Below are 115,343 nucleotides of genomic sequence, written 5' to 3'. Positions count from 1 at the left end.
CTCGGCGTGGAGGGAGTGTCCAGATCGAGGCTCTTGGTGTTCTCGTGCTCCTCCACCGCGTCCATGGCCTCGTCGAGAAGGCTGCTGGTCCAAGTGAAAGAATCACCCCATTCGTCCTCCTGGATACCGGCATCGGCGAGCTGTGCGATCACCCAGTCGTCGCCGTTACGGCGGCGCTGTTCGGCGAAGTCCTCGAAGATCCCGTCGGTCCGGTAGACCTGCGGCAGCGGGCAGTCCGGATGCAGCTTGCGTACGTGCTCCACGTACTTGCCGAGCACCCGCTGCTCCAAGGACTTGGAGCCGAGCATGTGGTACGGCACCAGCAGGAACTTGCGGTCGTCCGCGTCCAGCCAGGAGTGCCGGGCTCGCACCGGATCGAGCTCGCTACGGTTCCGAGCCGCCTGGTTACGCGAGAGCAACGCGTAAAGCACCGCCATGAAGTGCGACTTACCGGAACCAAACGAACCGTGCAGATATGCCGCCTTCGACGAGTGACTGTCGAGCGCCGACTTGATCAGGTCCAGGGCCTCGTCGAAGTTACTCAGCAGCCGGTCGGTGACGACGTAGTCCTTCAGGGCTGCCTCAACCCCCTCGGGGGTGACCGCTTCGTTCAGCTTCAGCACGAAGTCGGAGGTGGACACCGACTCCGGGATGTCGATCAGCTCCCGCAGAAGCGGCCGGTCCTCGGGGCGAGAGTTGTTCTTACTCATGAACGCCATGGTGTTTAAGCTCCTCGCCCTAATCAGTCGGACTCTGCGCCGGTGACGGCATCGGTGACGTTGTCCGTGGCGGACATCTGGACGGCGGCTCTCGCGCCCGTTCGCTTCTTGGGCGCGGCTGCCTTCTTCGCGCCCCCTCGGGTGGCCGCGGCCAGGCGCCAGGCCCGCAGAACGTCGTCGGTCAGCCCGAGCTCGCCCTGCTTCTGCTGCCGGAATGCCAGGACCTCGGCGGCCGGCGACGCCCCGAACTCCGGGTCGTACTCGCCATGCCACTGCTCCAGCCACGGCTGCAGCTCAAGCAGCCCGGCCAGATACGGCACGATCTCGTCGTCGCCGAGCCCTGCCTGCTGGATGTGGGAGGCGAGCGCGAGGGCCTGCTCCAAGTGGTTCCAGCCGGCCCACCCGTACAGCTCTGGCGACTGCGCGTTGGCCATGCCATACGACACGAACCGCTCCTTGGGCACATCGAGCTTGCCGCGCGCACGCCAGTAGCTCGGCTTCAGGAAGTCCGCCGTGGTGTACTTCGGCGGCACGGGCGTCTCCTTGCGGATCTGCCGCTTGGTGGGCTCGTCTGGTGCGGCGTCTACCTCGCGCTGTTTCTCCCACACGTACTCCCAATCGGCGCGCTTCCTGAGCCCGGTCGGCTTGTAACGCAGCGCCGAGATGAACGGCACGTGCTCCTCGGAAAGCAGCTCCCGTACGGTCTTCGAGAGGTCCTGCCGAGGCGCGTAGAGCTCAGCAACGGACACGAAATTGTCGTCGGCAGAAAGGTCTTCTGCGAGGCGGGCGAGGGTGGTCACGGTGGGGTTGCCGCTCGCGTCGAACCAGTGCTCACGGTCCTCAACCCGGTCGAGCAGCCAGGACTTAAGAGCCTTCTGGCGCATCGCATCCCAGCCCTCAGTTGCCCAGCGCCGCTTGTACTCCGGGCGCTCCACCATGCCGATGGCGCGGTTCGACTCGATGACGTCGATGCGTTTCTGCACAAGTGCCCGGTACTCGGCGGGCCAGTGGGAAGGAATCTCAGTGATGGGGGTGGAGCCATGCCGCTTGAACCACACCTCATTGACCTCGCCAGCTGCCACCCGGCGCGCGAGCACGATCTCGAAGGCCCGCTCGCCGAGACTGATTTCGGGTGCGTCGGTTACGTCGGGCAGACGCAAGCTCTCGGGGTGCAGGTCGTAGAGGGAGTACACCTGCCAATCCAGCTCCTCCTGCAGCGCGATCATGCGGCCGCGGGTGGCGCTGTAGCGGTCCTTGGCTTTGCGGAGCGCAGCGGCTGTGGGGGCGGGCTCGACCAAGAGGGCGGCGGGCGTTGAGGCCGAGAGCTGCTGCGCGAGGGTGTCGAGCTCGGTGGCGAGGGCGGTGGGGTATTCGGCGGGGATAGGGAATTCCTGAAGCTTGGTTCCGGTGAACTCGTAAAAACGTTCCCACTCGTCATGCATGAACCCACCGGTGCCTGACTGGCTACCCTTATCGTGGCTCACCATCTTGAGCCAGAACCCGGCCGTGGAGCTGTTGAGCAACCCAAGCAGCGCCAGATGCTCTTCCGCCGTGGCGTCCTCACGGAGTTTGATTACCTGCGCCGAGTCCTTCACGGGGAGCCGGCCGTTCTGGAGGTAGAAGTGATTATGCGTCGTAACCTTTGCGTAAACGATCAGCTTCTGCGCCTTGACGCGGACGCCGTAAACCTCACGCCATGAAATCCAAGGAAGGCCCCTGTCTAGCATCGTGATGCTGAAGCGCTTGCGAAGTTCCAGTACGTGACGAAGTGGCCACATGAAGCGCAGCAAGTCCTCAATCTCTGCGCCTTCGAGGAGCTCCATGTCCTGGCCGTACGGGCTGGAGAGCCAGGTCGCGCCAGCGAGTCCCCAGTCCCGTACCTCGTCGCCATTGGCGGCAGCGGTGGGTCTGGCCCCTCGCTGGCGGGCGGCAGCAGTGTTCACCGAGCCAAATGCGTTGTCCTCACCAGTAACGATAGACAGGCCGAGTTCTTGTGACGCGGTTCGCAGCCGCTTTCCCGTGCTATCGACGATCTTCAGGATGTCCGGAGCGGCACCTCCTGTCAGACTCCACGAATGTTTTGACAGGTCGTCACGTTGCGTGTCTCGAACGCTGATCCAGTCACTCTCGGAGCCCGGGGAGTCGGTCTGGCGAGTGATAGCCCGCCAGACGAGTCCATCCTCCGCCCTCTCCGGAGCTGCTGGCTCCCCCTGAACACTCCGGACCGTGCGGATAGTTGCCCGGCGAGCGCCCGTGTAATCCAGCGGGCGGCCGACGAGGATGACCGTCGGCGTCCCATGCCCCGGGATGTAGGCCCCCGACGTGTCGATGACCTCCGTCAGTTCGACCTGATCTCGGAAGAAGCTCTCGATCAGCCTTGTCCCGAACTCCCTCTTCATGAAGGAGTTCGCCGTGATCTGGCCGACCATGCCGTAGCCGAGCCCGGACTTCTCCTCCCCCCGAACCGCGAGCTCGAAGAAGCGCTGCGCGAATGGGACCGACAGCGCGTACGTACCCGCGCACGCGCTGTACAGCTTGCGATACAGCTCGTTGAGCGTTTTATCCTTGACCGTGATGTAGGGAGGATTCCCCACGACTACGTGGTAACGGCCCCGGTTCAGGATCTGCGGGTACTCGAACACGTCCTCCGTGCTCAGCGCGTAGTACGGGTCTTCGGCCTCGCCCGATTCCATACTGTCGCCAAGGCTCAACTGCTCGTCGCCGAAGAGCCCCTCCTGCCGGTGCTCCGTCGGCAGCAGCGAGTCACCCACCGCCAGCTGGACCGGCCACTCGTACTGCCGCGCCTCTGCGAACGTCCGCATACCGCTCGAAGCCATCGCCGCAACCAGCAGCCGGAAGCGGGCCACCGCAACCGCGAACGGGTTGAGGTCCACCCCATGCACGGACTTCAACGCCGCCCGCACCCGTTCGTACGGGCCGACTTCGGGGCGCTGCGACGCCCACATCCGCACCAGCCGCCGGAACGCCCCAAGCACGAAGTGCCCCGACCCACATGTCGGATCGATCATCTTCAGTTCTTCGAAGCCAAATTCCCGCACTGCCGGGGTCATAGTCCGGTCGAGGATGAACTCCTCCACGAATTCCGGGGTTTGCAGCAGCGCGTACGTCTTGCGGGCCGCCTCGCTCAGATCCTGGTACAGGTCGCCGAGGAACCGCGTGTCCCATCCCTCGGTGCCGTCGTCGCTCTGCGGGTCACTGAAGTCGTGTACGAGAACAGGGCCGCCGACACCGCTGTCGCCGTCCCCGCCGAGCTTTCCCTCGCCGACGCGCTGCTCCCGCCAAAACGCGAGCAGCGCACCCGCCCCGTCGTGCGAAAGGGGGATCTGGTAGAGCGGGTTGTGGTCGCGGTCGAAGAGCAGCTGGCCGGCCTGCCCGGCGCCCAGCTCTGCGAACCCCGTCTCCAGCCAGCCTCGGTACGTCGGGTCGGCGTCCTTCTCCAGGTACTCCTCGTACCGCGCCTGCGCGGTCTCGCGCCCAGCCACATCCGGGGCGGTGATGTACGGCTCAGCGATCAGCCGGTTGTCCTCGCTGAAGCGGACGAAGACGGTGCCGAGGACCCAGGCCACCGCAACCTGGGTGATCCGCTCCCCGAGCCAGGCGTTCCACGTCGCAGCCGTGCGGCCCAGCTTCCGGGCCTGTTCATACTCACCGCGCAGCCGCGTCCCTACCTCGGGGACAGCTTTGACCTGCTTCTCAAGGTCGGTCTCTGCCGCCTTGACCTGCTTCTGCAGGTCGGCGAGGAGGCTCTTGCGGTCGATCACGGAACGGCTCCTGGAGAGAAATCGGAGAGGGCGGAAGAAGGCCGGGTCAGGAGGGGAAAAGGTCAGGCGACCGGCGCGAGGTGTTTGCGCGCGACCCAGGCATCGGGCACGACGATCCACTCATCGAACCCTGCCTGATACGGCACGCTTTGCCCTGCCAGCCGCGGTGCTTTCGCCGGGTCGGACTGGGCAACGAGCAGCCACAGCGGGCTGCCACCTTGCCGCGCTTCCTCCGCGAGCCTTACAAGCAGGTCCAACGCGTCGTACCGGGCGAGCACCGCAGTGTGGGTAAGGAGCAGCGGTCCCTGCCCCTGGCTCAGTCGCTCTCTCAGCTGCGGCTCGATGCGCCCCCACGCCTTGTCTGTACGGATGCGCAGCTGCTGGTGAGCCCGGCTTCCGGGTTCGGCAGCGTCGGCCTTGAGGACGGTCTCCCAGGTCGGTCTGGCCGCCTCGCCGATCACACTGCGCAGTTCGTTCACGAAGAGCCCGGTCAATGACACCGGCCGCACACCGTACGGCTCGTCCGTCAGGTGCCGCACCGTCTCCTCAGCACCCCGGTGGGGCACCGTCAGGACGCGGAAGCCGTCCTGTCGCGCCGAGTGGCTGAGCCGCTGTTCTGCCTTGACTGCGGCGGCGACGGCCGCGTCCGCGTCGTACTGGGTGGGGGCGGATCGACGGGCCGCCGAGGCTCCCCAGCTCGCCGAGGTCAGGCCGGCGGTGGCGTCCCCAGCCGGACGGTCCGGGATGAGGCGGAGCACCTTGTCGTAACGCGTCGCCAGCTTCAGCTCGAAGCCAGCCTGCTTCAGGTGGCGGACCAGTGCGCTGCCCTTGGGCAACTCGCATGGCACCAGCGGGTCCGTGCCCAGGTCAGGGAAGCGGGTCGTGACTCGCTTGTGCAGGGCGTCAACCGTGAGGCCGGGCAGTCGCTCCTCCTCGACGCCCGACTGCACGGCGACCACACCGGCCTGGGTGATCCTCAGCGCGCGAACCAGGTCCAGGTCGCGCGGGTAGATCTCCAGTCGGGGGGTGAGAGCGGCTCGGTTGGAGGCTGCCACCGCGATCTCGGCGGTGCGCCGCTCGTCCCAGCCGAGGTTCCCCGGCGGCCGTCGCACCGCGTCCAGCTCGGTAAGGACGGTGCTGGCAGTCGGCAGGGATTCCAGGTCCGCGAGTCGGTCGGCTCGCGCGCCCAGGTTGAGCGCGTATTCCTGCAGAGCGGGCAGCGTCGGGGTATCCGGGCCGTCCACGCCCTCCCGGACATCGATGGCGAGCAGGCCGAGCACCGGATCGGCGCCCTTGGGCATCCGGGCATGGAAGTAGCGGAAGAGCGGCGGGGACTCGTTGTTGTAGCTCTCTCGCTCGACCACCGCGCGCAGGAGCGACAGGGCGAGCGCGCGGCGGTCGCGCCGTTCCACGTGCTGGGTGCCGCGCCGGGCGATCAGCGCGTCGGCGAGCTCGATCACCGGGGCCACCCGTCCGCGCTCGGCAAGAAGCTCCACCACCTCCTCGCGCAGGAGTCCAAGGGCGGCGTCCTCGTACCAGCGCTCGCGCGCCTTCCTCACGATCTGCGGGATACGGCCCGCGGTCAGGCCCACCGCGTCTGCGACGTCCCGCTGCCGAACCCATGCCAGGCCCTCAGGCAGCTTGCCGGCCTCGTTGGGCAGCCGTAGTAGCAGCCGGACCGCTTCGCGCTCCTTGGCGTTGGAGCGGGCGCTGCCGCTGGATGGCTTCGGGACCAGGCGAGCGGCCAGCGCGTCCAGGCTCAGCGCGCCCAGCAGCTGCGGGTCAGTGACATTTCCGCCGCCGGCGGCGACCGATTCGGCGACCGCCTGTTCCAGTTCGGTGATTTCCTGGCCGGCTGCCTTGCGGGCTTCCGCGCTGAGTGGTGCGGGGGCCGCTTTGCCGAGTCGGAGGTTCCACTCCTTCTGCCGACGCTGAATCTCCTCCCGGGTGCGCGAGCCCATGCCCGGTGCAGTGAGGAACTTCCGCGCCGAGTAGTCCAGTACGTCCCCAACGGTGTTCAGACCCATGGCGAACAGCTGGGACTGCGCGGAGAGCGTCAGACCTGCCACGGACAGAGGCGTCGTACGGTCAGCTCTGGCCGCCTGCTGGTCACGAACCTGCTCGACGGAAGCATCGTCGTCCTCGCGGCCGATCTGCGGCCCGGCTTCCTGCGTGGTCCCTACGCTTTCCGCCGTACCGTGCCCGGAGCTCGGAGCAGTTGTCCGCTGCGCATCCAGGAAGAGTGCCTGCCAGGCACGCTCCATCGGCTTCAGGTCTGAGTACCGGTCCTTCACGTCCCGCGCCAAAGCCTTGCGGAAGAAGGCGACCAGGCCGTCGCGAACTGCCGGCTCGAATGCGTCGGCTGCGAGCTGCGGGTACGGCCACTCCGTCGGATCGGTTTGCCGGGCTGTGACGGCACCGTCACCCCATCGGGGGAGCTCGTTCGACGCCATCTCATGCAATGTCGCCGCGAGCGCGTACCGCTCGGCATGACCGTCGTACGAGCCGCGCGTGATGATGCCCAAGAACGGGTCGAGATAGCCCTCGGTGCCTGCGTCGATCTCCTTCGCCGGGTATCCGGCGAGGGAGAAGTCGATGAGCACGAGCTGTCGAGTGCCGTTTGGACGGATTCGAATGGCGATGTTGTCCGGCTTCAGGTCCCGATGCCAGATTCCCTCCGCCTCCAAGTGCTCCACCGCGCCAAACAGGTACTTTCCGTACGCCTCCATCTGATCCATGCCCAGGCGGCCGTTGTCTCGCAGCTGACGGGCGACGGTGTCCTCACGCCGCCTCAGCCCTTTCCCGTCACCACGGTCCTGGTCCTTCAGCTCTCGGCTGTCGCCGACGTATTCGAGAGCGAGCACCCCCCGCCCCGCGAGAGTGATCGGCTCCCGCTCGTACAGCGCGATGATGCTGGAATCCCGGTGGATGCGGCCCAAGACCTGGGCCTCACGCTCCAGGACCGCGTGCTTGGCCTCGCTCAGCGAGACCTTCAGCACAGCCATCGGCAGGGCGCCGCTACGCCGCGGCTCGCCCGCGAGATCTCTCACCAGGAACGCCCGAGACGTCGAGCCCGTGCCGAGCCGGCGAACAACCTCCCAGCGCCCGGCCAATACATCCCCGGCCACGGCCTCAAGCGGGTCCTTCTCCGGCTCCGGCTCGCCCCGATCCTCGTGCGTTTCCGATCCCGACCCGCTGTCGCCCGTGCCGACGGAGTCCTTTTCGGTGAATGCCTGCTCTACGTACTCCAACATCTCCAGGAAGTCGTCGACCGTGGACAGGCGACGGCCCGGTTCGTACGCCGTGGATGCCTCCACCAGGTCGTCAATGTCCGGGTTAAGTCCGTCAACCAGGGCGCTCGGGCGCATGCTCTCACCGGCTTCCAGGCGGGCCATGACCTCGCTCTGGCTCGCACCTGGTGCCTGCCCGGTGATCAGCAGATACGTGAGGACACCGAGCCCGTACACATCAAGGCGCACCGGATCGGCCTTCGAAATCCTCAACTCCGGCGCCAGGTACGGATCAGCCTGCTCCGAGACATGGAACCCGGACACGTTCGTCGGAGCCAGGGTCAGAGGCCGGCCGCGGCTGGCGCTCTGGCCGGTGGCGATCTGCCAGTCCGCGATCTGCGGCCAAGGACTCAGCCAGCGCTGTTCTTCGCTGAGCTCCCGGCCGCGCGGGCCGCGGTCACGCGGAATGATGTGCACCGCGTGAGCCGAGAGCGTGCGGTGATGGACGCGGCGGGAGTGCGCGGAGCGCACCGTCTCGGCAAGCTGCCGCACGAGCGCGAGACGGCTGCGTAGGTCCAGCTGCTTCCCGTGCTGGACCAGAAAGTCGTCCAGCCGCAAAGTCTCCGGGTGGTAGTCGAACAGGATCGTCGGTCCGGCCGGATGGCCCGAGGGTAGGTAGCTCTTCAGCTGCACCGCACCCGGGTGCCGAAATCGGCTGAGCACCAGCGCCTCGCGAGCAGCGGCCTGCTCCACCGAACGCCGCTCGGCGTCGGAGGCACCACGCTCGCTGAGAAAAACCCGTACCCGCGCCAGGTCGTGCAACTGGGAATGACGGCCCAGATAGTCGGCCCAGGTAGGCCCAGTGTCGAACGCCTTCGCGTCTAGGAGATAGGAGCCCACTTCGTGCTGACGGCGGATCGGTGCGATGCCGAGCTTCTTCAGGGCGGCGTCGACGCGGCGGGACGTCTCGGCCGTTATCCGGCGCCGGGCATCCCCCGGCGGCTCGGCCAACATCTCCACGAGCTGCTTGACCGTGAAGACGCCGTTCAGATCGGCGGCCGGAAGGTTCACGTGGAGCTTGTCATCGGTGAAGCAGACCGCCTCGCCCACCCAGATCTTCGGCCGGTCCCCGGGCCGGCCGGTGACGTCATTGATCAGGCCGGACAGCTCCTTGGCCTTCCGGTTCGCTAGATGCAGGGGGTTGCCGTGTCGCCGCTGGGTTCCACCGGGCGTGATCTGCACCCAGTCGTTGCCGCCGCCGCGTACCGAGCCGTGCCAGTCCTTCAGCTCGAGGAGGAACACTCCGGCCGGTGAGGTCACCAGAAGATCGATCTCGCGGACGTGTCCGCTGTTCGCGGTGAACGTGAAGTTCGACCAGGCGCGCCACGGCTCCTCGTCTGGCAGGCGCCTGCGGATCGCTTCTAGGCCGCGGCGCTCGTGCTCGTGCTCGGACTCGGTGACCGCCGTCCACCGGCCTTCCCGCATGCGACTCCCCGCCTATGTCTGTTCGCGCCCATTCGTGACTGCTGCGACCCTGCCCCCGCGCTCTGAAGCGTCGCGCCACCCGCAGAATGAATCTTAGAGGGCGGGGCTGACAGCAATAGGCAGTGATGGATTTTCGGCTCGGCACTCCCTCGTTCCACCCGAAAGAGTGGCTGGGTAGCAGAGCCGCAGGCTTCGCGTGAAACTACGGACCGTGTCGTCGCCCCCCCTGCAGGGCCATTGACTCTGGACTTCGACGCCGGATGTTTCCCTCCGGCGCCACCAGCCTGCTGCCGGACCTCCCGGCAGTTACCCCGGGCCGGACTTCCACCGTCAGGTGACGACGAGCTCCCGAACAGCAAGAACGCTGCTACGTCTCGGTGTCACCTCCTGTTCCTCTGGGCGCACGAAAGAGCTCGCTCAATGCCTTACCAGACATCCTCGCCGAGAAGACGCGAACCGGATGACAGCGCCTGACCCCGAGCCCGGGACCATGCGCAGTACAGGCAGCCCCGACACCAATCATCGACTACTCTCTGCTGTGTTTCAGTGGCAGTTGGTGATCATTGGAGAGTTCTCTTGGCCGCCCACACAACACTGCCGGAGGATCCGGCGCGGCTGTCACGTCTGAAGCAGGTGTCGCCCGACCTGGCCGACGACTACATGACGCTCGAACTTCTAGCCGCGGGTCTGGCAGGCATCCAGGCCAACCAGCACAAGGCGCTATGGAGCTCCGCTCAGCCTTCCGGCGACCCCACGGGCTTCCCACCAGCGTGGAAGGCCGGTGTAACGCGCCTGCTTTGGCGTGCGCTGGAGGACGGCTGCCATGAGGTGACCTCACATGCGGATGTCTTTCGCTGGTGCCATGCACCTCTCGGGCAATGGCCCCTTGCGCTGTGGGTCGCTCCGAGCGATTCCGATCTACTTCTGATCGAGAACGGACAGCCGTCGGCGTTTGCCGAACAAGCCGCGCGGCTTCTGCTGTCCAAGGATCCCGAAGCGGAGCTGGTCGAGAATCGGTGCTACGAGCTGATGATCGCTGTGGCAGACCGAAACGGAGCAACCGAACAGGAGGTCCAGGACAACTACGTGCAGCTCCGGGGCTTTCTGACGAAGCACGCGGTCGCCTCCGACATCGACCTTCTGGGTCTACTGCGGGCCTTCCCTGCCAAGGACGCAAACGGGCAGCCGTGGGTGAAGCACTGGTTCAGTCAGTGCTACCGGGCTCAGCCGGCCAGCAGCGCCGTCGTACTCAGCTTCTGCGAGGGCTGCGACAACCCGGTCTCGGGTCAGCGTGGTTGCGGCACGCCCGGCTGCACGGGCGGACGGGTGGCCCGAACTCTGGAGACCATGTCCGAATACTTCGTGCAGAACAGAGCTGTTCGGCGCTTCCTCCATGATCCCGGGCTGGCAGAGCAACGGATGTTTGCTGCCCTGGAGCCACAATTCGGACAGCGTCTGCGCCCTTGGTGGGGCATGGATGCGGTGGACGTAGCCATCGACTTCGAAGGTACCGGGAAGATGGGAGTCGGTGAGTGGTGGGCCGCCGATGTGAAGGATCACGCGAGCGCCACACTTCTCGGGCGCTCCTTTCGCTGGAACCCACGCGCTGCCTCGAAGCGGCGGATCCTCGTCATCGCACAGCACCGCTTTGAACAGCCCGACTACGTCGATGACCTCACCACTTCACTGCAAGGGCGCGTACAGGGAATTGAGGTCATGAGTGAGACTGCGTTCGTCGCCGCCGCACTGACGCACGACGGGCGGCGACGTCGATGAGCAGGGATATTGAAGGCTGGTTCGAAGCGCTGGAAAAGAAGGCGTCGTCATCTGGCGTGGCCGAGACCATCAAGCCCCTCTTGTCGGTCCGTGAGTTCTTCCGGGTCGAGCTCGGGCTGTTCTTCCTGTCCGAGTACGCGCCCGGCCAGCCGGCCACGCTGATGCGCAAGGTGCTCGACGGGTACGCCCTGCCGGGGGCTGGCAACGAGACGGTCGTGCGGAACGTGCGTCGCCGCATGGGGCCTACGGCGCGGGGCGGGCAGTGGAGGTTGCGTCTCAACGACTACTGCAAGGTGCCCGCTCACCTGCGGTTGTTCGAGCTTGACGAAGGTGCCGGGCCGCGCGTGGTCCACGACAGCGTTTTTCGTCGCCGGGGGAGTTCGACGCTGCCGGAACGGGAGCAGGCGTATAGGGACGCGATGTCGCTGCCCGTGTCCTACAAGGTAGAGGCGGGTCATGATCCCGCGGCGCCGGGGATGCGGGTGCGGCTCAAGCGAGCGGACGGCAGCATCGTCCGGTTCCGGATTCCTGACTGGCTGGAGGAGGCCGCACCCGAGCGTCGTCTGGAACCGAAGACGCACAGAACCAGGCGTCCCTTCCCGCAGCTTACGGAGGACGACTTCCGCCAAGCCGCCAAGGAGATGGATCAGCGGCTCAGTACAAGTGAGCGATACCGAACGGAGAATTTCACAGGCCGTGTAGGGAGGATGGTCTTTTCTCGCACGGATAGCGAGGCTGGATGCCTGACGGACGGCCTCGGCATCTTCACGATCGACGGACTGGCTCACGTCGTGGGCCTGATGAACTCGGGGAAGACCACCTTCAACGACGTTCTGGTCAAAATCTGTACCGACCGCGGGCTCAGGGTCGGGTACCTGGTCTCCTCCGTCGGGAACGCACTGGAGAAGGTCCGCTTCTTCCGGAGCCTGGGCATCGACGCCGTTCCCTTGATCGGCCACAGGAGCCGTCCCGCGCACATGGAACGCTACTGGGATGACCTTCTCTACGTACCGGACAATGGCCAGGCGCCGCCCCTTCCGGACGGCAACGACGAGGTCGCTGCCTTCACTACCGATATCTGTCTGCTGGACAGTCTTCTGGAGCCTTCCGGCCCTGTTGCCACGCCGCTCTCCATGGATGAGCGTCCCTGCCGGGACAAGCTCCGCGTCGACACCTCGGGCAAGCGAACACCGATTGTCGATTGTCCGCTCCTCGCGGTGTGCCCGGCACAGGCAGCTGTACGCCGGATCACGACGGCACAGGTCTGGGTGGCGACGCCAGCCGCTCTCCTCGCCAGTAGGGCGGAGCCGGCCTCGTACAAGACGCAGTGGGTGATTCCTGCCCAGCACGAACTCGACCTCCTCGTAGCCGACGAGGCCGACCAGGTGATGACGCAGTTCGACAAGGCGTTCATGCACCACGAACCACTGACTAGTCCCGACGGCTGGAGCAGTCGCATTGCGCTGGCCTGGCATGAAGGGCTGGCGCGCACCTGGTACCGGCCGATGGCGGACCGGCAGGGGCTGCGTTACCAGCAGTACGCGACCTATCACGCCCAGGCTCTGGCCGGGTTGCTGCCGCTACTCATGAAGCCATCGGCCGAGGGGCACGAAGGGGCCCAGGCAGGCGGCGAACTGCTGGAGGAGATCACGGCTGACGGGCCGTTCAGCGGGCACACCCTGCTCATGCGGCTGGCGCGGGCCTTGCACGGCATCACCAGCCGCGTCGAAGAACAGCATCAGTCTCACCTATGGGAGCGAGCCGAGGAATACTTCCATACGCACTTCGCTCGTCTTGTCGAAGCCCCCTTCGGTTCACCCCCCGCTAGCCTGAAATCGCTGGTCGACACGATGACCTCTGGCTACGACACCGAGAAGAGCGCCGAGGAAGTAGCCCAAGACTGGCTCATGCACCACCTCCCGGAGGACATGTCTGAACCTGGCGATCGTTTGGCCGAGTTTGGACGAGTCCTCGTCGCGGCCTGCTGGAGTGCCCGTGTCACGACCACCGTGTTCGAGCTTTCCCACATGCAGGAAACACTCCGCGCGCTCATGGCCGTGGAAGACACGAACAATCTGCTCGCCCACCAGCCGAGGCCAGAGCTGCTCGCAGTTGTGCCCGAACAGCCGATGGGCAACATGATGGCCCTTCAGTGGACCCCCAGTCCAAAGGAGGGCAGGGGGTCGCTGGACCTGCTGTGGCTTCGCGGGGTCGGACGGTGGCTGCTCTATCACCTCCACGACCTTCTCGCCTGTGAAGGGGTCGAGGGCCCGCACGTGTTGCTTTCCTCGGCGACCAGTTACAACCCGCTCTCCGCCCGCTACCACATCGACGTTCTCCCCACACTGATTCTGCACGAGCCTCCCGACTGTGCCGCCGCCATCCGGGAAAGCCGGTTCTACACCCGCCCGCGGCGGCGCCCTGGGCACGAACGCGGCATCTACGTCTCAGGAGCCGGTGGCCGCGGCGCCCGCCAAGCCGCCGTGCGGGCGATGACGGACGCGGTCTGCACTCCTGACCCCGGGGCGGCCCTCTCTCTTCTGGAGCAGGTTCTCCAGGGATGCGAACCTGAGCGCCGAAGGGCTCTGTTCGTGGTGCTCAGCACTGAGGACGCAGCAACCAGTGCCCACTACATGAACACCCGGACGGCCGTGCGTGCTGTGCACGTCGTACCCGACCGCCAGGCCCCCGGGCTCTACGGGCTCAACCATCGCCGCATCTCTGCCTTCCCAAGGACCGATGCCCAGGTCATGGCGGCAGCCGAAGGCTCTGCCGGCCGCGGCCACAACATGCTCAACAACAACGGGGTGGCCGCGATCCAGGCCATCTTCTACCTGGCACGCCTCCACCCCCCCGCCCACCGATCTCTCCTTCCCTCTCGCGATTCTCAACGCCCAGGCTATGCAGCGCCTTCTGAAGCCGGTTCTGTGCGACACCCACGGCCCTGATGCGGCGGGCGAGATGAGGAAACTGGCGTACGGCGCCCGTGCCACCTGGGGCACGATGATGGGCCGCCCCCTCAACTTCCGGGCGATGAAGGACGACTACCTACGTCACGCCTTCATCTCAGACCAGTCGGCTTCCCTCTACCAGACAACAGGTCGAGGGCTGCGCGGCAATGTGCCCGTGCAGGTCTACCTCCTCGACGCGGCATTCGCCCCGCGAGCGGCAGACCCCCGTGACACCGCGCCCGACACCGAGCGCACCAGTGTGCTCGTCGCCTGCCGAGAACTCACACGCCGGATGCTCGCCGATCCAGGGCCGACGGCCGACGCCCACGTGCGTCTCAACCACCAGATTTACACGGCCACGTGGAGCCTGCTGGGGCACCTCCTCGACACCATCGACTGGGGATAACAGACATGACCGAAGCCGACAGCACTGCAGCGGATTCCGACAAGAGGAAGCCGCCGCCTCGCTACGACCACATCATCACGCCCGGCTTCGTAGCACGCCGCGGAGCCACACTGCCCGTCACCGTACACACGGCTAAATTCCCACCGTCGCTCCTGGCACGGCTTGAACGCGCTTGGAACAGCAACCCGAAAGCGCGCTCGCCGTATCTGCCGACCTATGCCCTGCGCGAGTTGATCGAACAGGTGGAGCCCGCTGTCCTCTCGGTCGAAGGCCGACTGGGGGACGGCCCTTGGCTCCACGCCATGCGCACGCCTCAGAACGAGCTTCCCCTGCAACTGGCCCTCGAATTCTGGATCACTACGCACGTCGCGCCCCATCAGGACGACGTCGACTGGCCCACCATCGTGAAACGCGCCCTGCCACTGGAATGGGCACAGGCAGAGGTCGACCTTCTGGCCCACGGAAACGCCGCAAACGGAACAGCAACCCCGCCCAGCAGCACGTTCTCCCTGCTTGCCACCTACATTGCCGGGCGCTGGGTGGAAGAAAAGCTATCCCTGCCGGGCCATACCGTGGAAGGTTTCTCGGTCCTTGGCCAACTGACCGATCGCGGTGAGCGCAGCGTCTACAGCTGGCCACCACGAGAACTCGACGATGACGGAGCTTACGGCCTTTGGACCCACCGGACAGCACTGCGTGTGGTCTCAATGCCCCACGACAGCCGCCTCATCCTCCGAGCCGTTCCCCACATCGCCCGCTTCGGCGGTACCCAGCCTGCCTATATTCCACGCCGCGGCGACACCCCTGCCACGGCCACCGTCCTGCTCTACCTGGCCAAGGGTGCACTGCGTGACGTCGAGCGCCCCATGCTGCTCCGCGCACCGGTCACAGTCAGCGGCAAGAAGCAGGACATGCGGTGGCAGTGGCAGCCCGGCATCGCGCGCATCCTGCCCTCCCTCCCCGCCAGCAACCGCTACCCCAACCCCGAGGACATCCGAACCGACCCCCGCCGCGCCGCTGGCGTCAACCGCAGCGCCGAAGAGGACAAGGAACCCACCGCGCTGCTGCTGCACGCCACCGGCTACACCTACCTCACCCGGACTGATCTCACCGACGCCCAACCGGAATTCAGCACACACGGCCACCCTGCGGAAAGCGGCCTGCAGCCCATCGACCACCTCACCCTCTTCGAGAACCTGAAGGAACCGCTCGCCAAGCTCAACTTCGACCCGCTCCCCGCCCTGGACAAGACACCCCAACGCCGAGCCCCTCGACTCACCCCAGCACGCGAGGACGCCCACTACCACTTCGAACTCTGGCACTGCGCACCGAAGACCTACCAAGCAGTCCATCTGGCCCTCACCAAGCTGCTCAACTATCAACACCTCGGTGAACGCAGCACGGAACCCGATGTTCACGACTACGCCGGACCCACCAAGATCACACTGGTCCTACGCAACCCCGGGACCCTCGTCTCCGGACTGCCGAAGCCACCGCCACACACGGAGCCTGAGGCCCGCAAGGCTCACCGAAGGCAGGAACGGGCGCAGCGAGCCGAAGCACTGGGCAATGAATTCCCCGAAGCCGACCACATGATCGGCTGCCTGGTGGAGATCGACAAACCAGTCAACTTCGCCATGGCCGGGGAGGACGACCCCAAGCGGTTCCTGAAGGACACCCTGCCGAAGCTGAACCGGCACGTGCAATGCCTGCACCCGGTCACAGCGGCTCCCAAGCCCGACGCCAAGAAGGCCGGGCTGAAGCCCTTCGAGGGCAGCGACATCCGCTGCGAGGACGTGCAGCGTGCCGCTTCCTCGGTGAAGGACCTCCTGCGCTCGCTCGGGCACCTGCCCCGCCTGCCCGCACCCCGCAGCGTCAAGGGCCGCTTCGAACTGGCCACAGTGCATGTCGCCCAGGCCGGGTCATGGATCGTCCCATTCGTCCTGCGCATGGACACCGACGGCAACACGACAGCCCAACTCGTGGCTGCTCCTGGCCATCCGCACGAAACGCCGATTCCCATCGAACACCTGCCCCGGGCCCTGGCCTCCGGGCGAGGGCGAATGCGGCGACGCGACAGGGCCCAGCTGAACGACTTCATCACCCAGGCACTCGCCGTCGACTCCCACACCGAGCGGCTCTTCCTCGCCCGGGCGCAGACCCTGCGCAACAAGGATGTGTGGTCCTGGCTGCAGAATCCCCACATCACGCCGGACTCACTAAGGCTCCCTGGCGAGGACTGCGCCCACCCCAACCGCGCCGACGGCCGCCGCCCCGAGGACCTGCCCGGACTGCGCATTATTCGCGTCAACGAGGAGTCCTACGAGATCCCACTGGCATTCGGCGCCAACCTCAACGACGAGGCCGAGGTTCCCGCCACCGCCACCGCCGACGGCTCCCCCGACGTAGCGATCAGCGAAGAGGCGTACTCCGAGCCGGCATCCGGTGCAGCCGAGTTGCCATATGAGGAGTGGGGCAGATACTCCGGCGTCGTCCCGTGGAACGACCACGCCTTCCTGGCGATCAACCCAAGGCCGGACACGCATCAGCTGCCAAAGACCGTCTCCAAATACTCGGCAGACGAGCAGAACGCCACCCGCCACGGAGCCAACCCCACGTCCCTCGAAATCCACGTCTCCTTCAAGCAACCCCATGACTACGCCCCCGACTTGGCCGCGTACGTGAACAACCTGCGTAGGTGCCACCTGCACACGGACACCGCAACCCGCATGCCGCTGCTCCTGCACCTCGCCAAGCTAATGGAGGAGTACATCAACTGAAACGAGGAGAATGCACACCCAGCAACCCCCGGCCCTACCGCCCGACCTCCCTCTCGGGCCCAGGCTCTGGAGATCCATACAGCAGTGGTGAGTACGGCGGGCCCCAGCGCACCTGCCCACGCACAGAAGCATCCGCGCCACGAAGGAGGCACCGGCACGCACCAGCGACTACGTGTTGGTGGACAGGTGCCCAGTCATGGGACCCGGGTGTGGGGACCGGGAAGCCCATCACCTGGTCGGCACCTGAATGCCTTCGAAGGAGCGGCAACGTAACGGATGATCGCCGGTTAACCAAACCGGCGATCCTTTGCATCCGTGTTCACCCACCACGACGAGGCCCCTGACAGCGCCTCCGCACAGGTTGCCGCGGCACTGACCGGCTCCCACCCCCGGATCAGCATCACCATCGCGCACCGAGCGGCAGTGACCAGCAGCAAGGGCGGAGCGGTGCTGTGGGGCCTCAACCAGTTGCACGCCGCCGGCCACACGCCCCCTCGCCTGCACCGACCTCGGCCTTACCTACCCCCTCGACCAGCTGGGCCTGCACCTCGAAGCGCTGACCCACTCCGGAGCTGGGGCGGTAAACGGGTCGCGACGTAGGCCCGACTCGCACGGCTCTTACCCGCCTGCCGGTTCCACGCCGGCAACCCTGCTCTAAATGCAGGCGGCCAACGAACTCCTCGGCCTGCACGTCACCGACCCCCAGGCCGGGTTCAAACCGTTCACCCGCGCCGCCCTCGCCGCCGCCCTGCCCCCAGGTCACCGATCACCGGCTGTCCTTCGACACCGACCTGCTCGGCGCCCTCCAGCACACCGGCAACCACGTCATCGAGGTCGGTATCGCCGCCCTGCACCGCTACGTGGACGGCCAGGTCGGCACGCCCCGCGACTACGACACCATGCTCGCCGCAGTCCACCAGCAGGCGGTACGCCACGGTCTCGGCCCCAGCGACCGGGACATTCCGACCTGGGACCGGATCGCGAGGCCGGCTCGCTGACCGCCGCCGCGGCCCCCAAATCCCTCTCCGTTTCGATCACACCCCCACCCGCTGATCCAGAAGACGCATTCCGCCAAGCCGCCTCGCTCAACAGCGCTGGTGGCCTGGCCAGTTGAGCGCCACCGCTGCGGACTGCGGGTTCAAAGAAATAGTGCACGGTATGCGTAGACTGTCGCGCCTATCCCGCCCCGCCGGGCCCTGCCGGAGGACCTCAGGCAGAGCCCGCACCCACCCGAAGGGCCCGCGTGAGTCGCGCCGTCATCGCCGTAGCCGGCATGGGAACCCGCTTCTTCCCCATCGCCAAATCGGTCAACAAGTGCATGCTGCCGGTACTCGACCAACCCGTCCTCGCCTACGCGGTCGCCGACTGCCTGGCAGCGGGCGTGCGCGAGATCGCGATCGTCACCTCGCAGGGCGAGGGTGGGCGGCAGGTCCGCCACTACTTCACCGAAGACGACGGCATGCGGGACTACTTCGCCGCCCGCGGCTGGCAGACGAAGTACGAACCGATCGCACACCTTCACGACCAGGCGGACTTCCACTTCATCGAGCAGCCCCGCGACGGCGACCGGTATGGAACGGCCCTGCCCGCGATCCTGGCTGCCGGCTACATCGGCGACCAGGACTTCTTCCTCATCGCCGGCGACCACCTGCTCCTGCGGACCGACGGCGGATCCGACCTCGCCGACCTGGCCGCCGCCCGCGGCGCCGCCGGCGCTGCGGGTGCTGTCGCCGCCGCCACCGTCCGCGGCGGCGACGCCCACCGGTACGGAATCCTGAAGCCCCGCGCCACGAAGGACGGCCAGCAGGTAATGGATGACCTGCTGGAAAAGCCGACCGCCTACGGCGCACCGACGGCCTACATCAACATCAGCCGCACCCTGCTTCCCGCCGAGGCCACCGCCTACTTCGAGAAGCTCACCCCGGCCGCGAACGGCGAGTACCAGGCCACCGACGCCATCAGCGCCTTCGCCCGCGACCACAACGTGCTCATCCACCCCGTCACCGGCCAGTACTTCGACTGCGGCAACCCGACGGGCTGGCTGGCCGCCAACAACGCTGTCGCCCTCCAGTCGCGGACGGACTCATGACCACGACGGGCGCCGTTCCGGCCATCGCGATCCGCACCTGCGCAGCCATCATCGAAAGCGACGAGATCTGCCTGATCCGCCGGGCCCGCCCCGATGGAGACCAGTACTCACTGCCGGGCGGTCTGCTCCACCCGGACGAGCAAGTACCTGTCGCCCTCGCCCGCGAACTCAAGGAAGAGCTCGATCTCGATGTCAGCGCCCTCCCCGACCGTCCCCGGTTGCGCTGGGCACAGGACCAGATCACGACACGCCCCGGCAGAAGCGGCACGTTCCGCCGGCTCCACCTCATCCATCTTCTGGCCGTCCCCCGCCACGTACGGGCCGCCCTTCCGGCAACCGAGCAAGACGCCGAAGACGTCACCAGCGTGGTCTGGGTTCCCCTCGCGCAGGCCGCCCGCCGCCACCTCTACCCCGCCGTCGGCAACGCGCTCAGTGAGCTGACCGAGCTCGCCGGCCCGCCCAGCGACGTGCTGCTCCCCCCGATCACCGACCAGACGTACACCTGGCGCTGATCAGACGGGTGGGAGCCGCCATACCGCGCAACAGACGCGGAGGCCGCGCCCCTCCAGCCGGTCAAGGCCGCCACACCACTGCCCCTACGCCCCGGCCCGCTGGGGCGTCGCCATCCGACTTCTTGATCGCTCGGTGCGACGCCGCAAAGGCGGATGCTCTACCTCGTGACCATCAACTCCCACGCCGTCTTCCCAGACTGCGTAACGAAGTCGGCAAACGCGCCAGATCACCGCCGCCCTGGAAGCCCGAACCGACCTGCCCCCGAGCCGCACCCTGCTTCCCGCCGAGGCCACCGCCTGCCTCTCGGCAGCAGCTCACCGTGACTGCTGGAGGACTGCCGTGTCCGCCGTCGGAATCCTGGCATTGAGCGTGCAAACTCCGACGGCGACTAACTGAGTAGCGGCGGCAATATACCGGCCGTTCCCCGGTTACCGAAACCGGGGAACCGCCGAATACTTGTAGATCCACCGCCACTTCCTGATCAGCCGACGAGAGGCAGCACACGACGAGCGACTACTCCAACCGCGAAATTCGCCCGGCAGTACGGAACATCGCCCCTTCACGCAGCGGCGTAACTGAGTCGGAACAGTTCCTGGGCTCGCTCCACGTCGCCCTCGGTGCGAAGCTGAACCTCCAGATCGCCCGTGCCATGGTGACCAAGCCCCGTCACGTCCCGAGTGAATCCGGGCACTAGGTCCACCGCTGTTGGAGCCGCCTTCAGGTAAACCACCACTTTGGCCTGCTGCGGCGGGATGAGGCACGCGAAGTTCCGGAGCCGCTGATAGGCGCGGTACTGCTTACGCTGTACACGAGTGACGTTTCCGCCCAGTCCGATGAGGACCTCGTCGACCGCCTGTGCCAGCTCGGCCATTGCTCCGCCCTGCTTTCGAAGGGGCAGCTCCCCGACTGCGCGGCGACGTACCCGTTTGCCCTGAGCCGACCGCCCCGTGACGGAAGCCACGGTCTCAAGGCTGAAGTGATTGCTGCCGAAGTACTGGTAGCGGACAAGATCGATCGACCGTCGGTGCTCGCGCACGGCGTGCGCGTCGTAGCGGGTGAAGTCGCCGGCCACACAGATCAGCCGAGGTGCGCTCCACAGGATCTTGGACGCGATCGTAACCCCGAGCCGGTCGCGAACCAGGTTCCGGAAGACGTCCTTATGGTTCACCAGCCAGGCCATGTAGTAGAGGCCCTGGTTGATGACCTGTTGACTGAACTACTGGCGGAGTTTCCGCAGGTCAGTGACCTTGTGGTGGAGACGTCGTTGAGTCGGCCATGGAGGCATCGAGAGATCTGGCAGCGCTGTCCGTCCCTCTGATCGGGGAGCTGGTGGCCAGGGATGATCCGTGGGATCCCTACCGGCTCATCGACCCAGCCGGACAACCGGTCGAGGGAGCTGGCGCCTTCCTGCGGGATCTGCAGGGGGCTGGTCGTTCGGCGGCGACGGCACGCTCCTACGGGATGGATCTGCTGCGCTGGTTCCGCTTCTTGTGGGCCGTCGAGGCGTCATGGGACCGGGCAAGTCGAGTCGAGGCAAGAGACTTCTCCCGCTGGCTTCAGATCGCCGGCCAGCCGAGGCGTCCTCACTGGCGACGCCCGAGTGAGGCGGGCCGATGGGCTGCGGGCGGGAAGCCGTACGCGCCGTCGGTGCGAGCGCACAGCGAGACAGTGCTGCGGACCTTCTACGACTTCCACCGCGACATCGGCACCGGGCCGATCCTCAACCCGTTCCCGCTGGACCGCTCACGTCGTGGACGGCGAGCGCATGCCCATCGCAACCCGATGGACCCACCCCGCAATGAACGCACCGGGCTCTACCGGCCGAGAGTGCCCAAGCGAGTGCCCCGCAGCGTCCCCGATGAGGAGTTCAATGAGATCTTCGCCCGGCTTCCATCGCACCGGGACCGAGCCCTGGTCGCCTTCTACATCTCCACCGGCGCTCGGGCCAGTGAACTGCTCAGCACATGGCAGGCGGGCGTGGATCCGGGGCGTCAGCTGATCTCGGTGGTCCGCAAGGGCACCCGGGAAGTCCAGGAACTCCCAGCCTCAACCGACGCGTTCGTCTGGCTGCGGCTCTACCAGGTGGAGATGGACGATGCGATCCCGCAAGGGCGGCACCTCCCGCTGTGGTGGACCTTGCGCACACCGTCGAGACCGCTGACCTACCACGCGGTTCACCGGATGTTCGAGCGGGCGAACACCAAGGCCGGGACCTCTGCGACGCTGCATGCACTGCGGCACACCGCCGCCTACCGCATGGCCGAGGATCCCAATCTGCCCCTCACTGATGTCCAATTCGTCCTCGGTCACGCCCAGTTGACCACGACACAGCTCTACCTCACGCCCCGCAAGGAGGTGGTGATCCGGCGGCTGCTGGCCCACCATGCCGAACAGACGCGGCAGGCAGCCGCCCGCATCGCACCCCCTCCCGCAGCCGACTACCGGCCGGAGAGCCTCGACGTGCTGTTCGGAGCCGGTGCTCGATGACCACCATCTTGTCGGCACGCGCCGACCACGCACCGGTCCCCGGAGTTTCACCTGGGCGCAACCGCGCCATGGCCGCCCAGCAGCGCTTCCCCGCCCGGACCGTTCCTGACAGCTGGCCGGGCACCGAGCGCTCGCGCGCCGAGGCAGCCCGATTGCTGTCCCGTCCGCCCTACACGCTGGCGAACGCCGGCAGCGAACTGCACCACAAGCACGGCATCGTCATGGTGCTGGACTGGCTGGAAGACCAGCCCGGACAGACCTGGCAGGAACGGTGGCAGGCCAGCGGCATCGAGCAGGCAGGCGCTGCCTGGCGGTCGGTGATCAAGCAGTGGCTTCACGAACACGGCCTGAAGGCTGCCTGGCGCATGCCGGTGGTGGGCCGGGCTCTGACCACGGTGATCAGCGCTGAGCTGCTACGGCCGTCGGTGGACTGGTTGGCGGCCGGAGCCAGCCGCCAAGGAGTGCTGGTCCGCTCCATGGCACACAGCCGTGATCCACACGGATTTGAGCGCCTGCGAAAGCTGGGATCTCAAGCCCAGGGCGTGCGGCCGGGGGCCATCAGCACGACGCTCTGCCGCAGCGCCCTCATCCTCGCGGCGAAGGGCGGCATGCTGGCCGACATCACCATCGGCGACATCCTGGAACTCCTCGAGACCCAAGCTGTGGTGCTCAAGCGCGCGATGGCGGGGACCGAGGTGTTCTACCGACTGCTGCACCAGTTCGGAGCCCTCGGAGACGACGCCCCGCAGAATTTGCGCGAGGTCCGCAACCTGGGACAGCGCACTCCGGAGGAGCTGATCGACCGCTACGGACTGATCTGCCGCCCCGTCCGTGACCTGCTGGTGGACTATCTGCGGGAACGTCAGCCAGCGCTGGATTACAGCAGCCTGAAGTCTCTCTCCTACCACCTCGGCAAATGCTTCTGGCAGAACATCGAGCACCATCATCCCGGCGCCGACAGCCTCCGACTCGCCCCGGACCTCATCGGGCAGTGGAAGCAGAGGATTCGCACCAAGGACAAGACCGTCACCGACCCGGACGGCCGGCGCACGAGCACCAAGGTCGAGAGGCTCAATCACCGTGACACGCTCACCCAGGTGCGGGCCTTCTACCTCGATATCGCTCAGTGGGCACTGGAAGATCCCGGCCGCTGGGGCCCATGGGTGGCACCGAGCCCGGTGAGGGCTGACGAGGTGGAGAACCGCAAGCACCAACGACGACGCAAGGCGAGGATGGACGCCCGCACCCGCGAGCGCCTGCCGGTCCTGCCTGTCCTCGTCCGCTCGGTCGATCGGCGTCGCAGGGACGCGGCCGTGGTATTGGAAGCCGCCCGGCACACCCGCCCCGGCGAGGTATTCACCGCGGCCGGTCAGCAACTCGTACGCGCCGTCGTTCCGCATGGAACGGCCGGTCGAGTCTGGGCCGAGCACCCGGACACCGCCAAACGCCGCGATCTGGGGCTTGAGGACGAGCGGGCCTTTTGGACCTGGGCCGCGGTCGAGGTCCTGAGAGCCACCGGAATCCGCATCGAAGAACTACTCGAACTCAGCCACCACAGCCTGGTCCAATACCGGCTGCCCACCACTGGTGAACTCGTCCCCCTCCTGCAGATCGTGCCGTCCAAGACGGATACCGAGCGACTGCTGTTGGTCAGCCCCGAGCTCGCCGACGTCCTGAGCGCGATCATCTGCCGAGCCCGGGACACCACCGGCGCCGTTCCCCTGGTCCGTTCCTGGGACCACCGCGAATGCGAGTGGCAGGCACCAGCCCCGTTGCTGTTCCAACGACGCATCTCCGGCGAGGACCGCGCGTTCACCGACGAAACCGTCCGCACGATGCTGGACCATGCCCTCATCGCCACGGGCCTGACCGATACCACCGGCGCCCCACTGCGCTACACACCGCACGACTTCCGCCGCCTGTTCATCACCGACGCCATCCTCAACGGACTGCCACCACACATCGCGCAGGTCATCGCAGGCCACCAGGACATCAACGTCACCCTCGGATATAAGGCCGTCTATCCCGAAGAGGCCATCCAGGCGCACATGGCGTTCCTCGCCCGCCGTCGATCTCTCCGTCCCAGCGAGGAATACCGAGTTCCCACCGATGATGAATGGCAGGAATTCCTCGGCCACTTCGAGCGGCGCAAAGTCTCCGTCGGCGCCTGCGGTCGCGCATTCGGCACCCCCTGCATACACGAACACGCCTGCGTCCGCTGCCCGATGCTCTGGCCCGACCCCGCCCAGCGCGATCGGCTCGTCGAGATCCACGACAACCTCCTCGCCCGCATTGCTGAGGCCGAACGCGAAGGATGGCTCGGCGAGATGGAAGGGCTCCAGGTGAGCCTCGCCGGAGCAGAGGAAAAGCTCGCCCAACTCGACCGCCGCCGCAGCGGCCACACCACGGTTGACCTCGGCATTCCCACGATCTGTGCAACCGAACGACCTGGGGCCACGCACTCGCGGAGCTTCGATCCGACCGTCGATGTCAGTAGGCGGCCATAGTGTGTCGGCCATGACAGCGGCGATCAGCGTTCAGGTTCTGACGGTCGACGAGCTTCTGACCGCAATGGCGGAGCACTTCGGCTCTGAGCACGCCTTCCTGACGGATTATCTCCCGAATCTGCCCGGCGTTTACGTCTGGTCGACTGACGACAGAGTGGTCTACATCGGATCGGCCGCATCGTTGGCCAAGAGAGTGAGCGACGAGAAGGGGTGGATAGCCGGCCACGAACCCGACGCGCAGTGGGCGGTGACCGTCGTTCACATGCTGAAGATCTACAACGCGACGGTGCAATGGGTCGCGACCGCTGACCACGCAGAAGCCTTGTTGCTGGAACGGCGCCTGATCGAGTGGCATCGCACCTGCACGGGGATGGGGCCGCTGGTCGTCGGCTGGGAGGCGAAGAAGGAAAGTCCACGGAAAGCTGGAGAAACGTGGGCTCAGGAGCTCTGGAAGCGGAAGTTCGGCCAGTGACAAAACCCGGATGTTGAGTTCAGATAATACGCCGGCGTCTGTGCCGCGCTTGTACTCGACGATCACGGGTGCGCCATTCTCATCGAGGCCCAGCGAGTCGATACGTCCGCCATCGGCGCATCCGATTACGTACTCGCTCGTCAGGAACCGCACCCCCAGCATTGTCTCCATGTGCGCCTCTATGAGGCTCTGTACATCCGCCTCAACGTCGGCAAGACGCGGCGTGACCTCAGTCACGCCGCCTTTCGTTGTGTGGAACAGCTTCACGCCCGACTTCCCCCTCGACTAGGAGATCGACAACGTCGGGCGGGTGCAGATTTGTTTCCGTACGAGACCACGAGGACGTGAAGAAAACGTGTGGATGAAGCCTCTTCCTGCTCACCCGTTGCACCGGGCAGCGGACTGTCCGAAACTCAGTACAGGCGTTCCCGGGCCTTGACCCCGGATGTTGGACACACGAGACACTGGATCCTGAGGATCTGAGAACGGACATCTCGTGGTCATGAAGAACTACCCGCCGGAGTTCAAGGCGGACGCGGTCGCGCTGTACGAGTCGCGGCCGGAAGCGACGATCAGGTCGGTCGCCGCCGATCTGGGGATCAACCCGGAGACCCTGCGGAACTGGGTGCGGGCAGCCGGCGTGAGCCGTCCCCGGGGACGTCGGACGCAGGAACCCTCTCAGCCGCCGGCCCCATTGGAGGCCGAGAACGCCGCCCTGCGCAAGAAGGTCCGCGAGCTGGAGGAGGAACGCGAGATCCTGCGCAAAGCGGCGAAGTATTTCGCCGGGGAGACGCGCTGGTGAACCGCTTCCAGTGCGTCGCCGACCTCCAGCGCCGCTACGGCGTGAAGCGGCTCTGCACCATCCTCGGCATCAGCCGCTCGAGCTTCTACTACTGGCGCCGGACAGCTGCCGACCGGGGCGCCCGGCAGGTGGCCGACGCCCGCCTGGCCGCCCGGATACGGGCGGTGCACCAGGAGTCGGACGGCACCTACGGAGCCCCGAGGATCACCGCCGAGCTCCGCGAGAGGTGCGGTGAGGCGGTCAACCACAAGCGGGTCGCCCGGATCATGCAAGCGTCGGGGATCGAAGGGGTCCGGTTGCGGCGTCGGCATCGCACCACCGTCCCCGATCCGGCTGCGGCCAAGGCCCCGGACCTGATCGGCCGCGACTTCACCGCGGACAAGCCGAACACGAAGTACGTCGGCGACATCACCTACCTGCCCATCGACGGCGGGAAGTTCTGCTACCTGGCGACCGTCATCGACCTCGCCTCCCGCCGTCTGGCCGGCTGGGCGATCGCCGACCACATGCGCGCGGACCTCGTCACCGACGCCCTGGCCGCGGCGATCCGAACCCGCGGCAGCCTCGCCGGATCGATCATGCACACCGACCACGGAGCCCAGTACACCAGCAGAGCATTCGCCGAAGCCTGCAGGTCAGCAGGGGTCCGGCGAAGCATGAGCGCGATCGGCTCCAGCGCGGACAACGCGCTGGCCGAGTCCTTCAACGCGACCTTCAAACGCGAGACCCTGCAAGGACGAAAGAACTGGCCAGACGAGCGGGAGGCCCGACTCGACGCCTTCCGATGGCTGAACCGCTACAACACCCGACGCCGACACTCCCACCTCGGACAACGATCACCGATCGCCTTCGAAAACGCCTTCCACCACACACCAACTACGCTGGCGCAAGCCGCATAACCCGTGTTCAGGATTCGGGGTCAAGGCCCGCACTCGACATGGTGGGTCATCGAGAAACATTAATCGGCACAGTACGTGACGCTCACCGCGTCGCAAATGAGGGCAACATAGCCGCACATCGCCGGTTAGCCAAACCGGCGCTTCTGCAGACGATTGTTGTCCACCGTTTGCCCAGAGCACCACTGCGGATCAGTTCCAACAGAAGGGGCTCACCGCTTCTGTTCATGCAGAACCCCACGGTTCTCCACCTGCGGGCCGCCCCGCTTGTCGCCGACCGCCTTCTGTATCCCTTTGGTGCTCCGTACCCCCGGAGATCCACCACCCTTGCCCACCGAACCGATAGCAGACTACACAGACCGTCAGACGCATACGAAGAATGAGGACGGTGCCCGTTTCGTCCAAGATGACAGCCGGTCGTCTCTCCTGGTCAATGCCTGGTATTCGACGCGCGACCTCGCCGCATGCCTACGTGTAGACACCTCGACTCTGCGCCGTTGGCGCACAGCTCAGCCTCCCCAGGGCCCGCCGTTCGTCTCCGTTTCGGAACGCGTCATCATGTATAGCGCGGTCGACGTTGAGGAATGGCTGCGTCGCCACCGGACCGTCCCGCGCCGAGACGCATGATGGCCGACAAGGCCATTGTGCCGGTCGGTGTCCGACTCACCACCGACATCGAGTACCGGCCTGATCGTCCCAACCCGTACCGCGCGCGAGTCCGCTGGTTCGATCCGGCTTCAAAGCGGCGTCTGTCCCTGTCGGAGGGGAAGGCGGACGAGGATGAAGCACAGGAGTGGCTCCAGTCCATCATCGAAGCGGCTGAGGCAGGGCTGTCCCCGTCGCTCGCCACCATGAAGCTCGCCGAATACGGCAACGCGAACATGGACCTCGCTCTGCGCGGCTTGGAGTTGAAAACACTCGACCCCTACCTGTCAGGCTGGCGGATGCGTGTCGTGCCCGCCCTGGGCCACGTCCCGGTCCGGATGATCACCAATGGCGTTGTCGACCGCACCGTGCAGAACTGGATTGCTGACGAGCTCAGCCGCTCAACGGTCAAGAACACCATCGCGGTCCTGGTCCGCGTCATGGAGCAGGCAGTCCGCGACGGCATCGTCAAGGTCAACCCCGCCCGAGTCACTGGGTGGCAGAAGCTCTACAAGCAGGCCGAGGACGAACTCCTTGACCCGCGCGCGCTCGCCCTGCCCGACTGGGAAACACTCCTCGCACTGGCCGACGCGCTCGTGGCCGCCTCTCACGACGAGTACCGCGGCTGGGGAGAGGTGGTCATTTTCGCCGCGTGCACCGCCGCACGGATCGGGGAGATCTCAGGCTGCCGCGTCGGAGACATCGACACCACCCAGTGGATCTGGACCGTGCGGCGTCAGACCACACCGGCGCCCGGCGGGCTGACCGACAAGGGCACCAAGGGCAAGCGGGCCCGCAAGGTTCCTATCGTCGAGGAGATCCGCCCCCTCGTCGCCCAGCGCATCCTGTCCGCAGGCCCCAATCCGGACGCGCGCCTGTTCACGGGCCCGCGCGGCGGACGTATCTCCACCGCCGTCCTGCGCGACGCCACGCACTGGGACGACGTCGTCACCAAGCTCGGCTACGAGCATCTGCGCCGCCACGACCTCCGACACACGGGACTGACCTGGTTCGCCGACGCCGGGGTCCAAGTGCACGTCCTCCGCAGAATCGCCGGCCACGGTTCACTGACCACCACCCAGCGCTATCTGCACCCGGACGTCCACAAGATCACGGCCGCCGGGGCGGCGCTCTCGGCGCACTTCAACGTGCTGCGCGCACCACGCTCGCTGCCGAGCCCCATCGTCATGACCCGCTGACCCGGTCAAGGAGGCCGGACCTCCAGCTGGTCCCCAACTGGTCCCCAGAAACGACTCAGGGCCGGTTTCGGATTGCTCCGAAACCGGCCCTGACCTGCGACTGTCTCCAGTCGGGACGACAGGATTTGAACCTGCGACCCCTTGACCCCCAGTCAAGTGCGCTACCAAGCTGCGCCACGTCCCGATGCGTTTCCTCCGGGTGCTCCCGGGGGGCTGCGCAGGACAAACATTACCTCACTCCGAGGGCCGGATCGACGCCCGTACCTGCTGGGCGCGGGTCGCCAGTCCTTCCGCGCCGCAGGCGACGGCCAGCTTCTGGGCGCGGGCGACCTCCCGCTGGGAGCGGATCGCGGTGCCGTACTCGAAGCGGGCCAGGGCGTGCTCGTAGGCGGACGAGGATGCTCCCAAGTGGCGTACGGCCTCGGCCAGCAGGTGGGTGGCTTCCTCCTCGGGCGCGAAGAGGGCAACGCAGCGCAGGGCCTCACCGATCGCCGTGTCCGTGCCGAAGCGTTCGGCGTGGACCCGCGCCCGGGCGGCCAGCTCGGCGGCGCGGACCGGGTCGGTGCCGGCGAGAGCGCGGGCGAGGTCCCCGGCCCAGGGCGCCCAGACGCCGTTGAACCGGCCTCGTGGCTCCAGAGCCGCCCCCGCCGCTTCCAGTTCGGCCACGGCCTCCGCGGTGCGCCCCTCGGCCAGCAGCAGACGTCCGCGTACGCACGGGGCGTCCGGCAGGACCATCGCGCTGGGGTACGGCGGGCCGAAGCCGTACCGGTCCGCGACCAGCCGGGCCTCCGCCGTCCGGCCGCGGGCGAGCAGGGTGTCCACGAGGAGACAGGTGGCGTCCCAGTGGACGGGCAGTCCGCTGCCGGCCCGGTCGGCGAGGCGCAGCCCTTCACGCAGGAAGCCCTCCGCCTCCGCGAGACGGCCGCGCCTGCGGTGCACGAGGCCCAGGAGGGTGTGCGAGAACGCGAGGTGCGCGCCGCTCCAGCCGGAGATCTCGAAAGCGCGCACGGCCTCGCCGAAGAGTGCCTCGGCCCGGTCGAGCTGGTCGGTGAACGCGTAGGTGATACCGACCATCGCGGGGAGTTCGAAGCCCCATTCGGAGTCGGTCCAGCCGAGCCCGCGCGCGGGCCGTCCGTCGACGAGTGCGCGTTCGCAGAAGCCGGTGACGAGCTGGGCGTTCTCGCCACGCAGCATGGCGTCGAAGGCCCGCAGTGTGAGCAGGGCGCGCTCGGCGTTGTCGCGACCCTTGAGGTGGTCCGCGTTGCGGGCGAGGCGGGCCGACCGCCCGGGGCCGTCGTCCTCGGTCGCCTGCATGCCCTCCCACAGGAAGTGCGCGGCCTGAAGACGCATCAGGCCGGGGCCTGGCGCCGTGCGGGAGGCCTCGGCCGCGAGTGAGAGCGCCGCGTCCTTGAGCTGGTTGTTGTGGGACAGGGCGGCGGCGAGCCGGAAGGTGGCGTCGATCCGGAGTGTCTCGTCGAGCCCAGGCGTGTCGAGCGCGGCGCGCAGGTGCTGCACCGTGGTGGCCGGTGAGGAGAGCAGCGTGGCGCAGCCCAGTTCGTACAGCAGCGCCGCTCGGTCACGGTGGCGCGGCGGTTCGTCCAGGGCGCGTTCGAGGCAGCGTCTGGCGGCGTCAGGGGCGCCGACCGCGAGGTGCTGCCGTGCTGCCTCGCGGAGCTGCGCGACCAGTTCCTGGTCGTCGTCCGGATGCACTTCGAGCAGATGGCGGGAGGCTGCCGCGACCCCGAGTCCGGCCTGGGTGATCGCCCAGGCCGCCCTGCCGTGCATGGCGGTGCGGGTCGCCGGCGGGATGGAGCGGTAGACGGCGGTGGCGATGAGCGGATGGACGAATTCCAGCGGGTCGAAGCCGCTGACGATACGGGCGTCCCGCAGCCGGGCCGTGCAGTCGGCGGCCTCGGCGGAGCTCATGCCGGCCAGTGTGGCGGCGAGTTCCTGGGAGATCTCGGTCCCGAGCACGGCCGCCGCCCAGGCGAAGCGGTTGGCGTTGGTGCCCAGGCGTTCGAGGCGGGCGACGAGCCCACTGCCCCGGGCCGACGCGCCGAGCTCGCGCAGGAGCCCGGCTGATTCCTCGACCGGTGCCAGTTCACGGTCCTGCGCCTTGGCGACGAGTTCGACCGCTTCGTACGGATTGCCTCCGGTGACGGCCCAGACCTCGCGGCAGAAGGGATCGTCCGCGTGGTCGCCCAGGCCGGCACGCACCAGTTCGGCCGTGGCGTCGGGGGTGAGTGCGCGCAGCGCCACCCGGATCAGTGTGGGGTGGCCCGGCGCGGCGCCGTTCCCCGGGGTGCGGGCCATGGCCCAGTCGGCGTTGCGGTCGGCGAGCTCCTTGGGGCGGTGTGCCTGGACGACCAGCAGGGGAAGTTCGGACAGCCGCGCGGTGAAGCCGGCGAGCCAGGCCAGGGATTCGCCGTCCGCCCAGTGCGCGTCGTCCACTATCAGGAGCAGCGGCCGGTGGCTGAGGCGGGAGGCGAGCCGGGACACGACGTAGTCGAGGCCGTCCCTGACACCTTGCGGGTCGGCCTGCGGGCCGCTGGGATCGGCGAGGCCCAGTGCGGGCGCGGCGATCTCGAACCAGTCGCCGAACAGCGCGCGGATCTCATCGGCGGGGAACTGGTCCAGCGCGGGCTGGAGCAGTTGGCGTACGACGTGGAACGGCACCGAGGTGACCGTCTCGCCGCCGCGTGCGGACCAGATGGTGCAGCGGTCGGCTGCCATGGTCTGGATCTCTCCGAGCAGGGCGGTCTTGCCGATGCCGGCTTCGCCGCTGAAGACCAGCAGCCCGCCCGCCGCTTGTCCGCCGCACAGGGCGTCCAACGCCTTCGCGGCGGCAGCGAGTTCCGGTTCGCGCTCGTACAACGGCCGGGACGGCTTCATGCCTCCCCTTCCCAGGGTGGTTGCGGAGAGCACCGACCCTATCCGCGCGCGGGTGCCCAAGGACAGGGTTCCCCTGGTTCTTCGCAGGTGCGAGGCACAATCGGACGATGGACGCATCTCGCAGGGACCGCGACGAGGAAGGGCGGGCGCGCAACGCGCGCCCCCGGGACGGGCTGGGGCGCCCCCTGCCGTACGGGACTCCGGGTGTGGAGCGGCAGCCCGAGGGAGTGGTCCGCTCCCCCGGTGAGACGGTGCGCGAGGCGCAGCGGCTGCTGGACGCGGGCATGCCGTTCCATGCCCATGAGGTGTTCGAGGACGCCTGGAAGTCGGGGCCGGACGCGGAGCGGGAGCTGTGGCGGGGCCTCGCGCAGATGGCGGTGGGGCTGACCCATGCCGCCCGTGGCAACACCGCCGGCGGGGCACGGCTGTTGAGGCGGGGCGCCGCCGCCGTCGAGGGCTTCCGGAAGTCGGATCCGCACGGGATCGGGGTGGCCGGACTGATCGGCTGGGCAACGGAGTTGGCCGGTCGTGTGGAGCCTGTGGGGCGCGAGGGTGCGGGGGCCGGGCACGAAGGCTCCGGGCTCGTGGACGCTGCGGCGGAGGCCCCGTGGTTGCTGCGAGGGGACCAGCCCGGGAGGTAGGCACGTACGTGCGATAGGTTTTGCTCCTTCTTGACGGCGTGTTGGTCACGCCCGTCACGCTCACGCTCCATCCTTCGACGACTCGCTCAGGAGACGGACGCCCCGATGACCGACATCATCAACGGCCTCGGCCGTGCCACCGCATACGGGGCCCTCGGCGTCGTACTGCTCGTTCTCGGCATATTCCTCATCGACGCCCTGACACCGGGCAAGCTCGGCCGTCAGATATGGGAGGAGCGCAATCGCAACGCCGCGCTGGTCCTGAGCTCCGCGCTGCTGGGCATCGGCGGCATCGTGTTCACGTCGATCTGGACGACGTACGAGGACTTCGGCAAGGGACTCGCCTCGACGGCCGCGTTCGGGCTGCTCGGTCTGATCATGATGGCGGTGGCCTTCCTCGTCGTGGACCTGGTCACGCCCGGCAAGCTGGGAGCCACGCTGGTGGAGCGGGAGCCGCACCCGGCGGTGTGGGTGACGGCCGCCTGCAACCTGGCGGTGTCCGCCATCGTGTCGGCTTCGATCGCCTGATCCCTGATCTCCCGCGCGATCCCCCGGTCCGGTGAACATCGCCGTGCACAGCCATTACGATCCGGCGTCATGAGCACTTCGGACCAGGACCAGGATCAGCACCAGGAGCAGGAGGGGGACCAGGAACCCGGCGACAGCCCCGAGACGATACCGGTGACACCCCAGCCCGCCACGCAGGAGCGGAGGCTCACGCCACGTCAGGCGCGGCGGCTTCGGATCGTTCTCTCCTCGGCGGGCATGGTGGCGATGGCCGTCGTCCTGGCCCTGCGGATAGCGAGCCGGTCATCGGTCCTGGTGGTCGGGGTCTACGGGCTCGCGCTCATCCTCTGCGGTGTCGTGATCGAGCTCAGCAGGAACGGCCGCACGCGTCTCGGCAGCTGGCTGCTGGGCGTGGGGCTGGTGGCGGCCGTCGGCGCGGACTGGCTGCTCATACCCTGAGCCGGTCCCGCCGGTACGTCACACCGCGGTGATCCGTACGGAGGTGCCGTCCGGGTCGACCCGGTCGAGCCAGTCGGCCGCCAGGCGGAAGGGCCTGCCCGGAACGGCAGGCAACAGCATCCGCTGCCGGTGGAGTTCGCGCCCGTCCTGCGCGACGACGAGCAGCGGCCGGGCCAGCCGCCGCGCGGTGCGCAGCACGAACCGGTTCTCCAGGGGGCGCGCTCCGTCGGGCCCCGTCACGTTCGGGGCGATCCAGCGCAGGGGCTCGTCGAGGACCAGTGGTCGTCCGCCTCCGGCGGGTTCCTCCGTACCTGCCAGCCGGTGCAGTACGGGTACGGCCACGGCTCGGCCCTCCTGGGCGGCGGACCCCGCGCGCTCGACGGCGTGCAGCAGATTTCCGGCGGCGAAGACGCCCGGCCGCGAGGTGCGGTACGCGGAGTCGTACGCGGGTCCCCGGGTGCCGGGGTCGAGGATGATGCCACCGCGTCGGGCCAGTTCGTGGTCGGGGATGAAGTCCCCGGTCAGGATGACGGTGTCGCAGCGCAGCGTGGTGGTCCTGCCGTCGTCGTGGCGCAGCGCCACCCCGGACACCCGGGTCCTGCCGGTGAGGCCGGTCACCGTGGCGCCGGTCAGCAGCGGAGGGTGCCGGCTCCGCGTGCGGAAGAGGCGGGACGGCTGGTCGGTGACCACGGCGACGACTTGGACACCGGCGGCGCGCAGGGTGGCGACCGCCGCGTGGCTGACGGGCTCGTTGCCGACGACGACCGCCCTGGCGCCGATGCGCTGCCCGTACAGGTGGACGGCCTGCTGGAGTTCGCCGGTGGTGTAGACACCGGGCGGCCGGGTGCCGGGGATCAGACGGGCGCTGCGCGGCCGTTCCCGGGCGCCGGTGGCGAGGACGACGGCCCTGGCGGTGATCCGTTCGGGTCCGGCGGGGCCGGTGGTCTCGACGGTGCGGGCTCCCGACCAGCCGGTGACGGTGACGCCGGTGCGCAGATCCGCGCCCGCGTCCACAGCCGCGGCCACGCTCCGCCTGGCGTAGGCGGGCCCGCTGGTCCCTGTTCGGGCGTACGTGGATCCGGTCGCCGAGGCCCAGGCGTACACGGACCGGTCGAGGCGTCCGCCGAATCCGCCGTGGTGGCAGTGCCGGGGGATTCCGCCTGCCTCCTGTTCACGTTCCAGGATCTCCACCCGGCCCGCGCCCGCGGCGGCGAGTTCGGCTCCGGCCGCGAGGCCCGCGGGGCCCCCGCCGACGATCAGGACGTCGACCTCGCGTGCGTTCCCGGTCATGGTCGCGCCTCCTCGAAGAGGGCGCGGACGGCCGCGCCGCAGTAGAAGCCCTGGCAGCGGCCGCCGCGGGCACGGGTGCGGCGCCGCAGGCCGTCCAGGGAGTGCGGCGGGATCGTCGCGGTCAGCGCGTCCCGGATCTCTCCCCGGGTGACCTGTTCGCAGTGGCAGACGAGGGTGCCGTACTCCGGGTCCTCCGCGATCAGGGCGGCACTCCGGTAGGGCCGGGGGAAGGCCTCGCCGAGGCTGGGCATCGTGAGGGGCGGGAGTGCGTGTGGCTCGGCGAGGTCCAGGCCGGTGGCCGCGAGCAGGTCCATGACGTGGTGGCCGATCGCCATGGACGCGGTGAGACCGGTGGAACGGATGCCGCCCACGGCGACGTAGCGCAGGCCGGGGTACTCCTGGATGCGGTAGTCCTCCTGGCCGGTGGCGGCGCGCAGGCCCGCGTAGACGGCGGTGACCTCCTCGTCGAGGAGAGCGGGCACGATCCGGCGCCCCTTCTCGCGGAGCAGGTGCAGTCCGTCAGCGGTCGACGCGGTGTCGGTCTTGTCGTCGAGCTCCTCGGCGGTGGGGCCGAGGAGGACGTTGCCGAACACGGTCGGGGCGACCAGGACGCCTTTGCCCGCCGGGCCGGGGACCGGCAGGAGGATGTGGCCGACCAGTTCGCGGGCGAGCTTGTCGAAGACGACGAGCTGTCCGCGGCGCGGGGTCACGGAGAACACGTCGTGGCCGAGGAGCCGGTCGATCTCGTCGGCGTACAGTCCGGCGGCGTTGACCAGGTAGCGGGTGCGCAGCGGGCCGCGCGAGGTGGTGAGCGTGTGGCCGTCGGCGTCGCCGGCGATGTCCTGCACCCGGCAGTTCAGGTGGAGGTGGACGCCTGCCCGCACGGCCTGGGTGGCGAAGGCGAGCGGGGTGGTCCAGGGGCAGATGATGCTCTCGTCGGGGACTTCGAGCGCGCCGAGCGCACCGGGTCCCAGGTGCGGTTCACGGGCCCGCAGTTCGTCCGCGTCGATGAGGCGGGACGCGTGGTAGCCGTTACGTTCGGCCTTGGCCCGCAGCCGGGGCAGCGCGGCGAGCTGGTCCTCGTCCCAGGCCACGAGGAGAGCGCCGACCCGCTCGACGGGGATGCCGGTCTCGGCCGCGTAGGCGGCGAGGAGTTCCTGTCCCTCGCGCACGAGACGGGCCTCCAGCGAACCGGGTACGGCGTCGAATCCGGTGTGCAGGATGGCGGTGTTGGCCTTCGACGTGCCGTTGCCGATGTCGTCGGCGGCGTCGATCAGGGCGGTGCGGAGGCGGTAGCGGGCCAGTTCGCGGGCGATGGCCGCGCCCACGACGCCGGCCCCGATGACGGTGACGTCGTACGTGTTCTCGTTCTCCGCGCCCTTCTCCGAGGGCAGGGGGCCGGCCGTGGTGAGGGTGACGGTCATGTGCGCTCCAGCAGGCTGTCCACCGCGGCGCGGAAGCACGCGAGGCGCTCCGACGCCTCCTCGGGGCCGATCCGTGGTTCGTACACGGCGGAGGGCCGCCACTCGGGGATCGCCCCGCTCGTCGGCAGCTGCGGGTCGAGCCCGAGTCGGGCCACCACGCCGGCGCCGAGCGCGGTCAGATCCGGCAGCGCCGACACCTCGACCGGCCGTTGCAGCAGGTCCGCCTGGGTCTGCATGAGCAAGGAGGAGCGGGTCAGGCCGCCGTCGACCCGTAGTGCGGTCAGCGGGGTGCCCTGGTCGGACGCGACGGCGTCGGCCAGGGCGACGACCTGCGCGGCGATGCCCTCGCAGAGGGCGCGGACCAGGTGGCCCGCGGTGGTGTCGAGGCCGAGGCCGGTCAGCGAGCCCCGCAGGTCGCCGCGCCACCAGGGAGCGGCGAGGCCGGCGAGCGCGGGGACGAAGGTGACTCCGCCGGTGCCGTGGACCGAGGCGCCCACCGCGTCGAGGTCGGCTGCTCCGGAGATCACCCCGAGGTCGGTGAGCCAGCGCACGGCCGAGGCCGCCGTGTAGACCTGTCCGTCGAGGCAGTAGTCCGTCTGGCCGCCGAGACGCCAGGCGACACAGCTGACCAGGCCGGTGGAGCCGGTGCTGGGCCGTGGGCCGGTCTGGGCGAGGAGGAACGCCCCCGTGCCGTAGGTGCATTTGGCCTGGCCGGGTTCCAGCGCGCCCTGCGCCAGCAAGGCGGCCTGCTGGTCGACGAGGAGGCCGGTCAGGGGGGCTTCGCTCCCGAACGCGGTGGTGGTGCCCACCGGTCCGGCGCAGTCGACGACGGTGGGCAGCCGCTCGTCGGACAGGCCGAAGATCTCCAGGGCGGCGGGCGACCAGCCGACGTCGTGGAGGCCGAGCAACTGGGTGCGTCCCGCGGTGGCGGCGTCGGTGACGAAGGCTCCGGTCAGCTGGTGGACCAGCCAGGAGTCACTGGTGGTCACGACGCCTTCCCGGGTCAGCTCACGGCGTACCCACGCCATCTTGGGGGCGGCGAAGTACGGATCGAGGGGCAGCCCGGTGAGCCGCTTCAGCTCGTCCCCGTGTGCGGCGAGACCGTCACAGATTCCTTCCGCGCGCCGGTCCTGCCACACCACGGCGTCGGTGAGTGGCCGGCCGGTCGCGGGGTCCCAGGCCAGCACCGTCTCCCCCTGGTTGGCCAGGCCGACGGCCGTCACGGGTTCTGCGGCCTCCGCCACCGCCTGCCGGCCGGCGTCGAGGACCGACCCGACCAGCTCGGCCGGATCGGCCTCCACGAGGCCTCCGGCGCCGTACCACGGGCGCACCGGCGCGGAACCGGAACCGATCACGCCCCGTTCGGGGCAGATCACCAGCGCCTTGGTTCCGGAGGTCCCCTGGTCGATGGCGAGTACCGGTCCTGTCATCGACGCTCCAGCCGTGCGGACCGCCCGGACCCGGGCGGAATCGTGATCATCTGGTCCCTGCGCCCACAGTCATGCAGTCCATGCCCCGCGTCAACCCTCTTCAGAACATCCCGTCCGGAGCGCTCGACAGAGATCAACGTCCGGTGGACGGGAGCTACTTGAATAAGATCCGCAGAGTCACCGGAAGGTGGGCGCGCGGCGCTCTACACTCACCGCCCAGTGGACAACCGGACGATGACCACCGGTAGTTCACGGTCGAACAGCCCAGCCCCCCACGTTCCTTGAGGATTCATGCCGAGAAGAACCTGCGCCGTGCCGCTGTGCCCGGCTTTCCGCCCCACCCTCCACGCGTGTTCAGGGTCGGGGCGCGTACATGACTACCGGTGATTTCCGGCCGGTCTACCACCCCGCGGGGCACGACCACGCGTTACGTGTGGCGCTGCAGGATCTGCGTACCGGCCGTTGGCTCGCCATGCGGGATCTGCTGGAGAGCACACCGGACTGGGCGCTGTGGACCCAGCGGACCCAGGTCCTCGCGGCCGTGGCGGCGGGCTCCGACACGGTGCACGCCTGGCTCGCCGAGGAGCCGCGGAGTGTGGCGGCCACGGTGATGCGCGCCCGGGTGACCGTGGAACGGGCCGTCCGTGCCCATCGGGAGAGCCACCCGAGCGCGCAGAAGCTGTGGCAGGAGGCGTGGGAGGGATGCCGCTCGGCCGCGCACGCCTCGCCTGGGGACCCGGTGCCCTGGGTCTGTCTCCTCGCACTGTCCCAGCTCGACGAGGGACAGCGTCTGGAGGAGCACCGACTGCTGCCGCCCGGTCCGATGCTGTTCCCCGGGCCGTGGGGACTGCTGGCGGAGGCGGACAGACGCGATCCGTTCAATCGCGAGGCGTATCACCGGATGCTGCAGTTCGTCTATGCGAGGCAGGCGAACGGCACGCTCTCGGAGGCGGTCAACTTCGTCCAGTGGGCTGCCTCTTCCGCTCCGGAGGGCTCCGCGCTCCATGTACTGCCCCTGTACGTCCGGGTGGAGCGCTACCGCCGCGAACACGGCAACGAGCGGGCACTGGATCTGCACTGGGTCACCGAGGACGGTGAGCGCGACGCCCTGCGCGCCCTGCGCGTCTGGTTCACCGGGGCGGCCCCGGCTGCCCGGTCCCTGCTCGATCTCAACCATCTGGCCCACGCGTTGTGGGGTTCGCTCCGGTTCTGCGACGCCGCACCGGTGTTCCGGGCGATGGGCCCGTACTACACGTCACTCCCTTGGGCCCATCGCACCCGCGCCCGCACCGGGCAGGACCAGGCCGGTGCCGAGGACGTGTTCCTGCGGGCCCGGAGCCGCTGCCTGACCGCCGGGCACGAGCCCGGCAGGGAACCACCGCACGGCTGACCGCCGGCCCCGCCCCGCGCACTTCCGCGTAACCCCCGTCCCCCACCTGGAGGTCATCGCCATGTCCATATCCGCCTCGACCCCGTCGAGCACGGAGCCCGCACCGCAGAAGGACGAAGAGCAGCGGCTGCGTGAGCTCGGTTATCAGCCGGTACTGGCACGCCGCATGGGCGGCTTCGGTAACTTCGCGATCAGTTTCTCCGTCATCTCGATCCTCTCCGGCTGTATGACGCTGTACGGATTCGGCATGTCGACCGGCGGCCCGTCCGTGATGCTCTGGGGCTGGGTGGGTGTCGGCCTGTTCGTGCTCTGCGTGGGCATGGCCCTGGCCGAGGTCACCAGCGCGTATCCGACGTCGGGTGCCCTCTACTACATGGCCGACCGGCTCGGCGGCCGTAAATGGGGCTGGTACACCGGGTGGTTGAATCTGCTGGGTCTGCTGGGCGCGATCGCCGGCATCGACTACGGGGCGGCGCTGTTCACCGGCGCCCTGCTCAATCTGCAGTGGGGGTTCGATCCCACCCCCGGATCAACCATGGTGATCTTCCTCTGCATCCTGCTGCTGCACGCCGTGCTGAACCTGTTCGGTGTGCGCCTGGTCAGTGTGCTCAACTCGATCAGTGTCTGGTGGCATCTGGCCGGTGTCGCCGTGATCGTGACGGTGCTGGCGATCGTGCCCGCGAACCACCAGTCGCCGTCGTTCGTCTTCACCGAGTTCGTCAACGACACGGGCTGGGAGAATCCGCTCTATGTCGCGGCGATCGGGCTGCTGCTGGCGCAGTACACCTTCTGCGGTTACGACGCCTCCGCCCATCTGTCCGAGGAGACGTCCAACGCGTCGGTGACGGCGGCCAAGGGCATCGTCCGGGCGATCTGGGTCTCCTGGATCGCGGGTTTCGTCCTGCTGGCCGGGCTGACCTTCGCCATCCAGGACTACGCGGGTACGCAGAACAGCGCCACCGGGGTTCCGCCCGCCCAGATCCTGATCGACGCGCTGGGCACGGCGGGCGCCACCGCCATGCTGCTGATCGTCATCGCGGCGCAGCTGTTCTGCGGCAACGCCGAGGTCGCCGCCGCGAGCCGGATGGTCTTCGCGTTCAGCCGCGACAACGCTCTGCCTGGTTCCGCGCTCTGGCGCAAGGTGAGCGCGCGCACCCAGACCCCGGTGCCCGCCGTGTGGCTGTCGGTCTGTGTCGCCGCGCTGCTGGCGGTGCCGTCGCTCTACTCCGCGACCGCGTACGGCGCGGTGACGGCGATCAACGTCATCGGGATCACTCCGGCGTACGCCATCCCGATCTATCTGAAGCTGCGCGCCGGTGACCGCTTCGAGCGCGGTCCCTGGCATCTGGGCCGCTGGTCCAAGCCGATCGGCTGGATCGCCGTGGTCTGGGTGGCCGTCGTGACCGTGCTGTTCCTGCTGCCGCAGTCCTCGCCGGTGACGATCGACTCGATGAACTACGCGTCGGTCGCCCTGGTCGTCGTCCTGGTCCTGGCCACGGTGTGGTGGTTCGTCGCGCGCCGCACGTACAGCACTCCGTCCGCGTACGGGAACGCCCGTGAGCAGGCGGAGATCGCCGAGGGCATCGTCTGACAGCACCTCCCGCAGGCGGTCTTCAGAGCAGCAGCTGGAGGCCGCCCAGGACGGTGGCTCCGATCACGATCCGGTCGAAGACCTTCTGGTTGATCCGGCCGACACAGGCGCGGCCCAGGTAGGCGCCGGGGACGACGAACAGGACCAGGACGGCGTCCAGCAGCAGCGACTGCGCGTCGATGAGGCCGAGTCCCACGCTGAAGGGCACCTTGGAGGTGTTGACGATCAGGAAGAACCACGCCGACGTCCCGAGGAAGCTCAGCTTGCGGAAGCCCGCCGACAGCAGGTAGAGCGACATCACGGGGCCGCCCGCGTTGGCGACCATGGTGGTGAATCCGCCGAGCGCCCCGTACGAACGGGCCTTCAGGCGCCCACCGCGCGAGGGTTCGTCCGTGTCCGCCCCTTCCGGTGACGGCTGGGGGCGTTCCCGTCGGCGCCAGAGGGTGACGCCGGCCATGAAGAGCAGAATCGCGCCGATCGAGGTGCGTACGGCGTCGTCGTCGGCCCACATCATGAAGACGGTGCCCGCCACCACGCCCACGGCGACGGCGGGGAAGAGCCGCAGCAGGGTCGGCCAGTGGGCGTGACGGCGGTAGACCAGCACGGCGAGGATGTCGCCCGCGATCAGGATCGGGAGCAGCACACCGGTCGATTCGCGGGCCGGGAGCACGGCCGCGAAGACCGCGAGGCTGATCGTATTGGCACCGCTGACCGCCGTCTTGGAGAAGCCGACGAGCGTGGATGCCGCCGCGAGCGCGGCCAGTTGCCAGAGTGTGATGGTGTCCATTCCGGTTCAGATGGTAGACACATCTTCCTTCCGGCGGATCGTCGTTCCGTCTGGTGACCGCCCTGGAGCGCGCATCCCTCGTTATGCTGCGATCGCTCATGAGAACGTTCAAACGAACATCGCACTGCGGTAGGCAAGGGGGCCAGCATGCGGGAGCCGGTCGAGTTGAGGCGCAAGCGCATTCTCGCGGTGGTGCACGCGCGCGGCGCCGTCAAGGTGAGCACGCTCGCCGCCGAGCTGGACGTCTCGGCGGTCACGCTCCGGCGGGACGTGGAGGAGCTGGCCAGGACGGGGATGCTGCGGCGCGGGCACGGGGTGGTCCGGCCGATAGGAGACACCGGCCGGACAACGGCGGTGCCGGCCGCCCGGAGCGGAGAGCCGGCCGGCGACGGGGCCGCGATCGCCCTGGTCGTCCCGGAGCGGCATTCCTATCTCTACGAGACCCTCTACGGGGCCAGGACCGCCCTGGAGGAGGCCGGGATACGCATCACCCTGCACATCGCCCCGCAGATAGCGGGGGCCGAACGGCCGCAGGTGGAACGGGCACTGGCCGCCGGCGTGCGCGGTCTGCTGATCGCCCCCCGCTGGCGCAGCGTCACCGGTGAGGAGGCGGACTACGGCTGGCTCGCCGAGGTGGGCGTGCCGACGGTCCTGATGGAGCGACGCCCCCGGCCCGGCAGCGCGCTGCACGCCATGGACTCCGTGTGCTCCGACCACTGGTACGGGATCCACCTCGCCGTGGACCATCTGATCTCACTCGGCCACCGCCGGCTCGTGCTGGCCGCGAGGAACGACAGCCCGACGGCGCGCTCCATCCGGGCCGCGTTCACCGAGATCGCCGCCTCCCGCCCCGAGGTGGAGGACTGGTCGGTGGTACTCAGTTCCCCGGACGCGGGCCCCGGGGGGCCCGGCACCGTGGAGGAGGTCCCCGACCTCGCCGTGCTCCTGCGTGAGCGGGGCGTCACCGGCGCGATCCTGCACGGGGACCAGGAAGCCCTGATGCTGGTCCAGCGGCTGACGGAGAGCGGCATCCGGGTACCGCGGGACTGCTCCGTGGTGGCGTACGACGATGTCGTCGCCGCGCTGGGCAGCACGGCCCTCACCGCGGTCGCGCCGCCGAGAGCCGAGATCGGACGGGCGGCGGCCGAGCTTCTCATGCACCGGCTGGCCCATCCCGTCGGCACGACCGGCCCGGTGCGCCGAGTGGCACTGTTGCCCGGCCTCGAAGTGCGTGGATCGACCAGGGGGGCGGCCCGCCCGACCAACTGATCGTTTGAACACTTCAAGCTTCTTTTGATCGATCTATTGACCGCTATCGATCAGCCGATCAGTATTCCCCGTGTCTCGAATCAGGAGCCGCGGGAGGCGCACATGCCTGGTCGACAGAGCCGTCGATCCGTGCTCGCCACGATCGCCGCACTGCCTCTGACAGGCGCGCTCAGCGCCTGCGGAGGTGGTGGCGGAGACACACGATCGGGCGGTACGAGCAGTACCGGAAAGACTGTGAGCAGCAGGACCGGCAGGAAGACACAGATCACCTTCTGGTCGGCCCTGCGGGGCAGTCAGGAGGTCGTGGACGCGTTCAACCGCGGCCACGACACCATTCAGGTCGATTACCAGCAGGTCCCCTCGGGGACCCAGGGCGGTTACGCCAAGCTCAGCAGCGCGGCCCGGGCCGGCAACGCCCCGGATGTCGCGACTCTCGAATACCCCCAGGTCCCCGGCTTCGCCATCGACGGGGTCTGCCGCGACATCACGGACCTGGTCGGCGAAGGACTGCGCGCCAAACTGCTGCCGCAGGCCCTGGGTCTGACCACCTTCGAGAAGCGTGTGTTCAGCGTCCCCCTCGACATAGAACCGATGGTGCTGCACTACCGCACCGACCTCTTCGAGCGGTACGGGCTGGCCGTCCCGCGTACCTGGGAGGACTTCGAGGACGCGGCGAGGGCCGTACGCCGCAAGGGCGGTGACCGCCGGATGGCGCTCTTCCCGACGGACGGCGACACCCATCTCGCCGCGTTCGCCTGGCAGGCGGGTGCCCAGTGGTTCGACACGGCGGGCGGCGCCTGGAACGTCTCGCTCGCCGACGCGCCCACCCGTCGCGTGTCCGCCTTCTGGCAGAGGCTGACCGACGAGGACCTGGTCTTCATGAACGCGGTGGAGAGCCGGCACAGCGATGTCCAGATCGGCAACGGCCTGGTACTCAGCCGGCTCAGCGGAGCGTGGGACGCCGGTGCGCAGATGAAGGCCCGTCCGGGCCAGAAGGGCCAGTGGGCGCTCGCGCCGCTCCCTCAGTGGGATCCGGCCGATCCCGGTGTCGGGACCCATGGCGGTTCGACCTTCGCGGTCACGAAGGACAGTGCGCACCCGGAGGCCGCGATGGAGTTCATCGAGTGGCAGGTCTCGCATCCGGACGCCCTCCGGGCCCGGCTCTCCAGCGGCGCGAGCAGCCAGTACCCCGCCGCTCCCGGGCTGGTCGAGGTGGGACGCAAGGCCTTCGCGCGCGCCTACTACGGCGGTCAGGACATCTACACCCTCTTCGAGCAGGAGGCCCACAAGGTCCGTCCGGGCTGGGTCTGGGGCCCCCGGATGACGGCCACCGGCAAGCTCATGAAGGACGGACTGGCACGGGCGAGCGGAGGCCGGGGTTCCATCCTCGGAGCGGTCCGGGCTGCGCAGGAGGGCACGATGCCCGACCTCAAGGCGCTCGGCCTCTCCACCACCCAGCACTCCACCTGACCGGCGACCGCCGTTCCCAGCAGCAGAGAGGCAGGTGACACCCATGACCAGCGCCACCCCCGTATCCGTCCCGGCGGACGCCCCCGCGCGGCCGTCACCCAGGAATCCGGCCGACGCCGCTCCGGCGCCCACGGCCCGCAAGTCCGCCCGACGGCGTGAACTCGGCGCCTGCGGCGTCCTGATGACGCCGTTCTTCGTCCTCCTGGTGACCGTCTTCCTGATCCCGGTCGCCACCGCCCTCCATCTGAGCTTCTTCAGCGACGACCAGCCCGGACTCGGCTTCGGCCCGGAGCGGACGGTCTTCGCGGGGCTCCGCAACTACACCGCCGTACTGACGGACCCGACCTTCCTCGGCGGTCTCGGCGTCGTCGCCCTGTACTGCCTCGTCTACATCCCGCTGATGGTGATCGGCGCCCTGGCGCTGGCGCTGCTGCTGGACTCCGGCGTGGTCCGCCTGCGGGGCACCGTCCAGCTCGCGCTCTTCCTGCCGCACGCGGTGCCCGGCATCATCGCGGCCCTGATCTGGCTGTACCTGTACACCCCCGGCATCAGTCCGGTCATCGACCTGCTCGGCAGGGCGGACATCACCATCGACTTCCTCGGGGTGCACACGGTGCTCCCGTCCATCGTGAACATCGCGCTGTGGAGCAACCTCGGCTACAACATGGTCGTGTTCTACGCCGCCCTTCAGGCGGTCCCCCGCGAGGTGATCGAGGCGTCGGTCGTCGACGGCGCGGGCCCCGTCCGCACGGCCCTCCAGGTCAAGGCGCCGCTCGTGCGCTCGTCGATCGTGATGGTCGCCATGTTCACCCTCATCTTCGCGCTCCAGCTCTTCACCGAGCCGATGCTGCTCAGCCAGTCGACCCCGATGATCAACTCGCGCTTCTCGCCCAGCATGTACATCTACGACGCCGCCTTCACCCGCAACAACTACGGGCTCGCCGCAGCCGCGTCGGTCATCCTGCTTCTCTGCACGATCGCCCTCTCCTACGGCGTCACCCGCTGGACCAACCGCGCCGACGCCACCGAGGGGGCCGCCCGATGAGCGCGTCGACCGCATCACGCACCGCGTCCCCCCTGCGACCCCGGCTCCTCGGGCGCTCGGTCGTCAATCTGGTGGTCTTCGTCTCGGTGCTGTACACCCTGCTGCCGGTGCTGTGGCTCGTGCTCGCCTCGACGAAGGACAGAGACGCCCTGTTCAGCAGCGACCTCCTGTCACTGAACGGCTTCTCCTTCGTCCAGAACGTGAAGGAACTCTTCGCCATGGACGGCGGGCTGTACGGCCGCTGGTACGGCAACAGCCTGCTGTACGCGGTGCTCGGCGCGGCCCTCGGCGCGCTGATCAGCATCGCCTGCGGCTACGCCTTCGACAAGTACCGCTTCGCCCACAAGGAGAAGCTGTTCGGCCTGGTGCTGGCCGCCGTCATGGTGCCGCAGACCGTGCTCGCCCTGCCGCTCTACCTGATGGCCTCCGGCACCGGTCTGGTGAACACCTTCTGGGCCGTCTTCATCCCCGTCCTGTTCAATCCGTTCGGGGTCTATCTCGGCCGGATCTTCAGCCAGGGGTACGTGCCCGACGAGGTGCTCGAGGCCGCGCGGATGGACGGCGCGGGCGAACTGACCGCCTATTTCCGGGTGGCGCTCCGCATGCTGGGGCCGGGACTGGTCACCATCTTCCTCTTCCAGCTCACGGCCATCTGGAACAACTTCTTCCTGCCCATGGTGATGCTGTCCGACCAGGACCTGTATCCGGTCAGCCTCGGCCTGTACTCCTGGAACAGCGCCGCGTCCGTATCTCCCGAGTACTACCCCGTCGTCGTCGTGGGCTCGCTGCTCGCGGTGGTGCCCCTGATCCTCGCCTTCGCCCTGCTCCAGCGCTTCTGGCGGTCGGGGCTGACTGCGGGCGCCGTCAAGTAGCCGGACCACCGACCAGGAGAACCATGCCCAGCACTCCCCCCGCACTCCGCCGGCCGCGCGCCGCGCTCGCCATGGGAGCGGACGCCGCAGCCGCGGTGCTCTCCCCCGGCTCCCTGGCAGCACTGGCCGAGGTGTGCGCCCTCGCACCCGGGCCCGCGATCGACGACTTCTCGACCGAGGCGGCCCGGACCGTACTGGCGGACACCGAGGTCCTGGTCACCGGCTGGGGCTGCCCGCCGCTCCACGCGGGTGTCCTGGCCGCGGCGCCCGCGCTGCGGGCCGTCGTGCACACGGCGGGCAGCGTACGCGGCCATGTCACCGAGGCCTGCTGGGACAGGGGCATCGAGGTGTCGTCCGCCGCGGCGGCCAACGCCCTGCCGGTGGCGGAGTACACCGTCGCGATGATCCTTCTGTCCGGCAAACGGGTCCTGGAACGAGCGCGGGACTTCCGGGCCTCCCGTGCGCGCGACGCCTGGCTCGCCACGCCGGATCATGTCGGCAACTACCGCCGCACGGTGGGCATTCTGTCCGCCTCCCTGATCGGCCGACGGGTCATCGAACTGCTGCGCCCCTACGACCTGCGGGTGCTGCTCCACGACCCGTACGTCACGGACGAGGAGGCCGCCGGCCTCGGCGTCCACCCCGTCACCCTGGCGGGACTCTTCGCACAGAGCGACGTGGTCAGCGTCCACACACCGCTGCTGCCCGCGACCACCGGGCTGGTCAGCGGAGGACTCCTCACCTCGATGCGGCGTGACGCCCTCCTCATCAACACCGCCCGGGGCGCGGTCGTCGACCAGGACGCCCTCACGGACGTACTGCGGGCGGGCCGGATCCGGGCGGTGCTCGACGTCACCGATCCCGATCCGCTGCCGGCGGACCATCCGCTGTGGGACTGCGCCAACGCGACCATCACCCCCCATCTCGCGGGATCCCAGGGCAACGAATGGCGGCGGCTGGCCGATCTGGCGGTCGGCGAGGTCGCCCGCTGGGCCGCGGGCGACGGCTTCGCCCATCCCGTACGACGCGAAAGGCTGGCATTCCTCGCATGACCTCCACTCCCTTGCACCTCCCCCCTGAAGACCGCGGGCAGAGCCCGCACACCGGCTATACCCGGGCTCACTGGGAAGCGGCGGCGGACGGTCTGCTGGACGCCGCCTGGAAGTGGGCCACCCCCGGCCGGGCCCTCCTCGACCTGCCAGGCCGGCCCTCCCGCTCCGGCGTCCGGTCCGACGGACTGGAGGGCTATGCCCGTACGTTCCTCACCGCCGCGTTCCGGGTCGCCGGCGCGGAGGGGAAGGACCCGCACAACTGGCTGGAGCGGTACGCCGACGGGCTCACCGCCGGCACCCGCACGGCCGGGCGGGACGACGCAGAGTCATGGCCGCTGATCCTGGACCACACCGTGTTCGGCCAGCCGATGGTGGAGTCGGCGTCGGTGGCGATCGGGCTGCGGCTGACACGGCCCTGGCTGTGGGACCGGCTGGACGCTGCGACGCAGGACCGCGCCGAGGAGTGGCTGCGCGGTGCCCTGCGGCACTCCCCCGCACCCAACAACTGGTACCTCTTCCCCTTCTCCGTCGCGGGTTTCCTGGAGTCGGTCGGCCGGGGCGACGCGGAGACGGCGCGGGCCAGGCAGCGGGCGCTGGACCTGCTGGAGGTCTGGTACCGCGGTGAGGGCTGGTACGCCGACGGGGACGGGCGCGCCTTCGACCACTACAACGGCTGGGCGCTGCACCTGTATCCCGTGCTGGACGCATACCTGTCGGGCGACGCGGAGCTGTCCGCACAGTACGGCGCCCGGCTGAGCGAGCATCTGGAGGGCTTCTCGCTGATGTTCGGTGCGGACGGCGCTCCGCTGCACTTCGGCCGCTCCCTCACCTACCGCTTCGCGGCGGGCGCCGCGGTCGGGATGGGCGCCGTGTCCGGCCACACGCCCCTGGCGCCGGGCGTCTCGCGACGGCTGATCAGCGGGTCGCTGCGGTACTTCCTGGAGCGCGGTGCGACCGGGGACGACGGTCTGCTGAGCCTGGGCTGGCACGGTCCGCACGACGCGACGCTCCAGGTGTACTCCGGTCCGTCCTCGCCGTACTGGGCGTCGAAGGCCTTCGTCGCACTGCTCGCCCCGGCGGAGCACCCGCTGTGGACGGCGGACGAGGAGGCTTCCCCGAGCGAGGGCCCGGACCAGGTGCTGTCGCTGCCGTCGCCCGGACTGCTGGTGCAGTCGACGCGTGCGGACGGCATCGTGCGGCTGCACAATCACGGAAGCGACCATGTCCGGCCGCACGAGGGCGAGACGGCGGGCCTGTCGGACCCGCTTTACGCGCGCCTCGCGTATTCGACGGCCACCGGCCCCACGGCCTCCGCGAACACCGCGGACAATCATCTCTCACTGCGGGTCGGGGGCTCCCGCAGCAGCCGGGTCCGTATCCACCCCCTCGGCGCGGGTCATGGAAAGGGCTGGGGCTGGGCGGCGTCCTGGCACTGCCCGGTCTTCCCGGACGGCCCGCCGACCTGGCCGGGCCTGCGGGTGGAGAGCGTGACCGTCGTCCGGGGACGGTACGAACTACGGGTGCACCGGATCCTGGGCGCCCCCGCCGGAGCGCTGGCCGAGCAGACGGGCTGGGCGACGGACCCCGGAGGCGCGGTGCGTTCCGCGTTGCACGGGCTGCGCGGCTGGGCGGAACCTGAGGACGTACGGGCCCCGCAGGGCACGGCGTTCACCCGCTGGGCGGTGCTGCCCCGGCTGGCCGCGGACGTGGAGGGCACCGAGGTGCTGGTGGCCCTGGCCTCGCTCACCGCCGAGCCGGACGCCGGCCCTCTCGCCTCGGCGGTGAGCGCGGTGGACGTGAACGGCGAGACCGTCGCGGTGCGTTGGGCCGACGACGGTACGACGACCCGCATCGGCTTCGCCCCGCTGGAGGTCACGCACGGTCTCTGAGGCCGTAGCGCCGGGCACGGACGGCCGCCGGCACATGCGGATCAGGTGTCGGCGGACCCGGCCCCGGCGGCGGCCCGGGAGTGAGGCTGCCCAGCCGCGATGCGAGTCCGGCCAGGGCGGTCGCCACGGTGCGGCGTTCCTCGCGGGAGCGAGGTGGGGCAAGTGCTTCTCGACGTCGGTGAAACAGATGGCCGGGACGCGGCGCGACCGTGAAGAAAACAGAAGATGTCACTCGCCTTAACGGAGAACTGCGGAATCAGAAATGCAGTGAGTCGGCGATCAATACTTCGCAGAATCCCCTCAAATCATTTCCGGAAAGCACGGCGCACCGTTACGCTGAGGCCGCTTCGCCGATTGGCGCGGCGGCTGCCGAAGCGCCCGGGGAGGACGCTGAACTCAGCCTTCGGGGGGTGCGGGGAATCTGGGTACGGCTCTGCCACGCAAGGGAAACGGCTGACGGCACACACCCGTCCGCCCGCTTCGTTCATTCGATGAATGAACGGACAAGGCGACCGCTAATCCCTTGCGAACCCCTTTTCCCGCAGGCCCGGAATTCTTTCGACGACAAGCGAGGAAGTCCTGTGCGACGCATGACGTCCGTTTTCCTGTCCCTGAGTGCCGTTCTCGCGGCCTCCGCTCTGGCCTCACCCGCGGCCGGAGCCGCATCCGTGGCCGACAGACCTGCCGCTGCACCCAGCGGCTGGGAGGCGGTGGACGGCGCCGAGCTGGCGCGCATCACCGAGGAGGCGGACACCCGGAAGGCCCCGCTCGCCGCCGGTGACGGTGTCTCCGCCACGGCCGTGGAGCCCGAACTCCTGGCCCTGCAGTCGGCCCGCAACGGGCAGTTCGTCGCCACCGAGGTGAACTACGCGGCCCCGAACACCGGTGTGCTGCGGGCCCGTTCCGCCGAAATCGGCGGCGCCTGGGAGGGCTTCGGCGTCGAGTGGGACGAGGCTTCCCAGACGTACGCCATGAAGTCCCTGGCGAACAACCGCTACGTGGCGGTCGAGAAGAACTACACCGGCAGTACGCAGAACATTCTGCGTGCCCGTTCCACGAGCGCGGGCGGCTGGGAACGGTTCGTCCTGTACTACAACACGGAGCTCGACCGCTACGCGCTCCAGTCCACGCTGAACGGGCTCTTCGTCACCATGGAGAACAGCTACACCGGATCGCTCCAGTACGCGCTGCGCGCCCGCTCCACAGAAATCACAGGGTCCTGGGAGGAGTTCGCCCTCTACGACATCAGCGCCTGACACAGGGCAGGGTGCCCCTGATGCCCGCACGGGTCGCGGGCACCAGGGGCACCCTGTGGTTCAGAAGGAACCCTCAGGCGTCGGTGCGGATCACCACCGCGAGGGTGCGGGGCCCGTGGACGCCTTCCACTCGCTCCAGTTCGATGTCGGACGTGGCCGACGGACCGCTGATCAGGGTCGTCGGCCTCTCCGGAACCAGCCGGGCCACGGCCTCAGGGACGCCGGCCACGACCGAGGACAGGTCGACGACGCACACATGGAGGTCGGGGACGAGGGACAGGGCGCGCCGGCCTTGGTCGGGCGATCCGTCCAGGAAGATCGTGCCGGTCTCGGCGCAGCTGACGGCTGAGGCCGTCACCACGCCGTCCAGTGCGTCGAGGCTCGGTGCGGGGATGTCCGCGGAGTCCCGCTGGACCTCACCGTCGTAGACGCTGAGCCACTCCTCGTCGAGCCCGTCCGGGACTCCGATCCGCCGGGCGCCGCGCTCGTGCAGGATCTCGGCGATCACCTCGGCCGTGCGGTCGGCGGTGCAGGGATGGACCTGCGCCTTGTAGTCGACGAGCCGGTCGGTCAGGAGCGCGAGGCGTTCGCCGTCAGGCAGGGCGCGGCCGGTGCGGTAGGCGCGGGGGATCGCGGTGTCGGGGGCGGGTGCGAGGGCCAGGGCGTCCCTGATCCGGCCGAGCACCGTGTCCCGTGCGGTGGGGGTGGTGGTCACTGGTCCTCCTCGGGGGCCTCGGCCGTGCGCCGGGCGCCCTCGTCGGCCGCTGCCCGCATCGTCTCCGCACCCTCGGCCGATGCCAGCCAGGAGCGGAAGGACTGCTTGGGCGGGGCGGCGGTGTCGCGGCTGTCACTCCAGCCGCTGAGCGGGGCGGGCAGCCGCGAGATCGTGCCGTCGCGTCCGCCGACGACCCTGCCGAGCGAGGCCGCCTTCTGCGCCGCGGTGAAGAGCTTCGGCTTCTTCATCACACCGGCGGCGGCCTTCATGGCGAGCTTCTCCGCCGTGGTGCCGGACTGTTCGGTGTGCTGGTGGCGCAGTTCGACGAGCATGGAGGGGATGTCGATCTTGACGGGGCAGGCGTCGAAGCAGGCACCGCAGAGACTGGAGGCGTACGGCAGCGAGCTGTTGGGGTCGCTCTTCGCCGCGTGCATCCCGGCGAGCTGCGGGGTGAGGACCGCGCCGATCGGACCGGGGTACGTCGATCCGTAGGCATGGCCGCCGGCGCGTTCGTACACGGGACAGACGTTGAGGCAGGCCGAGCAGCGGATGCAGTTGAGCGCCTCACGGCCGATCGCGTCGGCGAGCGCCGCGGTGCGGCCGTTGTCGAGGAGGACCAGATGGAAGTCCTGCGGCCCGTCGCCCGGCGTCACGCCGGTCCACATCGAGGTGTACGGGTTCATCCGCTCGCCGGTCGAGGAGCGGGGCAGCAGTTGGAGGAAGACCTCCAGGTCCTGATAGCGCGGCAGGACCTTCTCGATGCCCATCACGGTGATGAGGGTGTCGGGCAGGGTCAGGCACATCCGGCCGTTGCCCTCCGACTCGACCACCGTGAGGGTGCCGGTCTCGGCGATGCCGAAGTTGGCGCCGGAGACGGCCACCTTGGTCGTCATGAACCTCTCGCGCAGATAGGCGCGGGCCGCGGCGGCGAGGTGCGCGGGCACGTTGTCGAGATCCGGGTCGACGCCGGGGATCTGGTCGAGGAAGATCTGCCGGATCTCGTCGCGGTTGCGGTGGATCGCGGGGACCAGGATGTGCGAGGGCTTGTCGTCGGCGAGCTGGACGATGAGCTCCGCCAGGTCGGTCTCGTACGGTGTGATGCCGGCCGCTTCGAGGTGCTCGTTGAGGCCGATCTCCTGGGTGGCCATCGACTTGACCTTGATGACGTCACTGCTGCCGGTCGCCCTGATCAGCCGGGTGACGATCTCGTTGGCCTCGACGCCGTCGCGCGCCCAGTGGACGGTGCCGCCCCGCTCGGTGACCTTCTGCTCCAGCTGTTCCAGGAGTTCGGGAAGCCGGTTCATGGTGTCGGTCTTGATGGCCGATCCGGCGTCGCGCAGGCGCTCCCAGTCGGGGAGTTCGCCGGTGACGCCGAGGCGCTTCGTGCGGATGGTGCGGGTGGCCTTGCCGAGGTTGCGGCGCAGTTGGTCGTTGCGCAGTTCGTCGTGGGCAGCCTCGGGGAACGTCCGGTCGCCGCGCAGGTTTCCCGTTCCGTACGGAGAGCGGGGCGGTGCGGCGGGCATGCCGAGGAACGTGCTCATCGGGCGGCCTCCATCAGGGCGTACGGCGCGGTGCGGGTGGATCCGAGGATCTGCGCGAGATGCAGGGTGCGCGTACCGGACTTGATGCGGGAGAGTCCGCCGCCGATGTGCATCAGGCAGGAGGAGTCCCCGGCGGAGCACACATCGGCCTTCGTGTCGGCGATGTTGCGCATCTTGTCCTGGAGCATCGCGGTGGAGGTCTCAGCGTTCTTGACGGCGAAGGTACCGCCGAAGCCGCAGCAGGAGTCGGCCTCGGGAAGCTCGACCAGGTCGATCTCCTCGACGGCGCGCAGGAGCTTCAGCGGCTTGTCACCGACCCGGAGCATGCGCAGGGAGTGGCAGGTGGGGTGGTAGGTGACCCGGTGCGGGAAATAGGCGCCGACCCGGGTGACACCGAGGACGTCGACGAGGAGCTCGGAGAGCTCGTACGTCTTGGCCTTGACCGTGGCGACCCCGGCGCGCAGCGCGGCGTCCCCGTACCGCTCGGCGACGATCTCGTGCTGATGGCGGACCGAACCCGCGCAGGATCCGGACGGCATGACGACGGCGTCTATCGAGGCGTCCCCGAACTGCTCGGCGAAATTGCGCACCAGCGGGACGGGTTCGCGCTGGTAGCCGGTGTTGACGTGCATCTGGCCGCAGCAGGTCTGGTCCGGCGGGAAGACCACCTCGTGGCCAAGGCGGGCGAGCAGCACCGCGGTGGATTTCACCGCCTCCGGGAACAGGGTGTCCCCCAGACAGGTGGCGAAGAGTCCGATACGCATGGGACCTCCTCGAACGATTTATGGTCCGACCATACTAGCCTCGGTCCGCATGGGGAAGCCTGGGGACACGCCCGGTCGGGGGAGGACGGAACGGGAGCGGGGACGGTGCGTGCGCACCGTCCCCGCTCCCGTTCTCCTTGAGCCGACCCGCCTCTACCGGGCGTCGTTCTCGTCGACCAGCGTTCCGTGGAGGCCCCGGATGTGTTCCTCGACCAGGTCCGCGGCCTCGCCGCCCCGTCCCTCGCGCACCAGCCGCAGCAGCCGCGCGTGCTGGGCGTTGAGGGCGCCCGCCGTCGCCGGCCAGTCGTCGGCGTCCTCCAGGGCCCGCAGGATCAGCGGACGGACCGATTCACGCACCGCCGAGGTGAGTGTGGACGTGAGCGCGTTGCCCGAACTCCCGGCGATCAGCACATGGAAGCGGGTGTCGAGATCATTGAACTCGGCCACGTCCACCCCCGGATCCCCCATCCGCCCGACGAGCTCCTCCGCCGCGTCGAGGTCCTCGGCCCGGGCGTGCCGGGCGGCGGCCTCCCAGCTCGAGCGCTCCAGGACGACGCGCGCCTCCAGCACGTCGTGCAGGCTGTAGCTGCCGAGCGCGAAGTGCAGGCGCAGCAGACGGCCGAGTGCGTCGTCCGGGTTGCGTACGATGCGCGCCCCGGAGTCCGGGCCCCGGCCGGGCTGGGCGACCAGGACGCCGATGGTCTCCAGCACCCTGAGCGCCTCGCGCAGCGCGGACCGGCTGACGCCGAGCACCGGCGCGAGCTCCCGCTCGGGCGGCAGGCGGTCGCCCGCCTTGAGCTCTCCGGCGAAGACCTGCTCCTCGATGCTCTGGAGCACGAGCTCATGGGTGCGGGACTGCCGTACGGGTTGCCACTCGACGGGCATCCGCTACTCCCTGTTCCGGGCGATACGCATGCCTCGACTATGTCACACAGGACATGTGGTCGGACCAAAGCAGGACCTGGTGGACCGAAACCCGGAGGCGGCTCAGCGGAGACGCGGGGCGCTGTTCCGTGACGTGCGGCGCTGCGGGTCGAGGAGCTGGGCCGCCATCCCTGCCACCACCAGCCCGGCGGCGATGAGGAGACCGTGGCCGATGACGATGCCGGACACCAGACCGACGATCCCCACGGCGAGCCAGAGCCAGGTGCTGACGGGGCGGCCCCCGCGCGGAGCGTCCCGTCCCGGGGTAGCGGTGCGTTCGGGGCCGTCGTTGCCGAGCCGGTCCTCGATGCCGCGCAGCCGCTCGTCGTAGTGGGCCATGGTGACTCCCTCCCGGATAAGAACCCGTTGGGCCGGACTCCATCGTCCAGGCGTGCGGGTGCCCGGGGCCATCGGGTCTGACACCCATTTCCGAGGGGTGCCGCCATGCAGACGGGACGGCAGCGGGCCGGGCGCGGCCTCGCGCCGCCGCTGACCGGCGATAGTGGAGGCAGTCACCCGCCCGTGTACCCGTCCGAAGGAGGCCGTGCGGTCTTGTCCCTGTTCTGGCGTATCTTCCTGCTCAACGCCGCGGTTCTGGTCGCCGCCGGGGCCCTGCTGCTGCTCGGCCCGATCACCGTGTCCGCCCCGGTGGTGCTGACCGAGGCCCTGATCCTGGCCGGTGGCATGGCCCTGATGCTCGGCGCGAACGCGCTGCTCCTGCGGCTGGGGCTCGCGCCGCTGCAACGGGTGACCCGGGCGATGACGACCACCGACCTGCTGAGCCCACGGCCGCGCCTCGAGGTTGCCGGCGAGGGGGAGGTCGCGGCCCTGATCGAGACGTTCAACAGCATGCTCGACCGCCTGGAGGCGGAGCGCGCGACCAGCAGCGCCCGGGCTCTCTGGGCGCAGGAGGCCGAGCGCCGCCGGGTCGCGCAGGAGTTGCACGACGAGGTGGGCCAGACCCTGACGGCGGTTCTGCTGGAGCTGAAGCGGGTCACGCGTCACGCCCCGGACCCCCTGCGCGAGGAACTGGCCCAGGTCCAGGAGATCACCCGCGGAAGTCTGGACGAGATCCGTCGGATCGCGCGACGGCTGCGCCCCGGGGTGCTGGAGGAGCTGGGACTGGTCAGTGCCCTGACGGCGCTGACCACCGAGACCCCGACGCCGGGAGGGCTGACGGTCAGACGGCGGATGGAGAAGGATCTGCCCGCGCTCGGCGAGGAGGCGGAGCTCGTCGTCTACCGCATCGCCCAGGAAGCGGTCACGAACACCGTCCGGCACGCCCGGGCCACCCTGCTCGAACTCTCCTTGCTCCGCAGCCCCGACGGAGTGGAGCTGCGTATCCGTGACGACGGCCGCGGCCTCGGGGACGCCCCCGAGGGCGCGGGCCAGCGCGGCATGCGCGAACGTGCCCTGCTCATCGGCGCCACACTCACTCTCGGGACCGGTACGACGGGCGGCACGGACGTACGCCTCGATGTGCCCGTAAGGAACGGAAGCGCCTGACCATGCCCCACTCCCCCGCCGGGTCCGGAAAGACCCGTATCCTCCTCGCCGACGACCACGCCCTGGTCCGCCGCGGCGTACGGCTGATCCTCGACGGCGAACCGGACCTCCAGGTCGTCGCCGAGGCGGGCGACGGTGCCGAGGCCATCGAGATGGCGCGCGCGGAACGCCCCGACCTGGCCGTCCTCGACATCGCGATGCCACGCCTGACGGGCCTCCAGGCGGCCCGTGAACTGTCGCGGGTCATGCCGGAGCTGCGCATCCTGATGCTCACCATGTACGACAACGAGCAGTACTTCTTCGAGGCGCTGAAGGCCGGTGCCTCGGGTTTCGTGCTGAAGTCCGTCGCCGACCGGGACCTGGTCGAGGCGTGCCGGGCGGCGATGCGTGACGAACCGTTCCTCTACCCGGGCGCGGTCACCGCCCTCATCCGGAACTATCTGGACCGGGTCAGGGAGGGCGGCGACGTACCGGACCGGGCGATCACCGAGCGCGAGGAGGAGATCCTCAAGCTGGTCGCCGAGGGCCATTCGTCGAAGGAGATCGCGGGCATGCTCGTGATCAGCGTCAAGACGGTCGAGCGGCACCGGGCCAATCTGCTGCAGAAGCTGGGGCTCCGGGACCGACTGGAGCTCACGCGTTACGCGATCAGAGCCGGGCTGATCGAGCCGTAGGACACCCAGCCCCTAACTCGCCGTCGCCGTACGGGACGAACACGTCCCGCCGCGGGCGGACTTGCCGGCTCCGGGCGCGGCGGGCACATCGGCCTGGGACGTGATTACGGCCACCCTGTGCGTTTCATACGTTTCTCACCCAGTGCGCCTACGGTGCTCTCGTGACCCAGACGACCCCGCCCGGCTGGCATCCAGACCCCGGGCACTCAGGAATCGGCCCCGCCCAGGAACGCTGGTGGGACGGGAGCCGCTGGACCGACCAGCTCCGGATACCTCCCGCGACGGTCAGACGCCGTCGTATACGCATCGGTGCGGGCATCGCCGCCGGTGTCGTCCTGCTCGCGGCCGTCGGTGGCGGCGCGTACGTGTGGGGCGACAGTTCCGACGACCGCGCCGGCAGCTCGGCCGAGGCCCCCTCCGGCCCCTCGGGCAGCCCCCGCCTCCCGGGCGCACCGGACGGTGGACAGGACGGCGGCGGGCAGGACGGCGGACAGGGGCAGACCCCCGACCAGCAGATGCCCGAGGTCGAGGACGGGTACGCGACCGACCTGGCCAGTGGGATCAGCATCCCCGTGCCCGACGGGTGGACCGGGCAGTCCGGGCCCATCGGCGCCGGACTGACGACCGGCGAGTACGCCTGTCCCGGCGACGCGAGCGAGAAGTGCGTACGCGGCGGGGTGTTCTCCGCACCGGCGCAGGCGCTGAAGGTCGAGGCGACCACGGCGAAGGCCGCGGCCGAGGCCGACATCGAGACCAACGCCGAGCAGTCGTACGGCGAGAAGATCTACGGCGGGATCACCTCGCACGAGGAGCTCAAGTCCGAGGCGGTCACCGTGGCCGGCCAGAAGGGCTACCGGGTGCGCTGGAAGGTGGTGACGAAGAACGGCGACGACGGCTACGTCGAGTCGCTCGCCTTCCCCTCCCCCAACTCCGCGGAGATGCTGGTCGTCGTCCGGTCCGGTTTCGACGTCAACGACAAGGCCCCGAAACTCTCCGTGCTGGACGACATCACCGAGGGCATCAAGAAGGCCTCTTCGGCCGGCTCGGGCCAGGACACCTGAACCGACCTCGTCACCCCTCACCGCCGTACCGTGCAGGGCACTCCGGTACGGCGGCCGGGCCGGGCACCGTATCCGGGGCCCGGCCCTTCGACGAGTCCGGCGGGCCGAGCGCGGGTGAGCGCAGGTGAGACCCCACTCATCGCCGTCGCCAGGGCGTTCCACGCCGAGCCCGCCGTGCTGGTGCTCGACGAGGCGACGAGTTCCGTGGACACCCGGGCGGAGGTCGTCATCCAGCGGGCGATGAACACGCTGCGCAAGGGCAGGACGAGCTTCGTGATCGCGCGCCGTCTGTCCCCCGTCCGCGACGCGGACGTCGTCGCCGTCATGGAGTCGGGGCGGATCGCCGAGCAGAGCACCCACGAAGAACTGATTCACGCGCGCGGCACCTACGCGCACCTCTACGATGCCCGCACCGGCGTTGCTCCGCCCTCGCCGGTCGCGAAGACAGCCGACGACCGATGACGCACTCCAGGCCCAACGACCGAACACGCCCGACCACGACCGATAAGGACCGCACCGTGCCCGACGGAAATCTCCTCGCCGTCAGTGATCTGCATGTCGTGTACGACGAGAACCGTGCCCTGGTCGAGAAGCTGCGCCCCGCCTCGGAGGACGACTGGCTGATCGTCGCGGGTGATGTGGCGGAGAAGTACGCGGACGTCGAGTGGGCCCTGCGGTTGCTCAGCGACCGCTTCTCCCGGGTGATCTGGGCTCCGGGCAACCACGAACTGTGGACCCACCCACAGGACCCCTGCGATCTGCGGGGCGAGCATCGCTACCTCCGACTGGTGGAACTCTGCCGGGAGTTGGGAATCGACACCCCGGAAGACCCCTATCCGGTCTGGCGGGGCGCCGGCGGGCCGGTGGTGGTGGCGCCGCTGTTCGTGCTCTACGACTACTCGTTCCGGGCGCCCGGTGCCACCACGGTGGAGGAGTCGCTGCGCCTGGCCCACGAGGCGGGCATCGTCTGCTCCGACGAGTACTTCCTGCATCCGGATCCCTTCCCGAGCAGGGCCGCCTGGTGCCGCTCACGCGCCGAGGAGACCGAACGCCGACTGGCGGCGATCGACCCGTCCCTGCCCACGGTCCTGGTCAACCACTATCCGCTGGTCCGTGACCCCACCCGGGTCCTGCATCACCCGGAGTTCGCCCAGTGGTGCGGCACGGACCTGACCGCCGACTGGCACGTACGGTTCCGCGCCGCCGCCGTGGTCTACGGGCATCTGCACATACCCCGGGTCACGCGCCACGACGGGGTGCGCTTCGAGGAGGTCTCGGTCGGCTACCCCCGCGAATGGCGCGACCGCCCGCCACGGGAACCCCTGCGCCGTATCCTTCCCGCGCGCACTCCCCAGGCCGTCCGGTGATCCGCGGCACGCTGCCCCCGGCAGTCATGACGGCGGTGTCCTACGACGACGGCTCCGAGCCCGGCGAGGAACTGTTCCCCGAGGAGAGGGAGCTGATCGCGCGGGCGGTCCTCAAACGGCAACGGGAGTTCACGACCGTACGCTTCCTGGCCAGGCGCGCGCTGCGCAGCCTGGGCCGGCCGCCTGTGGCGCTTCTCCCGGATCGCCGGGGCGCTCCCCGGTGGCCGGAAGGAATCGTCGGCAGCATGACGCACTGCGAAGGCTACCGGGCCGCCGCGGTGGCAGGGGCGGAGGACACGGTCGGGCTGGGTATCGACGCCGAACCGAACGCGCCCCTGCCGGAAGGGGTCCTCGACGTGATCTCACTGCCGCACGAGCGGAACGGTCTCGCCTCGCTGAGCGCCCGCCAACCCGGGGTCAGCTGGGACCGGCTCCTCTTCAGCGCGAAGGAGAGTGTCTTCAAGGTCTGGTACCCGCTCACGGGACGCGAACTCGACTTCTCGGAGGCGGAGATCGACTTCACTCCGTCCGGACGGACCTTCCATGCGCGGCTGCTGGTCCCGGGCCCCGTCGTGGAGGGCCGTCGCCTCAGCGGATTCGAGGGGCGCTGGGCCGCTGAACACGGCCTGGTGGCGACCGCCATCCACCTGCCCCGCAGCCGCGTCCAGGCCTGACGCGGTCGTGGGTACCTCGTGAACCGGGAGGGGGAGCGAAAGGAACCGCCTCGGCACGCCCACCAACTCGTCGGGGTCCCACAGCACGGTACGCAGCCGGGGTACGGCACCGTAGTAGGCAGAACTCCTTGCCCTCGGGTCGGTGAGCACGTGCCGCTGCTCCTCGCCGGTCCGACCGACGCGGCCCCGTCTCGAGCTTCAGAGGCGTTCGAGCTCGGCGTCCTGTTCGCGACCGGTGGCGTCGACGTGCAGCACCCGACTCCACCTGTGGACCTGCCTCGCCGCCGTCAATCAGAAATGGATCCTGCCCGGCTGAGCGGACTCCCGGCTCCGTCGTCACACGGGGAGGCGGGGACGACGGCGGGGCGCCACGCCGAAGCACCCCGCCGCCGTTCGTCCTGCGAGGAGCGGGCACCGTCACGAAGTGTGCGGGCAGATCGGCGGCGCGGCCAACACTGAGCACGGGCCCCAGCCCGGCCAGCCGCTGACCGGCCAAGGCACCGGTCCCCCAGCCGATCCCCGACCGGCCCCCTGAAACGATCAAGGGCCGGTTTCGGATTGCTCCGAAACCGGCCCTGACCTGCGACTGTCTCCAGTCGGGACGACAGGATTTGAACCTGCGACCCCTTGACCCCCAGTCAAGTGCGCTACCAAGCTGCGCCACGTCCCGCTGTCCGTCTGACCTGGGGTTTCCCCTGGCCGAACGCGCAAGAGAACGATACCGCACTTGCACCGGTGCTCACGAACCCGTTTCCGGTGACTTGACCTCAACCTTGCTTGATGTCGAACGCTGGACACATGACGAACCACCTGACGAGCACGACGCCCCCGCCGGTCCACGGCTACGACGAGCTGGACCGGCTGATGAGCCTCATGACCGGTGACGAGAAGCACGGACCTGCAGCGACCTCCACCCTGGACGCCCTCTGGGTGCTGTACGACCGGGTTCTGCGGGTCTCGCCCGGCACAGCCGACTCCCCCGGACGCGACCGGTTCCTGCTCTCGAAGGGGCACGGCCCCATGGCGTACTACGCCGTGCTGGCCGCCCACGGCTTCTTCGGCGAGGAGCTGCTCACCGGTTTCGGCTCGTACGACTCGCCGCTCGGGCACCACCCCGACCGGCTGCTCGTGCCGGGCGCCGAGATCGGCAGCGGATCCCTCGGGCACGGGCTGCCACTCGCCGTGGGCAGCGTGCTGGGACTGCGGGCCCAGGGGCTGACGGACCCCCGCGTGTGGGCACTGACCGGCGACGCCGAGCTGGACGAGGGCAGCAACCACGAGGCGATCGCCTACGCCGGCCCGGCCGGGCTCGAGCAGCTGCACACCGTGGTGATCGACAACGCCTCGGCGACGTACGCCCGGCCCGGCGGCATCGCGGCCAGGTTCGAGGCCGCCGGCTGGTCCGCCTGGACCGTGGACGGCCGGGATCACGAGGCGCTTTACGCCGCCTTCACCGCGCCGCACCCCGGTCGGCCGCACGCCGTGATCGCCCGCGTGGCACCCGGCCGCTGACCATCCGCACCCGAACAGGACAGAGGACACCACCATGGACACCATGCGTGACCGCTTCATCTCCACCACGACCCTCCTGCTGGACGAGGACCCCCGCATCGCCGTGGTACTCGCGGAGATCAGCCGCGACGGCTTCGACCGGGCCGAGCGGGCCCATCCGGACCGGGTGGTCAACGTCGGGATCAGGGAACAACTGCTCATCGGCGCGGGCGCCGGGATGGCCCTGACCGGGCTGCGGCCGGTCATGCACACCTTCGCGAGCTTCCTGGTGGAGCGCCCCTTCGAGCAGGTGAAGCTGGACCTGGGACATCAGGGGGTGGGCGGCGTACTCGTCAGCGCCGGGGGTTCGTACGACTGGCCGGCCGGGGGCTTCACCCATATGGCGCCGGGCGATGTCGCACTCCTCGACACGCTCGACGGCTGGACCGTGCACGTGCCGGGGCACCCCGACGAGGCCGAGACCCTGCTGCGGCGGGCCGTCACCGGGAACGACCGTGTCTACGTACGCCTCTCCCTCCAGTCGAACAGCGCGGGCCGCGCCGTCACGGGCCCCGGCTTCAGCACCGTGCGCCGGGGATCCGGCGGTGTGGTGATCGCCGTCGGGCCGATGCTCGACAACGTACTCACGGCGACAGAGGGCCTGGACGCGACCGTCCTGTACGCGACGACCGTGCGCCCCTTCGACACGGCGGGGCTCCGCAGCGCTACCGGCGCGAGCAGTGTGGCGGACGTCGTGATCGTCGAGCCCTACCTGGCGGGGACTTCGACGGCGGTGGCCAACGACGCCCTGGCCGACCTGCCCCACCGGGTACTGGGGCTGGGGGTGGGCCGGGGTGAACTCCGCAGGTACGGGCAGATGGCGGACCACCTCGTGGCGCATGGACTCGACGCGCACTCGCTGCGGCAGCGGATCACCGGTTTCCTGCACCGCTGAGGCCCCTCAGCGGTCCGTCGGCGGCGGGCTCAGTTCCGGGTGCGCGGCGAGAAGCCGGCGCGGGGCGGCCTGCCGCCACGCGTCGGCGAGGACGGCGGTCAGCTCGGCCACGTCGTCGAGGGCTGCGAGCCGCACCCTCAGCCAGGCGTAGGTGTCGTCGTGCCCCGCGCGCACGAAGAACTTCCTCGGCTCCGAGGCGATCAGCTCGGCACGGGCCTCGACGGGGCACTTCACGCCCCTGGTCTCGTCGTCGTCCCCCAGCGCGGCGAAGATCTTTCCGGCGACACTGAAGGTGGGCCGCCCCCAGGCGAGCTTCTCGGCCGTATCGGGCAGCGACAGCGCGAGTGCGCGGACGTCGTCGGCGGTGATGGTCATCCACGCCTCCGGTGCTCGGGCTGCGTTCCTCGGCCTGCGGCCTGCGATCCGACCGTAGCCCCGGCTCCCGGCCCCCGCGAGGTGCACGGCGAGGTATGTCGGCCCATTGACCCGGACATGCCGTGTACCTACGCTGAACCACGCACATCAGAAAGCGCTTTCTACCCCCCGCCCGGCCCCACCCCGCACCGGGAGCGCCCTCATGAGCAGCCGCCCGTTACGCAGCAGGTCCGATTTCCACGCCTCTCCTCCGGCATCCTTCGCTCTCACCGCCCTCTTCGCGCTTCTGGCACTGATCATCGGCTCGTTGGCGACCGCCGCGTTCCCGAGGGCTCCGGCAGAGCCCGCCTTCCGTGTCCTGGTGTACTCGGGAGCGACGCACGCGTCCCAGGGTGCGGTCCGCGCCGGTGTCGACGCGGTGCGGAGACTCGGCGTCCAGAACGGATTCGGGGTCGAGGCGACGGACGACCCGGGCGTCTTCGACGACGTCCGGTTGACGCGGTTCCACGCGGTCGTCTTCACCACCGCGCCCGCGCCGGGGGACGGCAACGACCTCGACGCGGGCGGGCGCGCCGCTCTGCAGAAGTACATCCGGGCGGGTGGCGGCTGGGTCGGCCTGCACGACGCCTCCGCCGGTACGCGCGACTGGGAGTGGTACGAAGGGCTGGTCGGCGCCACCCTCGACCGGGGCACGCCGGTGCAGACCGGCCGGATCAAGGTCCTCGACCACGCGCATCCCTCGACGGTGACGCTTCCCGACCTCTGGGAGCGTACGGAGGAGTGGTACAACTGGCGCACCAATCCGGCCTCCTCGGTGCACACCCTCGCGCAGATCAGGGTCCGCGACGGCATCGCGGGGCTCGATGAGGGCGCGGACCACCCCTGGTCGTGGTGCCAGAACTACGACGGTGGCCGTTCGTGGTTCACCGCGGGCGGCCACGCGCCGTCGGCGTTCCAGGAGGAGGGCTTCCTCGCCCATCTGCTGGGCGGCATCGAATGGGCCGCTGGGGCGAAGCCGGGCGACTGCACCGCGACGCAGGCCGACGCCTTCCAGCGGACCCCGCTCGCCACCGGCGGTCTCACCGACCCGGTCGACGTGGCGGTCTCCCCCGACCGCCGGGTGTTCGTGGCTCAGCGCACCGGTGAGCTCAAGGTCGTCGACCAACGGACGATGCAGGTGTCCACGGCCCTCGACCTCACGTACACCCCGGAGACAGCCGCCCGTTCGGACGGTCTGACCGGTCTCGCCCTGGATCCGGACTTCGCGGCGAACAGCTGGCTCTACCTGCTGCGTTCGGACACCACGGGAAGGCGGCTGGTCCTCTCCCGTTACACCGCCGACGGAGACACGGTCGATCCCGCGTCGGAGAAACGCCTGCTCACCCTTCCGGGCCGGCGTCCCGCGGGCGGGTCCACGGGCAGCGGGGGCTCCCCGCCTTACGGGTCGCTCGCATTCGACAGGGACGGCCGTCTGTACGCGGCATCAGGTGACATCACGCTCCCCTTGGCCTCTGGAGCTCCGAACGATCTGCGGGGCGCGATTCTGCGGATCGTCCCGCAGGACGACGGCACCTACACCGTGCCGGAGGGCAATCTCTTCGAACCGGGCACGGCCGGCACCCGCCCGGAGATCTACGCGATGGGCATGCGGAACCCCTACCGCGTCACCGTGGACCCGGTGAGCGGCACACTGCTGGCAGCCGGTACCGGCGCCGACGGCACGGTGGGCCACTTCCGGATCACCGAGGCGGGGCAGGTGGGAAGGCCGTACTGCACCGGTGCTGTCGCCCACGGAGCGGCGGACTGTGCCCCGCGCGTCAACGGCGCGCCGCCGGACTCCACCGGCCCGGGCAGCGGCGTCGCGATGAGAGGCCCCGTCTACACCTACGACGCGGGGAGCCTCTACCGCACCAAGTTCCCGGAGTACTTCGCCGGGAAGTGGCTGACGTACGACCCGGCCGGGCGGCGCTTCACCACGCTCTCGTTCCAGCGGGAGGACCAGACGTTCGCCGACCCCCGGCTCGGACCGGTCGAGGCCGGTGAACTCCTGTCCGTCAACGGGGTGTTCGAAAACATGGACTGGAACCGTCCGACGGCCGCCGTCTTCGGTCCGGACGGTGCCCTGTACGTCATCGACGCAGGGCTCGGCAGCGGCACGGGCCACGACGGAGGAGAGGGAGGAGAGGAAGGAGAGGAAGGCGACGACGGCGCCGGGGTCTTCCGGGTCGACCACGTCGGCGACGGACGGCTGCCCGGTGCGGCCGTCACCACCGACCGCGACAACGGCTCCGCCCCGCTGACCGTGGCCTTCACGGGTGCGGGCTCCGGGCTTCCCGGACACGTGCCGGTCACGTACGCCTGGGATTTCGACGGTGACGGCGGCACCGACTCGACGGAAGCGAACCCGTCGTACACCTATCGCACCGAAGGGCGGTTCACGGCGCGCCTCACCGTGACAGGCCCCGAAGGTACGACAGCCATGGCCGGCCAGGAGATCACCGTCGGCAACACCAGGCCCCGGATCACCGTCCACCGGCCTCCGGACGGTGGCTTGTTCCGCCCCGGCGACACCGTTGCGTTCACGGTGGACGTGACGGACGAGGAGGACGAGGAGGACAGGGGAAACCCCGCGGTCGACTGCGCACGGATCACCGTACGCTCTCAGGTCGGCCACCCCGGCGCGCTACGCCCTCTCCCCGGGTCCTCGGGGTGCACGGGCTCAATCGTCACGGAGTCCGGGGACGCTTCCCCGGCCGGCCCGCACCGGATCACGGTGCAGTACACGGACAGGGGGGCCACGGACGTCCCGGAGCTCACGGGCTCCACCTCCTTCACCCTGCGCCCGGCCTTCCAGGAGGCGGAGCGGTTCACGGCGACCGGGGGCACCCACGACGGAGCCGTGGCGGGCAGCCGTGCCGACGCGTCGGGCGGCAGGGCGCTGACGGAGATCGAGGACGGGGACTGGGTCGCCTTCGATCCGGTGGACCTGGGCGACATCCGGTCGGTGACGGTCGGTGCGACACCGTGCGGGACCGGCGGAACGGTCGAATTCCGGGCCGGCTCCCCTGACGGCCCCCTTCTCGGCTCGCTGCCCGTCCCGGGCGCGGGCGCCGGGGACGGGGACGGGGACGGGACCGTGTCGCCGACCACCACCTTGAAGAGCGCGGGCGGCGGCGTGAGGCTGTACCTCGTGTTCACCAACTCCGCGTGGAGCAGCGAGAAGCCGGACCTGTTCGCAGTGGACTGGCTCCGCTTCCACACGGCCGGGGAGTGACCGCGGCCGGGGATCAGGGACTCGATGCCTCCCGACGCTCGATCTGTACGACGATTTCCCGGGCCAGCAGTTTGATGGTGTCGAGTCCGGCCCGCCCCCAGGCACGCGGCACGGTGTCCACGGCGCAGACCGTACCGAGCGCGACGCCCGTACGGTCGATGAGCGGGGCGCCGAGGTAGGAGCGGATACCTATGCCGTCGACCACGGGGTTGCCCGCGAACCGTGGGTAGTCGCAGACGTCCTCCAGCACCAGGGCCTTGCGCCGTACGAGCACGTGCGGGCAGTAACCGTGGTCCCTGGCCAGGTAACGGCTGCCGACCGTGGCAGCCGCAGCCAGGTCGGCTCCGTCCCGGATGCCGGCCGGGGTGTGCAGCCCCGCGAAGAACTGCCGGTTCTCATCGATGAAGTTGACTATCGAGAACGGCGTCGCGGTCACTTCGGCCACCCGGTCGGCGAAGGCGTCGAAGCTGTCGAACGAGGCGTCGGCACGCTCCCCAAGGCCGAGTATCCGCAGCCGCGCACTCCGCCGGGCCCCGTCCTGGTCGACGGGGGTGAGCAACGGCCGGCCCGTCCCGTACGGGATCACGAATGGGCCCCGAAACCCGAGAGCGGCACGGGCGCCGTGGCGTTGATGAGGTGCTGGACGAGGGTGACCAGCGCCCCGGTGCCCGAGCTGGCGATCCTGGCGTCACAGAGGACGACCGGCACTTCGGGCCCGAGATCGAGCGCCGCCCGCACCTCTTCCGGTGCGTAACGGTAGGCGCCGTCGAACTCGTTGACCGCGACGACGAATCCGATGCCACGGCGTTCGAAGAAGTCGACTGCGGGAAAGCACTCGGCCAGCCGGCGCGTGTCTGCCAGCACGATCGCTCCGAGTGCGCCCTTGGACAGCTCGTCCCACATGAACCAGAAGCGTTCCTGTCCCGGGGTGCCGAAGAGGTAGAGCACGTGCTGCTCGGACAGAGTGATACGGCCGAAGTCCATGGCCACGGTGGTCGCCGACTTGGACTCGATGCCTTCGAGGCTGTCGGTCGCCGCGCTGACCTGTGTCAGGAGCTCCTCGGTACTCAGCGGCGCGATCTCGCTGACTGCACCCACGAGCGTCGTTTTACCGACGCCGAAACCGCCCGCGACCAGGACTTTGAGGGCCACGGGGAAGAATTCGGAGCTTCCGGAGCTGTCAGAGCTGTCGTCGTAGACCATCGAGCACTGCCTCCAGCAGGGATCGGTCGGTTGGCATGTCATGGAACGCGGGGGCGTGCGCGGTGACCGCCCCGCAGTCGACCAGGTCGGACAGAAGAACCTTGGTGATGACGGCGGGCAGCCGGAGATGGGCGGCGATCTCCGCGACGGACGTGGGTCCGCCGCAGAGTTCCAGGGCAACGGTGTGTTCGGGGCCGAGGTGTACCTGGGGCTCGCGGCCCGTGGCCATCACGAGGGAGAGCAGGTCGAGCACGGTGGTCGGCCTCGTCCGGCCGTTGCTCACGGTGTACGGGCGGATGAGCCGGCCTGCCGCATCGTCGAGCAACGGCCCGTCCTGCGGGGCCGGCATCTTCACAGCCCCGGAGTGAACGGCGCTCCGGCCGGCTGCCGGAGCGGCGTCATCAGGTAGGGGCGGACGCTCTTGACCAGCATGGCCATCTCGTACCCCAGTACGGCGGCATCCGCATCGCGGCCCGCGAGGACGGCGAGACAGGTACCGGAGCCGGCGGTCGAGACGAACAGGAGCGTCGAGTCGAGCTCGACCACGACCTGCCGCACGTCGCCGTTGTCACCGAACCGTGCACCGGCGCTACGGCCGAGTGAGTACAGGCCGGCGGCCAGGGCGGCCATGTGGTCGGCGCTGTCGGTGTCCATGCCGTGCACGGATTTCACCAGGCCGTCCGCCGAGAGGAGGACAGCGCTGCGCGTGTGGGGCACGCGTTGGACCAGGCCGCTCAGTAGCCAGTCGAGGTCCGAGACCTGGCCGGACGCCATGTCGCTCGTCATGGTGCATCTACTCCTTGAACATGTTCTCGGGTCGTGGATCCGGATCGGGTGTGTGCGGTCCCTGGCGCCCCGGGTCGAATCGCTCCGCGCCGGCCGTCGCGGTGGTGGCGCCTCGGAAGGGCAGCGGGGCGAGGCCGTGGGGCCGTTGCGCCCCGATGGCCGGGGCGGGGCCGGTGGCAGTCGGCGCGGGATCCGGTGCGCCGTACGCGTCCGTCGTCGCCGGCTCGTCGGCGGTCTGGGCCTCGGCGAGGTCGACCCCACGCCGGAAGGCCGCCATCAGACCGGGGTCGAGCAGGGCGTTCTCATCCCCGGCACGGGGCACCGGGGCCTCCCTGAGCTGCGGAACCAGATGCTCCTGGTTGCTGCGCCTGGGGAGCTGAGGGCGGGCGGGACCGGTTGCGGCGGCCGGAGGCGCTTCTTGGGCAGGAGCACCGGCGTCCACAGCGGTCAGGAGGGATTCGACGCGCCCGGCTGACGGCACGGAACCGGCCGACGGGGCGGGCTCGGTCGGCGAGGCGGTCCGGACGGGCCGGACGCCCGGCGGGGACGCGGCGGGATTCGGGCGGTCGACGACCCGCTCGGCACGCAGCGGCAGCGGCGGCCCCTCCCCTTGACGCCTCTCCTGGCGGGGTGTCCGGTCCAGCCGCAGCGGGGGCTGGACCGTGGCCTGCGGCGTGGCTACGGGCGGTGTCTCCTGGGCAGGCGGCCGGTGCACGGATCCGGGCGGCGGGACGGGCGCGGTGTGGGTTGCCGTCGTGGCGTCGATGTCGATGCCGAGAAGGACTTCGGGCAGCACGAGTACCGCCTGCGTGCCCCCGTAGATGTTGCTCTGCAGCCGTACGGCGATGCCGTGTCTGCGGGCCAGGGAGGCGACCACGAACAGCCCGATCCGTCCGTCCTGGAGCAGATGGGCGACGTTGACCTGGTCGGGGTCGGCGAGCAGGGTGTTCATCCGCTTCTGCTCGGGTTCGGGCATGCCGAGCCCTCGGTCCTCCACCTCCAGGGCGAGCCCGGCGGTGACGCGCTGGGCGCGCAGCAGGACCTGGGTGTGCGGGGCGGAGAACACCGTGGCGTTCTCGACGAGTTCGGCGAGGAGGTGGATCACGTCGGCGACCGCGTGTCCGCGCAGGGTGCCGTCGATCGGCGGGACCAGCTTGACCCGTGGGTACTGCTCGACCTCGGCGATCGCAGAGCGCAGCACTTCCGTCATGGTCACGGGGTTGCTCCACTGCCGCCGTGAGACGGCGCCGCCGAGGACGGCGAGGTTCTCCGCGTGCCTGCGGATGCGGGTGGCGAGATGATCGACGTGGAAGAGGCCCTTGAGCAGGTCGGGGTCCTCGACCTCGTGCTCCAGCTCGTCGAGGATCTGGATCTCACGGTGCACGAGGGACTGCAGCCTCCGGGCGAGGTTGACGAAGACCTCGACCTTCTGTTCGTTCCCGTTGCTGCGGTGCAGTTGTGAGGCCTGGACGACGGCGGCCACCGCGCCGTCCTGCGAGCGGCCCATTTCCTGGGCGAGGAGATCGAAGGCGTCCGCGTCGTGGGCGGCGGCGGGCGTGGTCCGGCGGGCAGGCAGGGGTTCGCCGTCGCGGAGCTGTTCCAGGACGCGTTGGAGCTCGGCGTGGTGCTGGGCGGCGGTGCGCCGGAGAGCCAGAGCGCGGTCGAGTACCCCGGTGGCGACACGGCCGGCGCCGAGGAAGGCCGCCGCCACGGCTGCCACGGCGAGTGCCCCGGATCCGCCGAGTGCCGCCAGGAGGCTGCCGGACGGGCGCACCCCGGAGGCCCGGATGGTGAAGATGACGGCCGCGGCTCCGCTGAGCACCGCGGCCACGGCAGGCAGGACGGCGGTGCGCAGCAGCTGTGGTCGCAGACGGCTGTCGGGAGCGGGCTGCGCGGCGCGCGGCCGGCTGGCGGCCGAGTGCGAACGGCCACCCGGACGGCCGTGCCGTCCGCCCTCGCGGCGTTCCGGTCGCGCGGTGGGTGCGCGAAGTTGAGACATCATCGTCCTCGGTACGTGGGGCACCAGGAATCGGCATTCGTGTGGTGACACCTACGGTGGTCGGTCAGGCCCGGGTCAACGGCTGGGGCAGGCTCGACCGATAGGAGCCCATCGTTGATCACCGGCAACACACGGTAGTCGCCAATCGCCCGTGCCCGGCGTGCTGTTGTCGAAGTTGCCCGCCAGGCGTCCCGCTCTGGTATGACGACTCGCACGGGTAGCCGATTTCGTTCCCCTGCAACTCCGCACGAACGGACGGACATCGATCCGGTGCGCGAATCGCGTAGCCCGCCCGCGCGGAGGGCCCGGGCGTACGAAGGAGCGGGGAGCCCCGGACCGTCCGGGGCTCCCCGCTCCTTCGTACGCGCTCTCTCAGTCGAGGTGCGGAATGGGCACCTGGGCGAAGTCGGTGTCCGCGGCCAGGTAGAAGCTCGGGTAGGCGGGCTGGTTGTAGACGGTCTGCTGCCGGGCCACCTCCGCCCGGTACTGCGGGTCGTGCATCAGGGTGTACAGCTTGTGGTGCGTGAGTTCGGTGCTGACGTAGACGCGGACGGAGGAGCTGTCCGTGCTGGGAAGCAGCAGTTCCTCGCGCCAGTCCCCGAAGATGTCGGCGACCAGGGACGGGTTTCCCTTGGTGTGGTTGTTCGTCGTGCTGCCCTCGGCGGTGAGCAGGGTGCCACGCCGCCAGTCCCTCACCTCGGGTGTCGCGTACGTGGTGGTCGTCGCCCCGTGGACGATCTGCGTGGTCAGGTCGCCGGCCCAGCGGATGCTCTGGTTGGTTCCCGGGGTCTCCTTGCCGAGGGGCTCGCCCCGCGCGCCGAAGAGCCCGACGGGGTCACCTCCCGACCCCTCGACGGCGTTGGACCAGACCTCGAGTCCGGGGCGGGAGGGGTCGATGTCGCCGATCATGCCGCGGCCGGTGTCGACGCCGGTGTACCCGCCGAAGAGGACCTGGCCGGTGGCCGCGTCGCGCATGCTGTAGCCGTACGGGGCATGGGCCCCGCCCTCGTGGACGGCGAATATCTCCGTCCCCGGGCGACCGGGGTCGATGTCGGCGACGTGCATGGCGTCACCGTGCCCCAGCCGTGCCGTCGCGCCCGGCGCGGAACTCCCCTCCGGCAGGGTTCCGGTGGAGCTGTACAGAAGGCTGCCGTCGTCGTCGAGCGTGGCCGATCCGTAGACGATCTCCTGTCGCCCGTCACCGTCCACGTCCGCGGCGCTCAGGGAGTGGAAGCCCTGGCCGGTGAGCGAGGCGTAGGCGGGGTTACGCCCTTCGTCGCTCTCAGCCGTGTTGCGGAACGGGTTGTTCATGGTCGTGAAGCCGCTGTCCGCCTTCCACTCCACCCGCAGGTGCTTGCCGTCCCACCGGTAGGCGGCCAGGGTGGCGCGGGTGTAGTAGCCGCGGGCGAAGACGGCGGAGGGGTGGGTGCCGTCGAGATAGGCGACTCCGGCGAGGAAGCGGTCGACGCGGTTCCCGGGCTCGATGCGGCTGCCCGCGTAGTCGCCCCACATCAGCCCGTCGTCGACGCGTCCGAACGGGTAGCGGATCGTCTCCAGTTCCTTGCCGCTCGCGCCCGCGAAGACGGTCAGGTACTCGGGGCCGTCGAGGATGAAGCCCTCGAACGCGCGCAGCTTGTTGTTGGCCGAGCGGGAGGGGGCGTACTCGTCGATGAAGTAGTCGACCAGGTCCTCGGCGTGCGCACGGCTGAGGGGGTAGGGGTAGGCGTCGCGGCCGGTGATGCCGAGGGCCTTCTCGATGGTGGCGGGCCAGGTGCCGGCCTCGACCTCGGGATGGGTGCTCCATCCCATGAACACCTTGACCAGATGGTCCCGGAAGCCGGGGGCGCTCAGCTGGTAGTCGTCCTCATGCGTGTACCCGGCCGCCCGGTCCTTCCGGGGCATCGTGATGTGGCGCCGGGACACCGGTTCACCGTCGGCACCGTAGCGGGTGACGCTGGTTCCGGGAGCGGTCTTGAGCATCGTCTCGGAGCGGCCGTCGCCGTCGAAGTCGTAGACGAGGAACTGCGTGTAGTGGGCGCCCGCGCGGATGTTCGGGCCGAGGTCGATGCGGTTGAGCAGGGTGCCGTCGAGCTCGTAGGTGTCGATGTAGGTGGTGCCGGTGTAGCCGACCTGGGAGACGTCCTTGGCGTTGGACGGGTTCCACTTGACGACGTACTCGTAGGCACCGTCACCGTCGACGTCCCCGACGCTCATGTCGTTGGCGCTGTAGGTGTACGTCTGGCCTGCCGGTGTGACGCCGTCGGCGGGCTTACGCAGGGGCAGGTCGTAGTAGTCCTTCGACTCCGGGGTGACGGGTTCACTCCGGCGGCCCTCGCGTCCGTCCACGACGGCGACGACACGGTAACTGGCTGCTCCGGTCGGGGCGGTGTCGAGATAGTTCGTACTGTCCGTGACAGTGGCCAGGCGCCGGCCGTCACGGTAGACCCGGAAGTCGGTACCGCTCATACCTGTCTGCGTGGCCCCGGTGACTTCCGAGCCGAGCAGCCGCCAGCTGAGGAACACGCCCTCGTCGCTGCGTACGGCGACCAGCCCGCGGTCGAGGTGTTCCAGTTGCACGGCCCGCGCCGTGCCCTTGTCACGGCCCGACGGCTCGGCCTGTGCGGTCACGGGGCCCGCGCCGAGCAGGAGCGACCCGGCGAGGAGGGAGGTGAGGAGGGCGGCGGCTCTCCGGCGGACGGGGCGGGTTCCTGGCATCACGGCTCTCTTCCGGTTGTGTGGCTCTCGGCCGGCGATCAGGTACTGGGGTCGAAGCGGAGCCCGTGGGCTGCCGTCGGGCGTCAGCGCTCGTGGACGACGGCGGTCTCCAGTGCGGGCACCGTGAGGCGTGCCGATACGTCCTGGCCACGGATGAGTTCGTGGCCGACGGCCGGTACGTCGACGTCGTGGTCCGTGTGGTTGATGACGAAGAGGAAGCCGGTGCCGTCGTCGGCGTGCCGGCGCACGGCCTCGACGCCGGGCGGCAGGCCGGCGACTGCCGGGGCCACGTCCGCCTCGGCCAGGAGGGCGTCGACGACGGCGGCCACTCCGCCGTCGTCGGGTCGGGTCGCGACGTACCAGGCGCTGCCGCGGCCGGTGGTGTTGCGGGTGACGGCGGGCAGTCCGGCGAGCGGGCCGTCGGCCCAGGTGCGTACCGCCTCGGCGCCCTCGAGACGGGTCTTCTCGCTCCACAGGTCGGCACGGGTGCCGTCGTCCAGGGTGAGCACTTCGTCCTCCTGGAGCGGGTGGAACTCCTCGGAGCGTACGCCGAGGAGTTCGCGGAACGCGCCGGGGTAGCCACCGAGCCGCACATGGTCGTTCTCGTCGACGATGCCGCTGAAGAAGGTGATCAGGACGCTGGCGCCGGCGTGCGCGGCCTCGGCGACGCGTGCCGCGTCCTGGTCGTCGACGCTGTAGAGGGTGGGGACGACCAGGGCCCGGTAGCCGGCCAGGTCCGCCCGGGGGGACACGACGTCGACCGTGACGCCGCGCCGCCACAGGGCGCGGTACCAGCGCATCATCTCGTCGAGGTAGCTGAGGGCCCCGGTGGGATGGCCGTCCATCTCGGAGCCCCACCAGGAGGGGTAGTCGAAGACGAGAGCGATGTCCGCCGTGACGCGGCTCCCCCGAACCGGTGCCAGGGACCGGAGGCGCCGGCCCAGCTCCACGGTGTTGCGCCACACGTCGGAGTCCTGTCCGGCGTGCGGAAGCATGGCGGAGTGGTACTTCTCGGCCCCCGCGGAGGACTGCCGCCACTGGAAGAACATCACGGCGTCGGCGCCCCGCGCCACGTGCGCGAGCGAGTTGCGCAGCATCTCCCCGGTGTGCTTGGCGCTGTTCCGGGGCTGCCAGTTGACCGCCGACGTCGAGTGCTCCATCAGCATCCACGGTGCCCCGCCCGCGACTCCGCGGCTGAGGTCGGCGCTGAAGGCGAGGCCGATGTGCGCCTCGGGGTCACGGGAGACCAGGTAGTGGTCGTTGGCCACCACGTCCATGTCGTCGGACCAGGAGAAGTAGTCCACCCATTTGTTGGACGTGGTCATCATGAAGTTCGTCGTCGTCGGAACCTGCGGGGTGACCTCGCGCAGCACATCGCGAAGGGCCCGGTAGTGGACGAGCTGCTCGTCGGAGGAGAAGCGCGCGAAGTCGAGCTGCTCGGTCGGGTTGACGAAGGTGGGAGCGGATCTCGGCGGCAGGACCTCCTCGAAGGAGTCGTAGCGCTGGGACCAGAAGGCGGTGCCCCAGGCGGTGTTGAGTGCCTCGACCGTGCGGTAGCGGTCCTGCAGCCAGCCACGGAACGCCTCGGCGGCGGCATCGGAGTAGTCGTGCGGAACATGGCAGCCGAGTTCGTTGTCGACATGCCACACGGCCAGCGCGGGGTGGTCGCGGTAGCGCTCGGCCATCCGGCGTGTCATCCGCAGGGCGTAGTCACGGAACACCGGTGAGGAGACCGCGTAGGACTGCCTGGCTCCCTGGTGGAGCACGGTGCCGTCGGCGAGTTCGGGCAGGATCTCGGGGTGCTTGCGCGTGAGCCACGGCGGCGGTGACGCGGTGGCGGTGGCCAGGGCGACACCTATGCCCGCGGCGTGCAGCCGGTCGAGCACCGCGTCCAGCCAGCCGAAGTCGAACTCCCCCTCACGTGGCTCCAGTTGTGCCCAGGAGAAGATGGCGACACTGACGAGGCCGACACCGGCCTCCTTCATCAGTTCCACGTCCTCCAGCTGGACGTCCAGAGGCCACTGCTCGGGGTTGTAGTCACCCCCGTAGACGATCCCTTCGGCGTGCAGAGGCCAGGGGCGTTCGGTCGTCATTCTGATCCGTCCTTGTACGGGCACACGGATCCTGTTCCGGTGCCGGGTGGTGGGCCGTGCGGGCAGCGGTGGCTGCGGGTGGGAGTGGCGGCGCTCAGCGGGCCGACTCGACCATGTCGGTCATCTCGTCCACGAATCCCGTGGCGGCCTCGTGCGCGCCCATCCGGCCGAAGACGACCTCCTGGTTGTAGCGGACCAACGTCTGTTCGACGGTGCTGGCGCCGTTGGGGATGACGGCCGGCGAGCCTGCGACCTTGCCGTCCTCCAGCCATTCCAGGTAGGTGAGTACGGTCCGGTCGTCCTCGGCGAGATCCGGTGCGATCTGCTGACGGACCGTCTGCACGGCCGGGATGCCGCGCTCGACCCCCAGGATCTTGGCGGCCCCGGGATCCGCGACGAGGAAGTTGATCAGCAGGGCGGACTCGGCGGGGTGCTGGGACTGGGAGGAGATCGACCAGTACATACCCGGCTTGATGAACTGGAAGGGCTCGGCCTGATCGGACGGGAGGTTGACGACCGCGAAGGTGTCGCCTCCGCTGGCCGCCGCGTAGGCGGGCAGCTGACTCGAGTACGCCACGCTCATCGCGACCTTGCCGGTGGCCAGCGGGGACTGCTCCAGGGGAAGGGCCGTGGAGTCGGCGACGGCCGACGGGCTGATCGACTTGTCCGCCTTCATGAGGGACGCGCCCTCCCCCCAGAGGCCTTCCACCGTCTCGGGGGTGACCGCGACGCCGCCGTCCTCGCCGAATATCGCCTCGCCGTGCTGACGGGCGTACAGCTCGAGGGCGGCCTGACCACCCATGGGGTAACTTCCGGAGACCTTTCCTCCCGACTCCTCGGAGACCTTCCGGGAGAACGCGGAGTACTCGTCCCAGTTCCACGAGGTGGTGTCGGGCAGCTCCAGTCCCAACCGGTCCAGAATCGTGGTGTTCACCAGAACTCCGGCAGCGGTCACGGAGTTCGGTGCCGCGTAGAGCGTGCCACCGGACCTGCCGGTCTTCAGGATCTCCGGGTCGAAGGACTCCTTCTTGAAGTACCTGGACTCCTCCAGGTCGAGCAGGGCCCCTCGGTCGGCGTACGAGGCGAGGTAGAGCTGGTCCATCTGCATCACATCGGGTGAGTTACCGCCGGCCGCCATCGTCGCCAGCCGGTCCCAGTAGCCCGTCCAGTCGGAGAACTCCAGCTTGACGTCGATGTTCGGATGCTTCTTCTCGAACAGTTCGACGGCTTGCTGGGTCAACTGCTGACGCTTGTCCCCGCCCCACCAGGTCAGACGGATGGTGACCGGCTCCTCGCTGAGCCGGTCCTCCCCGGGGCCGTCGCCCACGGCGCAGCCCGTGAGAGCGACGGAGGACAGGAGGGCCGCCATGATCAGACCACTGGCCTTGCGGACCGCTCGCTTGTGAAACATGGGCATTCCCATCTGTGCCGAGGTGCTGCGCGGGCTCATTTGCCGCCGGTCGTCGCGATCCCTCGGATGAGGTAGCGCTGACCGAAGGTGAACGCGAGCAGGACAGGGACGATCGATACGGCGCTCATCGCGAACAGCGAGCCGTAGGAGGATTCGGACTGGGCGTCGATGAACGCCCGTAGGGCCACCGGCACGGTGTAAAGGTCGGGATCGGTGACGAAGATCAGCTGTGTGAAGAAGTCACCCCACGTCCAGATGAACGTGAAGATCGCCGTCGTCGCGAGGGCCGGAGTCATCAGCGGCAGGATGATCTGGAAGAACGTACGCGCGTGGCCGGCGCCGTCGATGCGCGCCGCCTCGTCCAGCTCACGCGGCAGGCCACGGATGAACTGCACCATGAGGAAGATGAAGAAGCCGTCGGTGGCGAGGAATTTCGGGACGATGAGCGGAAGGAAGCTGTTGATCCAGCCGAGTTGGGCGTAGATCACGTACTGCGGGACGATGACCACATGGATCGGCAGCATGATCGTCACGAGCATGATGGCGAAAGCGGTTTTCTTGTACCGGAAGGAGAGCCGCGCGAAAGCGTACGCCGCCATCGAGCAGGTGATGAGATTACCGATGATCGCACCGATGACGACGATGCCTGAATTCACCAGATAGGTACTGAACGGCTGCGAGAGAGCATTCCAGCCGTTGGTGTAGTTCTCGGCGGCGAACGTGTCCAGGAAGATCCCGGAGTCGGTGAATATGCTGCCGTCCGGCCGAAGTGAACTGACGACCATCCAGAGCACGGGATAGAGCGCGAGCACGACCATCGCCACGAGGAGTACGTGCCGGAGGGCTCGGCGCATCGGAAGGGTTCGTTTACGTCGCACCGGGGCACCGTCCGCCCGTGAGGGAGCGCGGTCCGCGGTCAGATTCTCAGTCGTCATAGAACACCCAATACTTCGAGGCCCAGAAGTTGATCGCGGTGAAGGCGCCGATGATGATCAGCAGCAGCCAGGCGAGTGCGGACGCGTAACCCATGCGGAAGGACCCGAAACCCTCCTGATACAGGTAGAGGGTGTAGAAGAGCGTCGAGTCGGCGGGACCGCCCGTCCCCCCGGAGACCACGAATGCCTGAGTGAAGGACTGGAAGGCATTGATGATTCCGAGCACGAGGTTGAAGAACACCATGGGGGTCAGCAGCGGCAGGGTGATCGACCGGAACTGCCGCCATGTGCTCGCACCGTCGGTCGAGGCCGCCTCGTAGTACTGGCGGGGAATCTGGCGCAGGCCGGCGAGGAAGATCACCATGGGTGATCCGAACGTCCAGACATGCAGAAGGACGATGGTCCACAGAGAGGTGTCCGGATCCGATATCCAGCTCCGGCCGACGACACCGAAGAGGCCGAGGAAGTCGTTGAAGAGCCCGTCCTCGCCGAAGACCACCCTCCACAGGACAGCGATGGCCACGCTCCCGCCCAGCAGGGACGGGAGGTAGAGCGCCGAACGGTAGAAGGACAGTCCACGCATGCCCCGGTCGAGCAGCAGGGCGAGACCGAGCGCGACGGCCAGCTGGAGAGGCACACTGATCGCGACGTACGTGAAGGTGACGGCCAGCGAATTGTGCAGCCTGGCGTCGTCCAGCATGCGCGTGATGTTGTCGAAGCCCGTGAAATCGGCAGCCTGGAGCAGGTTGTAATCGGTGAACGCCAGATAGAGCGAGACCAGCATCGGGCCGGCCGTCAGCCCCACCACACCGATGAGCCAGGGCAGCAGAAAGAAGAGGGCGGCCTTGTCGTCACGCCGGCCGGCCTTCTTCTCGTCCTTACTCAGCGGGCGCTTGCGGTCGGATGAGATCCGGCGCAGTTCAGCGAGACTCATGGCGCCCCGCTCCGGCACGTGAAGGCCCCCACGGAGACTCTGGACCGCCGAACTCCGCCAGGTCTCGACAAGGCTCGGTTCGAGCGAATGGTGAACCCATGGGGCTTTTCCCCTGACTGTAGAGCTGAACCACTTCTGAACAGGAACAACCGGAGGTTTCCGGCGCAGATCGGGTGACGCGGAACCGCGACGACCACATCGGGTTGTAACGTTTCAATCAATGACCGGCGTGGATCTCACGCCATCGCGTCCATTGATTCGGATGCAGGAGTTCTTCGCGGATTCATCACTCCGCGCACCCTTGCGCCCCCGCCCTCCGCACGCGGCGCGGGCACCCCCAGGAAAACGGAAGGACAAGGGCCTTCCGCAGAAGGCTTGTTGCGGCTCTGCGGGAGACGCTCCGACCTTGTTCCGTCCGACCGGATCCCGCTTGACCAGGAGCCTAAGCACCTCGCATGTTGACGTCAACATGCGCGCATGCAGGAATTCGGAAGCGGCCGGAAACAATGCGTGTCCCCTCCGCACAGCACGTATCCCGGTGAAGTCGGCCGGTCGCAGGCAGACTTCGGCACCCTCGGGCTCGGGAACGCCCGCTCGCATACCCTGGCGGGGATCACGTACCGAGCGGCGGAGAGGCCATGAACGGCGTGGAAGCAGAATCCGGGCAGACTCGGCAGCGACGGCGCGACGCGTCCATCGAGGACGTGGCACGGCGGGCCGGCGTCTCGGGCCAGACGGTGTCCCGCGTCGCCAACGGCCGCAGCAACGTGGGTGCCGAGACCCGGCAGCGTGTGCTGGCCGCCATGAGTGAGCTGGGTTACCGCCCCAACAGTGCCGCCCGCGCCCTGAGGTCGGGTCAGTTCCACAGCATCGGAGTCATCGTCTTCACCCTCACCTCGTACGGGAATCTACGGACTCTCGAGGCGGTCGCCGCCGCGGCCACCGAGCGGCGCTACACCATCACCCTGATGCCGTTGACGCATCCCACCCACGCCGATGTGAGCGTCGCCCTCGACCGCCTGGGCGAGCAGGCCGTCGACGGAGTCATCCTGCTCATCGAGTCGCACCTGATCGGTTCGGCCGAGGCGCGACTCCACCGGGACATTCCCGTCGTCGTCGTGGACTCCCGGGTGGCGGACCGGTCCGCCGTGGTGGACACCGACCAGTTCGCCGGTGCGCGGCTGGCGACCGAGCACCTCCTGGAACTGGGCCACGAGACCGTCTGGCACGTGGCCGGTCCCCAGGACTCCTACTCCGCCGACCTGCGCCTGCGGGGCTGGCGTGAGACCTTGCTGGCCCACGGCCGACCGGTGCCCGAGCCGATTCACGGCGACTGGTACTCCGACTCCGGCTACGCCGCCGGTCGGAGGCTCGCCGCCGAGCCGGGGCTGACGGCTGTCTTCGCCGCCAACGACCAGATGGCCCTGGGCCTCCTGCGCGCTCTGACGGAAGCGCACCGGCGCGTACCCCAGGACGTGAGCGTCGCCGGTTTCGACGACATGCCCGAAGCCAGGAACTTCATCCCCCCTCTGACGACCGTCCACCAGGACTTCACCGCCATCGGCAGGACGGCCGTACAGGCGCTCGTCCAGGAGATCGAGGGCGGAGCCCCCGCGGAGTACAAGGAGATCGCCCCCCGCCTCGCGGTCCGCGACAGTACGGGCAGACCTGCCGGACCCCGGCCGGCACCCCCCGCTCCGGTGAGCGGAGGGTGAGCGGGATTCCACCGATGTCATGGGCGCCGGCTCTCCGCCATGGTCACAGCTGCCAGGTCCGCAGCCGGCCGCACATGCCGTACCGGGCGGGCCCGGGCCGCGCGGTCTGCTCGGCCACCGTGGCGTCCGCGAGGTGGCCGGCCCGGCCGGAGGCGAGGGACGCGAGCGCGGAGACCGTATCGGCCGTACTCCGCTGAACCCCCGCTCCGACGATCGCCCGCCACTCCGGCACCCTGCCCGCGACCAGGCGTCCGGCTGCCGCGTGGAGATCCGCCAGCCCCGCGCTCCCTTCGGTGTCCACGCGAGCGCGGAGTTCCGCGTACCCGGTGAGTGCGAGGTCGCGCCGACGGCGGGCGGCGTCCGCCACCAGAGGGTCGTCGGGGCCTTCGTGCGACTGGGCGGGGAGTGCTGCCGCCTCCCGGTACCGGTCCGGATCCTTGAGTACGTCGTCAGGGAACGTCAGCACGGCGTCCCCCGCCTCGGGCAGGCCCGCGTTCGACATCACCACGAGGACGTCCAGGTCTCCGTCGTTGACCAGCCGGTGAACCACCCCCGGCGTGAACCACACGACCTGGCCAGGGAACAACCGGTGCTCGGCGTAGCCGTCCTGACTGAGTGTCTGCACCGCCCCCTCGCCGCCGATGACCACGTAGCCCTCCGACGAGGTGGTGTGCAGATGGGGCGTGCCGCTGCCCGCCGAACCGGCCCCGTCGGCTGCCGGCCAGTCGTAGACCATGAGCCTGCTGACCGAGGTTCCTCCTGGGAACGGCGGCCGGCCGCTCATCGCTCCCCCTCCTTCACCTGCGAGAGCGCGTCGCGGCCGAGCTCGGCGAGCAGCTCTGCCCGTCGGGGGTCACCGGCCCCGTCGGCGATCACGACGGCGTAGCGGAAGGTGAGTGTCTGTCCCGCGCCGAAGGGCACCTCCTCGCTGAAGAAGGGCGCCGGGTTGGCGCATCCGAACATCTCGGTCCGCATGAACCACTGCGGTGGATGCTGGGGGTTCGCGGTGTCGTCCACCATGACGACGGTGGATGTGCCGCCCTGTTCGTCGTGCTGTCCGCTGAAGCCCATCCATTCCGCGCGGGTGCCGCGCACCTCCTCGCCGCCGGCGACGCCCGGGGCGAGGATGGTGCCTCCGGTGAAGGAGCGCGGCCCGCGCCAGAACAGCCCGCCGTAGCCCGCGTTCTCGCGCCCCCTCGTCGTCGGCGAGCCGATGTCGAGCTGCTCGTCACCGACGTTGGTCATGGCCGAGGAGAAGGTGAGTACCCAGGCGTCCTGCGACCGGGGAACGTGCGCCGACCAGTGACGCTCCTCCGTGATCACGTCGGCGCCCCGTTCCTGGCCGGGGCGTGGCTGGGCACGCCAGGTGAGGTGGTGCCCCAGGCTCACCGAGTCCGTCTCGACGGACAGGCCGGTGCACCTTTCGTGGTCCATGGAGCCGTTGTTCTCCAACTGGACGTAGTCCTTGCCGTGGACGTAGGTCGGTCCGCCCCAGAAGTTGTGGTCACCGACGTTCGGCAGGGACCAGGTGATCCCCTTGTGCCAGACGTGGTCCCATGGCCGGAACGCCGTGACGACATCGCCGCCGAGGGTGCGCACGGGGTGGAAGTACGGCCGGGGTGACTCCAGTTGGACGTCGTCCGGCGCGTAGACATAGGTGAACAGGGGTGTCCCGTCGTGGGTGACGGTGACTGCCCGGTCGACGTCGTGGACGGCGTGCAGCGCCGGGCGGGTGTCGGTACGGGTCACAGCGATGCGCCTTCCAGCGAGTGGCTCTCGGCCCACGGGGCTCCGGTCCCGTCCATGCGGGAGTAGAAGGGATGACCGGGGACGATCTCTCCCTTGCGTACGGCCCTTCCGGTGAACGCCGAGGCGTACACGGCCGCGACGAGCTCCATGGTGTCGCGCGCCTCGCGCAACGGAACCGGCAGTGGCTCACCGGCGTCCATGGCGTCGAGAACGGCTCCCACCTGGTCCGCGTGGCCGCTCTGTCCGTCGGCGGTGACCGACACCAGGGAGTCGCTCACGGATTCGCGGCCGGGGACGGGTGTGATCGTCCAGTCGTCCTTGGAGTAGCCGTAGAGGTGCTCGACCTCCACCGTCGCCAGCTCCGTGTCGATGCGCAGGTGCGAGGTCTCACGCGGCGACAGGAGCGAGTTGACGATCGTCGCCAGCGCCCCGTTGTCGAACCGCACCAGTGCCGTGGACACGTCCTCGGTGGCGGTGTCGCGGGCGAGGCGGCCCGCCATGGCGCTGACCTCGGTCCAGCCGCCCAGGAGTGCGAGCAGCAGGTCGAACTGGTGGATACCGTGGCCCATGGTCGGGCCCCCGCCTTCGACCTCCCACTTCCCGCGCCACGGTACGGCGAAGTACTCCGGCGGCCGGTACCACATCGTGTCGCAGACGGCGACGAGCGGACGCCCGAGGGAGCCCTCGGCCAGGAGTTGACGCACTTCCAGTCCGGCAGCGCCGAAACGGTGCTGGAAGACGACGGAGACATCCACCCCGGTGCGTTCGGAGGCTTCCAGCAGTTCGTCGAGTTCGGCGAGGCTGAGGGCCGGCGGCTTCTCGAGCAGGACGGGTACGCCGGCTTCGACGCACTGCAGGGCCAGCGGTACGTGGGAGCCCGGCGGGGTGCAGATGTGGGCCAGGTCCGGCCGCCCCTGGAGCGCCTGGGCGAGGTCGGTGCTCCAGTGCGGGATGCCGTGCCCGGCCGCGAAGTCCTCGGCGCGACGGGCGTCGATGTCGACGGCGGACACGACGGCCGCTCGCCTCGGGTGGGCGGCGACCGCTGCGGCATGGGCGTGCGCGATGGCGCCGGTGCCGACGACGAGGTGGCGACGCTCGGGCCGTGCGCCGGCAAGCGGCTCCTGGTAGCTCAGGGCGGGGTCGTTCACGGTTTCCTCTCGTGCTGTGACGGGCGGCCGATGAACGGTGGCCGCCCGCCAGGGCGATTTAGTGAACGTTCACCACGATCGTGATCGTTCACTATTGCTCCGTCAAGAGGGCGGGCACATGTTTTCGGGCCGGGGTGCCGCACCGTGCCCGCCCACCTGACTCCTGAGCGACTTCCGCCTGGGCTACGATCGTGAACGATCACAAAAGCTCGGCCTGTCCTGGCTGCGGGGTGAGAGGAGTCGGGCTGTGCCTGCGGAAGCCGAGGGCCGGAGGCGCCCCACGATGCGCGAGGTCGCACGGGCTGCGGGCGTCTCCCATCAGACGGTGTCGCGGTACATCCAGTTCGACGGCGCCGGGATGAAGAGTGGCACCCGCGAGCGCATCAGCGCCGCCATCGACGAGCTCGGCTACCGGCCGAACCTCACGGCACGGGCCATGCGTACCCACCGGACCGGACGCCTCGCCGTGCTCCTGCCGGCCGGGTCGGCCGCCAGCTCACTTCCCATGCTCACCGGCGCGACGGCAGCGGCGCACGCGTCCGGGTATCACCTGGAAGTGGTGACACTCGACCGCGCGGCGGGCCCGCGTACGGAGCGTGTCAACGAACTGGCGGACTCCGGCCAGTTCGAGGGCCTGGTGTCCCTCACACCACTGCTGCCCGACCTGGCCCGGCCCGCCGCTCCGGCGGTGCCCGTCATCGTGGCCGCCGACTACGACAGCGAGATGCGCGCGCTGGGAGAAATGGCGGACGGATCACCGGTCGCCGAACTCATGGAGAAGCTCGCCGCCGACGGCCATCGGTGCTTCCTGCATGTGGCCGGCGACCGCGCCTACGCCACGGCCCGCAGCCGTGAACAGGTCTACCTGGAGACGATCGAGCGCCTCGGCCTGCGCTCGGCCGGGGTCGCGGCCTGCGACTGGGCTCCGGAGTCGGCGCGGCAAGCCGTCCTGGACCTGCCGGCCGGCACGGAGGTCACCGCGGTGATCGCCGCCAACGACGTACTGGCCGCAGGGGTGATCCACGGGGCGACCGAGCGCGGATGGCGGGTTCCGGAGGACCTGAGTGTCACGGGCTGGGACAACAATCCGGTGGGGGCGTGGCTCCCGCCCACGCTGACGACCGTCGACATCGACTTCGAGGCCCTTGGACGGCGGGCCATGAACCGGCTGATCTCCGTACTGCAGGGCGCCGGTGCGAACGAGCCGACCACCCGGGTGACGCAGGTGCTCTGGCGAGGTTCCACGGCGAGGGCCCGGCCGGAGCCCGGCTCCACCGAGCACTGAGCGCCGGCCCGGCTCCACACTCCTCCGCGACTCCCCCGGCGTGGCGGACCGGACAGCCGGCCCACCGGGCGCCGCTCTCCGGTCCGTACGCGTGAGTCCGTTCCGTCAGGGCGCCCCGGCCGGCCGCATCCGCGTCACCTCGGGTGGGCGGGCTGAAGCCCCGCGTACACACCGCCCGTACGCAACAGCTCCTCGTGGGTGCCGACTTCTGCGATCCTTCCGCCCTCCATGGCCACGATGCGGTCGGCACCCTGGATCGTGGAGAGCCGGTGGGCGACGACGAAGACGGTCCGTCCGTGCACGAGCCGGGTGAGCGCCTCCTGCACGAGGGCCTCGGAACGGTTGTCGAGCGCGGAGGTGGCCTCGTCGAGCACCAGCACTCTCGGATCACGTATCAACGCCCGTGCGATGGCGAGACGTTGCTTCTGACCGCCCGACAACTGCGCGCCACGCTCCCCGATGACCGTGTCCAGGCCACGGGGCAGGCCGTTCACGAATTCCAGCGCGTTGGCGTCCCGGAGGGCGCGCATCAGCGTCTCCTCGTCCGTGTCCCCCATGCCATACGTGACGTTGTCGCGGATGCTGCCCTCGAAGAGGATCGACTCCTGGGGCACCACCGACAGGAAGCGCCGGTAGGTCCGGAGGTCGAGCCCGGCCATGTCGGTCCCGTCGAGCAGGATGCGGCCCGCGGTGGGCCGGATGAACCCGATGAGCAGGTTGAGCACGGTGGACTTCCCCGCCCCCGAGGCCCCGACGAGCGCGATGGTCTCCCCCGGCCGCGCGGACAGGGTGAAGCCGTCGACCGCCGACTCCCCGTCCTCGTAGGCGAATCCGACGTCCTGGAAGTCGATGCGGCCGACGACACTCTCGACACGCTCCTTGCCCGCGTTGTTCTCCAGATCGGGCGCCTGCAGCACCTCACCCGCCGAACGCACCGACTCCAGCCCCTTGGTGAGGATCGGGGCCAGGCCCAGCAGTGTCGTCACGGAACCCGTCAGCACGGTGAAGAAGGAGCTCAGCATCACCACGTCACCCGGGGTGATGTCCATCCACCCGTGGTACGCCACCAGGGCGGAGCCCGTCAGGCACAGAACGCCGAGCGTGTTGAGGATGACCCAGGCCAGCGAACCGAAGCGGCCGTTCAGCATGTCCAGGCGCATCCCTGCCGCGAACACCTGGCGCAGCGACCCGTCGACCCGGCCGAGCGCGGTCCGCTCCAGCCCGTGGGCGCGGGTGATGGGAATGAGTGTGGTCATCTCACCGACACGGGAGGAGAGTTGCTCGACCTCCCGGCGGAAGGACTCGTTGTGACTGCGCAGCCGTCCACGCAGTTTCATCACGAGGAAGCCGGAGGCGGGCACCACGACGAGGAAGACGGGCAGGAACTCGGGCACACGCACGCCGATGACGACGAGCCCGCCGACCAGCGTGACGACGGCGCCGAGACCCATGTCGGAGCTCTGCTGAACCATTTGCTCCACGGCTTCGACGTCGCGGACCACCTTGGCCTGCAGCACGCTCGAACTCACACGTGAGTGGTATCCGATGGACAGTTGCTGCATCCGGCGGCAGAGGGCCGAGCGCAGAGTCGTACCCATGCGCCGGATGCTGCCGGCGAGGCACCGTACGTACCACTGGTGGAGCGGGTAGTTGATCACGAGGATGAACAGCAGAACGCCGCTCGCCTTCCAGATTCCCGACTCAGGGCCGTGCTGGACGACCACGTCGAGGACGGTGGCGGTGATCAGTGGCAGCAGCCAGATGGGGCTGTGCTTCACGACGAAGATGGCGACCGCCAGGGCCAGCCGTCCACGGTCGGGGCGGAAGAGATGGCCGAGGGTACGGACCGGGTTCTCGCCGCGGTAGCGGTGATCGAGGTGATCGAAGGGTGCCAGGGGTTCGGCGTGGAGCGGTGAAAGCGCTTTCTTCATGGAGATCATCCCACCCGTTCCCGCCGTCGGCGACAACCCCCGTTCCACGGGCAGAGACCGCACCACACAGACGTGCGGTCTCTGCAGACGTGCCGAACGCCGACCCGCACACCCGGTAGCCCTCTCACCGGCGGCGCGCCAGGAAAACTGGCGTATTCCGTCGGGATCACGCTGCGTAATCCCTCACCGACCGGGTACGGGGCCTGGATGTTCGGATACAGGCGTGTACGAGTGATGACCGTGCTGCTCAGCGGCTGGGTGGCCCTGACCGCCGTGGAGCGGTGGGCGGAGCATGCGCCCTGGCCGCGTGCAGTCCTGGGCGGGCTCCTGTGGTCATGCGTGGTGGCCGGCGTCTGGTGGTTCGCCGAATGGACCCAGTCACCGCTGCGCACGGCACGCGAGTCGGCGGCGGCACGCGAGTCGGCGGCTGCCGCCGTCGCAGGGGAGGCGGAGCATGTGCGGTCCGGAGGAGAGCGTGCTTCAGTGGATCGGTGAGTTGCAACGGGGCCGAGGGCATCCTCCGGTGGAAGGGTCTGGCGTGAAAATCGCGGTGCTCGGCGGCACGGGACTGATCGGATCGAAGGTCGTCAGGAAACTCGACGCCGATGGCCACGAGGCAACACCGCACTCGAAGTCGACGGGCGCGGACGTCGTCACAGGCGAGGGCCTGGAGAAGGCCGTCGCCGGCGCCGACGTCACCTGACGAACTCCCCGACCTTCGACAAGGCGGCACCGGCCTTCTTCCGGCAGTCGACGGGCCATCTGCTGGACGCCGGCCGGAAAGCCGCGGTGCGCCACTTCGTCGTGCTGTCCATCGTCGGCGTGGACCAGGTGCCCGAGCTCGACTACTACCGCGCCAAGGCTCTCCAGGAAGAGATCCTCGCAGCGGGACCGATCCCGTACTCCATCGTCCGTCCGTCGTCCGTCCGTCCGGTCCGTGCCACACAGGTCATGGAGTTCGTCGACGCGATCCTGAGCTGGACGTCCGACGGTGACACCGTCCAGCTGCCCGCCACCCCGATCCAGCCGATCGCCGCCCAGGACGTCGCCGACGCGGTCTCCGGAGTTGCCGCCGGGCCTCCCCTGCAGGGGATCCACAACATCGCGGGACCCGAGGTCTTCCCGCTCGACGAACTCGGCGGAATCACGCTCACGGCCCGGTCGGAGAGCCGTTCCGTCATCACGGACGACACCGCGGGCATGTTCGCCGCCGTTCGCGGAGACGTCCTCACGGGCAAGGCCGACGCCTCGATCGCCCCCACGCGCTACGCGGACTGGCTGGCGTCGCATGAGGGCAGCTGAACGGGTGGAGCGGTGGTTCGCCGAGCTCACCCAGGAGGCCCTCGATCGACAGGAGGCGTGTCCACCGCTCCGGCCAAGCCCTCGCGCGACACTCCACGGGGCCCGATCGCCAGCTGGAACGACAGCCCCCGGCCCTTCGCCAGCCGCCCCTTCGCCCACACCAAGACCATCGGCGAAATCCTCGACGACAACGCCGCCTCCTGCCAACGAGTCTCCGACTCAGGTCACTGGTTCACGAAGTCGCACCGGAGTATCAGGCCGCGTCCCGCCAGACAGTCAGGTCTCCCTGGAGAAAGGCGAGTTCCGGTATGGCGGTGGACTTCGTCTGGATCACGTACAGCCCGATGTTGCCCTCGGCGTCCTTCATGCAGATCTCGGTGCCGGCTGCCGCCGCGGCCAGCGACCAACTGTGGTATCTGGCACTCCTGAGCATGAGACGACACTCGTCGAGCGTGGTGCCATGGCCTCCGAATATCTGGACGAACACCGTGCGGTCGCCCTTCAGTTCGCAGCCGCTCGACTCGCAACTGAAGCGGATGTCACCCTTGCGGCTCGTCAGCTCCGGCTCGGAGCTCTTGAGGCTCAGCGAGTTCTTCGCGTGGAGATCCACCAGGGTGAAACCCTCCGGGCGCGGCTCCTGGGGCGAGGCGGATTCGGTCGCAGCCGGCCCGGACGCACCGTTGCCGGACCCGGCGGCCGATGAATCCGAAGCATCCGAGGAGGGGCCGGACGACGATCCCGGTACGGATGCCGACGACGGCCGTGCGCCAGGCCCGGTGGCGGACGATTCGGAGCCGGCCGCGTCCCGGTCGCCGAGCCGGTTCATCGCATCCATGAGCGACCACGCCAAAGCCACCACCAGCAGCGCGCCTCCTGTCACACCGGCCGCCGCGATCAGCGCAGTGCGCCGCTTGCGGGCCTTGCGTCGTTCCGGCGTCGGTTGCGGCCACCCCGGCTGCGGATACGCCGGAGCGGGTGCGGGCACCGGCGGCTGCGGGTAGGCCGGGGTCGGCTCGGGTATCGGCGCCGGCACCACGACCTCCGGCCCGGTGACCTCCCGCCATACCGCAGGTCCCCCACCCGCGTCGGCGTCCGGCCCCAGCCGATGCCGGCACCACTCCACGACCTCCTCCGGCGTGGCCCGCTCCGCCGGGTCGGCGGCCAGGCACCGGGCGAACAGCGGGCGCAGGGACTGGGGCAGCAGGGACAGGTCGGGTTCGGAGTGCACGATCCGGTACAGCACGTTGACGGCGGACCCATCGCCGTAGAGTGGCCTGCCCAGCGCCGCGAACGCCGCCGTCAGGCCGAGCGCGAAGACATCGGTCGCCGCCGTGATCTCGCCCCCGGACGCCTGCTCCGGGGCCATGAAGGACGGCGTGCCGATCGTGCCGCCCGTCGCCGTGTACGAGGTCCCGTCGGCGGCCAGAGCGATACCGAAGTCGATCACCCGGGGACCGTCCGTGGCCAGCAGCACGTTCGACGGTTTGAGGTCCCGGTGCACGATGCCCTCGGCATGGATGGCCTGCAACGCCTCGGCCACCCCGGCCATCAGCCACAGCACCGCGGGCACCGGCAGCGGCCCGTTCCGGGTCACCGCCTCCGTCAGCGACGGGCCCGGCACATACAGCGTGGCCGACCACGGTGGCAGGCCGTCCGCGTCGGCATCGATCAGCTCGGCTGTGTACGCCCCCCGGACCTTACGGGCCGCCTTGATCTCCCGGCCGAACCGCCGCCGGAAGACCGGATCGTCAGCCAGCTCCGGCCGCACGACCTTGATCGCCACGGGACGGCCGCCCTGAGTGTGCGACAGATACACTCGGCCCATGCCACCGGCGCCCAGCCGCGCGGCGAGCCGATAGCCCGCCACCACGGGCGGGTCGCCGGCCTGAAGTGGTAGGAAGCCCTCCGTCGAATGACTCATCAGCCCTGTCCCCCCAGTGTGATGCCTTGGCCAACGGCAGCAGCCTAAGCCGAGCGCTGGTGCGGCCCGCTACGGGACCTGCTCGTGACCGCCACCGAGGACGCTCCGGCCAACCCGCCGGAGCGGGCGCCACTCGGCGCGCATGAAGGGCGTCGTCGGTCGGTGGAGTGCGCCAGGCCCTGACAGGAGCAGACGGGACGGAGTCCGAGGCCTTCAGCGGCACACCTCGAACGCCAGCCGCGATCAGTCGGTCACGCGCGGGCAGTCCCCAGGAAGGACTTTGGGCGATCCGGTCAGTGGGCGCGAGCGGTCGCGGCGTGCGCCGCCATCGTCTTACACAGCATGTCGGCAACGGTGGTCTCCCGCAGGGACCGGCACAGGGCGTCGGTCGCTTCCTGGTAGACGTCCGCAAGCGCGGACTGGATTCCGGCGCCGACGTCACACCCCGCGTCAGGTGTCGACGCGTGCATTCCAAAGACCGGCTCGTCGGGAAGCGATCGGTAGACGTCCAGAAGCGTGATGTCCGCCGCGGCCCGGGCCAGACTCCATCCGCCACCGCGGCCGCGGATGACCGTCACCAGTCCGGCGTCCTTCAGCTGCCCGAGGCATCGCCGGATGACGACTGGATTCGTATCCACACTGCCCGCGATGCGCTGCGACGTCGCGACCTCGTTATCGGTCCCCCGCCGGTCGTACGCCAGCCAGGTCAGGATGTGCACGGCCAAACTCATACGGCTGTTCGCACTCACGTACGCATCTCCTCCCTGCCCGCCCCTTGAAGCGACAGGCGGCATCCCCCGCAACACCGGCACCCGAAGTGTAACCATATCGACTTCAGCAGGAGTCTCCGGTTCGTCGCCGCCGGCGGACGGCTGCCCCGCACGCCACCGGGCCGCGCGGACCCGCGCGCCCCGCTGGAAGCAGCAGGGACGCCCCGCCGCGGCGCGTTCCACCGGCAGAGCGTCCCTGTCAGATCACCCACTCCCTGAGGGCTCCCGCAATACCTGGCGGGACAGCCCTCAGACCTGGGCCAGACCACCGTCCACGAAGAGTTCAGCGCCCGTGGTGAAGGAGCTCTGATCGGAGGCGAGGAAGACCGCGGCCGAGGCCACTTCATCGACGTTCCCCGTGCGCCCGAGAGGGATGGAGCGGGCGAAGTTCTCCTTGAGTTCGCGCCTCGCATCGACATCGTCGCCTGCGAGGCCGAGAAGACCTGGGGTTTCGATCGGGCCGGGACTGATGGAGTTGACCCGAATCCCTCGTCCCGCCAACTCGGCCGCCCACGATCGTGCGAAGTTGCGGGCGGCCGCCTTGGTGGCGTTGTACACGCTCATCGAGGGAATCCCCTGGGACGCGTTGACCGAAGACGTGAGGATGACCGTTGCGCCATCGGGGAGCAGGGGGAGGGCCTTCTGCATGGTGAAGAACATCCCCTTCACATTGATGTCGAACGTCCGCTCGTACTCCTCCTCGGTGACGTCCGCGAGAGCCGCGAGAGAGGCCACCCCCGCGTTCGCGAACAGAACGTCGAGCCGTCCACTGCGTTCCTTGATGATCGTGAACAGGGCGTCGAGGTCCGTCAGCTTCGAGACGTCGCTCTGCACACCGACGGCACCGGTGCCGATCGCTTCCAGTGCGGCGTCGAGTTCCTGCTTACGCCGCCCTGTGATGTAGACGGTGGCGCCCTCACGCACGAAACGCTTGGCCACCCCCAGACCGATACCGGCGGTACCACCCGTGACCAGGGCTGTCTTCCCGTCAAGCTGTCCCATTGCCCATCCTCCTCGCAGAAACGTCTTCCGTTACGGCTACAACCGCAGGCTTCAGGCGGACCGCACCCACCTCCGAGGAGGCCGATCAGCCGCACGACAACCCTTGGCGTAAATGTAACAGACACAGTTACTTTTTTGGGGACGAGCTCCGGCCCTCAGGCGCCCATGCCGCGCAGTGTCTGCTGCAGACCGGCACCGATCCGGTCCATCGTGGCCGCGTGGGCCTCCGGCATGTCGACATCCAGCCGTTCGCCGAGCACGAAGACCCACCACAGGCACTCGGCCAGTTTGTGCCGCAACTCGGCATCCACGTCACCGTCGATGCCCCGTGTGTGCTCGGCGGCGAGCACCAGGCGCCCGGCACAGGCCGCGTCGTCGGTGAAGCCGACCGCGAGCTCCGGCAGTGTCCACGTCCTGCCCAGTACGCGCTCTTCGATCTGCTCGTACTGGGCGCGGACCTTCAGTGCCCTCATGCGGCTTTCCCTTCGGGGAGGTTCTCGGGTTCGTCCACCACGCCAGAGGTGGACGTGGACGGTCTTGCCCTGTCTGCTCGTGCGGTGCTCGGGTCTGTCGGCGGACGGGTCGGGTGACGTTCGTCGCCGCCGATACCGAGGTCTTCTCCGACGATGAGCCCGCGAGCCCTTCGCTTCCGTATCGGCGTTCACCAGGGCTCATATCTCGGTTCCTGAGGCCGCTTCCTGTGTCCCTCGGCAGGGTGTGTCCGCGGCAGCCAGTTCGAAGTCGGCCCGGTCGGACTCGACTCCGTTGATCTGCAGGGAGATCGCGTGCAGTCCTGGGTGGTAGCGGCGCGTCGTGATCGGCCTGAAGGAGTGCTCCCGCGTCACCTGTATCTGTTCATCCGGCGCGAGGGTGCGGGTGGTGAGTGCGTAGGTCTTGCCCGTCCGGCCACCGTTGGCCTTACGGCGGTGCACGATGTAGTCGATCGCGAGCCGCGCCCGCTGGTCCGCCGGTGTACACGAGACGGTACGGATCGACGCGCCTGACTGTGGTGGCGCCATGCATGTCCTGGTACGTGAGTGTGGTGCGCTCGGACACCCGACAGACGGAGGCCAGCAGCAACAGCACGTCCGCGGACGCCTGAGGAGTCTCGGAGCGCGGGGTGTGTTCGACAGTGGCGTCCGGACTCGCCAGGCGCCTGGCCATGCGGGCGGGCAGGATCTGCCGCAGTTTCAACAGGGCCGACAGCGCTGCCGGGTCGGCGAGTGCCGCCCCGTGTGACGCTTCCTTGAGCGCCACGGCCACGGCGAACACCTCGTCGTCGTCCAGGTTCAGCGGAGGCATGCGGTTGCCCGCACCGAAGCGGTAACCGCCACCCGGCCCCGGTACCGACTCCACGCCGTAGCCGAGCTCACGCAGCCGTTCGATGTCCCTGTGCACCGTACGCTCGGTGACGTCGAGGTGCCGTGCCAGCTCCGCGTTGGACCAGGTCGGCCTGCTCGACAGCAGTGACATCATCCGCACCAGCCGGGCTGAAGTGGCGATCACGGGGCGAACCTATCCGGGTGCCACGGGCAGCGTCCCCCGCGTATCTCGCAGCCGGCACCGCTCCTCGGCCCCGCGCCGTCACTCGCCGCTCCGCGTGCCGCACCGCCGCAGGCTCCGCCCGCTCCGAGGCCTCGATGCGGTGACCGCCGGCCTCACCCCGCACTGGAGCTCCGCCGGCACAGGACGCGAGGTATGAGCGCTCGCACCGCCACTCGCCGCCGCGGAATGCAAGCTCACGACGATGCACAACCTCACCCAGCGGCTCAGGCGAACTCGTCTCGGCATGCCGCGTGTCGGCTCGTCAATCGGACGACAGAAGTGACGTCGGGCTCTCCCACGAGCTGTTCCTCGCCGGACCCGGGCTGCGCCGCGACGGCGTCCCCTCACTGGTGGTCCGCCGCAGCTCGACGCCGAGACGCCTCACCGCCAACAAGACTCCGCCGGCCCGACCGCATCAGAACGGCCCGGTTCTCCTGCCCATGTCCAGCGTCCAGTAGTGGGTCCATGGGCCACCTTGCGCATAGCCAAAGCCGGCCTCGCGGGTGTCGTCCGGTGTATACCAGTCATCAAACAGGATGGCATTGCGATGCCCCCAACTCCACGCCTCATCATCCTGCATCCAGAAACGCACGACTTTCTCGGCGGTGTCGAATCCCACGGCTACGTTTTCCGACCGCCAGGTGTGGAACCCCGCCTGCTCAATCGGTTGTCCGACCTCCCAAACCAGTGCCCCGCCAGGACCGCGGTGCATGTTGAGATCGTCAACAACCCAGTTCTTGTCCTGGTCTTTCAGGAAGTTGCTGTGGGCGCGCGCTATCTGGCTCAGCGATCCAGATAGCGCGAAATCTGGGACACCGGGCGGCATGGTAGCGCCTGCGGAGTTCCCGTGAGGCGGGTAATTCTCCGGATATGTACGTGCGTCAGTGACGAAGCACTGCAGTTCCATTTCCTCAGCAGACATGGTGGTCACCATGAGCCCCATGGCCGAGGGCGAAACGTCCACGTCATCGGTGACATCATTTTCCTTCTTTCATGCGTAGGGCATACACGTAGGGCCTGGCCGGCTAGGCCCTACTTCAGCGACCGGGGCCCGACGCCTTCATCACGAGCTTGTGAGAGCGGGCAGGACCTTGACGCAGACCGCTCGGTGCCACACACGCGCGAACTCGCGGGAGTGCAGTTATCACTCCTTGATGCCTCGCTCTTCCAGGACATCACCGCCCCAGTAATTTCGCATCCCAGGCCCAGACACCAGAAAGCAAACAACCCCTGGGATTTGGTGTGCAGGGACTGCTGCGCGGACAGGTGACAGTGAGGGCCCATCGATCCGGTCCGGCCGTGACGGTTCAGGGGCGTGGACGGACTTCGTGACCTGAATGGCGATCCGCGGGTCGGAATGGGCGATGCAGCCGGCCACGCCGCCCCGGCGTGCGACCGCGTTGTCCAGCGCGTTCACTGCGAGCCCCGGACGAGGTCGTAATGCGGTAGCCGAACTCCGGGTCATGCGCGAACGTGCTGTTCGACGCCCACCGCGGGCCACTTCGACAGCGTCATCTCATGGACGCCGAAATCCTTCGCGATCTACGCAAGGAACAGGAACATCAACATCCTTCCAGTCACCTCATCGTGCAGCAGCCCCTGCGCCAGTCCCGATCACCGAACAGCACCCAGGCCTGGCTGGTCGCGTGGCGCGACGTGAGCGAGCACACGGTGTTCCTCGTTCGGAAGGTGGCGGCAGAAGGTCGTCCCGGGTGACCTGAGCCTCGGCAACGACGGCCGGGTCACGCGAGCGTGCGCCGATTCCAGGCGGGGAGGCGTGGAACAGGCGTTAAGCTGCAAGCGCCTCGTGGGGGAAGTCCGGTCGAAGTCCGGCGCTGACCCGCAACGGTAGGCGGAGCCCTCCTACAGGGGTCCGTAAGCCCGATTACCTGCGGTGGTGAAGCTCCTGTCGATCGCCGTGGACTGCGAGAGGTGCTGCGCATGGCGCCTGGCGCCCGGAGCCGCTCCTTGGATTACGTGGGTGCACGGCCCGAGGCGAAAGTGAACCGTCTGTGGCCACGCTCAGCGACCGCCTGCCCGCCCTGCTGCGCCGCCGCATGAGCGGCGGGCCCCCACCACTACCCGAGCGCGTGTCGTTGCCTCTGCTCGTGGCCGGCCTGTGCGTCGCGCTCCCGGTCTCCCTCGCGTGCGGGTCGGGCATCGGAGCGTCGGGCATCTCGTGGAGCGAGGCGCTGCATTACCTGTGGGCGGGGCTGACCGGTGGACCCATAGCCCCGGGCGAGGTCTCCTCGTACACCATCGTGTGGGAACTCCGCTTCCCACGCGCCGTGCTGGCCGCGGTCGTCGGCGCCGGTCTGGCGGCCGTCGGCGTCGCCGTGCAGGCCATGGTCCGCAACGCGCTCGCGGATCCGTTCGTCCTCGGTATCTCCTCGGGTGCGGCCGTCGGCGCCAATGCCGTGCTCATCTTCGGCGTGTTCGGCGCGCTCGGAATCTGGGCCCTGTCCACGGCGGCGTTCCTCTCCGCGCTCGCGGCCATGGTGCTGGTGTACGCGGTGGCCAGAACCCCCCGGGGGCTGACACCGCTCAGGCTCGTGCTGACCGGGACCGCGATGTACTACGGCTTCTCGGCCGTGACCACGTTCATGGTGTTCGCCGCCGAGCACGGTGAAGCCGCTCGGTCCGCGATGATGTGGCTGCTCGGCAGCCTGGGCGGGGCGAACTGGTCCTCCGTGCCGATCGCCGCCGGCGCCGTGCTGGGGGGACTCGTCCACCTCGGCTGGTCGGCCCGGCGTCTGAACGCCCTGGCGATGGGCGACGAGACCGCCGCCGCGCTCGGGGTGGACCCCGGGCGGCTGCGCAAGGAACTCTTCCTCACCAGCGCCGCCGTCACCGGAGCAGTGGTCGCGGTCAGCGGGGCGATCGGCTTCGTGGGCCTGATGGTTCCGCACGCCGCACGGATGCTGGTCGGGGCGGACCATCGTCGTCTGCTGACCGTCGCCCCCCTGGCCGGCGCCGTGCTGCTGATCTGGGTGGACATCCTGTCGCGCGTGGTGCTCGCGCCCGCCGAACTGCCCCTTGGCGTGCTGACGGCCGCGATCGGTGTGCCGTGCTTCGTCCTGCTCATGCGCCGCCGTACCTACACCTTCGGAGGTGTGTGATGCGGGTCGACATCGACGCACTCACCGTGGAGATCGCTCGTACGAAGCTGGTGGAGGACGTCACACTGCGCGCGGGAAGCGGGCAGGTAGTGGGGCTCGTCGGGCCCAACGGCAGTGGTAAGTCCACCCTGTTGCGGTGCGTCTACCGGGCTCTGCGTCCCACGGCCGGCGCGATCCGTCTCGGCGGTGACGACCTGCTGTCCATGAGCACGCGCGAAAGCGCACGTCGCCTCGCTGCCCTTCCGCAGGAGGTGGCGGCGGAGTTCGACTTCACCGTTGCCGAGGTCGTGGCCATGGGCAGACTGCCGCACCAGCGGCCGGTGGCCCGAACGACCGACGAGGACCGCCGGACATGTGGCGCCGCGCTGAAAGGAGTCGGCGCCGGCCATCTGGCCGACCGCGGATTCCTCACGCTCTCCGGCGGCGAGAAGCAGCGCGTCCTGATCGCCCGCGCACTCGCGCAGCAGCCGCAGGTGCTGGTGCTGGACGAACCCACCAACCACCTGGACATCGCCCAGCAACTGGAAGTCCTGGCCCTGGTACGCGCCAGCGGGCTGACCGTGCTCACCGCGCTGCACGACCTCAACCTCGCCGCGCTCCACTGTGACGTCATCCACGTCATCGACGGCGGACGGATCGTCGCCTCCGGCGCACCCCACGACGCCCTCACGCCCGTGCTGCTGGCCGAGGTCTTCGGCGTCCGGGCGCATCGCGTTGCCCACCCCGAAACAGGCGCGGTCCACCTGCTCTTCGACCGCCTCCCCTCTCAGTAGTCCGCCTGCCCACGGCCCCGCCCTCAGAAGGAGTCACCGCCATGCCGAATCTCGCACGGCCCGCCGCCCTCGCCCTGGCGTTCGTCCTCACCGGCTGTGGGGCGGACGTCGCCTCGGAGGGAGAAGAGGGGAACGGCGCTCGAGCGTCCGACCGCCACTACCCGGTCACTGTCGAGAACTGCGGCGAGAAGAAGACGTACGCGAAGGCCCCACAGCGCGTGGTCACCAACGACGTCGGCATCACCGAGATCATGTTCGCCCTCGGCCTCGAGAACCACATGGCGGGATACGTCATGCCTGACGACAAGGGCGACCCCACGACGGTGCCCTGGAAGGACGGCTACCGGAAGACCGTGTGGCTCTCGAAGGAGCGGATCAACAAGGAGCTGGTCCTGGACGCCGGCGCCGATCTGGTCTTCGCGGGCTGGAACTACGGATTCAACGAGGGCGAAGGCTTCACACCTGCCGCGCTGCAGCGTGTGGGCATCGACTCGTATCTGCTCAGCGAGTCGTGCCGCAACGGACGGGGCAAAGCCCGCGGGGTGATGGCACCGCTCGACGCCCTGTACACGGATCTACGGAACCTGGGCAAGGTGTTCGACGTCGAGGACAGGGCCGAAACCCTCATCACCTCGTTCCGCGCGCAGGTGGCCGAAGCGCAGGCGAAGGCTCTGAAGGGCGATGACAGGCCGCGGGTGTTCCTCTACGACAGCGGGCAGGACAAGCCGTTCACGTCCGGCGCCTACGCCGGGCCCCACGACATCATCACCAAGGCCGGCGGCGACCACATCATGAAGGACCTCGAGGACAGTTGGACCGCCGTGGGCTGGGAGACGGTCGTCGCCCGCGACCCCGAAGTCATCGTGATCAACGACTACGGGGACACCACCGCGGAACAGAAGCGGCGGTTCCTCACGTCCTACGAGCCGCTCGCGAACGTGTCCGCCATCAAGAACGACCGGATCGTCGTCCTCGACTACGTCGACCTGGTCGAAAGCCCGCGCAATCCCACCGCCATCAGCTCACTGGCTGCGGATCTACGGAGCCTCAGCTCCTGATTCCACGGACTGTCCTTCCTGCGTACTCCTGCCGCTTTTGGTGATGTAGACCACAGCTGGGGGCGGGAACTAATCTGCGTATCAGCCGACTTCTGGACCGGCTGACCTTGGTCTGCCCACGCCCCGCGCCTTCAGGAGAGCAGCCTTGCCCGTCGAACCAGCAGTCCGTGCTTCAGCCGAAGAGCAGGAAACCCGGGCGCCCGGCGGATCGGGAGGCCGTGGCGCATGGGCCTCCCTCAGGCCGCTGGTGTTGAGACTTCACTTCTACGCCGGTGTGCTGATAGCCCCGTTCCTCCTGGTCGCGGCCGCGACGGGTCTCCTCTACGCCGGTTCCTACCAGGCCGAGAAGATCGTGTACGCGGATGAACTCCGTGTTCCTGTGGGGAAGAGCGAGCTGCCGATCTCGCAGCAGGTGGCAGCAGCCCGCCAGGCACATCCGGAGGGGAGGATCAGTGCGATCCGCCCCTCTCCGGAACACGGTGCGACGACACGAGTTCTCCTGTCCGGCGTGCAGGGCGTGGCCGAGGGCCACACGCTCGCGGTGTTCGTGGACCCGTACTCCGGCGAACTCGCGGGGGCACTGGAGCAGTACGGCTCGACGGGCGCGCTGCCGCTGCGTACCTGGATCGACGAGTTCCACCGTGATCTCCACCTGGGCGAGACCGGCCGCCTCTACAGCGAACTCGCCGCGAGCTGGCTGTGGGTGATAGCCGGAGGCGGCCTCTTCCTGTGGTTCGGAAGGCGTAGGGCCCGCCGCAAGGTGCGCGGCACGAGTGGACGCAGGCGCACGCTCTCCCTGCACGGCACCGTGGGGGCATGGGCGGCGACCGGGCTGTTCTTCCTTTCCGCCACAGGTCTGACCTGGTCGACGTACGCCGGCGAGAACGTGTCCGACCTGCGCGCGGCCATCAACCAGACGACGCCGACCGTCTCTGCTGGCATCGCGTCCGGAGGCGAACATGCCGAGCACATGCAGTCGGGCGGGTCCGGCGGCACGCCGGACAAGGACGTCGGCCTGGACGCCGTCCTGGATGCCGCTCGCGGCGAGCGGCTTTCGAATCCGGTGGAGATCGTGCCGCCGGTCGACGCCTCCTCCGCCTACGTCGTGAGCCAGATCCAGCGCAGTTGGCCCGAGAAGCAGGACGCGGTCGCCGTCGACCCGGCCACCGGCGAGGTGACCGACGTGGTGCGGTTCGCCGACTACCCGCTGCTCGCAAAGCTGTCCCGCTGGGGCATCGACGCGCACACAGGAATCCTGTTCGGCCTGGTCAACCAGTTGCTTCTGGCCGCCCTCGCCGCCGGTGTGATCGTGCTGATCCTTCTCGGCTACCGGATGTGGTGGCGGCGCGGCCGCGGCTCTGCCTTCGGCCGTCCCCTGCCGCGTGGCGCTTGGCAGAAGGTCCCGCCCCATGTACTCGTGCCGCTGATGGCCGGTGTTGCGGTGGTGGGCTACTTCGTGCCGCTTCTCGGTATCCCACTGGCAGTGTTCCTCGCCGTCGACATCCTCCTGGGCGAGATCTCCTATCGCCGTGGAGAACGCACGTACGCGCCCGCCGACTGACTGCTGACTCGTTCCCCGACGCTCGGGAAGCGTGAGGAGCGCGGCACGCCGGTCATCCACCGTGGCACCCGGTGGGTGGTGACCCTTCCTGTCCCGTGTCACGTCCCGGATGGCGAACGGTGCTCGATGGACACCCGGGCGCGCGACTCGGCGGCTCGGAGTGTCCAGGAAGGTGTGCGAGAGGGCCCTCCCGCTCGCGAAAGGGCCTTGACCGTGGCACATCGATGGGAGCGACGCGATACGCGACGTCACCCGGCGTCGCGGCGGCCTGCAGCCGGCAGCCGGCAGCCGTACGGTTCGAGGATCTCCGGCTGCGGAGCGACGTCAGGACCGCCGGCGCGTGCCCAGGTGGCCGTGTCCGCCGGAGACTTCGCTGCTCGCCGGATTCGTCAGGACCGCGCTCGCGACGACGTCGAAGAGGTGATCGGCGCGTGGGGCGAGCGAGGGTTGATCACTGAGCCACGCGAGCGCCGCTACCAGCGCGAACAGATCGGTGCCATCCATGTCGGCCCGCGCCTCGCCCGTGGCCTGGGCTCGGGCGAGGAGCCGCGCACCGGCGGCGCGCAAGGTGACGCACGAAGCGTGGAGTGCGGACTCGGTGTCCTCGATGGCTGCTGCCATCAGCACTGTCACGCCCCGAAACTCGGTTGTCCACGCGACGCAGTCGCGCAGCCACGAAACGAGAGCGTCTTCGGGCGAACTCGACGTCTCGAGCTCGCTCGCCCTTGCCGTCAGCTCGTCGAAGCTCGTGCGGAGCAGGGCGTCGAGCAGCGCCTCGCGCGTCGGGTAGTGACGCAGCAGGGTCGCGAGCCCGACGTCGGCCCTGCGCGCGATGTCGCGCAGCGATACGTCGACGCCTTGCTCGGTGATGGCGTCGCCCGCTACTGCGAGCAGGTGGTCACGGTTCTTCCTGGCGTCGGCCCGCATCTGCCCCTCTTGACTATCTGGATCAGTGGTCCATATATTCGGATCAGTGGTCCAGTTATATGGATCGCTGATCCGGATAAGCCTATCCCGCAGCACGGGCAGGAGAAAATGATGCCGACACACACGATGAGGGCGATCCGGCTCCATGAGCACGGCGGCCCCGGAGTTCTGCGTTACGGCGAGGCGCCGATTCCCGATCCGGGGCCGGGTGAGGTACTCGTTCGCGTGCACGCGGTCGGCGTCAATCCTCCGGACTGGTACCTGCGCGGCGGGCTGACCAAGATGCCCGGGGAGACGGAATCGAGGGTCAGTCTGCCGGTGATTCCGGGGACGGACGTATCCGGCGTCGTCGAGGCCGTCGCCGCGGACGTGGAAGGCTTCTCCGTCGGCGACGAAGTCTTCGGTCTTCTGCGTTTCCCCAGCTTCGACGGCAGGGCGTATGCCGAGTACGTGGCCGCACCGGCATCGGACCTCGCACGCAAGCCGGCCGGCATCGACCACGTGCACGCCGCCGGGGCGCCCATGTCCGGGCTGACCGCGTGGCAGTTCCTGATCGAGGTCGGACACGATCACCCCTCGCCCTTCCAGGAGGCACGGCATCACCCGACGGCACTCGGTGCCGGCACGACGGTGCTCGTCAACGGCGCTGCGGGCGGCGTGGGGCACTTCGCGGTACAGCTGGCGAAATGGCGGGGCGCCCGTGTCATCGCGGTGGCATCGGGCGCGCATGAATCGTTCCTGAACGAGCTCGGCGCCGACCAGTTCATCGACTACACCAGGAGTCGTCCCGAAGAACTCGTGCACGATGTCGACCTTGTTCTCGACACCGTCGGCGGCCCCGACAGCAAGCGTTTCCTGCGCACGCTCAGGCGCGGCGGCCACCAGTTCCCCGTGCTCCCCGGGGACTTCGACGAAGAAGAGACCGCGAAGCTGGGCGTCACGGTCTCGAGCGCCCAGGTCCGCTCGAACGGCGCGCAGCTGGCTGAACTGGGGCGCCTGCTCGACGCGGGCACGGTGCGCGTCGCAATCGACAGCACGTTTGCGCTCGCGGATGCCCGAGCAGCGCACGAACGCGCCGCCCGAGGGCACATCCAGGGCAAGATCGTGCTCACGGTCGCTTAGCGACAGAGCCGCTTCACCGCCACGTCCGGCGCCCGTCCGCGGGACACCGCTGGCCGTCGGGACGCCCGACGCGCGAAGAGCTCGGGGCCGTCCGGCGACCGGCGTCCGGGCAAGCCGGACCAGATCGTTCCTGCCTGGTGTCCGTCATCCACTCCGCCGACTCGGCCCGCGTGCTCCGCAGTACTGACGGGCCACCGCGGCCGCACTTGAGAAAGAACAGATCGTCGATCACGTACACCTCCGCTCGCGCGGAGAGCAGGTGCGTCGAGCCGACCGTCCAGGTCCGCTCGATGCCGGTCAGGCGCACGTGTCGACGTAGGGCGCACCCGGGACGCGCTTCTTCCACTCCTCGCGGGTCAGGCCGCCGCCCGCCACCATGCAGGCCATGGCGATGGGATCGGCGGTGATCTCAGGAAGGCGGCCGAGGTCCCAGACCAGGGCTCCGCCGTCACGGCTGACGGTGACGGCGTAGCGGCCGTCCGGGCGGAAGGCGATGTCCATCACCTCCTTGTTGTGTCCGTTCAGCAGGGCGGCCTGGTGGATCCGAGCGGGGTCGGCCACGTTCCACAGTCCGACCTCACCAGTGCTCTGAAGTCCGGCCACGAGCGTTCCCCCAGGGTGGAAGGCGACCTCGCCGATCTCTTTGCCGGTCTCCGGCACACTGCCGACCCGCCGTGGCTTGCGCGGTTGGGTGACGTCCCAGAGCATGACGTCGTGGTCGTACCCCTGAGTGGCGAGTACGGAGCCGTCCGGCGAGAAGGAGGAGGTGCCGTGGCTGCCCGGCAGTTCCACGACGTCAGAAGAACCGCCGTTCGGCTCCCGGAGCTGGTGCCCGTTCACCGTCAGCAGCTTTCCGTCAGGGGCGACAGCCCCGCCCGTGGCTGACAACTGGAGGAAGGTGCTGAGGCGTTCACCTTCCGGGGACATCACTCCAGCCTGTGGCCGGGCCCGGTCGGATATGTCCCAGAGGCGGATCCCCGCGCGCACGTAGCCGACTGCAAGAGTCCTGCCGTCCGGGCTGATCGCAATGCCCCAGACGAACCCCTCTCCCGGTATCACCGCCGTGCGCTTCGACCGGCGGGGGTCGGTCAGATCCCACAGTGTGACGTCCTGCCCCCACCCACCGGTCGCCAGGGTTCTGCCGTCCGGGGTGAATGCCGCAGCGGCGAGCGCCGGACCGCCGCCCGTCACCGTGTGCACGGATGTGGGATAGCCCCAGCGTTCGAGATCCCAGCGCAGCACCCGGCCGTCGTCGTCCAAGGACGTGAGCCGCTTGCCGTCCGAGGTGAACGCCATCGTTCTCACGCCGCCGCTGTGCCCCACGAACCGCGCAAGGGCCTTCGACCGTGGAAGGACTCTCATGTCGTACAGCGCCACGCTACTGTCCGAAACGTCGCCGGCCGTCGCCAGTCGCGTGCCGTCCGGACTGAACGCCATCGTCGTCATGGGGCCCCGTTGGGCCGGCCAGTCCGCAACGGGCACGGGCTTCGCGGGCGTACGTACGTCCCAGACGTGAACTCTGTTGCCCTCGGTGGCGGCATAGTACCGGCTGTCTGGGCTGAAGGTCATGTGCTCGCCCATCTTCGGCAGCCGGGTGAGGTTGCGCGGCTCCGACGGGTCCGTGATGTCCCAGAACGTGGATCCTGACCCCGAGACGAGTGAGTTCCGGTCCTTCGGTTCCTCCTTGAAGGTGACAAGGTCCGTGGAGCTGACCAGGGTCCGGCCGTCCGGGCTGAAGAGCACGGATGAACTGTCGTAGACGTCGCGCAGCACGGCGAGCCGGCGTGGCGCGCCTGGCTCGCGGATGTCCCAGAGTCCGACAGCACCGTGGGTACTGTCTTGGCCGGCGACGGCAAGGAGTGTGCCGTCAGCGCTGAAGGCCACTCCGTCCGGCCGCCGGTTCAGGCGCGGAAGCTGGAGCGTGGCGACGGACGGGAGGACTCCTGCGGTTGGCGGATCGGCAATACTCCACAACGCGACTGTGCCTTCCTCGCACATTCCCGCCAGTATCCGGCCGTCCCCGCTGAAGGCGAACGTGCTGGCGGCGAGGGAGTCGTGGACGACCGTGCAGCCGGTGGGACGCACCGCAAGGCGGGTGCGTGCGGCCTTGTCCGTGATCCGCCACAGGGCCACCGCATCGTTCTTGTCGACGGACGCCTCGAGCGTGCCGTTGTGGTTCAGCATCGGCTGATCGTGCACCTTACGGTCGTCCGCCGAGCTCGCCAGCGCGTTCGTCCGCGTGAGCGTGTCCACGATCGCTGCCCGCGCTTCGGTGGTCGGCTTGAGCTCGTCTGCTGCCAGTCCCAGTCGCAGGGACAGCAGCGGATGCTCGTCTCGCTCGCTGCGCGCCCCCTCGACCAGTGCCCGCTGCAAGGCCACCGTCCGTTGCTCGCGTGCCGTCGACCGCTGATGGAGGGCGACCGAGGTCGCGATCAGCGCAAGACACAGGCCCAGCGCAACCCCGGCCAGCGCCCCCTTCAGACGTCGGGCACGGCGTGCCTCGTGGGTCTGCTCGGCACGTTCGGCGTCGTGGCTCGCCGTCAGGAACTGTTGGTCGAGGCGGGGCAGTTGGCGATGCCGCAGCCGTTCCTCGCGCAGCAGAGCGCGGGCGTCCTCCAGGCGACCGCCCCGGAGATGGAAGTCCGGGTGCCGCTCGGCCGCTTCCCATGCCTGGGCAGCCTCGGTCAGGCGCTGGCGTGCGACCAGACCGTCGCGATCCTCATTGATCCAGCGGCGTAGCCGGCTCCAGGCGCGCAGGAGTGCCTCGTGGGAGATCTGGGCCCCGTCCCGGTCCACCGTGATCAGGCGCGCCGCGGCGAGGCGATCACGGATGGCGGCGGCGGCCCGACGCTGCGGCGGTGTGAACCCGTACAGCAGCGTGGCTTGGTCCACGCGGCGCCGTACGACGGCTTCGCTGCCCTCCGCGCCCGGTGCCGTCAGGTGGATCAGCCGCATCAGCAGCTCGCGCAGCACCTCCTGGCCGTCCGGGTCGAGTTCCTGGTACAGGCTTTCCATAGTGGTGGTGATGGAGTGCCAGATGCCACCGGTGGTTTGGTAGCCGGCCAGGGTGAGGGCAGTCCCGCTGCGAGCGAGCCAGGTTTCGCGCAGTGCGTGGGCGAGGAAGGGCAGCGCGGATTCGGCGTCCGGCGCCGTGCGCAGATCGTGCAGCAGCCGGCCGGTGAGTCCGGCTTCGAGTGTCAGGCCGACGGCCCGGGCGGGCCGCTCGATCACGGCCCGCAGCTCGTCGCCGGTCATGGGCGGTACGGTCACTTGGCCGTGCCGCAGAGCCCGCACGAGCAGTGGGTGTGCGAGACAGCTGCCGTACAGGTCTGCGCGGAGACCAAGCACGACGCGCGGGCCGGTCGCGAGGAGCTCGATGAACCGCTCACGTTCCGCCGCGTCCTCGCAGCGGGTGAAGATCTCCTCGAACTGGTCGACCACGAGCAGGCGGCAGGGCACCCGCCCGGGCAGTGGTTCCGGCAGGCGGCCGTCGGACGCGGCGAGTTGTTCGTGGACTGCGGCGGGATCAAGGCCGGTCGCCCGCCCCCACAGTTCGGCGAGCGCCCGCACCGGCTTGGCCCCGGGCGCGGCGAGCAGCAGGGCCGGCCAGAGCTCGGGGGCCGGGGCGCCGGCGTGGCGCCGTTCGAGTCCGGCGAGGAGTCCTGCCCGCAGCAGCGAGGACTTGCCCACGCCGGAGGCACCCACGACCACGACCGGTATCTCGGCGTCGGGCGCGCAGACGGCGTCCAGTAGCCGTTCGGTCAACTCGTCACGGCCGAAGAAGTGGCTGCTTTCGGCGGGGCTGAAGGTCTCCATGCCGGGGTACGGGCACGGCACGTCGGCGGGCGGGAGGACGGGAGCGGTGGCCCCTGTCGCACGATAGGCACGGTTGCGGGCGACGGGGAGCGTGCCCAGAGTGCCCTCGCCCTGGCGGCGGGGGCGGACCGGCTCGTCCCGGAAGTGGCGGTCGAGGGCCACGTAGAGGCTGTCCATCGTCAGCCACAACGGTCCTGTCGGATCGCCTGTGGTCAGCAGTTCCAGCAGACGCCCGCTGAAAAGCGTGTGGCGCTCCCCCGGCGGCGCGAAGGACAGGTCGTAGCCTGAGGCGGAGGTGAGCAGCAGACTGCCGTCGGGCCGGGCGGAGGCGAAAGGCTCCCATGCCTGTCCCGCACCGCCGGCCGGTGCAGCGGCCCGGCCGGAGAAGCAGCAGTCGAGCACGACGATGCTCCCGCCGAACGCGTCGCTCAACAGATCCCGCAGGGTGCGGTACGAGACAGCCCCGGAGATCCGCTCCTGGTCGGAGCTCGCGTACGTGGCGAGATAGAGCTCGTCGGCCGGGCCGAGCAGGCCGTGGCCCACGTAGTAGAGCAGTACGGGCCCGGTGGCCTCGGCGACCGCCCGCTCGACGGATGCGATCACCTCGGCGGCGGCGGCACCCTCCCGCACCCGATGGATCCGGTCCGGGCCGGTGATCCCGCACACGTCGCGCAGTGCCGACTCGAGGTCGTCCAGTGTGGTGGCCACGGCGGGCAGATCCGGCAGCTGCGAGCCGGGCACATGGTGCCCGGTGCCGATGAGGACCGCGTGTGCGCCCGATCTCGCAAGGCCGGTCCCCTCGTCAGTCACGGCAGCAGCGGCGTCGGCGGACGACCGTCGGTGGAGGCAACAGTCCGGCCGTCAGCCTGGCTGGGGGCCGGGGTCTCGGCCACACCGCCGAGCGCGGCGGCCAACTCACGTGCCAGCTGGGCGTTCTGCTGCGCGTCCAAGCCCCTGACGCGCGTGGATGAGATCGTGATCTCGGTCCCGTCGGGACGGATGACGGTGACAGTCTGGTCACCGCGGCGGCTCTGCACCCACGCGACCACGGCACCGGCGAACACGGCGGCTACCCCGCCCGGTGCCAGCATGGCTATCAGAGCATCAGCACCCAGGCCCATGGCGTCGGGCGGCAGGGGCTCCCGCAGCTGCCCGCGCACTCTTCCGCGCAGTTCCGGTTCCTCCGACAGGAGGCGCCGGAGCTCCAGCAATCCGCCGGAGTCGCCGCCCTCGACCCTGATGACGACGCGCATGCAGGCCTCCATTCCACGCCATCCCGTTGCTCAAATCCTAGCTCCCAACGCCTTTGCTGCGGCGAGTAGTCAGGAGCTCGTGACGCGATTTTGTCGAAGTGCGTACGGAACTACTACCGCGCCACGGCAGGCTCTTACGCCGGCGCACCGCCGACGACGGCGGCCTGCCGCGCTCCTTCTCGGCGATCGTCCTCGGCATCCAGGAGGACGCCGACAGGGCCCGGTGGACGGCAGGGCCGTGCTGTTCACGGCGTTGCCGGCATGCCCGGGCGTGATGGAGCGCCGTGCGCTGTTCTGCGCACGGGCGGACCGGGCTGCGTTCCGCGAGGCTCGGAGGCGCCGCGCGTACGTCCGGTGCACCAGTCAGGGGTGGACGGTGCGCCCGTCCCGCATCTCGACCACCCGGTCCGCGAAGTGCCGTACGACCGCCCGGTCGTGGCAGATGAACAGGTAGCCGAGACCGAGTTCGTCCTGGAGATCGGCGAGCAGGTTCAGCACGCCGGCCCGCACGGAGGCGTCGAGTGCCGACACCGGTTCGTCGAGAACGAGCAGCCGCGGTCCGGAGGCGAGGGCGCGGGCGATTCCGGCCCGCTGGCACTGACCGCCGGAGAGTTCGTGCGGGCGACGGTCCCCGCACGACGGGTCGAGGCCGACCCGGTCGAGCAGCTCGGCCACGCGGGCGGGTCCGTCGGCCGGGTTCCACCTGCCGTGCACCTTCAGTGGCTCGGCCACTGCGTCGCGGATGCGGTGGCGGGGGCTGAGCGAGCCGTAGGGGTCCTGGAAGACCGGCTGCATGCGCGGGCGAAGCGGGCGCAGTTCGCGTTCCGTCAGGGGTGTCAGTTCCTGCCCCTCGAAGCGGACGTTCCCGGCGTCAGGCCGGCGTAGCTGGAGCACTGCCAGGGCCGTGGAGGACTTGCCGCACCCGGAGGGGCCGTTCAGGGCGAGGGTCTCACCGGCGTCCAGTGCGAATGAGACATGGTCCACGGCGGTCACCGGCCCGTAGCGGACCACGAGGTCGCGGACGTCCAGCAGGGGGTGGTTCACACGAACTCCTGGAGAGCGTCGAGCCCGTCGGCGGCATGATGGCAGGCGACCAGGCGTCCGTCCACGGTCCGTAGTTCGGGTTCGCGGTCGCGGCACGGGTCCGTCGCCGACGGGCAGCGCGGAGCGAAGGCGCAGCCCGGTCCGAGGGCATCCGGCGCGAGTGGGGTGCCGCGGAGCACCGGCAGCCGGCGGCGCCGGGGGCCGTCCTGCGGGAGCGAGGCCAGCAGGCCCGCCGTGTACGGGGCGCGCGGACGGCCCAGGACCTGCCGGACCGGGCCCAGTTCGGTTGCCCGGCCCGCGTACATCACCAGCACGCGGTCCGCGTGGTCCCGTACGACGTCCAGGTCGTGGGTGACGAGGACCAGCGCGGCGCCGACGGCCTCCCGCTGCTCGGCGAGCACCCGCAGCACCTGCTCGCGGCGGTCCTCGTCCAGTGCGGTGGTCGGCTCGTCGGCGATGACGACATCGGGCTCGTTGACCGTTGCCATGGCGATCACCGCGCGCTGTCGCATGCCGCCCGAGTACTCATGCGGGTAGGCCCGTGCCCGGCGCGCGGCGTCCGCAATGCCCACCCGGTCCAACGCCGCCACGGCCCGGGCGTGCGCCTCCCTGCGGGACAGGCGCTGTACCGACCGTACGGCGGCGGCGAGTTGGTCGCCGACAGGGTGGACAGGGGAGAGCGCGGACAGGGCGTCCTGGGGGACGAGGGTGATCCGGCGTCCGCGTTCGGCGACGAGATCGGCGGAGTCCCGCAACCGCACGCTGCCGCTGATGGTCGCGCCGCGCGGCACCATGCCGAGCAGCGCCCGGGCGGTGAGGGACTTGCCCGCGCCCGACTCCCCGACGAGGGCGAACACCTCGCGCGGGTGGACGTCGAAGGTCAGTTCGCGCACCGCCTCGACCGCGCCGAAGGCGATCCGCAGGTCACGCACCGACAGCAGTGCTTCAGACTGCATGGGCAGTCACCTTTCGTACAGTGCGGCCGGTCGTGCGCCGGTCTCCCCGGCCCTGCGCGTACGCCGCACCCGACACAGCCAGTCCCGCCAGCAGGGCCAGCGCGGCGGCCGGTGCGAGGGCCGCCCAGGGGGCGCGTTCCACGTAGGCACGGGACTCGTCGAGGAGTAGGCCCCACTCGGGGGCGGGCGGCTGGGCGCCGAGGCCGAGGAATCCCAGGGAGGCCAGGGCGAGGGCGATGCCGGGCAGCCGCAGCAGGGCGTGGCGGGCGACCGGGGCGGCGACGGACGGCAGGACATGCCGGGTGAGGATCCACAACGGTGGTGCGCCTATGGCGCGTTGGGCGGTCAGGAACGCCGACGCCCGTACCTCCTGCACCAGCGCCGCCGCATGCGCCGCCAGGGGCGGCCAGGAGATCAGCGCGACCGCGAGGGCCGCTCCGCCCGTACCGGGACCTGCAGCCGCCGCGACCAGGATGCCGACGATCACCGGCGGCAGCGCGTTGGCGATGTCCGCCGCGCCCGCCGCGACGCCGGGCAGAAAGCCGAGGACCAGGGCGACCACCAGGCTCAGCAGGCACACGGCCGCCGCCGTGCCGACCGTGGAGGCGGCCCCGTGACCGAGCCGGGCCAGCACGTCGCGGCCCAGCCCGTCGGTACCCATCGGGTTCGACCACGAGGGCGGGACCAGCCGCGCCGTGGTGTCGACCGCGTACGGGTCGCGGAGCAGGCCCCAGCCGATCGCGGCCAGCAGCAGGGCGCCGAGGGCGGCCGGGACCGCCGGGTGCGCCCGGACCGGGCGGGCCGGTGGCAGCGCGAGCCCGGCGTCGCGCAGGGCAGGGCCCAACAGGCGGCGGCGTACGAGGGCGGCCAGCGCTCCGGTGACCAGGCCCAGGGCGAGCAGAGCGAGAACGGCTCCCTGGAGCAGCGGCAGGTCCTGCGACTTGGCCGCGCCCAGCGCGGTACGTCCGATGCCGGGCACCGCGAAGACGGTTTCCACCGCGACCGCGCCACCCGTCAGGCCGACGGCGACCATTCCGAACTGCGGTACCAGCGGCGGCAGTACGCGACGCAGCGCAGCGGCCGAGACAAGGGTGCGGCTCACTCCCGCTCCCCGCCACAGCTCCACCCATCGTTCGTCCAGAACGGCGGGCAGCGCGTCCGCGACGAGCCGCCCGAGCAGGCCACCCGCAGGGACGCCGAGCGCGAGTGCGGGCAGGACCATGTACTCGGGGCCCTGCCAGCCGGACGTCGGCAGCCACCCCAGCCACACTCCGCACACCAGTAGCGCCACGGTGGCCAGGAGGAACTCGGGCACGGCGGCGGCCATGGCGGCGAATGCCCCGGCTGACCCCCGGCCCCGCACGAGAACGGGTGCCACCAGGGCCACAGCCAGCAGCATCGCCACGACCAGCGCTGCGCCCATCAGGCCCAGCGATACCTGGAGCCCGGAGACGACGGACGGCAGGATGTCCGTCCCCGACACCCAGGAGGTACCGAGGTCGCCGCGCAGGAGCCCGGTGGCCCAGTCGCCGAGCAGGGAGAGCGGGCCGGCGTCCAGGCCGAGGTCCTGGCGGATCGAGGACAAGGCCTCCTCGGTCGGCTCCTGTTCGGCGGACCGGGCGCGCAGCACGGTCAGGGCCGGGTCCCGGCCGGAGAGCCAAGGCAGCAGGCCGACGGCGGCCAGTGCGGCGGCGAGGGAGAAGGCGCGGGTCACCCCCGCTGTGGTCGGCCTCACTTGATGTGAGTGTCAACCGTGACCAGTTCCCGCTCGCGCGGGTCGTGGGCCGCGCCGACCACGTCGGCGGCGTCACCCTGGATCACGCGCTCGTGGAGCATCGGCACGGCTGCGTCGGTGGCGAGTACGGCGGCCTCGGCGTCGACGACGGCTCGGCGGCGGGCGTCACCGGTCGGCGTGGTACCAGCTTCGTCCAGGGCCTTGTCCACGGCCGGGTCGGCGAGCTGGGGGATGTTGAACGAACCGTCGGTGGCGAAGTCGCTGTACAGGTACGCGGCCGGGTCGCCGGAATCGAGGACGGTGGCCCGGGAGAGGATGAACGCGTCGAACGCGCCCGCCAGGGCGTCGGACTCGATGTTGGCGTACTCGCGGACTTCCAGCTTCACCTGGAACCCCGCTTTCTTCAGTTGCTGTTGCAGCGCGGCGGCGACTTCAGGCAGTTCGGCCCGGTCGGTGAACGTACCGATGGTGATGCTCCTGCCCGCCGGATCACCCGACTTCGCACGGCGCGCCGGCTCGCGCAGGTCGGCCGCCCACGGCAGAGCGGGCCCGAGCAGCCCCTCGGCGACGTCGGCTCTCCCTTCGTACACGCCCTTCACGATCGACTCGGCGTCGATGGCCTCCCGGGCCGCCGCCCGCAGCGCCGGGTCCTTGAAGGCACCCTTCCCCGTGTTGAGGTACAGCGTGTTGGTGCGCGGCATCGGGACCTCGGTGATCAGGTCCTCGTCCAGCAGTGCGGCCTGCGAGACGGGCACCGCCTCGACGATGTCGGCCTCGCCGCTGCGCAGGGCGGCGGCGCGGGCGGTGCCGTCGGGCACGAACGTCACGTCGATGCCGGGAGCCTTGGCCGTGCCGCCCCAGTAGTCGTCGTAGCGGTCAAGGGCGGCGGAGGAGGTGCCGTTGACCTTGGCCAGCTCGAAAGGACCGGTGCCGGCACCGACCGGACTCACCGTTTTCCCCCGGTACGCCTTCGCCGCGAGGATCGACAACTGCGGGGAGCTGAGCCGCTGCGGGACCAAGGGATCCTCCTCGGCCGTAGTGACGACCACGGTCCCGGCGTCCCCCTTCTTCGCCGTCAGCTCGACGCCGTCGAGGATGCGGGGCTTGGGGGAGGCGCCAGCTGCCTTGGTGAGGGAGCGTACGACGGCCTCAGCGTCCAGCCCGGTGCCGTCGTGGAAAGTGACGCTCTCGCGGAGGGTGAAGGTCCAGCTCCGGCCGGACTGCTTCCACCCGGTGGCCAGCGCCGGCTCGGCGTCGCCGTCCGCGTTCAGTCTCACGAGCGTCTCCGCCGTGGACCAACGGGACAGCTTGAAGGCGTCGTCGGAGAGCGGGGACAGGCCCGAGCGCGGCGGCTGCATCATCGCGACGCGGAGGCGCTCGCCCGCGCCGTCGCCGGTGGCCACCGTGGACGCGAAGCAGCCTGTGAGCAAGGTGGAGGCGGCAAGGACTGCGGGAAAGAGCAGGGGACGGGACGGGACGCGCACGGGTCACTCCGAGTAAAAGGCAGGTCAAAGGTTGAGCGTGCGACGACCGTAGCATGATGATAATCATTTTCAGAGATGGGGAAACGTCCGCCCGCGGTCGGCCCACGCTCAGAACCCAGCCTTCTCCTTCAGCCAGACCTCGTTCAGCCAGACCTCGTTGTGACGGTCGCCCTCCAGGACTGCCGGGGGTCGCAACACCCCTCCCCTGCACGCAGGATCCCGGTCCTCGCGCGGCAGATCACTCAGCATCCGAGCGAGTCGCTCGGCATCGCCGTTGCCTTACCTCACCGCTCGCCCGCAAGATCGACTTCCTCCCGGTGCACCGGTGCCGCACCCGCCACCTCCGGACGACGCCACGGGTGCGCAATGGGCGCCGACACCGCACGCCACCACGCATCCGAGGGAAGCTCACCGGACGGCTCGAACGGCTCACCCGGCCGAGGGAACGCCACCGCCTGCCCCACTTCCCCGGCAGCATCCGTCATCCACTCCCCCGGCTCGGCCCACGGATGCGGTGCGAGGTCGAACGTGCCCCAGTGGATCGGCAGCAGCACACCGTGCGGCCGGCCGCCCTGCAGGTCAAGATCGACCTGTCCCGTGCCGTGCTCGACTCCACCCACAGGAAAACCGTCATGTCCGGTTCGGCGGGAGGCCGCTCGGAACAGGACTCGCCCCACGGCGAGCACCTCACCGCGCGGCCGACGCAACGTCCTGGCTCACCGGCTACCGCAGGCTCAACCACCGCTACGATCGCCACCCCCGCAACTACCTCGCCTTCCTCGGCCTCGCAGCCGCCATCTGCTGCTACAAACGACTCCGCCGACTCACCACATAGGACCCGGTCTAACTATGCTGGCCCTTCAGCCTCGTCGGACCGCTCCGAGCTGGGCCCGGTTCAGACCAGGGGCCTGGAACCGCTGTGCCACCGCGCGCAGGACTCGGGCCATCGCCAGGGCGGGCGGAGTGGCGGCTCGGGCCCGGGCTCGAGCCAGAAGGACGCGACGAGTAGGGGCGGGCACGTCAGAGGCGAAGGGGAGCAGCCGGACATCGCTGCGGCGGCTGGTGAGCGCCAGCCGGGGCGCCAGGGCGATGCCGAGCCCTGCGGCCACCATGGCCTGCGCCTCCTGATAGTCGTGTGAGGCATAGGCGATGCGCGGCTCGAACCCGGCCTGACGGCAGCTGCGGCGCAGCACGTCGGCGACAGGGTGGTTGTCGGCGCGGGTGATCCATTCCTGATCGGCGAGGTCTCCGAGGCGTACGGAGGGGTGCGAGCGCAGCGGTGAGTCCGCGGGGACCACGAGCACCGTCGGGTCGTCGAGCAGATGGGTGAGTGCGAGCGCGGGATCGTCGATCCGGTTCCAGCCGTAGTCCCACAGCAATGCCTGCTCCACCTCGCCGGTGTGCAGCATCTCCCCCAACTCCGCCAGGACCCCTGCGCGCACTTCGATGCGAATTCCGGAGTGGCGGCGGCGGAAACGGGTCAGGGCGAGCGGGAGCAGCGAAGCGCTCGCCGTCGGGAAGGAACCGAGCCGCAGCGTGCCCTGATCGAGGTCGGCGAAGGATCCCAGGTCGGCCTGAGCGGCGCGCAGCTCTCGGCGGATCGCTTGGCCTCGTTCGGCCAGGGCGGCGCCGGCTGGGGTGGGGCGGATTCCACGCGGAAGCCGCTCGACGAGCGGCTGGCCGGCCTCGCGCTCCAGCAAGGACATCTGCTGAGAGGCCGCGGAGGTGGTCATTCCCATCGCCTCTGCGGCGGCGGTGAGTGAGCCGCGTTCGGCGGACTCGGCGAGCAGCAGGAGACGGCGCACGTTCAGCATCGTGAGAGTTTAGCTCAGCTAAACCCAGGTGAAGCAGACTGCCATTGTGCCCAAGTCACGCCTCTGCAAAGGTCGTCGCATTCGCCGGAGCGGTTCACTCATTGGCAACGCGCCCGTAACCGTCCTCCGCGTCCTTCACCGGCGTTGATCGAGAAAGAGCCTCAGACGTGCACACACCCGCGACCCTGGTCCGCGGTGGCACCAGCAAGTGCTGGCTGTTCCACCAGGTCCATGTTCCCGCCGAACGCGCTGCCCTGGAGAAACTGCTGGTCGCGGCCTACGGTTCCGCCGACCCGGTGGAACTCGACGGGGTCGGCGGGGCCACCCCCACCACATCCAAGGCTGCCGTGGTGAGTGCCTCGCCCGAACCCGGCACCGACATCGACTACCTCTTCGCCCAGGTCGGCATCGGCACCGGCTCGGTGGAGTGGACGAGTAACTGCGGCAACTGCGCAACGGGCGTCGCTCTGTACGCGGTCGCAAAGGGCCTGGTACCGATCACCGGTGATCAGACCCGTGTGGTGATGCGCAACACCAACACCGGCGCCGTACTCGAAGGGCTCGTGGACACCGCCGGCGGCGTGGTGCACGACTTCGGCACGCAGACGGTGCCGGGCACCCTGGCGGGCGGTGTCGCGGTCGGCCTCACCTTCCGCGAGCCGGCCGGCAGCACCACCGGCTCCCTCCTGCCCACCGGCGAGGCCGTGCAGGAGATGAGGGTCGTCGGTTCCGCGGATCCGCTCCTGGTGAGCATGGTGGACGCCGGCGCCCCGGTCATTCTCGTTGACGCCATAAGTGCTGACCGCACCGGTTCCGAGACGCTGCAGCAGATGCGTACGGACGCGCCCTGGCTACGCAGCGTCCGTCATGCCGCCGCACCACTGATGGGCCTGCTCGAGCCCGGCCAGGAACCCGGCGACGCTGTCCCCAAGGTCGGTCTGGTCGGCCGTGCGGCCCCCTACACCACGACGCTCGGAGAGTCCGTGGCGGCCGAGGACTACGACGTTTCGGTGCGCATGCTCAGCATGAACTCCCCCCACCCCGCGATCGGTTTGACCTCCGCCGTAGCCGTCGCGGCCGCGGGCCTACTGAAGGACTCAGTAGTGCATCAGGCCACCGGCGGCCCTACCGGCGAGTGGTTGCGTCTGGGCACTCCCGCCGGAGTGGTAGCGGTCCGCTGCTCGCACGTACAGGACGGTCTGCCAGGCCGGGTCACCGTACAGCGGGCGGCGCGACTGCTCGCGGACGCCCGAATCTACGTGCCCGAAGCAGGCTGGCCACAGGCCGCCTGACCCGATGCCCGTCACCCCATAGGGCCCTGTACGCGCCCGTGTCCCCCGGGTTGGTCTCGCGCGCCTCGGGGCGCGCGCTGCCCTGCCCCCGCCGCACCAAGGACAATGATGTCTGCTGAATTGATCTCCATAGGCGCACTGCTGGTGATGTTCGTGGTCGGCACCATCTTGCCGATCAACCTCGGCATCCTCGCCTTCGTCGCCACCTTTGCCGTCGGCACCGCCTCACTGGGCCTCACCGAGGACGAGATCTTCGAGGGCTTTCCGGTCGAACTCTTCGTGACGATCGTCGGTGTCACCTATCTGTTCTCCGTCGCGCGCCGCAACGGCACCATCGACTGGCTCGTCGGGGCCGGGGTGCGGCTGGTACGCGGCAAGGTGGCGCTCATCCCCTGGGTGCTGTTCCTGGTCGCCGCGACGCTCACGGCCTTCGGCACCTTCACCCCTGCCGCCGTAGCGCTCCTCGTGCCGATCGCGATGAACTTCGCCTACCGGTACAAGATCAACCCGCTTGTGGCCGGCATGATGGTGATCAGCGGGGGGCACGCGGGCGCGTTCTCCCCCCTCGCGGTGTCCGGCGCACTCGTACTGGGCCTGGTCGACGACACCGAGCTGCACGTCTCGCCCGTGGCCCTGTTCAGCGCCAGCTTCGCGATCAACCTGCTGCTGTCGGTCATCACGTACGTACTCCTCGCCAAGCGTCCCGCCCCACTCGCGGAGAATGCGCACGAGGAGGCCGACGACGAGGAGCACGCCGAGGCCGGCAGGCTCGACTGGCGCCAATGGCTCACGCTCGCCTGTCTGCTCGCGCTGGTCATCGGCGCGCTCGGTTTCCATCTGGAGATCGGCTTCCTGGCACTGTTTGCCGGGGCACTGCTGGCGCTGCTGGACATGAAGCGGCAGGAGAAGGCCGTGGACGGCATCAGCTGGTCCACCCTGCTGCTGGTGGCGGGCATGATGACCTACATCGCCATGCTGGAGAAGGCCGGCATCATCAAGGACATCTCCGAGCACGCCGCAGACCTCGGCTCCCCGCTGGGCGTCGCCCTGGTGCTCTGTTTCACCGTAGCCATCACCTCGGCGTTCGCCTCCTCAACGGCGATCCTCACCGCGATCATCCCCCTCGCAGTGCCGCTGCTGCTCTCCAGCCACCTCAACGCCGCCGGTCTGATCGCGGCCCTGGCGGTGTCCACCACGATCGTCGACACCTCTCCGTTCTCCACCAACGGCGCGCTCGTACTCGGCAACGCCCGCGGAGTGGACACCCGACGCTTCTACCGCCAGGTCATCAGCTACACCGGCGGCATCGTCGCGGTCGGCCCCCTCGTCGCCTGGGGAACCCTCGTGCTCCCCTGGTCGTGACCACCGGGCATGGCGTCCCGAGTGCGCCGAACGCGGACCGCGTTCGGCGCGCTCAGGACGTCGTGCTGTGCGTCCGCTGCCGCAGCTCCACCCAGGCCGCAGGCGTGCGACCGGGCGAGGTGGACCAGAAGGGGTGCCAGTGGACCACGCTCCGCTGCAGCGGAGGGAGTGTCATGAATCAGGTGTGGATCTCCCCGAAGGAGTGAGCCTGATGAGTACGACAACTGGTCACCTGATCGAGAGTGTCGACGGCGTGTCG

Annotated in this window: 87 protein-coding genes, 2 tRNA genes, 6 pseudogenes and 1 riboswitch (1 of these 96 running past the window's edge); of the genes and pseudogenes, 46 read left to right on the top strand and 49 right to left on the bottom strand. The window is 69.3% G+C overall.

Annotated features, from left to right (window positions below; all coding sequences use genetic code 11):
• The 3 genes from ACFYQ5_RS20500 to pglW all read right to left on the bottom strand — a co-directional run.
• Positions 1 to 719 carry the 5' end (the start) of a phage resistance protein gene (locus tag ACFYQ5_RS20500; protein WP_389199252.1) on the bottom strand. The gene continues 3,175 nt to the left of window position 1, outside the view, so 719 of the gene's 3,894 nt are visible here — the first part of the coding sequence; its start codon is at positions 717 to 719; the stop codon falls past the left edge of the window.
• Between the two features lie 23 nt (positions 720 to 742).
• Complete coding sequence (gene pglX, locus ACFYQ5_RS20495) at positions 743 to 4,501, bottom strand: BREX-2 system adenine-specific DNA-methyltransferase PglX (RefSeq protein WP_389199250.1); 3,759 nt, start codon at positions 4,499 to 4,501, stop codon at positions 743 to 745.
• Positions 4,502 to 4,563: 62 nt separating this feature from the next.
• On the bottom strand, positions 4,564 to 9,216 hold the full coding sequence (pglW, locus tag ACFYQ5_RS20490; RefSeq protein ID WP_389199249.1) for a BREX system serine/threonine kinase PglW: 4,653 nt from the start codon (positions 9,214 to 9,216) through the stop codon (positions 4,564 to 4,566).
• Between the two features lie 576 nt (positions 9,217 to 9,792).
• On the opposite strand from pglW, the gene ACFYQ5_RS20485 reads away from it, so the two are divergent.
• From ACFYQ5_RS20485 to ACFYQ5_RS20470, 4 genes are read left to right on the top strand one after another with little or no spacing between them, the layout of a single operon-like run.
• Positions 9,793 to 10,992 carry a hypothetical protein gene (locus ACFYQ5_RS20485; RefSeq protein ID WP_389199247.1) on the top strand — a complete coding sequence of 400 codons (1,200 nt, stop codon included), beginning with the start codon at positions 9,793 to 9,795 and terminating at the stop codon, positions 10,990 to 10,992.
• Positions 10,989 to 13,940, top strand: coding sequence for a hypothetical protein (locus tag ACFYQ5_RS20480; protein ID WP_389199246.1), 2,952 nt, complete (start codon positions 10,989 to 10,991; stop codon positions 13,938 to 13,940). The genes ACFYQ5_RS20485 and ACFYQ5_RS20480 overlap by 4 nt, the downstream gene beginning before the upstream one ends.
• Positions 13,894 to 14,349 carry a hypothetical protein gene (locus ACFYQ5_RS20475; RefSeq protein WP_389199244.1) on the top strand — a complete coding sequence of 152 codons (456 nt, stop codon included), beginning with the start codon at positions 13,894 to 13,896 and terminating at the stop codon, positions 14,347 to 14,349. Before ACFYQ5_RS20480 ends, ACFYQ5_RS20475 begins: the two co-directional genes overlap by 47 nt.
• A 5-nt stretch (positions 14,350 to 14,354) precedes the next feature.
• Positions 14,355 to 17,129 carry an RNaseH domain-containing protein gene (locus ACFYQ5_RS20470; protein WP_389199242.1) on the top strand — a complete coding sequence of 925 codons (2,775 nt, stop codon included), beginning with the start codon at positions 14,355 to 14,357 and terminating at the stop codon, positions 17,127 to 17,129.
• Positions 17,130 to 17,851: 722 nt separating this feature from the next.
• Here ACFYQ5_RS20470 and ACFYQ5_RS20465 read toward each other — a convergent pair.
• Complete coding sequence (locus ACFYQ5_RS20465; protein ID WP_389199240.1) at positions 17,852 to 18,064, bottom strand: hypothetical protein; 213 nt, start codon at positions 18,062 to 18,064, stop codon at positions 17,852 to 17,854.
• A 308-nt stretch (positions 18,065 to 18,372) separates the two neighbouring features.
• Between ACFYQ5_RS20465 and ACFYQ5_RS20460 the strand changes: the two genes are divergently transcribed.
• Both ACFYQ5_RS20460 and ACFYQ5_RS20455 read left to right on the top strand, forming a co-directional pair.
• Positions 18,373 to 19,218: a sugar phosphate nucleotidyltransferase gene (locus tag ACFYQ5_RS20460; protein ID WP_389199238.1), complete on the top strand. Its 846-nt coding sequence runs from the start codon at positions 18,373 to 18,375 to the stop codon at positions 19,216 to 19,218.
• The gene (locus ACFYQ5_RS20455; RefSeq protein ID WP_389199237.1) at positions 19,215 to 19,730 is read left to right on the top strand and encodes an NUDIX domain-containing protein; all 516 of its coding nucleotides are present in this window, start codon (positions 19,215 to 19,217) and stop codon (positions 19,728 to 19,730) included. Before ACFYQ5_RS20460 ends, ACFYQ5_RS20455 begins: the two co-directional genes overlap by 4 nt.
• A 560-nt stretch (positions 19,731 to 20,290) precedes the next feature.
• On the opposite strand, the pseudogene ACFYQ5_RS20450 reads toward ACFYQ5_RS20455, so the two are convergent.
• Positions 20,291 to 20,935 (bottom strand): annotated as a pseudogene (locus ACFYQ5_RS20450) (DUF5655 domain-containing protein); the annotation flags it as partial.
• A 71-nt stretch (positions 20,936 to 21,006) separates the two neighbouring features.
• Between ACFYQ5_RS20450 and ACFYQ5_RS20445 the strand changes: the two are divergent.
• The 3 genes from ACFYQ5_RS20445 (at position 21,007) to ACFYQ5_RS20435 (ending at position 25,197) form a co-directional block, all read left to right on the top strand.
• On the top strand, positions 21,007 to 22,218 hold the full coding sequence (locus tag ACFYQ5_RS20445; RefSeq protein ID WP_389199235.1) for a tyrosine-type recombinase/integrase: 1,212 nt from the start codon (positions 21,007 to 21,009) through the stop codon (positions 22,216 to 22,218).
• 68 nt (positions 22,219 to 22,286) lie between these two features.
• Positions 22,287 to 24,725: a tyrosine-type recombinase/integrase gene (locus ACFYQ5_RS20440; RefSeq protein ID WP_389199233.1), complete on the top strand. Its 2,439-nt coding sequence runs from the start codon at positions 22,287 to 22,289 to the stop codon at positions 24,723 to 24,725.
• Between the two features lie 10 nt (positions 24,726 to 24,735).
• Entirely contained in the window at positions 24,736 to 25,197 is a 462-nt protein-coding gene (locus tag ACFYQ5_RS20435) for a hypothetical protein (RefSeq protein WP_389199455.1), read from the top strand.
• 18 nt (positions 25,198 to 25,215) lie between these two features.
• Here ACFYQ5_RS20435 and ACFYQ5_RS20430 read toward each other — a convergent pair.
• Positions 25,216 to 25,434 (bottom strand): annotated as a pseudogene (locus tag ACFYQ5_RS20430) (transporter); the annotation flags it as partial.
• A gap of 259 nt (positions 25,435 to 25,693) precedes the next feature.
• On the opposite strand from ACFYQ5_RS20430, the gene ACFYQ5_RS20425 reads away from it, so the two are divergent.
• From ACFYQ5_RS20425 to ACFYQ5_RS20415, 3 genes are all read left to right on the top strand, one after another.
• A protein-coding gene (locus tag ACFYQ5_RS20425) for an IS3 family transposase (protein ID WP_389199231.1) occupies positions 25,694 to 26,898 on the top strand; the annotation gives its coding sequence in 2 pieces (ribosomal slippage) (positions 25,694 to 25,985 and positions 25,985 to 26,898; 1,206 coding nt in all).
• 294 nt (positions 26,899 to 27,192) lie between these two features.
• The gene (locus ACFYQ5_RS20420) at positions 27,193 to 27,522 is read left to right on the top strand and encodes a helix-turn-helix domain-containing protein (RefSeq protein WP_389199439.1); all 330 of its coding nucleotides are present in this window, start codon (positions 27,193 to 27,195) and stop codon (positions 27,520 to 27,522) included.
• The gene (locus ACFYQ5_RS20415; RefSeq protein WP_366533096.1) at positions 27,522 to 28,739 is read left to right on the top strand and encodes a site-specific integrase; all 1,218 of its coding nucleotides are present in this window, start codon (positions 27,522 to 27,524) and stop codon (positions 28,737 to 28,739) included. The genes ACFYQ5_RS20420 and ACFYQ5_RS20415 overlap by 1 nt, the downstream gene beginning before the upstream one ends.
• A 110-nt stretch (positions 28,740 to 28,849) precedes the next feature.
• On the opposite strand, the gene ACFYQ5_RS20410 is transcribed toward ACFYQ5_RS20415, so the two are convergent.
• Together ACFYQ5_RS20410 and ACFYQ5_RS20405 are read right to left on the bottom strand one after the other, a co-directional pair.
• Positions 28,850 to 28,923 (bottom strand) — tRNA-Pro (locus tag ACFYQ5_RS20410).
• A 50-nt stretch (positions 28,924 to 28,973) separates the two neighbouring features.
• Positions 28,974 to 31,631, bottom strand: a complete 2,658-nt coding sequence (locus ACFYQ5_RS20405) for an ATP-binding protein (RefSeq protein WP_389199229.1) — start codon at positions 31,629 to 31,631, stop codon at positions 28,974 to 28,976.
• Positions 31,632 to 31,738: 107 nt separating this feature from the next.
• Here ACFYQ5_RS20405 and ACFYQ5_RS20400 point away from each other — a divergent pair, with 107 nt between their 5' ends.
• From ACFYQ5_RS20400 to ACFYQ5_RS20390, 3 genes are all read left to right on the top strand, one after another.
• Positions 31,739 to 32,272, top strand: a complete 534-nt coding sequence (locus ACFYQ5_RS20400; protein ID WP_389199227.1) for a DUF309 domain-containing protein — start codon at positions 31,739 to 31,741, stop codon at positions 32,270 to 32,272.
• Between the two features lie 105 nt (positions 32,273 to 32,377).
• Positions 32,378 to 32,800 carry a DUF350 domain-containing protein gene (locus tag ACFYQ5_RS20395; protein WP_031100772.1) on the top strand — a complete coding sequence of 141 codons (423 nt, stop codon included), beginning with the start codon at positions 32,378 to 32,380 and terminating at the stop codon, positions 32,798 to 32,800.
• Positions 32,801 to 32,869: 69 nt separating this feature from the next.
• Positions 32,870 to 33,238: a hypothetical protein gene (locus ACFYQ5_RS20390; protein WP_389199226.1), complete on the top strand. Its 369-nt coding sequence runs from the start codon at positions 32,870 to 32,872 to the stop codon at positions 33,236 to 33,238.
• Between the two features lie 18 nt (positions 33,239 to 33,256).
• Here ACFYQ5_RS20390 and ACFYQ5_RS20385 read toward each other — a convergent pair whose 3' ends face one another.
• Genes ACFYQ5_RS20385 through ACFYQ5_RS20375 form a run of 3 tightly spaced genes read right to left on the bottom strand, consistent with a single transcriptional unit; the run spans position 33,257 to position 37,382 of the window.
• Positions 33,257 to 34,528, bottom strand: coding sequence for an FAD-dependent oxidoreductase (locus ACFYQ5_RS20385; protein WP_389199224.1), 1,272 nt, complete (start codon positions 34,526 to 34,528; stop codon positions 33,257 to 33,259).
• Positions 34,525 to 35,952 carry an FAD-dependent oxidoreductase gene (locus ACFYQ5_RS20380; protein ID WP_389199222.1) on the bottom strand — a complete coding sequence of 476 codons (1,428 nt, stop codon included), beginning with the start codon at positions 35,950 to 35,952 and terminating at the stop codon, positions 34,525 to 34,527. Before ACFYQ5_RS20380 ends, ACFYQ5_RS20385 begins: the two co-directional genes overlap by 4 nt.
• Positions 35,949 to 37,382 (bottom strand): FGGY family carbohydrate kinase, encoded by a 1,434-nt coding sequence (locus tag ACFYQ5_RS20375; RefSeq protein ID WP_389199220.1) that lies wholly within the window; start codon positions 37,380 to 37,382, stop codon positions 35,949 to 35,951. The genes ACFYQ5_RS20380 and ACFYQ5_RS20375 overlap by 4 nt, the downstream gene beginning before the upstream one ends.
• A gap of 373 nt (positions 37,383 to 37,755) precedes the next feature.
• On the opposite strand from ACFYQ5_RS20375, the gene ACFYQ5_RS20370 reads away from it, so the two are divergent.
• Positions 37,756 to 38,772 (top strand): hypothetical protein, encoded by a 1,017-nt coding sequence (locus ACFYQ5_RS20370; RefSeq protein ID WP_389199219.1) that lies wholly within the window; start codon positions 37,756 to 37,758, stop codon positions 38,770 to 38,772.
• Positions 38,773 to 38,833: 61 nt separating this feature from the next.
• A complete protein-coding gene (locus tag ACFYQ5_RS20365; RefSeq protein WP_389199217.1) occupies positions 38,834 to 40,363 on the top strand; it encodes an amino acid permease in 1,530 nt (509 codons plus the stop codon).
• A 22-nt stretch (positions 40,364 to 40,385) separates the two neighbouring features.
• On the opposite strand, the gene ACFYQ5_RS20360 is transcribed toward ACFYQ5_RS20365, so the two are convergent.
• Positions 40,386 to 41,150 (bottom strand): sulfite exporter TauE/SafE family protein, encoded by a 765-nt coding sequence (locus tag ACFYQ5_RS20360; protein ID WP_389199215.1) that lies wholly within the window; start codon positions 41,148 to 41,150, stop codon positions 40,386 to 40,388.
• Between the two features lie 147 nt (positions 41,151 to 41,297).
• Between ACFYQ5_RS20360 and ACFYQ5_RS20355 the strand changes: the two genes are divergently transcribed.
• The 7 genes from ACFYQ5_RS20355 to ACFYQ5_RS20325 all read left to right on the top strand — a co-directional run bounded on the left by ACFYQ5_RS20355 (position 41,298) and on the right by ACFYQ5_RS20325 (position 50,003).
• Entirely contained in the window at positions 41,298 to 42,419 is a 1,122-nt protein-coding gene (locus ACFYQ5_RS20355) for a substrate-binding domain-containing protein (protein ID WP_389199213.1), read from the top strand.
• A 102-nt stretch (positions 42,420 to 42,521) separates the two neighbouring features.
• A complete protein-coding gene (locus ACFYQ5_RS20350; protein WP_389199211.1) occupies positions 42,522 to 43,889 on the top strand; it encodes an ABC transporter substrate-binding protein in 1,368 nt (455 codons plus the stop codon).
• Positions 43,890 to 43,932: 43 nt separating this feature from the next.
• Positions 43,933 to 44,934, top strand: coding sequence for a carbohydrate ABC transporter permease (locus ACFYQ5_RS20345; RefSeq protein WP_389199210.1), 1,002 nt, complete (start codon positions 43,933 to 43,935; stop codon positions 44,932 to 44,934).
• Complete coding sequence (locus ACFYQ5_RS20340; RefSeq protein ID WP_389199208.1) at positions 44,931 to 45,806, top strand: carbohydrate ABC transporter permease; 876 nt, start codon at positions 44,931 to 44,933, stop codon at positions 45,804 to 45,806. The genes ACFYQ5_RS20345 and ACFYQ5_RS20340 overlap by 4 nt, the downstream gene beginning before the upstream one ends.
• A gap of 23 nt (positions 45,807 to 45,829) precedes the next feature.
• Complete coding sequence (locus tag ACFYQ5_RS20335; RefSeq protein ID WP_389199206.1) at positions 45,830 to 46,858, top strand: hydroxyacid dehydrogenase; 1,029 nt, start codon at positions 45,830 to 45,832, stop codon at positions 46,856 to 46,858.
• On the top strand, positions 46,855 to 48,747 hold the full coding sequence (locus tag ACFYQ5_RS20330; protein ID WP_389199205.1) for a DUF2264 domain-containing protein: 1,893 nt from the start codon (positions 46,855 to 46,857) through the stop codon (positions 48,745 to 48,747). Before ACFYQ5_RS20335 ends, ACFYQ5_RS20330 begins: the two co-directional genes overlap by 4 nt.
• Positions 48,748 to 49,337: 590 nt before the next feature.
• On the top strand, positions 49,338 to 50,003 hold the full coding sequence (locus ACFYQ5_RS20325) for a hypothetical protein (RefSeq protein WP_389199203.1): 666 nt from the start codon (positions 49,338 to 49,340) through the stop codon (positions 50,001 to 50,003).
• A gap of 73 nt (positions 50,004 to 50,076) precedes the next feature.
• Here the strand turns inward: ACFYQ5_RS20325 and ACFYQ5_RS20320 are convergent, their stop codons facing one another.
• The 5 genes from ACFYQ5_RS20320 to ACFYQ5_RS20300 all read right to left on the bottom strand — a co-directional run bounded on the left by ACFYQ5_RS20320 (position 50,077) and on the right by ACFYQ5_RS20300 (position 54,286).
• Positions 50,077 to 50,718, bottom strand: coding sequence for a lactate utilization protein C (locus ACFYQ5_RS20320; RefSeq protein ID WP_389199201.1), 642 nt, complete (start codon positions 50,716 to 50,718; stop codon positions 50,077 to 50,079).
• Positions 50,715 to 52,259, bottom strand: a complete 1,545-nt coding sequence (locus ACFYQ5_RS20315; RefSeq protein WP_389199199.1) for a lactate utilization protein B — start codon at positions 52,257 to 52,259, stop codon at positions 50,715 to 50,717. Before ACFYQ5_RS20315 ends, ACFYQ5_RS20320 begins: the two co-directional genes overlap by 4 nt.
• Positions 52,256 to 53,023 (bottom strand): (Fe-S)-binding protein, encoded by a 768-nt coding sequence (locus tag ACFYQ5_RS20310; RefSeq protein ID WP_389199197.1) that lies wholly within the window; start codon positions 53,021 to 53,023, stop codon positions 52,256 to 52,258. Before ACFYQ5_RS20310 ends, ACFYQ5_RS20315 begins: the two co-directional genes overlap by 4 nt.
• A gap of 153 nt (positions 53,024 to 53,176) precedes the next feature.
• Positions 53,177 to 53,908 carry a FadR/GntR family transcriptional regulator gene (locus ACFYQ5_RS20305; RefSeq protein WP_389199195.1) on the bottom strand — a complete coding sequence of 244 codons (732 nt, stop codon included), beginning with the start codon at positions 53,906 to 53,908 and terminating at the stop codon, positions 53,177 to 53,179.
• Between the two features lie 102 nt (positions 53,909 to 54,010).
• Positions 54,011 to 54,286 carry a DUF3040 domain-containing protein gene (locus ACFYQ5_RS20300; protein WP_389199194.1) on the bottom strand — a complete coding sequence of 92 codons (276 nt, stop codon included), beginning with the start codon at positions 54,284 to 54,286 and terminating at the stop codon, positions 54,011 to 54,013.
• A 213-nt stretch (positions 54,287 to 54,499) separates the two neighbouring features.
• On the opposite strand from ACFYQ5_RS20300, the gene ACFYQ5_RS20295 reads away from it, so the two are divergent.
• From ACFYQ5_RS20295 to ACFYQ5_RS20270, 6 genes and pseudogenes are all read left to right on the top strand, one after another.
• Positions 54,500 to 55,453: a sensor histidine kinase gene (locus ACFYQ5_RS20295; protein WP_389199193.1), complete on the top strand. Its 954-nt coding sequence runs from the start codon at positions 54,500 to 54,502 to the stop codon at positions 55,451 to 55,453.
• Between the two features lie 2 nt (positions 55,454 to 55,455).
• Positions 55,456 to 56,127 carry a response regulator gene (locus tag ACFYQ5_RS20290; protein ID WP_389199192.1) on the top strand — a complete coding sequence of 224 codons (672 nt, stop codon included), beginning with the start codon at positions 55,456 to 55,458 and terminating at the stop codon, positions 56,125 to 56,127.
• Between the two features lie 161 nt (positions 56,128 to 56,288).
• Positions 56,289 to 57,188, top strand: coding sequence for a DUF2510 domain-containing protein (locus ACFYQ5_RS20285; RefSeq protein WP_389199190.1), 900 nt, complete (start codon positions 56,289 to 56,291; stop codon positions 57,186 to 57,188).
• Positions 57,189 to 57,302: 114 nt separating this feature from the next.
• Positions 57,303 to 57,650: pseudogene (locus ACFYQ5_RS20280) on the top strand (ABC transporter ATP-binding protein); the annotation flags it as partial.
• Positions 57,651 to 57,706: 56 nt separating this feature from the next.
• Positions 57,707 to 58,555: a metallophosphoesterase family protein gene (locus ACFYQ5_RS20275; RefSeq protein WP_389199189.1), complete on the top strand. Its 849-nt coding sequence runs from the start codon at positions 57,707 to 57,709 to the stop codon at positions 58,553 to 58,555.
• Positions 58,552 to 59,229, top strand: coding sequence for a 4'-phosphopantetheinyl transferase (locus ACFYQ5_RS20270; RefSeq protein WP_389199188.1), 678 nt, complete (start codon positions 58,552 to 58,554; stop codon positions 59,227 to 59,229). Before ACFYQ5_RS20275 ends, ACFYQ5_RS20270 begins: the two co-directional genes overlap by 4 nt.
• 596 nt (positions 59,230 to 59,825) lie before the next feature.
• Here the strand turns inward: ACFYQ5_RS20270 and ACFYQ5_RS20265 are convergent.
• Positions 59,826 to 59,899, bottom strand: a tRNA-Pro gene (locus ACFYQ5_RS20265).
• 128 nt (positions 59,900 to 60,027) lie between these two features.
• Here ACFYQ5_RS20265 and ACFYQ5_RS20260 point away from each other — a divergent pair.
• Together ACFYQ5_RS20260 and ACFYQ5_RS20255 are read left to right on the top strand one after the other, a co-directional pair.
• Entirely contained in the window at positions 60,028 to 60,741 is a 714-nt protein-coding gene (locus tag ACFYQ5_RS20260) for a transketolase (RefSeq protein ID WP_389199187.1), read from the top strand.
• A gap of 34 nt (positions 60,742 to 60,775) precedes the next feature.
• Positions 60,776 to 61,675: a transketolase family protein gene (locus tag ACFYQ5_RS20255; protein WP_389199186.1), complete on the top strand. Its 900-nt coding sequence runs from the start codon at positions 60,776 to 60,778 to the stop codon at positions 61,673 to 61,675.
• Between the two features lie 6 nt (positions 61,676 to 61,681).
• Here ACFYQ5_RS20255 and ACFYQ5_RS20250 read toward each other — a convergent pair whose 3' ends face one another.
• Positions 61,682 to 62,050 carry an MmcQ/YjbR family DNA-binding protein gene (locus ACFYQ5_RS20250; RefSeq protein ID WP_389199184.1) on the bottom strand — a complete coding sequence of 123 codons (369 nt, stop codon included), beginning with the start codon at positions 62,048 to 62,050 and terminating at the stop codon, positions 61,682 to 61,684.
• A gap of 202 nt (positions 62,051 to 62,252) precedes the next feature.
• Here ACFYQ5_RS20250 and ACFYQ5_RS20245 point away from each other — a divergent pair, with 202 nt between their 5' ends.
• The gene (locus ACFYQ5_RS20245; protein WP_389199182.1) at positions 62,253 to 65,324 is read left to right on the top strand and encodes a ThuA domain-containing protein; all 3,072 of its coding nucleotides are present in this window, start codon (positions 62,253 to 62,255) and stop codon (positions 65,322 to 65,324) included.
• Positions 65,325 to 65,337: 13 nt separating this feature from the next.
• Here the strand turns inward: ACFYQ5_RS20245 and ACFYQ5_RS20240 are convergent, their stop codons facing one another.
• The 10 genes from ACFYQ5_RS20240 to ACFYQ5_RS20195 form a co-directional block, all read right to left on the bottom strand.
• Positions 65,338 to 65,910: a GAF domain-containing protein gene (locus ACFYQ5_RS20240; RefSeq protein WP_389199180.1), complete on the bottom strand. Its 573-nt coding sequence runs from the start codon at positions 65,908 to 65,910 to the stop codon at positions 65,338 to 65,340.
• Complete coding sequence (locus ACFYQ5_RS20235; protein ID WP_389199179.1) at positions 65,907 to 66,527, bottom strand: ATP/GTP-binding protein; 621 nt, start codon at positions 66,525 to 66,527, stop codon at positions 65,907 to 65,909. The genes ACFYQ5_RS20240 and ACFYQ5_RS20235 overlap by 4 nt, the downstream gene beginning before the upstream one ends.
• The gene (locus ACFYQ5_RS20230) at positions 66,505 to 66,876 is read right to left on the bottom strand and encodes a DUF742 domain-containing protein (RefSeq protein ID WP_389199437.1); all 372 of its coding nucleotides are present in this window, start codon (positions 66,874 to 66,876) and stop codon (positions 66,505 to 66,507) included. The genes ACFYQ5_RS20235 and ACFYQ5_RS20230 overlap by 23 nt, the downstream gene beginning before the upstream one ends.
• Positions 66,877 to 66,878: 2 nt before the next feature.
• The gene (locus ACFYQ5_RS20225) at positions 66,879 to 67,313 is read right to left on the bottom strand and encodes a roadblock/LC7 domain-containing protein (protein WP_389199177.1); all 435 of its coding nucleotides are present in this window, start codon (positions 67,311 to 67,313) and stop codon (positions 66,879 to 66,881) included.
• Between the two features lie 7 nt (positions 67,314 to 67,320).
• Positions 67,321 to 69,312, bottom strand: coding sequence for an ATP-binding protein (locus ACFYQ5_RS20220; RefSeq protein ID WP_389199175.1), 1,992 nt, complete (start codon positions 69,310 to 69,312; stop codon positions 67,321 to 67,323).
• A gap of 372 nt (positions 69,313 to 69,684) precedes the next feature.
• Complete coding sequence (locus tag ACFYQ5_RS20215; RefSeq protein ID WP_389199174.1) at positions 69,685 to 72,027, bottom strand: rhamnogalacturonan lyase; 2,343 nt, start codon at positions 72,025 to 72,027, stop codon at positions 69,685 to 69,687.
• Positions 72,028 to 72,110: 83 nt separating this feature from the next.
• Entirely contained in the window at positions 72,111 to 74,120 is a 2,010-nt protein-coding gene (locus tag ACFYQ5_RS20210) for a beta-galactosidase (protein WP_389199173.1), read from the bottom strand.
• Positions 74,121 to 74,214: 94 nt separating this feature from the next.
• The gene (locus ACFYQ5_RS20205) at positions 74,215 to 75,531 is read right to left on the bottom strand and encodes an ABC transporter substrate-binding protein (RefSeq protein WP_389199172.1); all 1,317 of its coding nucleotides are present in this window, start codon (positions 75,529 to 75,531) and stop codon (positions 74,215 to 74,217) included.
• Between the two features lie 35 nt (positions 75,532 to 75,566).
• Entirely contained in the window at positions 75,567 to 76,385 is an 819-nt protein-coding gene (locus ACFYQ5_RS20200; RefSeq protein ID WP_389199170.1) for a carbohydrate ABC transporter permease, read from the bottom strand.
• 70 nt (positions 76,386 to 76,455) lie between these two features.
• Complete coding sequence (locus ACFYQ5_RS20195; RefSeq protein WP_389199169.1) at positions 76,456 to 77,400, bottom strand: carbohydrate ABC transporter permease; 945 nt, start codon at positions 77,398 to 77,400, stop codon at positions 76,456 to 76,458.
• A 638-nt stretch (positions 77,401 to 78,038) separates the two neighbouring features.
• Between ACFYQ5_RS20195 and ACFYQ5_RS20190 the strand changes: the two genes are divergently transcribed.
• Positions 78,039 to 79,115 carry a LacI family DNA-binding transcriptional regulator gene (locus tag ACFYQ5_RS20190; protein WP_389199167.1) on the top strand — a complete coding sequence of 359 codons (1,077 nt, stop codon included), beginning with the start codon at positions 78,039 to 78,041 and terminating at the stop codon, positions 79,113 to 79,115.
• A 43-nt stretch (positions 79,116 to 79,158) separates the two neighbouring features.
• On the opposite strand, the gene ACFYQ5_RS20185 is transcribed toward ACFYQ5_RS20190, so the two are convergent.
• Genes ACFYQ5_RS20185 through ACFYQ5_RS20175 form a run of 3 tightly spaced genes read right to left on the bottom strand, consistent with a single transcriptional unit; the run spans position 79,159 to position 82,012 of the window.
• Positions 79,159 to 79,899: a cupin domain-containing protein gene (locus ACFYQ5_RS20185; protein ID WP_389199166.1), complete on the bottom strand. Its 741-nt coding sequence runs from the start codon at positions 79,897 to 79,899 to the stop codon at positions 79,159 to 79,161.
• The gene (locus ACFYQ5_RS20180) at positions 79,896 to 80,864 is read right to left on the bottom strand and encodes a PmoA family protein (protein ID WP_389199164.1); all 969 of its coding nucleotides are present in this window, start codon (positions 80,862 to 80,864) and stop codon (positions 79,896 to 79,898) included. Before ACFYQ5_RS20180 ends, ACFYQ5_RS20185 begins: the two co-directional genes overlap by 4 nt.
• On the bottom strand, positions 80,861 to 82,012 hold the full coding sequence (locus tag ACFYQ5_RS20175; RefSeq protein WP_389199162.1) for a Gfo/Idh/MocA family protein: 1,152 nt from the start codon (positions 82,010 to 82,012) through the stop codon (positions 80,861 to 80,863). The genes ACFYQ5_RS20180 and ACFYQ5_RS20175 overlap by 4 nt, the downstream gene beginning before the upstream one ends.
• A gap of 247 nt (positions 82,013 to 82,259) precedes the next feature.
• On the opposite strand from ACFYQ5_RS20175, the gene ACFYQ5_RS20170 reads away from it, so the two are divergent.
• Entirely contained in the window at positions 82,260 to 83,297 is a 1,038-nt protein-coding gene (locus ACFYQ5_RS20170; RefSeq protein ID WP_389199160.1) for a LacI family DNA-binding transcriptional regulator, read from the top strand.
• A 134-nt stretch (positions 83,298 to 83,431) separates the two neighbouring features.
• Here the strand turns inward: ACFYQ5_RS20170 and ACFYQ5_RS20165 are convergent, their stop codons facing one another.
• On the bottom strand, positions 83,432 to 85,228 hold the full coding sequence (locus tag ACFYQ5_RS20165) for an ABC transporter ATP-binding protein (RefSeq protein ID WP_389199158.1): 1,797 nt from the start codon (positions 85,226 to 85,228) through the stop codon (positions 83,432 to 83,434).
• A 234-nt stretch (positions 85,229 to 85,462) separates the two neighbouring features.
• Here ACFYQ5_RS20165 and ACFYQ5_RS20160 point away from each other — a divergent pair, with 234 nt between their 5' ends.
• Both ACFYQ5_RS20160 and ACFYQ5_RS20155 read left to right on the top strand, forming a co-directional pair.
• The gene (locus tag ACFYQ5_RS20160) at positions 85,463 to 85,723 is read left to right on the top strand and encodes a hypothetical protein (RefSeq protein ID WP_389199157.1); all 261 of its coding nucleotides are present in this window, start codon (positions 85,463 to 85,465) and stop codon (positions 85,721 to 85,723) included.
• Positions 85,724 to 85,766: 43 nt separating this feature from the next.
• Positions 85,767 to 86,530, top strand: a pseudogene (locus ACFYQ5_RS20155) (SDR family oxidoreductase).
• A 253-nt stretch (positions 86,531 to 86,783) separates the two neighbouring features.
• Here ACFYQ5_RS20155 and ACFYQ5_RS20150 read toward each other — a convergent pair.
• The 7 genes from ACFYQ5_RS20150 to ACFYQ5_RS20120 all read right to left on the bottom strand — a co-directional run bounded on the left by ACFYQ5_RS20150 (position 86,784) and on the right by ACFYQ5_RS20120 (position 92,702).
• The gene (locus ACFYQ5_RS20150; RefSeq protein WP_389199155.1) at positions 86,784 to 88,451 is read right to left on the bottom strand and encodes a serine/threonine-protein kinase; all 1,668 of its coding nucleotides are present in this window, start codon (positions 88,449 to 88,451) and stop codon (positions 86,784 to 86,786) included.
• A 293-nt stretch (positions 88,452 to 88,744) separates the two neighbouring features.
• Complete coding sequence (locus ACFYQ5_RS20145) at positions 88,745 to 89,200, bottom strand: Rrf2 family transcriptional regulator (protein ID WP_389199153.1); 456 nt, start codon at positions 89,198 to 89,200, stop codon at positions 88,745 to 88,747.
• Positions 89,201 to 89,470: 270 nt separating this feature from the next.
• Entirely contained in the window at positions 89,471 to 90,223 is a 753-nt protein-coding gene (locus ACFYQ5_RS20140) for a glucose 1-dehydrogenase (protein WP_389199151.1), read from the bottom strand.
• A 155-nt stretch (positions 90,224 to 90,378) separates the two neighbouring features.
• Positions 90,379 to 90,696, bottom strand: a complete 318-nt coding sequence (locus ACFYQ5_RS20135) for a hypothetical protein (RefSeq protein ID WP_389199149.1) — start codon at positions 90,694 to 90,696, stop codon at positions 90,379 to 90,381.
• A gap of 198 nt (positions 90,697 to 90,894) precedes the next feature.
• A complete protein-coding gene (locus ACFYQ5_RS20130; RefSeq protein ID WP_389199148.1) occupies positions 90,895 to 91,155 on the bottom strand; it encodes a hypothetical protein in 261 nt (86 codons plus the stop codon).
• A complete protein-coding gene (locus ACFYQ5_RS20125; RefSeq protein WP_389199147.1) occupies positions 91,142 to 91,729 on the bottom strand; it encodes a helix-turn-helix transcriptional regulator in 588 nt (195 codons plus the stop codon). Before ACFYQ5_RS20125 ends, ACFYQ5_RS20130 begins: the two co-directional genes overlap by 14 nt.
• 454 nt (positions 91,730 to 92,183) lie before the next feature.
• Complete coding sequence (locus tag ACFYQ5_RS20120; protein ID WP_389199145.1) at positions 92,184 to 92,702, bottom strand: CAP domain-containing protein; 519 nt, start codon at positions 92,700 to 92,702, stop codon at positions 92,184 to 92,186.
• A 584-nt stretch (positions 92,703 to 93,286) separates the two neighbouring features.
• Between ACFYQ5_RS20120 and ACFYQ5_RS20115 the strand changes: the two genes are divergently transcribed.
• From ACFYQ5_RS20115 to ACFYQ5_RS20095, 5 genes are all read left to right on the top strand, one after another.
• Positions 93,287 to 93,484, top strand: coding sequence for a hypothetical protein (locus tag ACFYQ5_RS20115; RefSeq protein ID WP_389199143.1), 198 nt, complete (start codon positions 93,287 to 93,289; stop codon positions 93,482 to 93,484).
• 95 nt (positions 93,485 to 93,579) lie between these two features.
• A riboswitch (cobalamin riboswitch) is annotated at positions 93,580 to 93,658 on the top strand.
• Positions 93,659 to 93,780: 122 nt separating this feature from the next.
• A complete protein-coding gene (locus ACFYQ5_RS20110; protein ID WP_389199141.1) occupies positions 93,781 to 94,887 on the top strand; it encodes a FecCD family ABC transporter permease in 1,107 nt (368 codons plus the stop codon).
• Entirely contained in the window at positions 94,887 to 95,660 is a 774-nt protein-coding gene (locus ACFYQ5_RS20105) for an ABC transporter ATP-binding protein (RefSeq protein ID WP_389199139.1), read from the top strand. The genes ACFYQ5_RS20110 and ACFYQ5_RS20105 overlap by 1 nt, the downstream gene beginning before the upstream one ends.
• A gap of 41 nt (positions 95,661 to 95,701) precedes the next feature.
• Entirely contained in the window at positions 95,702 to 96,718 is a 1,017-nt protein-coding gene (locus tag ACFYQ5_RS20100; RefSeq protein WP_389199137.1) for an ABC transporter substrate-binding protein, read from the top strand.
• 145 nt (positions 96,719 to 96,863) lie between these two features.
• A complete protein-coding gene (locus ACFYQ5_RS20095) occupies positions 96,864 to 98,279 on the top strand; it encodes a PepSY-associated TM helix domain-containing protein (RefSeq protein WP_389199136.1) in 1,416 nt (471 codons plus the stop codon).
• Between the two features lie 324 nt (positions 98,280 to 98,603).
• Here the strand turns inward: ACFYQ5_RS20095 and ACFYQ5_RS20090 are convergent, their stop codons facing one another.
• A complete protein-coding gene (locus ACFYQ5_RS20090; protein WP_389199135.1) occupies positions 98,604 to 99,206 on the bottom strand; it encodes a TetR/AcrR family transcriptional regulator in 603 nt (200 codons plus the stop codon).
• A gap of 111 nt (positions 99,207 to 99,317) precedes the next feature.
• Here ACFYQ5_RS20090 and ACFYQ5_RS20085 point away from each other — a divergent pair, with 111 nt between their 5' ends.
• Positions 99,318 to 100,328, top strand: coding sequence for an NADP-dependent oxidoreductase (locus ACFYQ5_RS20085; RefSeq protein ID WP_389199436.1), 1,011 nt, complete (start codon positions 99,318 to 99,320; stop codon positions 100,326 to 100,328).
• A 297-nt stretch (positions 100,329 to 100,625) separates the two neighbouring features.
• Here the strand turns inward: ACFYQ5_RS20085 and ACFYQ5_RS20080 are convergent, their stop codons facing one another.
• From ACFYQ5_RS20080 to ACFYQ5_RS20050, 7 genes and pseudogenes are all read right to left on the bottom strand, one after another.
• Positions 100,626 to 104,954, bottom strand: coding sequence for a hypothetical protein (locus tag ACFYQ5_RS20080; protein ID WP_389199133.1), 4,329 nt, complete (start codon positions 104,952 to 104,954; stop codon positions 100,626 to 100,628).
• Positions 104,951 to 105,397 (bottom strand): hypothetical protein, encoded by a 447-nt coding sequence (locus tag ACFYQ5_RS20075; protein WP_389199131.1) that lies wholly within the window; start codon positions 105,395 to 105,397, stop codon positions 104,951 to 104,953. The genes ACFYQ5_RS20080 and ACFYQ5_RS20075 overlap by 4 nt, the downstream gene beginning before the upstream one ends.
• Before the next feature lie 363 nt (positions 105,398 to 105,760).
• Positions 105,761 to 106,441 (bottom strand): ATP-binding cassette domain-containing protein, encoded by a 681-nt coding sequence (locus tag ACFYQ5_RS20070; RefSeq protein ID WP_389199130.1) that lies wholly within the window; start codon positions 106,439 to 106,441, stop codon positions 105,761 to 105,763.
• Complete coding sequence (locus tag ACFYQ5_RS20065; protein WP_389199128.1) at positions 106,438 to 107,397, bottom strand: ABC transporter ATP-binding protein; 960 nt, start codon at positions 107,395 to 107,397, stop codon at positions 106,438 to 106,440. Before ACFYQ5_RS20065 ends, ACFYQ5_RS20070 begins: the two co-directional genes overlap by 4 nt.
• Complete coding sequence (locus ACFYQ5_RS20060; RefSeq protein ID WP_389199126.1) at positions 107,387 to 109,132, bottom strand: ABC transporter permease subunit; 1,746 nt, start codon at positions 109,130 to 109,132, stop codon at positions 107,387 to 107,389. Before ACFYQ5_RS20060 ends, ACFYQ5_RS20065 begins: the two co-directional genes overlap by 11 nt.
• The gene (locus ACFYQ5_RS20055; protein ID WP_389199124.1) at positions 109,129 to 110,616 is read right to left on the bottom strand and encodes an ABC transporter substrate-binding protein; all 1,488 of its coding nucleotides are present in this window, start codon (positions 110,614 to 110,616) and stop codon (positions 109,129 to 109,131) included. Before ACFYQ5_RS20055 ends, ACFYQ5_RS20060 begins: the two co-directional genes overlap by 4 nt.
• A gap of 284 nt (positions 110,617 to 110,900) precedes the next feature.
• Positions 110,901 to 111,200, bottom strand: a pseudogene (locus tag ACFYQ5_RS20050) (MBL fold metallo-hydrolase); the annotation flags it as partial.
• A gap of 125 nt (positions 111,201 to 111,325) precedes the next feature.
• Between ACFYQ5_RS20050 and ACFYQ5_RS20045 the strand changes: the two are divergent.
• Positions 111,326 to 111,451 (top strand): annotated as a pseudogene (locus tag ACFYQ5_RS20045) (IS5/IS1182 family transposase); the annotation flags it as partial.
• Positions 111,452 to 111,476: 25 nt separating this feature from the next.
• Here the strand turns inward: ACFYQ5_RS20045 and ACFYQ5_RS20040 are convergent.
• Positions 111,477 to 112,430 (bottom strand): LysR family transcriptional regulator, encoded by a 954-nt coding sequence (locus ACFYQ5_RS20040; protein ID WP_389199123.1) that lies wholly within the window; start codon positions 112,428 to 112,430, stop codon positions 111,477 to 111,479.
• A gap of 167 nt (positions 112,431 to 112,597) precedes the next feature.
• Between ACFYQ5_RS20040 and ACFYQ5_RS20035 the strand changes: the two genes are divergently transcribed.
• Both ACFYQ5_RS20035 and ACFYQ5_RS20030 read left to right on the top strand, forming a co-directional pair.
• Positions 112,598 to 113,722, top strand: a complete 1,125-nt coding sequence (locus ACFYQ5_RS20035) for a PrpF domain-containing protein (protein WP_389199121.1) — start codon at positions 112,598 to 112,600, stop codon at positions 113,720 to 113,722.
• A gap of 105 nt (positions 113,723 to 113,827) precedes the next feature.
• Positions 113,828 to 115,084 carry an SLC13 family permease gene (locus ACFYQ5_RS20030; protein WP_389199119.1) on the top strand — a complete coding sequence of 419 codons (1,257 nt, stop codon included), beginning with the start codon at positions 113,828 to 113,830 and terminating at the stop codon, positions 115,082 to 115,084.
• Positions 115,085 to 115,343: the final 259 nt, after the last annotated feature.

The organism is Streptomyces sp. NPDC005794 (genome assembly GCF_042871445.1).
GTDB lineage: Bacteria > Actinomycetota > Actinomycetes > Streptomycetales > Streptomycetaceae > Streptomyces.
This window is presented reverse-complemented; position numbering and strand designations above follow the sequence as displayed.

Coding starts and splice junctions, on each gene's coding strand:
- pglW (WP_389199249.1), bottom strand. CDS start 9,216: ATGCGGGAAGGCCGGTGGACGGCGGTCACCGAGTCCGAGCACGAGCAC.
- ACFYQ5_RS20480 (WP_389199246.1), top strand. CDS start 10,989: ATGAGCAGGGATATTGAAGGCTGGTTCGAAGCGCTGGAAAAGAAGGCG.
- ACFYQ5_RS20475 (WP_389199244.1), top strand. CDS start 13,894: ATGCAGCGCCTTCTGAAGCCGGTTCTGTGCGACACCCACGGCCCTGAT.
- ACFYQ5_RS20470 (WP_389199242.1), top strand. CDS start 14,355: ATGACCGAAGCCGACAGCACTGCAGCGGATTCCGACAAGAGGAAGCCG.
- ACFYQ5_RS20455 (WP_389199237.1), top strand. CDS start 19,215: ATGACCACGACGGGCGCCGTTCCGGCCATCGCGATCCGCACCTGCGCA.
- ACFYQ5_RS20445 (WP_389199235.1), top strand. CDS start 21,007: ATGGAGGCATCGAGAGATCTGGCAGCGCTGTCCGTCCCTCTGATCGGG.
- ACFYQ5_RS20440 (WP_389199233.1), top strand. CDS start 22,287: ATGGCCGCCCAGCAGCGCTTCCCCGCCCGGACCGTTCCTGACAGCTGG.
- ACFYQ5_RS20435 (WP_389199455.1), top strand. CDS start 24,736: ATGACAGCGGCGATCAGCGTTCAGGTTCTGACGGTCGACGAGCTTCTG.
- ACFYQ5_RS20415 (WP_366533096.1), top strand. CDS start 27,522: ATGGCCGACAAGGCCATTGTGCCGGTCGGTGTCCGACTCACCACCGAC.
- ACFYQ5_RS20405 (WP_389199229.1), bottom strand. CDS start 31,631: ATGAAGCCGTCCCGGCCGTTGTACGAGCGCGAACCGGAACTCGCTGCC.
- ACFYQ5_RS20400 (WP_389199227.1), top strand. CDS start 31,739: ATGGACGCATCTCGCAGGGACCGCGACGAGGAAGGGCGGGCGCGCAAC.
- ACFYQ5_RS20395 (WP_031100772.1), top strand. CDS start 32,378: ATGACCGACATCATCAACGGCCTCGGCCGTGCCACCGCATACGGGGCC.
- ACFYQ5_RS20390 (WP_389199226.1), top strand. CDS start 32,870: ATGAGCACTTCGGACCAGGACCAGGATCAGCACCAGGAGCAGGAGGGG.
- ACFYQ5_RS20385 (WP_389199224.1), bottom strand. CDS start 34,528: ATGACCGGGAACGCACGCGAGGTCGACGTCCTGATCGTCGGCGGGGGC.
- ACFYQ5_RS20380 (WP_389199222.1), bottom strand. CDS start 35,952: ATGACCGTCACCCTCACCACGGCCGGCCCCCTGCCCTCGGAGAAGGGC.
- ACFYQ5_RS20375 (WP_389199220.1), bottom strand. CDS start 37,382: ATGACAGGACCGGTACTCGCCATCGACCAGGGGACCTCCGGAACCAAG.
- ACFYQ5_RS20370 (WP_389199219.1), top strand. CDS start 37,756: ATGACTACCGGTGATTTCCGGCCGGTCTACCACCCCGCGGGGCACGAC.
- ACFYQ5_RS20365 (WP_389199217.1), top strand. CDS start 38,834: ATGTCCATATCCGCCTCGACCCCGTCGAGCACGGAGCCCGCACCGCAG.
- ACFYQ5_RS20360 (WP_389199215.1), bottom strand. CDS start 41,150: ATGGACACCATCACACTCTGGCAACTGGCCGCGCTCGCGGCGGCATCC.
- ACFYQ5_RS20355 (WP_389199213.1), top strand. CDS start 41,298: ATGCGGGAGCCGGTCGAGTTGAGGCGCAAGCGCATTCTCGCGGTGGTG.
- ACFYQ5_RS20350 (WP_389199211.1), top strand. CDS start 42,522: ATGCCTGGTCGACAGAGCCGTCGATCCGTGCTCGCCACGATCGCCGCA.
- ACFYQ5_RS20345 (WP_389199210.1), top strand. CDS start 43,933: ATGACCAGCGCCACCCCCGTATCCGTCCCGGCGGACGCCCCCGCGCGG.
- ACFYQ5_RS20340 (WP_389199208.1), top strand. CDS start 44,931: ATGAGCGCGTCGACCGCATCACGCACCGCGTCCCCCCTGCGACCCCGG.
- ACFYQ5_RS20335 (WP_389199206.1), top strand. CDS start 45,830: ATGCCCAGCACTCCCCCCGCACTCCGCCGGCCGCGCGCCGCGCTCGCC.
- ACFYQ5_RS20330 (WP_389199205.1), top strand. CDS start 46,855: ATGACCTCCACTCCCTTGCACCTCCCCCCTGAAGACCGCGGGCAGAGC.
- ACFYQ5_RS20325 (WP_389199203.1), top strand. CDS start 49,338: ATGACGTCCGTTTTCCTGTCCCTGAGTGCCGTTCTCGCGGCCTCCGCT.
- ACFYQ5_RS20315 (WP_389199199.1), bottom strand. CDS start 52,259: ATGAGCACGTTCCTCGGCATGCCCGCCGCACCGCCCCGCTCTCCGTAC.
- ACFYQ5_RS20310 (WP_389199197.1), bottom strand. CDS start 53,023: ATGCGTATCGGACTCTTCGCCACCTGTCTGGGGGACACCCTGTTCCCG.
- ACFYQ5_RS20305 (WP_389199195.1), bottom strand. CDS start 53,908: ATGCCCGTCGAGTGGCAACCCGTACGGCAGTCCCGCACCCATGAGCTC.
- ACFYQ5_RS20300 (WP_389199194.1), bottom strand. CDS start 54,286: ATGGCCCACTACGACGAGCGGCTGCGCGGCATCGAGGACCGGCTCGGC.
- ACFYQ5_RS20290 (WP_389199192.1), top strand. CDS start 55,456: ATGCCCCACTCCCCCGCCGGGTCCGGAAAGACCCGTATCCTCCTCGCC.
- ACFYQ5_RS20260 (WP_389199187.1), top strand. CDS start 60,028: ATGACGAACCACCTGACGAGCACGACGCCCCCGCCGGTCCACGGCTAC.
- ACFYQ5_RS20255 (WP_389199186.1), top strand. CDS start 60,776: ATGGACACCATGCGTGACCGCTTCATCTCCACCACGACCCTCCTGCTG.
- ACFYQ5_RS20250 (WP_389199184.1), bottom strand. CDS start 62,050: ATGACCATCACCGCCGACGACGTCCGCGCACTCGCGCTGTCGCTGCCC.
- ACFYQ5_RS20245 (WP_389199182.1), top strand. CDS start 62,253: ATGAGCAGCCGCCCGTTACGCAGCAGGTCCGATTTCCACGCCTCTCCT.
- ACFYQ5_RS20235 (WP_389199179.1), bottom strand. CDS start 66,527: ATGGTCTACGACGACAGCTCTGACAGCTCCGGAAGCTCCGAATTCTTC.
- ACFYQ5_RS20230 (WP_389199437.1), bottom strand. CDS start 66,876: ATGCCGGCCCCGCAGGACGGGCCGTTGCTCGACGATGCGGCAGGCCGG.
- ACFYQ5_RS20225 (WP_389199177.1), bottom strand. CDS start 67,313: ATGACGAGCGACATGGCGTCCGGCCAGGTCTCGGACCTCGACTGGCTA.
- ACFYQ5_RS20220 (WP_389199175.1), bottom strand. CDS start 69,312: ATGTCTCAACTTCGCGCACCCACCGCGCGACCGGAACGCCGCGAGGGC.
- ACFYQ5_RS20215 (WP_389199174.1), bottom strand. CDS start 72,027: ATGCCAGGAACCCGCCCCGTCCGCCGGAGAGCCGCCGCCCTCCTCACC.
- ACFYQ5_RS20210 (WP_389199173.1), bottom strand. CDS start 74,120: ATGACGACCGAACGCCCCTGGCCTCTGCACGCCGAAGGGATCGTCTAC.
- ACFYQ5_RS20205 (WP_389199172.1), bottom strand. CDS start 75,531: ATGTTTCACAAGCGAGCGGTCCGCAAGGCCAGTGGTCTGATCATGGCG.
- ACFYQ5_RS20200 (WP_389199170.1), bottom strand. CDS start 76,385: ATGCGCCGAGCCCTCCGGCACGTACTCCTCGTGGCGATGGTCGTGCTC.
- ACFYQ5_RS20195 (WP_389199169.1), bottom strand. CDS start 77,400: ATGAGTCTCGCTGAACTGCGCCGGATCTCATCCGACCGCAAGCGCCCG.
- ACFYQ5_RS20190 (WP_389199167.1), top strand. CDS start 78,039: ATGAACGGCGTGGAAGCAGAATCCGGGCAGACTCGGCAGCGACGGCGC.
- ACFYQ5_RS20185 (WP_389199166.1), bottom strand. CDS start 79,899: ATGAGCGGCCGGCCGCCGTTCCCAGGAGGAACCTCGGTCAGCAGGCTC.
- ACFYQ5_RS20165 (WP_389199158.1), bottom strand. CDS start 85,228: ATGAAGAAAGCGCTTTCACCGCTCCACGCCGAACCCCTGGCACCCTTC.
- ACFYQ5_RS20160 (WP_389199157.1), top strand. CDS start 85,463: ATGACCGTGCTGCTCAGCGGCTGGGTGGCCCTGACCGCCGTGGAGCGG.
- ACFYQ5_RS20150 (WP_389199155.1), bottom strand. CDS start 88,451: ATGAGTCATTCGACGGAGGGCTTCCTACCACTTCAGGCCGGCGACCCG.
- ACFYQ5_RS20140 (WP_389199151.1), bottom strand. CDS start 90,223: ATGGGACAGCTTGACGGGAAGACAGCCCTGGTCACGGGTGGTACCGCC.
- ACFYQ5_RS20135 (WP_389199149.1), bottom strand. CDS start 90,696: ATGAGGGCACTGAAGGTCCGCGCCCAGTACGAGCAGATCGAAGAGCGC.
- ACFYQ5_RS20120 (WP_389199145.1), bottom strand. CDS start 92,702: ATGGTGACCACCATGTCTGCTGAGGAAATGGAACTGCAGTGCTTCGTC.
- ACFYQ5_RS20115 (WP_389199143.1), top strand. CDS start 93,287: ATGGACGCCGAAATCCTTCGCGATCTACGCAAGGAACAGGAACATCAA.
- ACFYQ5_RS20105 (WP_389199139.1), top strand. CDS start 94,887: ATGCGGGTCGACATCGACGCACTCACCGTGGAGATCGCTCGTACGAAG.
- ACFYQ5_RS20100 (WP_389199137.1), top strand. CDS start 95,702: ATGCCGAATCTCGCACGGCCCGCCGCCCTCGCCCTGGCGTTCGTCCTC.
- ACFYQ5_RS20090 (WP_389199135.1), bottom strand. CDS start 99,206: ATGCGGGCCGACGCCAGGAAGAACCGTGACCACCTGCTCGCAGTAGCG.
- ACFYQ5_RS20085 (WP_389199436.1), top strand. CDS start 99,318: ATGCCGACACACACGATGAGGGCGATCCGGCTCCATGAGCACGGCGGC.
- ACFYQ5_RS20075 (WP_389199131.1), bottom strand. CDS start 105,397: ATGCGCGTCGTCATCAGGGTCGAGGGCGGCGACTCCGGCGGATTGCTG.
- ACFYQ5_RS20065 (WP_389199128.1), bottom strand. CDS start 107,397: ATGCAGTCTGAAGCACTGCTGTCGGTGCGTGACCTGCGGATCGCCTTC.
- ACFYQ5_RS20040 (WP_389199123.1), bottom strand. CDS start 112,430: ATGCTGAACGTGCGCCGTCTCCTGCTGCTCGCCGAGTCCGCCGAACGC.
- ACFYQ5_RS20030 (WP_389199119.1), top strand. CDS start 113,828: ATGATGTCTGCTGAATTGATCTCCATAGGCGCACTGCTGGTGATGTTC.